The organism is Aureimonas sp. Leaf454, from assembly GCF_001424685.1.
Classification (GTDB): Bacteria; Pseudomonadota; Alphaproteobacteria; order Rhizobiales; family Rhizobiaceae; genus Plantimonas.
This window is the reverse complement of record NZ_LMQT01000021.1, coordinates 167,137-254,954: the sequence shown is the minus strand read 5'-3', so window position 1 is coordinate 254,954 and position 87,818 is coordinate 167,137. Positions and strand designations below refer to the sequence as shown.

76 protein-coding genes and 1 pseudogene (1 of these 77 running past the window's edge) are annotated in these 87,818 nt (G+C 68.1%); 44 read left to right on the top strand and 33 right to left on the bottom strand.

What is annotated here, in order from left to right; translation table 11 throughout:
• The coding region (locus ASG43_RS16465; protein WP_244488130.1) for a methyl-accepting chemotaxis protein at window positions 1–765 on the top strand (765 nt) is incomplete at its 5' end.
• A gap of 290 nt (window positions 766–1,055) precedes the next feature.
• Here the strand turns inward: ASG43_RS16465 and ASG43_RS16460 are convergent.
• From ASG43_RS16460 to ASG43_RS16450, 3 genes are all read right to left on the bottom strand, one after another.
• On the bottom strand, window positions 1,056–2,687 hold the full coding sequence (locus ASG43_RS16460; RefSeq protein ID WP_056507390.1) for an acyl-CoA synthetase: 1,632 nt from the start codon (window positions 2,685–2,687) through the stop codon (window positions 1,056–1,058).
• Window positions 2,688–2,919: 232 nt separating this feature from the next.
• Window positions 2,920–3,483: a sterol desaturase family protein gene (locus tag ASG43_RS16455; RefSeq protein ID WP_056507388.1), complete on the bottom strand. Its 564-nt coding sequence runs from the start codon at window positions 3,481–3,483 to the stop codon at window positions 2,920–2,922.
• A gap of 150 nt (window positions 3,484–3,633) precedes the next feature.
• Window positions 3,634–4,218 carry a DUF2585 family protein gene (locus ASG43_RS16450; RefSeq protein WP_056507385.1) on the bottom strand — a complete coding sequence of 195 codons (585 nt, stop codon included), beginning with the start codon at window positions 4,216–4,218 and terminating at the stop codon, window positions 3,634–3,636.
• A gap of 330 nt (window positions 4,219–4,548) precedes the next feature.
• Here ASG43_RS16450 and ASG43_RS16445 point away from each other — a divergent pair, with 330 nt between their 5' ends.
• Complete coding sequence (locus ASG43_RS16445; protein ID WP_244488129.1) at window positions 4,549–5,304, top strand: fatty acid desaturase; 756 nt, start codon at window positions 4,549–4,551, stop codon at window positions 5,302–5,304.
• A gap of 292 nt (window positions 5,305–5,596) precedes the next feature.
• Here the strand turns inward: ASG43_RS16445 and ASG43_RS22910 are convergent, their stop codons facing one another.
• The 3 genes from ASG43_RS22910 to ASG43_RS23170 form a co-directional block, all read right to left on the bottom strand.
• On the bottom strand, window positions 5,597–5,743 hold the full coding sequence (locus tag ASG43_RS22910; RefSeq protein ID WP_156386747.1) for a hypothetical protein: 147 nt from the start codon (window positions 5,741–5,743) through the stop codon (window positions 5,597–5,599).
• A gap of 219 nt (window positions 5,744–5,962) precedes the next feature.
• Window positions 5,963–6,358: a response regulator gene (locus ASG43_RS16435; RefSeq protein WP_244488128.1), complete on the bottom strand. Its 396-nt coding sequence runs from the start codon at window positions 6,356–6,358 to the stop codon at window positions 5,963–5,965.
• Between the two features lie 46 nt (window positions 6,359–6,404).
• Complete coding sequence (locus tag ASG43_RS23170; protein ID WP_056507379.1) at window positions 6,405–7,367, bottom strand: HWE histidine kinase domain-containing protein; 963 nt, start codon at window positions 7,365–7,367, stop codon at window positions 6,405–6,407.
• 500 nt (window positions 7,368–7,867) lie between these two features.
• On the opposite strand from ASG43_RS23170, the gene ASG43_RS16425 reads away from it, so the two are divergent.
• The 7 genes from ASG43_RS16425 (at window position 7,868) to ASG43_RS16395 (ending at window position 16,517) form a co-directional block, all read left to right on the top strand.
• On the top strand, window positions 7,868–9,844 hold the full coding sequence (locus ASG43_RS16425; RefSeq protein WP_056507376.1) for an NAD(P)/FAD-dependent oxidoreductase: 1,977 nt from the start codon (window positions 7,868–7,870) through the stop codon (window positions 9,842–9,844).
• A 480-nt stretch (window positions 9,845–10,324) separates the two neighbouring features.
• Complete coding sequence (locus ASG43_RS16420) at window positions 10,325–11,713, top strand: FGGY-family carbohydrate kinase (protein ID WP_056507372.1); 1,389 nt, start codon at window positions 10,325–10,327, stop codon at window positions 11,711–11,713.
• On the top strand, window positions 11,713–12,477 hold the full coding sequence (locus ASG43_RS16415) for a DeoR/GlpR family DNA-binding transcription regulator (protein WP_056507369.1): 765 nt from the start codon (window positions 11,713–11,715) through the stop codon (window positions 12,475–12,477). Before ASG43_RS16420 ends, ASG43_RS16415 begins: the two co-directional genes overlap by 1 nt.
• A 78-nt stretch (window positions 12,478–12,555) precedes the next feature.
• The gene (locus ASG43_RS16410; protein ID WP_056507366.1) at window positions 12,556–13,248 is read left to right on the top strand and encodes a class II aldolase/adducin family protein; all 693 of its coding nucleotides are present in this window, start codon (window positions 12,556–12,558) and stop codon (window positions 13,246–13,248) included.
• Window positions 13,249–13,305: 57 nt separating this feature from the next.
• Window positions 13,306–14,079, top strand: coding sequence for an SDR family oxidoreductase (locus tag ASG43_RS16405; protein ID WP_056507363.1), 774 nt, complete (start codon window positions 13,306–13,308; stop codon window positions 14,077–14,079).
• 315 nt (window positions 14,080–14,394) lie between these two features.
• Window positions 14,395–15,420 carry a 4-hydroxythreonine-4-phosphate dehydrogenase PdxA gene (gene pdxA / locus ASG43_RS16400; protein WP_056507358.1) on the top strand — a complete coding sequence of 342 codons (1,026 nt, stop codon included), beginning with the start codon at window positions 14,395–14,397 and terminating at the stop codon, window positions 15,418–15,420.
• Window positions 15,417–16,517, top strand: a complete 1,101-nt coding sequence (locus ASG43_RS16395; RefSeq protein WP_056507357.1) for a four-carbon acid sugar kinase family protein — start codon at window positions 15,417–15,419, stop codon at window positions 16,515–16,517. The genes pdxA and ASG43_RS16395 overlap by 4 nt, the downstream gene beginning before the upstream one ends.
• 122 nt (window positions 16,518–16,639) lie before the next feature.
• Here ASG43_RS16395 and ASG43_RS16390 read toward each other — a convergent pair whose 3' ends face one another.
• The 5 genes from ASG43_RS16390 to ASG43_RS16370 all read right to left on the bottom strand — a co-directional run bounded on the left by ASG43_RS16390 (window position 16,640) and on the right by ASG43_RS16370 (window position 22,574).
• Window positions 16,640–17,422: an SDR family NAD(P)-dependent oxidoreductase gene (locus ASG43_RS16390; RefSeq protein WP_056507354.1), complete on the bottom strand. Its 783-nt coding sequence runs from the start codon at window positions 17,420–17,422 to the stop codon at window positions 16,640–16,642.
• A 91-nt stretch (window positions 17,423–17,513) separates the two neighbouring features.
• Complete coding sequence (locus ASG43_RS16385) at window positions 17,514–18,515, bottom strand: ABC transporter permease (protein ID WP_056507351.1); 1,002 nt, start codon at window positions 18,513–18,515, stop codon at window positions 17,514–17,516.
• Window positions 18,512–20,035 (bottom strand): sugar ABC transporter ATP-binding protein, encoded by a 1,524-nt coding sequence (locus ASG43_RS16380; protein WP_056507478.1) that lies wholly within the window; start codon window positions 20,033–20,035, stop codon window positions 18,512–18,514. The genes ASG43_RS16385 and ASG43_RS16380 overlap by 4 nt, the downstream gene beginning before the upstream one ends.
• A 203-nt stretch (window positions 20,036–20,238) precedes the next feature.
• Window positions 20,239–21,255, bottom strand: a complete 1,017-nt coding sequence (locus ASG43_RS16375; protein ID WP_082490982.1) for a sugar-binding protein — start codon at window positions 21,253–21,255, stop codon at window positions 20,239–20,241.
• A 524-nt stretch (window positions 21,256–21,779) separates the two neighbouring features.
• The gene (locus ASG43_RS16370; protein ID WP_056507347.1) at window positions 21,780–22,574 is read right to left on the bottom strand and encodes a BtpA/SgcQ family protein; all 795 of its coding nucleotides are present in this window, start codon (window positions 22,572–22,574) and stop codon (window positions 21,780–21,782) included.
• A gap of 126 nt (window positions 22,575–22,700) precedes the next feature.
• Here ASG43_RS16370 and ASG43_RS16365 point away from each other — a divergent pair, with 126 nt between their 5' ends.
• The 11 genes from ASG43_RS16365 to ASG43_RS16315 all read left to right on the top strand — a co-directional run bounded on the left by ASG43_RS16365 (window position 22,701) and on the right by ASG43_RS16315 (window position 34,968).
• The gene (locus ASG43_RS16365) at window positions 22,701–23,474 is read left to right on the top strand and encodes a DeoR/GlpR family DNA-binding transcription regulator (RefSeq protein ID WP_056507343.1); all 774 of its coding nucleotides are present in this window, start codon (window positions 22,701–22,703) and stop codon (window positions 23,472–23,474) included.
• A gap of 150 nt (window positions 23,475–23,624) precedes the next feature.
• Entirely contained in the window at window positions 23,625–24,770 is a 1,146-nt protein-coding gene (locus tag ASG43_RS16360) for a hypothetical protein (RefSeq protein ID WP_056507340.1), read from the top strand.
• A 7-nt stretch (window positions 24,771–24,777) separates the two neighbouring features.
• A complete protein-coding gene (locus ASG43_RS16355; RefSeq protein WP_056507337.1) occupies window positions 24,778–25,638 on the top strand; it encodes a carbohydrate kinase family protein in 861 nt (286 codons plus the stop codon).
• A gap of 266 nt (window positions 25,639–25,904) precedes the next feature.
• Window positions 25,905–27,371 carry a chlorohydrolase family protein gene (locus tag ASG43_RS16350; protein WP_156386745.1) on the top strand — a complete coding sequence of 489 codons (1,467 nt, stop codon included), beginning with the start codon at window positions 25,905–25,907 and terminating at the stop codon, window positions 27,369–27,371.
• A gap of 25 nt (window positions 27,372–27,396) precedes the next feature.
• Window positions 27,397–28,923 (top strand): ABC transporter substrate-binding protein, encoded by a 1,527-nt coding sequence (locus ASG43_RS16345; protein WP_056507332.1) that lies wholly within the window; start codon window positions 27,397–27,399, stop codon window positions 28,921–28,923.
• A gap of 75 nt (window positions 28,924–28,998) precedes the next feature.
• Window positions 28,999–29,916 carry an ABC transporter permease gene (locus tag ASG43_RS16340; protein WP_056507329.1) on the top strand — a complete coding sequence of 306 codons (918 nt, stop codon included), beginning with the start codon at window positions 28,999–29,001 and terminating at the stop codon, window positions 29,914–29,916.
• Window positions 29,916–30,764, top strand: a complete 849-nt coding sequence (locus ASG43_RS16335; RefSeq protein WP_056507328.1) for an ABC transporter permease — start codon at window positions 29,916–29,918, stop codon at window positions 30,762–30,764. Before ASG43_RS16340 ends, ASG43_RS16335 begins: the two co-directional genes overlap by 1 nt.
• Complete coding sequence (locus ASG43_RS16330; protein ID WP_056507325.1) at window positions 30,761–31,753, top strand: ABC transporter ATP-binding protein; 993 nt, start codon at window positions 30,761–30,763, stop codon at window positions 31,751–31,753. Before ASG43_RS16335 ends, ASG43_RS16330 begins: the two co-directional genes overlap by 4 nt.
• Window positions 31,750–32,787, top strand: a complete 1,038-nt coding sequence (locus ASG43_RS16325; RefSeq protein WP_056507321.1) for an oligopeptide/dipeptide ABC transporter ATP-binding protein — start codon at window positions 31,750–31,752, stop codon at window positions 32,785–32,787. Before ASG43_RS16330 ends, ASG43_RS16325 begins: the two co-directional genes overlap by 4 nt.
• A 46-nt stretch (window positions 32,788–32,833) precedes the next feature.
• Window positions 32,834–34,012 (top strand): SIS domain-containing protein, encoded by a 1,179-nt coding sequence (locus ASG43_RS16320; protein ID WP_162244737.1) that lies wholly within the window; start codon window positions 32,834–32,836, stop codon window positions 34,010–34,012.
• Between the two features lie 5 nt (window positions 34,013–34,017).
• On the top strand, window positions 34,018–34,968 hold the full coding sequence (locus tag ASG43_RS16315) for a carbohydrate kinase family protein (protein WP_056507317.1): 951 nt from the start codon (window positions 34,018–34,020) through the stop codon (window positions 34,966–34,968).
• On the opposite strand, the gene ASG43_RS16310 is transcribed toward ASG43_RS16315, so the two are convergent.
• A complete protein-coding gene (locus tag ASG43_RS16310) occupies window positions 34,960–36,216 on the bottom strand; it encodes an extracellular solute-binding protein (RefSeq protein ID WP_056507312.1) in 1,257 nt (418 codons plus the stop codon). The two genes, ASG43_RS16315 and ASG43_RS16310, sit on opposite strands and share 9 nt — an antisense overlap.
• On the opposite strand from ASG43_RS16310, the gene ASG43_RS16305 reads away from it, so the two are divergent.
• The 4 genes from ASG43_RS16305 to ASG43_RS16290 are packed head-to-tail and all read left to right on the top strand — an operon-like array spanning window position 36,215 to window position 40,279.
• On the top strand, window positions 36,215–37,711 hold the full coding sequence (locus ASG43_RS16305) for an amidohydrolase family protein (protein WP_056507309.1): 1,497 nt from the start codon (window positions 36,215–36,217) through the stop codon (window positions 37,709–37,711). The two genes, ASG43_RS16310 and ASG43_RS16305, sit on opposite strands and share 2 nt — an antisense overlap.
• Window positions 37,708–38,640 carry a polysaccharide deacetylase family protein gene (locus tag ASG43_RS16300; RefSeq protein WP_056507307.1) on the top strand — a complete coding sequence of 311 codons (933 nt, stop codon included), beginning with the start codon at window positions 37,708–37,710 and terminating at the stop codon, window positions 38,638–38,640. The genes ASG43_RS16305 and ASG43_RS16300 overlap by 4 nt, the downstream gene beginning before the upstream one ends.
• Window positions 38,640–39,383 carry an aspartate/glutamate racemase family protein gene (locus ASG43_RS16295; RefSeq protein WP_056507305.1) on the top strand — a complete coding sequence of 248 codons (744 nt, stop codon included), beginning with the start codon at window positions 38,640–38,642 and terminating at the stop codon, window positions 39,381–39,383. Before ASG43_RS16300 ends, ASG43_RS16295 begins: the two co-directional genes overlap by 1 nt.
• Window positions 39,384–39,397: 14 nt before the next feature.
• Entirely contained in the window at window positions 39,398–40,279 is an 882-nt protein-coding gene (locus tag ASG43_RS16290; RefSeq protein ID WP_056507300.1) for a polysaccharide deacetylase family protein, read from the top strand.
• Window positions 40,280–40,474: 195 nt separating this feature from the next.
• Here the strand turns inward: ASG43_RS16290 and ASG43_RS16285 are convergent, their stop codons facing one another.
• Complete coding sequence (locus ASG43_RS16285; protein WP_056507471.1) at window positions 40,475–41,167, bottom strand: GntR family transcriptional regulator; 693 nt, start codon at window positions 41,165–41,167, stop codon at window positions 40,475–40,477.
• Window positions 41,168–41,323: 156 nt separating this feature from the next.
• Here ASG43_RS16285 and ASG43_RS16280 point away from each other — a divergent pair, with 156 nt between their 5' ends.
• From ASG43_RS16280 to ASG43_RS16245, 7 genes and pseudogenes are all read left to right on the top strand, one after another.
• The gene (locus ASG43_RS16280) at window positions 41,324–42,307 is read left to right on the top strand and encodes a tripartite tricarboxylate transporter substrate binding protein (RefSeq protein WP_056507297.1); all 984 of its coding nucleotides are present in this window, start codon (window positions 41,324–41,326) and stop codon (window positions 42,305–42,307) included.
• 5 nt (window positions 42,308–42,312) lie between these two features.
• Window positions 42,313–42,753 carry a tripartite tricarboxylate transporter TctB family protein gene (locus ASG43_RS16275; RefSeq protein WP_056507294.1) on the top strand — a complete coding sequence of 147 codons (441 nt, stop codon included), beginning with the start codon at window positions 42,313–42,315 and terminating at the stop codon, window positions 42,751–42,753.
• 3 nt (window positions 42,754–42,756) lie between these two features.
• The gene (locus ASG43_RS16270; protein ID WP_056507291.1) at window positions 42,757–44,265 is read left to right on the top strand and encodes a tripartite tricarboxylate transporter permease; all 1,509 of its coding nucleotides are present in this window, start codon (window positions 42,757–42,759) and stop codon (window positions 44,263–44,265) included.
• 126 nt (window positions 44,266–44,391) lie between these two features.
• A complete protein-coding gene (prpB, locus tag ASG43_RS16265; protein ID WP_056507288.1) occupies window positions 44,392–45,297 on the top strand; it encodes a methylisocitrate lyase in 906 nt (301 codons plus the stop codon).
• 266 nt (window positions 45,298–45,563) lie between these two features.
• Window positions 45,564–48,653: pseudogene (locus ASG43_RS16260) on the top strand (EAL domain-containing protein).
• Window positions 48,654–48,678: 25 nt separating this feature from the next.
• Window positions 48,679–49,563, top strand: coding sequence for an SMP-30/gluconolactonase/LRE family protein (locus ASG43_RS16250; protein ID WP_056507281.1), 885 nt, complete (start codon window positions 48,679–48,681; stop codon window positions 49,561–49,563).
• A gap of 168 nt (window positions 49,564–49,731) precedes the next feature.
• A complete protein-coding gene (locus ASG43_RS16245) occupies window positions 49,732–50,361 on the top strand; it encodes an NAD(P)H-binding protein (RefSeq protein WP_056507280.1) in 630 nt (209 codons plus the stop codon).
• Window positions 50,362–50,600: 239 nt separating this feature from the next.
• Here the strand turns inward: ASG43_RS16245 and fabF are convergent, their stop codons facing one another.
• The 4 genes from fabF to ASG43_RS16225 all read right to left on the bottom strand — a co-directional run bounded on the left by fabF (window position 50,601) and on the right by ASG43_RS16225 (window position 55,412).
• The gene (fabF, locus tag ASG43_RS16240) at window positions 50,601–51,881 is read right to left on the bottom strand and encodes a beta-ketoacyl-ACP synthase II (RefSeq protein WP_280137224.1); all 1,281 of its coding nucleotides are present in this window, start codon (window positions 51,879–51,881) and stop codon (window positions 50,601–50,603) included.
• Between the two features lie 124 nt (window positions 51,882–52,005).
• Window positions 52,006–53,082: a fatty acid desaturase gene (locus ASG43_RS16235; RefSeq protein WP_082490977.1), complete on the bottom strand. Its 1,077-nt coding sequence runs from the start codon at window positions 53,080–53,082 to the stop codon at window positions 52,006–52,008.
• Between the two features lie 193 nt (window positions 53,083–53,275).
• A complete protein-coding gene (locus ASG43_RS16230) occupies window positions 53,276–54,526 on the bottom strand; it encodes an FAD-binding oxidoreductase (RefSeq protein ID WP_056507273.1) in 1,251 nt (416 codons plus the stop codon).
• Window positions 54,527–54,650: 124 nt separating this feature from the next.
• Window positions 54,651–55,412: an ABC transporter substrate-binding protein gene (locus ASG43_RS16225; RefSeq protein WP_056507270.1), complete on the bottom strand. Its 762-nt coding sequence runs from the start codon at window positions 55,410–55,412 to the stop codon at window positions 54,651–54,653.
• A 266-nt stretch (window positions 55,413–55,678) separates the two neighbouring features.
• Between ASG43_RS16225 and ASG43_RS16220 the strand changes: the two genes are divergently transcribed.
• The 3 genes from ASG43_RS16220 to ASG43_RS16210 all read left to right on the top strand — a co-directional run bounded on the left by ASG43_RS16220 (window position 55,679) and on the right by ASG43_RS16210 (window position 59,152).
• Window positions 55,679–56,710, top strand: coding sequence for an aldo/keto reductase (locus ASG43_RS16220; protein WP_056507267.1), 1,032 nt, complete (start codon window positions 55,679–55,681; stop codon window positions 56,708–56,710).
• A gap of 139 nt (window positions 56,711–56,849) precedes the next feature.
• Window positions 56,850–57,416: an SIS domain-containing protein gene (locus ASG43_RS16215; protein ID WP_056507264.1), complete on the top strand. Its 567-nt coding sequence runs from the start codon at window positions 56,850–56,852 to the stop codon at window positions 57,414–57,416.
• A gap of 632 nt (window positions 57,417–58,048) precedes the next feature.
• Complete coding sequence (locus tag ASG43_RS16210; RefSeq protein WP_056507263.1) at window positions 58,049–59,152, top strand: helix-turn-helix transcriptional regulator; 1,104 nt, start codon at window positions 58,049–58,051, stop codon at window positions 59,150–59,152.
• A 36-nt stretch (window positions 59,153–59,188) separates the two neighbouring features.
• Here ASG43_RS16210 and ASG43_RS16205 read toward each other — a convergent pair whose 3' ends face one another.
• Both ASG43_RS16205 and ASG43_RS16200 read right to left on the bottom strand, forming a co-directional pair.
• Window positions 59,189–59,605, bottom strand: coding sequence for a GFA family protein (locus ASG43_RS16205; protein WP_056507260.1), 417 nt, complete (start codon window positions 59,603–59,605; stop codon window positions 59,189–59,191).
• The gene (locus tag ASG43_RS16200; protein ID WP_056507257.1) at window positions 59,595–60,269 is read right to left on the bottom strand and encodes an SOS response-associated peptidase; all 675 of its coding nucleotides are present in this window, start codon (window positions 60,267–60,269) and stop codon (window positions 59,595–59,597) included. Before ASG43_RS16200 ends, ASG43_RS16205 begins: the two co-directional genes overlap by 11 nt.
• A gap of 183 nt (window positions 60,270–60,452) precedes the next feature.
• Between ASG43_RS16200 and ASG43_RS16195 the strand changes: the two genes are divergently transcribed.
• Both ASG43_RS16195 and ASG43_RS16190 read left to right on the top strand, forming a co-directional pair.
• Complete coding sequence (locus tag ASG43_RS16195; RefSeq protein ID WP_156386742.1) at window positions 60,453–60,737, top strand: hypothetical protein; 285 nt, start codon at window positions 60,453–60,455, stop codon at window positions 60,735–60,737.
• Between the two features lie 12 nt (window positions 60,738–60,749).
• Window positions 60,750–60,941: a hypothetical protein gene (locus ASG43_RS16190; protein ID WP_056507250.1), complete on the top strand. Its 192-nt coding sequence runs from the start codon at window positions 60,750–60,752 to the stop codon at window positions 60,939–60,941.
• A gap of 136 nt (window positions 60,942–61,077) precedes the next feature.
• On the opposite strand, the gene ASG43_RS16185 is transcribed toward ASG43_RS16190, so the two are convergent.
• On the bottom strand, window positions 61,078–62,004 hold the full coding sequence (locus tag ASG43_RS16185; RefSeq protein WP_056507247.1) for a LysR family transcriptional regulator: 927 nt from the start codon (window positions 62,002–62,004) through the stop codon (window positions 61,078–61,080).
• A 135-nt stretch (window positions 62,005–62,139) separates the two neighbouring features.
• On the opposite strand from ASG43_RS16185, the gene ASG43_RS16180 reads away from it, so the two are divergent.
• Window positions 62,140–63,219, top strand: coding sequence for a tartrate dehydrogenase (locus ASG43_RS16180; RefSeq protein WP_056507245.1), 1,080 nt, complete (start codon window positions 62,140–62,142; stop codon window positions 63,217–63,219).
• A gap of 85 nt (window positions 63,220–63,304) precedes the next feature.
• On the opposite strand, the gene ASG43_RS16175 is transcribed toward ASG43_RS16180, so the two are convergent.
• Window positions 63,305–63,685, bottom strand: coding sequence for a helix-turn-helix domain-containing protein (locus tag ASG43_RS16175; RefSeq protein ID WP_056507242.1), 381 nt, complete (start codon window positions 63,683–63,685; stop codon window positions 63,305–63,307).
• Window positions 63,686–63,784: 99 nt separating this feature from the next.
• Between ASG43_RS16175 and ASG43_RS16170 the strand changes: the two genes are divergently transcribed.
• Entirely contained in the window at window positions 63,785–64,846 is a 1,062-nt protein-coding gene (locus tag ASG43_RS16170; RefSeq protein WP_056507239.1) for an SDR family oxidoreductase, read from the top strand.
• Between the two features lie 173 nt (window positions 64,847–65,019).
• The gene (bla, locus tag ASG43_RS16165; RefSeq protein WP_244488127.1) at window positions 65,020–65,925 is read left to right on the top strand and encodes a class A beta-lactamase; all 906 of its coding nucleotides are present in this window, start codon (window positions 65,020–65,022) and stop codon (window positions 65,923–65,925) included.
• Window positions 65,926–66,042: 117 nt separating this feature from the next.
• Here the strand turns inward: bla and ASG43_RS16160 are convergent, their stop codons facing one another.
• Window positions 66,043–66,540: a MarR family transcriptional regulator gene (locus ASG43_RS16160; RefSeq protein ID WP_056507236.1), complete on the bottom strand. Its 498-nt coding sequence runs from the start codon at window positions 66,538–66,540 to the stop codon at window positions 66,043–66,045.
• 534 nt (window positions 66,541–67,074) lie between these two features.
• Here ASG43_RS16160 and ASG43_RS23405 point away from each other — a divergent pair.
• Complete coding sequence (locus ASG43_RS23405) at window positions 67,075–67,320, top strand: hypothetical protein (protein WP_210168278.1); 246 nt, start codon at window positions 67,075–67,077, stop codon at window positions 67,318–67,320.
• A 415-nt stretch (window positions 67,321–67,735) separates the two neighbouring features.
• On the opposite strand, the gene ASG43_RS16150 is transcribed toward ASG43_RS23405, so the two are convergent.
• Window positions 67,736–69,673 (bottom strand): methyl-accepting chemotaxis protein, encoded by a 1,938-nt coding sequence (locus tag ASG43_RS16150; RefSeq protein ID WP_244488126.1) that lies wholly within the window; start codon window positions 69,671–69,673, stop codon window positions 67,736–67,738.
• Between the two features lie 299 nt (window positions 69,674–69,972).
• Window positions 69,973–72,174, bottom strand: a complete 2,202-nt coding sequence (locus ASG43_RS16145) for a TonB-dependent siderophore receptor (RefSeq protein ID WP_156386739.1) — start codon at window positions 72,172–72,174, stop codon at window positions 69,973–69,975.
• A 409-nt stretch (window positions 72,175–72,583) separates the two neighbouring features.
• Between ASG43_RS16145 and ASG43_RS16140 the strand changes: the two genes are divergently transcribed.
• Window positions 72,584–74,722 (top strand): diguanylate cyclase, encoded by a 2,139-nt coding sequence (locus tag ASG43_RS16140; RefSeq protein WP_162244736.1) that lies wholly within the window; start codon window positions 72,584–72,586, stop codon window positions 74,720–74,722.
• Between the two features lie 70 nt (window positions 74,723–74,792).
• Here the strand turns inward: ASG43_RS16140 and msrA are convergent, their stop codons facing one another.
• Entirely contained in the window at window positions 74,793–75,302 is a 510-nt protein-coding gene (msrA, locus tag ASG43_RS16135) for a peptide-methionine (S)-S-oxide reductase MsrA (protein ID WP_056507221.1), read from the bottom strand.
• Between the two features lie 120 nt (window positions 75,303–75,422).
• On the opposite strand from msrA, the gene ASG43_RS16130 reads away from it, so the two are divergent.
• Window positions 75,423–76,205, top strand: coding sequence for a 3-hydroxybutyrate dehydrogenase (locus ASG43_RS16130; protein WP_056507220.1), 783 nt, complete (start codon window positions 75,423–75,425; stop codon window positions 76,203–76,205).
• On the top strand, window positions 76,186–76,524 hold the full coding sequence (locus ASG43_RS16125) for a hypothetical protein (RefSeq protein WP_244488125.1): 339 nt from the start codon (window positions 76,186–76,188) through the stop codon (window positions 76,522–76,524). Before ASG43_RS16130 ends, ASG43_RS16125 begins: the two co-directional genes overlap by 20 nt.
• Window positions 76,525–76,536: 12 nt before the next feature.
• On the opposite strand, the gene ASG43_RS16120 is transcribed toward ASG43_RS16125, so the two are convergent.
• The 6 genes from ASG43_RS16120 to ASG43_RS23610 all read right to left on the bottom strand — a co-directional run bounded on the left by ASG43_RS16120 (window position 76,537) and on the right by ASG43_RS23610 (window position 85,091).
• Window positions 76,537–77,214 carry a response regulator gene (locus tag ASG43_RS16120; RefSeq protein ID WP_056507217.1) on the bottom strand — a complete coding sequence of 226 codons (678 nt, stop codon included), beginning with the start codon at window positions 77,212–77,214 and terminating at the stop codon, window positions 76,537–76,539.
• Window positions 77,211–79,925, bottom strand: coding sequence for a sensor histidine kinase KdpD (locus ASG43_RS16115; protein ID WP_056507457.1), 2,715 nt, complete (start codon window positions 79,923–79,925; stop codon window positions 77,211–77,213). The genes ASG43_RS16120 and ASG43_RS16115 overlap by 4 nt, the downstream gene beginning before the upstream one ends.
• Window positions 79,926–80,089: 164 nt before the next feature.
• Window positions 80,090–80,728, bottom strand: a complete 639-nt coding sequence (gene kdpC / locus ASG43_RS16110) for a potassium-transporting ATPase subunit KdpC (protein ID WP_056507214.1) — start codon at window positions 80,726–80,728, stop codon at window positions 80,090–80,092.
• 23 nt (window positions 80,729–80,751) lie between these two features.
• On the bottom strand, window positions 80,752–82,806 hold the full coding sequence (kdpB, locus tag ASG43_RS16105) for a potassium-transporting ATPase subunit KdpB (protein ID WP_056507213.1): 2,055 nt from the start codon (window positions 82,804–82,806) through the stop codon (window positions 80,752–80,754).
• 101 nt (window positions 82,807–82,907) lie between these two features.
• Entirely contained in the window at window positions 82,908–84,617 is a 1,710-nt protein-coding gene (kdpA, locus tag ASG43_RS16100) for a potassium-transporting ATPase subunit KdpA (RefSeq protein ID WP_056507210.1), read from the bottom strand.
• A gap of 132 nt (window positions 84,618–84,749) precedes the next feature.
• A complete protein-coding gene (locus ASG43_RS23610; protein WP_162244732.1) occupies window positions 84,750–85,091 on the bottom strand; it encodes a hypothetical protein in 342 nt (113 codons plus the stop codon).
• Between ASG43_RS23610 and ASG43_RS16095 the strand changes: the two genes are divergently transcribed.
• Window positions 85,078–86,400, top strand: a complete 1,323-nt coding sequence (locus ASG43_RS16095; protein ID WP_056507208.1) for an AarF/ABC1/UbiB kinase family protein — start codon at window positions 85,078–85,080, stop codon at window positions 86,398–86,400. The genes ASG43_RS23610 and ASG43_RS16095 overlap by 14 nt on opposite strands.
• 13 nt (window positions 86,401–86,413) lie before the next feature.
• Here the strand turns inward: ASG43_RS16095 and ASG43_RS16090 are convergent, their stop codons facing one another.
• A complete protein-coding gene (locus ASG43_RS16090) occupies window positions 86,414–87,127 on the bottom strand; it encodes a response regulator transcription factor (protein ID WP_056507205.1) in 714 nt (237 codons plus the stop codon).
• Window positions 87,124–87,818, bottom strand: partial view of a GAF domain-containing sensor histidine kinase gene (locus tag ASG43_RS16085; protein ID WP_082490993.1) — the 3' portion only. 613 nt of this gene lie beyond the right edge of the window; only the last 695 of its 1,308 coding nucleotides appear in the window; its start codon lies off the right edge, out of view; it ends in the stop codon at window positions 87,124–87,126. The genes ASG43_RS16090 and ASG43_RS16085 overlap by 4 nt, the downstream gene beginning before the upstream one ends.

The window sequence follows — 87,818 nt, the reverse complement described above, 5'->3', positions numbered from 1 at the left end:
GCCGTCGCGGCCATGTCCGAGATCGAGGCCTCTTCCGACAAGATCGGCCAGATCATCGGCGTCATCGACGAGATCGCGTTCCAGACCAACCTCCTCGCGCTGAACGCCGGCGTCGAGGCGGCGCGCGCCGGCGAGGCGGGCCGAGGCTTTGCCGTCGTCGCCCAGGAGGTGCGCGGCCTYGCCCAGCGCTCGGCCGARGCCGCCAAGGAGATCAAGGGCCTCATCGCGACCTCCTCGGCCCAGGTCGGCGAGGGCGTCGCGCTCGTCACGGCGTCCGGCCAGAGCCTCGAACAGATCCTCTCCCAGGTCGGCGGGGTCACCCAGATCATCACCGACATGGCCCAGGCCGCCCGCGAGCAGTCGCTGAGCCTGAAGGAGGTCTCCATGGCCCTCTCCCAGGTCGGCGGGGTCACCCAGATCATCACCGACATGGCCCAGGCCGCCCGCGAGCAGTCGCTGAGCCTGAAGGAGGTCTCCATGGCCGCCGACAACATGGACAAGGTCACCCAGCAGAACGCCGCCATGGTCGAGGAAACCACCGCMGCCGCGCAGACCCTCTCCAACGAGACCGAACAGCTCGCCAGCCTCGTCGACGGCTTCCGAACGAGCGGCGGCAGCGACCGCACTGCCGCCGTGTCTCGCAAGCCCGTTCGCAGACCCGTCACGGCGCCTCAAACGTCCGTTGCGCAGATGCGATCCGTCGGGCAGGGCGGCGCTGCCCGCAAGCCCGCCGCGGCGGTTTCCGAGGACTGGGCCGAGTTCTAGGCCTTCGGCCCCGGGATCGGAGTGTGCGGTCCTCTCCCTGGAATGAGCGCAGGCTCTACGGGACGGGTTCGTCACGCCAGCGCCGCGACCATGCCCGCCGTCCGGGCAGCCCTCCAGCGATCGAACGATCCACCCGATGCCGGGACTGAACGCCTCGGCACCGGCTGGCGCGGGCCGCATCAGCCCGGCGCTTCCTGTGGGAGTGGACGTCAGAAAACGCCGTGCAGTTCGGGTCTTCGGATTGGCCCCTCATCCAGAGTCCGGAGGATTGGCAGACGCCGGCCTTCACCTCAGTCCGTCATCCGGCGCAGGACGTATTTCTGGATCTTTCCCGTCGACGTCTTCGGGATATCGGAGAAGCGGATCTCCTTGGGGCACTTGAACCGCGCCAGCCGCGCGCGGCAATGCTCCAGAAGTTCCTCGGCGCTCGCCTCGCGGCCCGGCTTCAGCTCCACGAAGGCCAGCGGCGTCTCGCCCCATTTCTCGTCCGGCTTGGCGACCACCGCGGCGGCCGCGACGGCGGGATGGGCGTAGAGCGCGTTCTCGACCTCGATGGAGGAGATGTTCTCGCCGCCCGAGATGATGATGTCCTTGGCGCGGTCCTTCAGCTCGATATACCCGTCCTCGTGGCAGACGCCGAGGTCGCCCGAATGGAACCAGCCGCCCCGGAACGCCTCCTCCGTCGCGGCCGGGTTCTTGAGATAGCCGCGCATCACGATGTTGCCGCGGAACATGACCTCGCCGATCGTCTCGCCGTCGGCCGGGACGGGCTCGAGCGTCACGGGGTCGAGGACCCGCAGATCCTCCAGCGCGACATAGCGCACGCCCTGGCGCGCGGTCTGCGCGGCGCGCTCGGGCGGCGCGAGGGCGTTCCACTCGTCCTTCCATTCGTTGACGACGGCCGGGCCGTAGGTCTCCGTCAGCCCATAGAGATGGGTCACCTCGAAGCCGCTCGCGCGCATGCCGGCCAGCACCGATTGCGGCGGCGGGGCGGCGGCGGTGTTGAAGGTGACGGTTTGCGAGAAGGACCGTTTTTCAGCGTCCGGCGCGTTGATGAGCGTCGACATGACGATCGGCGCGCCGCAGAGATGCGTCACGCCGTGCTCGGCCAGCGCCTCGTACATGGCCTTCGCACGCACCCAGCGCAGGCAGACATGGGTTCCGGCCTGGACGGAGATCGTCCAGGGAAAGCACCAGCCGTTGCAATGGAACATCGGCAGGGTCCAGAGATAGACGGGATGCCGTCCCATCTGGGCCGCCGCGACATTGGCGTATCCCATCAGGGCCGCGCCGCGATGGTGATAGACGACCCCCTTCGGATTGCCCGTCGTGCCGGACGTGTAGTTCAGCGAGATCGCGTCCCACTCGTCCTTCGGCATGATCCATTCGAAGTCGCGGTCGCCCTCCGCGACGAGCGCCTCGTATTCCATCGCGCCGATGAGCGGGCCCTTCTGCGCCGGCGCGTCGGCCGGGAAATCGGGATCGTCGTAGTCGACGACGAAGGGCTTCACGCTCGCCCGCTTCAGGGCATCCGCCATCACGCCGGAGAATTCACGATCGACGATCACGATCTTCGCCTCGGAATGATCGAGCTGGAAGGCGATGATCTCGGCATCGAGCCGCGTGTTGATCGACAGCAGCACGGCGCCCGCCATCGGGACGCCGTGATGGGCTTCCAGCATGGCCGGCGTGTTGGACAGCATGGCCGCGACCGTCTCGCCGCGGCCGACGCCGCGCTTGGCGAGCGCGGATGCGAGCGCCCGCGACCGGGCGTAGAAGTCGGCATAGCTGCGCCGGAGCGATCCATGCACGATCGCCGTGTGAGCCGGGAAGATCATGGCCGCGCGCGACAGATGCGTCAGCGGCGTCAGCGGTTGGTGGTTCGCCGAGTTGCGATCGAGATGCTCGTCGTAGATTCCCATCGTCTCCCCCGATCTTCGGCCGACGGACCTTAGGCGATCGCGCGACGGCCGGCCATACGGGAGACCCCTGATCGAAGCTTGGCCTTCGCGGCGTCCATCGTGGCGGCGGCTTGCGTGCGGCGCAGGCGTGGCGCGCGCGGAAAGACCCGTCTCGAAGACGATCCGCTGCGGCGCAACGATGGCGGCGAAGGATCGCCGTCAGAGCGCAGGGGGCCGCCGAGCTGCCGCCTCTTCACCGACTCCTCGACGGGCCCTCATCACGAACCGGGGCATGCGCCGAACCCTGCGCCGTGACGGACCGTTCGATCCGCTCGCGGTCGAGCACGCCCGAACGCCGAAGTTCCATCTTCAGCTTGTCGATCGGGGGGGCGTACAGAAAACCGAACGACACGCAGTGATCCTTCCCCTCGACCGCGTGATGAAGCCGATGCGCTTGAACAAGCCGCTTGGCATAGCCGCGATGGGGAACGTAGCGAAACGGCCAGCGCTGATGCACGAGCCCATCATGCGCGATGAAATAGAGCAGACCGTACAGTGTGATTCCCCAGGCGACGGCCAGGATGACCGGCGACAAGGCATGGCCCAGAAAGAAGAGAGCGACAGCCATCACGCTGAACACGGCCGCATAGAGATCGTTCTTCTCGAAGAAGCCTTCCGTCTCCTCGTGATGGGATTTGTGCCAGTTCCAGCCGCTTTGCCCATGCATGACGAATTTGTGCATCGCCCAGGCGAAGACTTCCATCGCAGCCACGGTCACAAGCACGATCAAGGCATAGAGAACGATCTCGAATGTCATAACGGCTCTTCAGGTTGCGGGCTGCCTCGCAAGCGCAGCCATCCGGTCCCGATGGATATGGCGAAGGTTGTCTCGGCTGCCAAGAACGGCCGGGCGTGTAACATGCGCGCAAGCCGGCCGACCTCGAAGGCGGATACCGGCGAGCCCGCGTCACATCAGGCCGAGCACCTTCGACGTGCCGAGCAGCAGGCCATCGTCGATCGAGACCGACAACGCGATCTCCGTCAGGATCGCCAGCACGAGCGTAACCCGCCAGCCCACCCGCCGGGCGAGCAAGAACCCCGCCACCACGAACCCCGTATCGCTGAGGGAGTTGACGATGCTGTCGCCTGCGTAGACGCCGGGTTGGCCCGACTGGTTGAACAGGCGAATGACCGGTGGCGTGTTCTCCACGATCTCCCAGACGATGCTTCCCAGCACGGCCACGACCAATTGCGAGCGGGTGGGCCAGATCGGCTTCAGCCCGTCGAGGAAGAGGAAGAGACCGGCCCCGAAGACGGCATGCATGAAGGAGTAGGGATCCGACAGGTGCTGCGAGTTCGACTCCGCCTCGAAACCGGCGCTCCATGCCTGCAAGGACTCCAGAGGCGGCAGCAGCGGGCGTCCGAACAGCCAGAGGGATGCCGCGGCGAGACCGTTGGCCAAAGCCAGCACGAGGAGGCAAAGGCCGAACGACGGCTTTTCCCGGCCGGCAACGCCGTTGATGGCGATCCTGTCCAGGCGGTCCAGCCTCATTGTCGTCGGTGTCTGGGTCATCGCGTTCGAATATGGCTGGGTCCACGAAGGGATCCACGATCGGACCACGCGACACAGGCACGCATCGGCGTCGCCACCTCCGTTTCCGGTTTACGATGCCTTGATATGGCTGACGGCGTGCGATCGTCCTGTCCGATTGCCACGGATGGGCTCGCGGATTGGCGTCTCCAGAGGAAGAGAGAGAAGAAGATCCGGGCATCTCCGGCCGGAAGCCGGCATGAGCGGGTCGACCAAACGACGCATACCGCTTCCCAGCGTCGCCGAGCCTGTTAAGTGAAGCCCATCGGGAACCGCAGTGAGACACTCGCCGTGCATGACGTGACCGGATCCTCCAAGCCGATCCTACGGCCGTTCCAGGCCGCGATCGGTCTTGCGCTGGGATTGGCCGTGGTGTTCGCATGGATCGCCGTCCATGTCGGATCGGTCTTCCTCTTCACCTTGAGCTGGAAGACCGCGCCCTTCGTGCCGCTCCTCGTCGCCGTCCAGTGTTGGCTGACGGTCGGGCTCTTCATCGTCGCCCACGACGCCATGCATGGCTCGCTCGCTCCCGGCTGGCATCGGTTGAACACCGCCGTCGGAACGTTCATTCTGACGATCTACGCAGGCTTCGCCTGGCGGCGCATCCGCGATGCTCACATGGCGCACCACGACGCCCCGGGCACAGCCGACGATCCGGATTTCTTCATCGACGAGCCGGAGCGCTTCTGGCCGTGGTTCCGCACCTTCTTCGTGCGGTATTTCGGCCTGCGCTCGGTGCTCTTCGTGTGCACCGTGGTGACGGTCTATATCCTCGTTTTCGGTGCGTCTGTTTTCAACGTCGTCCTCTTCTACGGACTGCCCTCCCTCCTGTCGTCGTTGCAACTGTTCTACTTCGGAACGTTTCTGCCGCATCGCCATGAAGAGGAAGCGTTCCGAGATCGCCACAATGCGCGCTCGAACGAATTCGGATACATGGCGTCGCTGCTGTCCTGCTTTCACTTCGGCTATCACCACGAACATCATTCGCAGCCTTGGGTCCCGTGGTGGGGACTGCCGGATCAGCGGCGGCAGGCGCCGGGATCCTGAACGTGCGACGCCGCACCCTGACGCCCATGCGCTTCTGGCGAGCGCCCGTCTGTCGCCGCGCTCCGTCCGGCAAGCCGGCAGCACGGCCATCCTCTCCGCGCGGTCGCGAGAGTTGAGCGCCGGGCGGCAGCAGTGAGAGTCGCATGGGTGGCGACGTGCCCGCCCTCGACCGTCGACGGGCGTTTCTTCCGGGACCAGGCCGGCGGGCTCGTTTCGCGCGGCCGATCGCCCGAAGCCGGCCAGACGAAGCATGGCGGGACGATGAGCCCGGTGCCCTTTGGACCGTCGCCTTCTAAGACAGCAATGCCACGATCACGACGGCCTGGCCGATCACGAAAGCCGGCACGAGCGCATAGGCAACGGCCGCGCCATGTCCCGCCTCGCGGGCGGCGCGCAAGGCATGGACGTAAGGGCGAAGTGTCTGTCGAACGCATGTCATGCGGGTGGAATGCACCGCGGCGCGAAAGGTCGCCGTTCCCTCGAATTTGACGGAAAACGACCGTTCGACGTCCGACGCACCCGGCTTCCCTGCGGAACCGCCGACTGTCACACCGGCGAGACGGGGCCCGTCAGAGACGCCGAGGGCGACGTCGCTCGCCCCGCGTGAGAGGCTTCGCACGATCATTTCGACACCGTCGGTCGGGCTCGGATCGAATCGTCAGAGGGGCGAGGCCGCCGACATCTTGCGAACCTCGGCCAGGACGTGAGCCGGGACATACGGTTTGTCGAAGAACACGCCGCCCTCGGGAAGATCCTGCTGGCGGATCCGGACATGGCCGGAGGTCACGATGATGGCGACCGGCGGCCAGCGATCCCGCACCGCCTTGGCCAGCATCAGCCCGTCCATGGTTCCCGGCATGTCGATGTCGGTGAACATCACCCGGATCTCGGGATGCCGCTCCAACAGAACGATCGCTTCCGCCGCGTTGGAAGCGCCATAGGTCGTGAACCCGGCATCCTCCATCAGATCCACGGCATCCATGAGAAGCAGGGGTTCGTCCTCGACGACGAGGACCGCCCCAATGAGAGTCGGAAGCGCGTAAGCCATCACCATGCCTTATATCTTAGATCGGCAAAGTTTTCGTTAAAGGCGTTGCACATCAAACGTTTGCGACCAGAACCCCGTCCAGCTGGTACAGAAGTCCGGATGCGGGATAGGTCAGGGATGCCGTTCCGCTGAAATAGGTGGGCACGACGCGCACGGTCAGCCGAGTGCCGAATCCCTGCCCCTGCGGGGTGACGACCGCCGGACCGCCAGCTTCGCTCCATCGGAAATGGAAGCCGTCGGCGTCGACCGACCAGGAGATCGTGACGCGCCCTTCCTCGTTCGACAAGGCGCCGTATTTCGTGGCGTTGGTGGCGAGTTCATGGACCGCGAGCGAAATGCCGAGGCCCTGCTGCGCCGTCAGATCCACGGGAGGGCCTTCGATCGCGAAGCGGTGCCCGCCATCGGCATGGGGTTCGATCGCGGCCTCGACGACGCTCCGGATGTCCGCCTTCTGCCAATCCGTTTCGGTCAGCATGTCCTGCGCCCGGCTCAGCGCCTGGATCCGCTCGGTCGACCGCAAGGACGCCTCCTCGAGCGACGATGCGTTTCGGAGGGTTTGGGACACGACCGCCTGGACCATGGCGAGCGTGTTCTTCATGCGATGGGCAAGCTCGCGCTGCAGGATGCGCTGATCCCTCTGGCGAAGGCGCTGCTCCTCCAGAAGCCCGTTCTGACGCTCCAGGAGATCCCGCGTGACCTCACGCTCCAGCCGCAGCTTCTCCATGGCGCGATGCATGAACTGGATGAGCAGGATGTCGACCGTGACGATGCCGACATAGAAGGCCAGCGCGATCATGACGGATGCGTTCACCTCGAACGTCCCGTAGGGCGCGATGAACCAGTACCATGCGGAGAAGCCGCAGACGACCGCGGAGAGCACGCCCGGCCAGAAGCCCGCAAGGAACGTCGTCAGAATGACCGCCGGGAAGAACGTGAGGTAGGGAAAGCCCGCCGGCAACGAATGATCGAAGACGAAGCGGATTCCGAGCGCGGTCGCGAACGCGCCTGCCGCCAAGCCCCAGGCCTTCGGAGGAGAGGATCGTATCCTCTCCGCCAACTCGAACAGTCTCATGAAAGGCCCTGAAGCTGATGACGCCCTTACGCAAGCTGAGTGATGCCATTGATTGCCGGAGAAGGAAACGGATCCCTCTCCATCACCCCGTGAACATGGTAGCTCGCCAACGGCCGCCCCGCGACCGCCGGACGTCCTGACGGTCGAACTCTCGTTCCCCGCGCGCCGTCCCACCCACTGTCCCCTCCGCGACGGAGGCGAGGACGCGGCTCGGGTCGTCATCCCACGGCGGATCGCGGTCGCCGTTTCGAGCGCGCCGCGCCGACCGGCGCGGGACCATCCCCGAACCCGTGGCGCGAGACCCGCGTCGCCCCTGCCCCGCGAGGCCACGCATCCTGCGACATGCGCCCTGCGCCGTGCGGAACAGGGGTACCTCCGATCCCACGATTCGCGCGGCTGGGTCCACGCACTATCGTGGCGAGGTCTTGCGCCGGATCGAGCCCATGAAAATTCCATCGCATGCCGACGGTGATCGCCGGCCGTCGTCGGCGGATCCGCTCTGCGGCCCGGAAAACGTCCGGTCCCTGTCGCCTCCAAACGAGGTCACGGGCTCCGATCCACCGTCGATCGAGATCACGACGCCTGCCCGGTTCGCCGCCCTGGAACGGCAATGGCAGGGTCTCGTCAGCCGAACGGACCGGTCCGACGCCGCTCTGGAGCCGAACCTCGTCGCAAGCGCGGCGGCCGGCGATGCCCGTCGCCCGATCCACGTGCTCCTGGCCTGGCGCCGGCTGCCGGCGGATGACGGGCAGGATCTCCTCGGCGCCTGGGCGTTGCGCGCATCCCGCGCCTCGTCGCTGCTGCCGCTGAGGCTTCTGACCAGCCCCGTCCACGACCGGGCCGCCACGGGTTGGCCGGTGATCGAGACGGGATTCCTCGTTCCGGTTCTCTGCGCCATGTTGGACGCCATGTGCCGCGCGCCCTCCCTGCCCCATCTTCTGGAGGTCGCCGGACTGGAGTCCTCCGGTCCGCTGGCCGAGGCGCTTCTTCGATGTTTCGTCGCCGGCGCGCGGCCGTTCGTGCGATGGGACGACACCGCCGACGGCGCCGGCGAATGCCACCGCGGAACAGCCGGCATCGGGACCGGGCGGACCGGTCGCCTCGTCGCGGCCCTTTCGGGCTCGCGGGCAGGTTTGCGTTGGCTGAACGCCGCGATGACTCTCGGTCTGTTGACGAAACGGCCCGTCCGGCCAGCGATGCGCCGCGTCGCGCCCCGCGCCGCAGACGGCGGCGAACGGCCGGCTTCCGTCTTCGGCTCGACCCCCGCGTCGACGCCCGGCGGCGGAGTGGACGTTTTGATCGTCGGCGCCGGCTTTGCCGGCTCGACGCTCGCCGCATGCCTCGGCCGGTCCGATCTCGACGTCGCGATCGTCGACCCACACGAGGCCTATCCGACGGATTTCCGCTGCGAGAAGCTCGATCCGCAGCAGTTCGAGATCCTGCAGAGGCTCGGCCTGGACGGTGCCGTCGCTGCGTCCGTGACCCATTGCAGGACACTTTGGGTGGCTCGCTACGGGCGCCTTCTCGACCGCCTTCAGGTCAGCCAGCGCGGGATCGCCTACCACGATCTCGTCAATGCCGTCCGCCGGGCGCGCCCGCCCCGCGTCGCCTTCCATCGCGCCCAGGCGGTGTCGATCACGCAGGCCGCCGACCATCGCGTCGTGCGCCTGTCGAACGGCGAGGTGATCGAGGCGCGCCTCGTGGTTCTGGCGAGCGGCCTCAACGGGCGGCTGCGGCAGAGTCTCGGCATAGAGCGGATCGTCGTCTCGCCCGAACATTCCACGACGATCGGATTCGACGTCCATCGGAGCGACGGAGGCGACTTCGCCTTCGACTCGCTCACCTACTATTCCGAGAAGCCCCTCGACCGCACCGCTTACCTCACGCTCTTTCGCATCGGCGGGCGGATGCGCGCGAATCTCATGACCTATCGATCCCTCGGCGATCCCTGGCTGCAGGCGTTGCGGACGGCGCCCGAGGACGTGCTCGCGCGGCTCATGCCAGGTCTTGCCGCCGTCACGGGCCGGATATCGATCACCGCGCTCACACGGCCACGCCCGGTCGATCTCATCGTCGCGGGCGATGTCCGGCAGGATGGCGTGGTGTTGATCGGCGATGCCTTCGCAACGTCCTGCCCGGCCGCGGGGACCGGCACCAGGAAGGTTTTGACCGACGTCGAGCAGCTCTGCTCCGTCCACATCCCGGCCTGGTTCGTCTCGGACGGCATGGGCGCCGACAAGATCGCGAGCTTCTACGAGGATCCCGTCAAACAGGCGGTGGATCGACAATCGCTGGCGGCCGCGAACGCCTTGCGCGACCTTTCGATGGACCGGGGCTTCAACGGGCGCCGGAGGCGGCTCCTCCGCTTCGCGTGGCGGTCCGTCACGGGGCACCTGCGCCCGGCCTCCACGCCTCCCTAGATCGACCTTGCGTCGGTGCGAACGCGAAGAAAGGGTCCGACGGATCGGACCTGCGCCTCGCGCTTTCGGGACGACCGGGTCCGACATGCGGTGGCTCCACGGCATCCGTCCGCGGTCGAGCCACCGCCACGATGACGCTCGGCATCCACCGAACCCTTGCCGCATCGCGACATCGCGCTCGCGACCGCTCCAACCCGTCCGCTTCTGGGAAGCGCCGCCGGGCGGCGCTGCGATGATGTCGCGACGGAGACTCCTCCTCCGTTCCGTCGCAAAGCCGCACATTCCCGAAAATAAACAGATTTTCCAACAAGAATCCTCATCCTCGGGGCGATCGGCACTTCCCGCCCGGTCCGGATGCTGAGATGGTGCCCCCACAGCTTGCGGCAGAGGAACGACGCGGTGCGACAGGACGCGGATCTTGGGGATGGCAGGCCTGTCCACGGTCTCGTCTTCGACCTCGGCGCTGGAAGCGGCCGAACGATGCTCTCGACCTTCGATGGCGCGACGCTCGCCCTGCGAGAGATCGATCGCTTCGACGGTTTCGTCCTGGAGGGTGAGGAACCTCGGTGGGATGTCCCCGCGCTGAAGAGGCATGTCGATCATGGCTTGCGGATCGCTGCCGCCTCCGTCGACCGGATCCATTCGATCGGCGTCGACAGCTGGGGTCTCGATTACGCGCTGCTCGGCAAGGACGGCGAACCGATCGTGCCGCCGTACCACTATCGGCACCCGCGCTCGCTCCGCGGCTTTGCCGATTGCCGGATCTCGCGCGAGCGGATCTTCTCCGTCACCGGCGCGCAGGTTCTCGCCGTCAACACCGTGTTTCAGCTCCATGACGAGATCGGCCGCCATCCCGATCGCTTCGATCGGGCGACCGCGCTTCTGATGATGGCCGACCTCATCAACCATCACCTCACCGGCGCCTGCCGCAACGCCACGACGCTCGCGCGAACCAGCGGTCTCCTGGAGGTCGACGGTCGGTCTTGGAGCCGCTCCCTTCTCGGCCTGCTCGGCGTTCCCGAAAGCATCGTTTCGCCGCTGGTCGAGCCGGGCGACATCTACGGTCACCTTCGTCCGGATCTTTGCGCGGCGCTGAACTGGAGTTGCGTCCCCGTGGCCGCCGTCGCTGCGCACGACACCGCGAGCGCGGTGGTCGGCCTCCCCTTGGGCGAGGACGACGCCTTCGTCATCGGCGGGTCGTGGTCGCTGATCGGAGCGGAGGTGGACAGACCCATCGCGGACGAAGCGCTCTTTGCCGAGGGCTTTGGGATCGAGGGAGGCGCGGGCGCGTCGACCTTCCTCGTTAAGAGCTTCAATGGGCTTCATCTCGTCCAGAAGCTGCGGGCGGCGTGGTCGGCGCGGCTCGGACGGACGATCTCCTTTGCCGACATCGCCGCTTCGGCCGAAGCGGTTCGACATGCCGACATCGCGCCGATCGATCCATCCGATCCCGCCTTCTTCGATCCCGCCGATGTCGTGGCGGCGGCGAACGCATTCCATCGACGACACGGCCAGCCGGCCCTGGACAGCGTCGGCGCGCTGGCGATCTCCATCTACAAGGGGCTCGTGCGGGACCTCTCGGGCGGTCTCCGCTTCCTCGAAGCGCGTCGGGGACGCCCGTTCGAGCGGGTGCGACTGTGCGGCGGCGGCGCCCTGGACGCGGTCTTCGCGAGCCTTCTGGCCGATGGCCTCGGCCGCATCGTCGTCGTCGGCCCCGTCGAGGCGAGCGCCTGGGGCAACGCCGTGATGCAGTTGAGGGCCCTTCGGCTCGTCGCATCGGTGGAGGAGGGACGCCGGTTGATCGCCCGATCCCTGGAGTTCCGGATCCATCGGCCGTCCCGCGACGCGGCGACGACGGGCGCGTGCTGATGCTGCCCGTGGAGCGCAAGCAACGCATTCGCGACATCGTCCTGCGCGACCGCCGCGTGGTCGTCGCCGAGCTCAGCCAGCAGTTCGGCGTGACCGACGAAACGGTTCGCCGGGACCTACAGGCCCTGGAACGCGAGGGCCTCATCGAGCGCACGCATGGCGGCGCCATCGCACGCGACGTCGAGATCGAGGACCTTCCCTATCCCGTGCGGCAGGGCATCAACCTGCCCGCCAAGCGCCGGATCGCTCTCTCCGCCCGTCGCCTCATCAAGGACGGCGATGCGGTGATGATCGATTCATCGTCCACCGCCTTTCAGCTCCTTCCGCATCTGCGCGAGCACAAGGACCTGACGCTGATCACCAATTCGGTGCGCATCCTCGGCGAGCCGGCACTGGTCGATCACACGATCATGTCGGTCGGCGGCGAGCTTCGGCAGCAGTCCATGACCTTCGTCGGCCCCCTCGCCGTTCAGGCGCTCGGCCGCTTCAACGCCGACATCGCCTTCATCAGCGCCAAGGCGATCTCGATGACGTCGGGCCTCATGGATGCCAGCGTCGCCGACGCGGAGATCAAGCGAGCCTTCGTCCGGCATGCGCGACAGGTGTGCCTGCTCGTCGACGGGGACAAGTTCGACGGGGTCGGCCTGATCAGCGTCTGCGACTTCGAACCGGTCGCGATCGTCGTGACGGATCGCAAGCCGTCGGACGCATGGATCGACTTCTTGGCCGCACGACAGGTTCGCCTTCTCTACGAAACCACATAAACGGACACAGGTTTTCTGTTTATGTTGATTTTTCGTTGGGCGAGCTTTAGCGTCGGCCGTCGGCAACGGGAGGGCTGCATGGAGCATCGGGACCTCAAGGCGTTCATCTGCGAGATCGGGCGACGGGCCTATGCGCGCGGCATGGGTGCGGCGAACGACGGGAACATCAGCGTTCGTCTCGACGACGGAACGCTGCTCTGCACACCGTCCGGCGTTTCCAAGGGTTTCATGACGCCGGAGATGATCTGCCACGTGGATCGGAGCGGACGCCACCTCGCCGAGACGGGCTACAAACCGTCGAGCGAGATCAAGATGCATCTCTGCGTCTACGAGCATCGCGAGGACGTGAGGGCCGTGGTGCACGCCCATCCGCTCTACGCCACGGTTCACGCCATCTGCGGCAAGCCGATCACCCAGCAGATCATGCCGGAATCGACGATGTTTCTCGGCGAGGTCCCGCTGACGCCCTACGCCGTGCCGTCCACGTCCGAACTCTGCGACGCCATCATTCCCTACCTGTCGCGCCACGACGCCGTTCTCCTGGAGAACCACGGCGCCCTTTCCTACGGGCACGATCTCAACAGCGCTTACTTCAAGATGGAGGCCTTGGACTACTACGCGAAGGTCGTCTATCTCGCGGCCGCCTACGGCGGGGCGAAGGAATTCGACCAGGGGCAGATCGAAAAGCTTCTCGAGGTCCGCCGCGCCCATTTCGATCAACCCGGCCGGCACCCGTTCCTGAACCGGGACGAGCCGGCGCCGACCGCCTGAAACGAACGGAACTCATCGCACAGCACAAGCGCGCCCTCGGCGCGAAGGGGAGGACGCATGTTTGCCGAGAAGTACCGGATGGATGGGCGGGTCGCCGTGGTGACCGGCGGCGGCCGGGGCATCGGGTTGTCCTGCGTGGAGGTTCTGGCCGAGCACGGCGCGACGGTCGTGATCGCCGAGATCGACCTCGCCACGGCGCGGGACGGTCGTGCCGCGATGCAGGCCAAGGGCTACGAGGTCGGCATCCAGCCTGTCGACGTCACGGATTCGGCCAGTGTCGATCGCCTCGCCGAGGCGGTCCTTTCCGAACACGGCCGGATCGACGTCCTCGTCGCCAATGCCGGCATCGCCCGCTCCGGCGTCGCGGCCGAGGATGTCACGGACGAGCATTGGCTGAACGTCAACGACGTCAATTACAACGGCGTCTTCTGGTGCAATCGCGCCTTCGCCCGCATCATGCTGAAGGCCGGCCGCGGCGCGATCGTCAACATCGGCTCGATGTCCGGACTCATCTCCAATCGCCCGCAGAAGCAGACCTACTACAACGCGGCGAAAGCGGCCGTGCACCAGATGACGTCCTCGCTCGCGGCCGAATGGGCCGATCGCGGCGTCCGGGTCAATGCCGTGGCGCCGACCTACATCGAAACGGCGATGACGATGTACCGGCACGAGAATGACGGCATGATCGACGTCTGGCTGCGCGACACGCCGATGCACCGCCTGGGGCGGCCCGACGAGATCGCCTCGGTCGTGCACTTCCTGGCCTGCGACGCCTCCAGCCTCATGACGGGCACGACGGTCGTGGCGGATGCGGGCTTCACCTGCTGGTGACAGGCCGCCGGCACGACGGAGAAGACGACCGGCCGGATCCTCTTTCCATGGGAGTTTGGATCTCGAATGCGGCGCCATCGGCGCGATTGTCATGGGCACGGTTCGATCGCGGGGCACGCCCGTCGAGCGGATCGAGCTCAGGGGACCATCGGCGAGAAGGTCGGGCGCGCCGCTGTCGCCGCGGGCGGCTTTGCCCGCCTCGTCACGCCGGTCGAGGTCGCGGACTTGCGGTCGCCACACAACTGCGCTTCACCACCGGGGCCGTGATCCCCGTCGATGGAGGAAGACCCCTTGGCTGAAGCTTCAAGCGCCCCGATGCGGCGTCCGCCCGTGCTCGCCGTCACCGTCGGCGATCCCGCCGGCATCGGGCCGGAAATCAGCCTGAAAGCCGCAGCCTCCGTCGCCGGGCGGCTGGGGGACGGAGAGTTCAGGCTTCGCCTCTTCGGATGCCGGCAGGTTCTGGAGGGAACCGCACGCACATTGAGCCTTCCCCTTCCGCCCCTCGCGGCGGGGGAAGACGACCCTTCGCCCGTCGCGATCTGGGACATCGGCGGCGAGGCGGACGCCGTGCCGGCCGGGCGCGATTCCGCGGAGGGCGGCCGCCAGTCCTACGAGGCGATCGCGCAGGCCGTGCGGCTGGCGCTGTCCGGCTCGGTCTCCGCCATCGTCACGGCGCCGATCAGCAAGGACTCCCTGAACCAGGCCGGGCACCACTTCGCAGGCCACACCGAGCTCCTCGCCAAGCTGACCTCGGCGCGGGACAGCGTCATGCTGCTCGCCCATGGCGGCTTTCGCGTCAGCCACGTGACGACGCACATCGCCCTCGAGGACGTGCCCAAGCGCGCGACGGCCGAGCGGATGCGGCGCGTGCTCGACCTGACGCTCGACAGTCTCCACCGCCTCGGCATATCCGAGCCGCGCATCGCCTTCGCCGCCCTCAATCCCCATGCCGGCGAGGGCGGCCTGTTCGGTCGCCACGACATCGACGTCACCGCGCCGGTGGTCGCGGACTACCGGTCGCGCGGCCACCGGATCGACGGACCCGTTCCCGGCGACACGGTCTTCGTCAAGATGCGGGCGGGCGCCTACGACGCGGTCATCGCCATGTATCACGACCAGGGTCACATCCCGGTCAAGCTGCTCGGCTTCCAGGTCGATCCGGCGACCGGCCGATGGCTCGCCCTCAGCGGGGTGAACATCACGCTCGGCCTTCCCATCATCCGCACCTCGGTCGACCACGGCACCGCCTTCGACATCGCCGGACGCGGGATCGCGCATGAGAGCAGCCTTCTCGAAGCGATGGACTATGCGCTGACCTTGACGCGGGCGCAGCCGGCTTGAGCACGGCACGCGTCGTCGAGGCGGCGCTGGCCGACGGCCTGACCATCGTCGCGGACGACCTCACCGGCGCCCTCGACAGCGCCGGCGCGTTCGCCGCGTCGGGGCCGGTCGTGGTCGATCTCGATGGTTCGAGGACGACGAGCGCACGCCTCTGCCTCGACACGGACAGTCGCGACGGCGGTCTTGCGCAGGCGACGACCCGAACCGAGGCCGCCTTCTCCCGTCGCCGATCGGGATTGTGGTTCAAGAAGGTCGACAGCCTCCTCAGGGGTTGGCCCTTCGACGAGACCTGCGCCGCGTTCCGGGCGGGCGGTTTCCAGCGCATCCTCTTCGCGCCGGCCTTCCCCGACACGGGCCGCGTCACGACCGACGGACGCCAGTTCATCCGCACGGCGACGGGGCTCCGGCCGGTCGGACCGGTCTTCGTCGAGGCGTTCCGCTCCCTCGGCCTTCGCGCCGCCGCACTGGCAGACGGCGATGTCGAAGCATCCTGCGAGGTCATCGTCGCCGACATCGAGACGAATGCCGATTTCCAGAGGACCGTCGATGCGCTCGGACGCGGCGTCGACGACACGTTGTTCGTGGGCAGCGGCGGGCTGGCGGCCGCGCTCGGCGGGGCGACGCGCTTCATCGAGGAGCCCGTTCCCGAGATCGCCATCTGCGGCACGAACCATCCGGTCACGCTGACGCAGATCGCGATCGCGGCCGATGCCGGTTTCGAGATCGTCGCGCTCGACGGCACCGAGCCCCGTTGGACGGCAGGCCCGGCGGTCCTCGTGCCGCCGGCGCAGGCGGAGGGTTCCGCCCACGCCGCTCGTCAGATCGCGCAATCCCTGCGACGTCTGGCGGCCAGGCCCCGCCCTCCCCGATCCGCCATCGTGACCGGCGGCGCGACCTTGCGCCTTCTTCTCGATGCGACGTCGGCGGGCGGGCTCGACTGCCTCGGCCTCCAGGCACCCGGGATCGCCGTTTGTCGCATCCGGGGCGGGACATGGGAGGGTGTGACGATCGTCTCGAAATCCGGCGGGTTCGGACCCGATAGCTTCCTCCTGTCCCAATTCCAGGGGCATGGAGACGACCGGTCCCGGAATCCCTGAAGCGCCGGGGCTCGATCGAGCGCCGGGCGGATGCCCTCACGCCTGGCTTTTCTCTGCATCCGCCGCCCGCGCCGACGGTCCGGCCTGTGGTCGCGGGACGATCCGTCGGTCCGACGGGCTCGTCAGGTCCAGCCCCCGTCCACGACATAGGACTGATTGGTGCAGGCGCCGGCTTCGTCGGAGGCGAAGAACAGGATCACGCGCGCGATGTCGGCGGGATCGATCTTGCGCTTCAGGCACTGCCGCTTGAAGATTTCCGCTTCGACCTCCGGCGTGACCCAGAGATCGAGCTGGCGTTGCGTCATGATCCAGCCGGGGAGGACGCAGTTGACGCGGATGTTGTGGGGCCCGAGCTCCCGCGCCAGTCCCCTCGTCAGACCGATGACGCCGGATTTGGCCGCGACGTAAGGGGTCAATCCCTCGACGCCGGCGATATAGGCGAAGGAGCCGATATTGACGATCGCGCCTCCGCCGGCCTCGGCCATGTCCTTGTAGACGGCCTGGGCGCAGAAGAACTGGTGCCGGAGATTGACCGCCTGCCGGTCGTCCCAGAATTCGGGCGTGATCTCGTCGATCGTCGCACGCTGGTCGTGGGCGGCGTTGTTGACGAGATGGGTGATCGGCCCGAACTCGGCGCGGACCGCGTCGATGCCGGCGCGGACCGCGGGAATATCGAGCAGATCGACATTCTCGAAGCGAACGCGGCATCCCTCCGCACGAAGCTCCTCGACGAGCGATTCCGACTCGGAAACCGCGATGTCGATGAAGCCGACCTTTGCGCCCTGATGCGCGAAGTGCCGGGTGATTTCGGCGCCGATGCCGCTGCCGCCGCCCGTGACGAGGACGGTCCGGTCGCGAAGGCTCGGATAGACGGCGCCGTAGCGCGGGCGGTGCTCGGTCGTCAAACGTGGATCTCCCGAAGTCGGAACCCGTTCCCGGTCCCATTCTGTTGGCCGCCCGTCAGCGTCTTTGGGCTTGGACGCCCGTTCGCGGCCCTCATGCCGGCGATCGCGTGCCGGAAAGGGCTCTCGTCTCCAATAGCTTGCGCCCGATGGACGCCTGCCGTCGCCTTTGGATCTCGCGGTCGGCGATCACGCCGAGAAGGATGACCGCGCCCATTACCGCGAAGTTCAGCGAACTCGGGATGCCCAGCATGTTCACGAGATTCTGGAGGACCTGGAGGAGGACCGTGCCGAGCACGATGCCGAGCACGGAGCCCTCGCCGCCGCGCAGCGAGCAGCCCCCGAGAACGGCGGCCGCGATCGCATAGAGCTCGTAGAAGTTCCCGTGCGCGGAGGGCGAGACCGACTGCGTGTAGAACACGAAGGCCATGGCGCTGATGCCGGTGAGAATTCCCGAGATCGCATAGGCGGAGGTGATGACGAGATGGGTCGGCAGGCCGGAATAGCGGGCGGCCTCCTCGTTCCGGCCGATCGCGAAGAGGTAGCGGCCGAACACCGACTTGTGGATCAGGACCGCCGTGAAGAGCGCGACGAGGACGAAGAAGATGAAGGAATGCGGGATGTTCCAGCTTCGCCCGGAGGCCAGCCATTCGAGCCATTCGTAGCCTCCGGCATAGCCGAAGCCGCGGGTGGAATCCTCGGTGTACCAGCGCGCGGTGCCGCGATAGATCAAGAGCCCGCACAGCGTGACGACGAAGGGCTGCAGCTTCAAGCGGGTGATCAGGAACCCGTGGAGGGTGCCGAGAACCGCGCCGGCGAGCACGGTCGCGAGGGCCGCGAGGGGCCAGGCGATCTCGTACTCGACGACGAGATCCAGGAACAGGATGCCGAGAAGCGCCAGCATCGAGCCGACGGAGAGGTCGATGCCGCCCGTGATGATGACGATGCCGAGGCCGATGGCGAGTAGACCGAAGAGCCCGATCTGATTGGCGAGGTTGACGAGGTTCACCTGCGAGAGGAACTGCGGGTTGATCGCCGCCGTGATCGTGCCGGTGACGAGGATCAGGAGGAAGAGGCCGGTCTCTTTCCGCATCATGGATGAGCGCTTTCGGTGAGGTGGTTCTGTCCGGTGGCGAGGGCGAGGACGTTGTGTTCGGAAAAGGCGTGGCGCTCCAGGTGCCCTCCGATCCGGCCCTCGTGCATCACCACCACCCGGTCGCTGACGCCGATGACCTCCTCCATGTCGCTGGAGACCATGAGGATGGCGACGCCGCTGTCGGCGAGGTCGCGCATGATGCGGTAGATCTCGGACTTTGCGCCGACGTCGATCCCGCGCGTCGGCTCGTCGAAGATCATGACGGAAGGGCTCATCGAGAGCCATTTGCCGAGCACGATCTTCTGCTGGTTGCCGCCCGACAGGGTCATGGCGTCGGCGGCGACGCTCTCGGCCTTGATGCCGAGCCGCTTGCGCTGGACCTCCGCCTGCCGCCGCTCGGCGGTGCCGTCGACCAGCCAGAGGCGCGCGTAGTGGCCAAGGTCGGCGAGCGTCATGTTGTGCATCAGCGATTGCTCGACGATCAGCCCGCAACGCTTGCGGTCTTCGGGCGCGAGGTAGATGCCGTGCGCGATGGCATCGGCGACGCCGCCGATCCGGATCGGCCGGCCGTCAAGCCGGATCTCGCCGGCGAGCGGCGGATCGACGCCGAAGATGGCCTCGACGAGCTCCGTGCGGCCTGCGCCGACGAGTCCGGCAAGGCCGACGATCTCCCCGCGGCGCACGGCGAGGTCGATCCGGCGATCGGGATAGGCGCGCGTCACCATCCCTTCGACCTCCAGCCCCTTCGCGGCGGCCTCGCCGGACGGGGGCAGATAGATCGACTTCAGGTCGCGACCGATCATCAGCCGGATCATGGCGGCGTGCGTGATGCTTCCGGCGAGAAGTTCGCCGACGACGCGCCCGTCGCGAAGGACGACGACGCGATCGGCGATCTCCTCGATCTCGCCCAGCCGATGCGAGATGTAGATGATCCCGACGCCGGCCCGGCGCAGATCCGCGACGACCTTGAGGAGCCGCGCCGTCTCCGTCAGCGTCAGGCTGGAGGTCGGCTCGTCCATGATGATGACGCGGGCGTCCTGCGACAGCGCCTTGGCGATCTCCACCATCTGCCGCTGCGCGATGGAGAGGTTCTCGACCGCGTCCGAGGGTCCGAAGTCGACGCCGAGACGCGACAGGATCGGCACGACGCGGCGGTGGATCTCGGCGGTGTCGACCAGCTGGAGAAGACCACCCCGGCGGGGCTCGCGCCCGATGAAGACGTTCGAGGCGACGTCGAGATTCTCGAAGAGGTTCAGCTCCTGGTGGACGAAGGCGATCCCCTGGCGCGCGGCTTCGTTGACGCTGAGGCGATCGTAGAGCGTGCCGTCGACCGAGATGCTGCCGGAGGTCGGCGGGATCACGCCGCCGAGGATCTTCATGAGGGTCGACTTGCCGGCGCCGTTCTCGCCGACGAGGCCGAGCACCTCCCCGCGCCCCACGCTGAGGCTGACGCCGTCGAGCGCGGTGACGCCGTTATAGGCCTTGTGGATCGAGCGAAGCTCGAGAAGCATGTCCGACATGACGCCCCGTTCCATGATCCGCCGCGATCGGGACGTCGCGGTCGGCCGGACGCCCGCACCGAGCCTCCCGCCGACCGACCGATCCTCCACGGCGTCGACATTACCCCCCGCCGGCCCCGACGCGCCGCCCTCCGGGGGCGCCGGAGAGCGGCGCGGACGAAGATCGGGCGTTTTCTCCCGACGACGGCCTTGTTGACCCCTGTCTACTTCTTCAGCAACTCAGAGATCGTCTTGCCGAATTCCTTGACGTTTTCCTTGTCGATGATCTGCGTCGGAACGATATCGAGCTTGTTCTCGGGAACGACGGACTTGTCGCCCTCGATGTACTTCGCCAGTTTGATCATCGACTGGTAGCCGAACTCGTAGGGCTGCTGCACCACCGTGCCGAGAATGGCGCCGTCGGAAATGCCCTTCAGGGTCTGCTGGTCCTCGTCGAAGCCGACGATCTGGACCTTGCCCTCCATGCCCGCGGCTTTGACCGCGTTATAGATCTGGGGCGTGTTGTAGGCCCACAGACCGACGAGGAGATCGATGTCGGGATATTTCGTCAGCGTATCCTCGACATTGGCCTTCGCCTTGGCCTGGTCGCCGCCGTCGGTCCGGATGTCGATGATCTCGATCTTGGTTCCCGCGATGGCCTCCTTGATGCCCTGCGAGCGCTCGCGCGCATTGGCGGCATCCATCGTGCCGACGAAGAGCATCGCCTTGCCACCGTCCGGCAAGGCCCGCTTCATCAACTCGCCCGCCTTGCGGCCGGCATCGACATTGTCGGTCCCGATATACATGGCCCGGTTCGACTTCGGCGCATCGGCGTCATGCGTGAAGAGCACCGCCTGCGAGGCGACCTGATTGAGGATGTCGGTGGAATCGTCGGGATTGACGGGGCTGATCGCGACGCCGGCCACGCCGCGGGCGAGGAGATCCTCGAGGATGCGCTTCTGCGCCGCGGCGGACATCTCGCCGGGGATGTAGAATTCGATATCGTAATTGGGCAGTTCCGCCTGCGCCTTTTCCGTTCCCCGCTTGGCGATGGTCCAGAAATCCGCCGGCACGTTCACGACGAAAGCCAGCGTCTTCTTCTCCTGCGCCCATGTCGGCTGCAGGAATGCGATGCTCGCAAGCGCAGCAGAACCGGCCAGGATTATGGTGCGACGCAGTATATTGCGAGTTGCGGGCACATCGAAGCTAGACGACAACGCATTCTTGATGGCGTTTTTCATCCTCTTATTCTCCTCCCATGCTTTAATAGTAAGCGATACCATCGATAGGATAAGCCTATCAACTACGTCAAGGCGCAAACGCGAAGTAGAGGAACAAGACTCGGGAGGGTCCGGCGGCGGCGGCGGGCCCCGCTCTCTCGGCCTGCCGCCACGCCGCGCCGAGGGCGCGCGACCGCCCTTCCAGGAACGGAGGACGGAGGACGGTGACGGAGGGACGGGGCGGCGGGAGGGGGCCGGCGGATCGCCTCTGCGCCGGGATCCGATCCTCGTCGGCGCCACCTCCCGGGTTTGGCGTTGGCAGGCGAAGCGCCGGACAAGGACGGCGCGCGACGTTGGCGGGCGGCGATGCCGCCAACCGCGATCATCGAACGGGAGGTCTCCAAGGATGGCTCCCGGGACCGAGGGCATCCTGTGCTCCTGGCCCCTTGCAGGATGCGCGGACTTTGCGCTGGACGGCGTTCCGCGGATCCGCTCCCGTCAACCGCGGGGACGCTTTCCCCCTGCGGCTTCGACCCGTCGCCGCGTCAGCCGGCCTTCCCGCTGTCCGCCGCCGCCATCAGGTGCTCGACCGCCGAACGATCCCATTGCAGGAGCGAGGAGGGATCGGCCGCCTTGAGAAGAAGCGACGAACTGACGACGACGCCGTCGGCGACCGCCAAGGCAGACCCGATATTGTCCGCATCGACGCCGCCGCCGATATAGACCGGACGCCGGACGCCGGACGACTTGGCCGCTTTCACCCGGCCCAAGCTGTCGTCGAAGCTCATTCCCGTGAGCACGAGCGCATCGGCGCCCATGTTCTGCGCCCAGAGGGCCGCCGTCTCGTTGGCGACGGGCGCGAGGGGATGACTGGTGCGATCGTGGACGTCGGCCATGATGCGGATGTCCGTCCGTTCGATCGCCGCGCGATAGTCCGTCGCCGCCACCGACAGCGCGTGGCGCATGCCCTCCGCGTTCACCGAGGCGCCGACGAAGACCTTCAGGCGAACGAAATCGGCATCCGCGGCGTCGGCGATGGCCAGGGGCGAGATCGCGTCATGCGCCTGAACGATGATGCCGAGCGCGATATCGGGATAGGTCTTGCGAAAGAGCCGCCCGAGAGCGGCCATGCGCGCGACCGTCTGCTGCGTCGCCCCGGCGCTCTCGCGCGTCTCGTCCTGGATCTTGATGGCGCGGATGCCGCCTTCGACGAAGACCGCCGCATTCTGGAGCAGGAAATCTTCGTACCACGCCATGGAGTGGCGTCGCCCCCCGCGAAACGGCGGGAACTGCAGGGCGGCGATGACGGGCGGCAGGGGTCTGGGGCTCAAGCTGGACATGGGAGGCTCCGAAGCGACGCCGATCGCGCCGACTTTCCATCGCAAGGGAAAAACCTGCGCAGACGGCAGGACTTGGGCTAATCTCCGATCCTTCACGGCGGAGAGACAGCAAATGGCCTTTAACACATGCCTTCTTTGAAAGCGACCGAAAGACATCGTCACATCATCGACGACCTCAATGCCAAGGGCAGGGTCGAGGTCACGGAGCTCTGCGACGGGCTCCATGTCTCATCCGTGACGATCCGCGCGGACCTTCTCTATCTGGAGAAGGCGCAGGTCCTGCGCCGCATCCGGGGCGGCGCCATCGCGGTGCGGCCGAGCCGCTACGAACGCCCGATCGACCTCAACGCCTCGCTGCACGGATCGGAGAAGGACGCCATTGCCTCCGTCGCCGCCGACATGATCCGAGACGGAGAGACCGTCATCATCGACACGGGGTCGACGATGGCGGCGCTCGCCCGGGCGTTCCCCCGACATCTCACCGACGTCGCCGTGGTCACCAACGCCTTGAACGTGGCCATGGAACTGTCGCTTCACCCCGGCGTGACGGTGATCGTCACGGGCGGCACGGTCCGGCCGCGCCTGAACTCCCTGGTTTCGCCCTTCGGCGCCCTGCTTCTGGCCGAGATCAACGCCGACGTCGCCTTCATGAGCTGCGCCGGCGTCGAGACGGAGAAGGGCTTCACCAACTCCAACTGGCAGGAGGCCGAGATCAAGAAGGCGATGATCAAGGCGGCCAACCGCGTCATCTTCCTCGCCGACCATTCCAAGCTCAAGCATGTCGCCACCGCCCGGATCGCGACGCTGTCCGAGGCCGATCTCCTCATCACCGACAGCGGCGCATCGACCGAGACGATCAAGGAACTGCGGGCCGCCGGGCTCGAGGTTGCCGTCGCCTGATTTTCAGATGCGGTTAAATGCAAGTTTTCGAAAGGAAATCCTTCGAAGATTTTCCTTGTCCCCGCCGGCATCGCCGAACGAAAGTGTTGGCGACGCGGAGGCGCCCATCGGGACGGCTCGGTCGCGTCGCGACCTCGAACGGATCTAGCCATGCCGACGCCCTCCTCCGCCGCTCCCGTCCAACCCGATGGCAAGGGCGCGCCGGGTCCCGACGTCATGCTGCAGGACATCCGCCGTCAGCCGCGCGTCCTGTCCTCCATCCTCGACCGGCGGGAGGAGATCGCGCGCTTCGCGGCGGATCATCTGGACCCGCGCGCGAGCGGCCGGCTTCATGCCTTCGGCAGCGGCGACGGTTGGTTCGCCGCCAGAGCCGCCTTTCACGGCACGGGCGCCGTCGCCACCAGCGGCCTCGACTTCCTCTTGAACGTCGCTCCAACCCTCGGCCCCGACGATCGCGCCGTCGCCATCTCGATGTCCGGAAACGTCGACCGCACGCTGGAGGGCGCAGAAGCGGCTCTGGCGCGCGGCGCCGGCCTTTCCGTTCTGACCAACGGCGAAGGCGGCCGGCTCGGAGCGCTGGGCGGGCCGCGCCTGTCGCTGGACATCGCCGATCTCGCGCCCTTCCTCTGCGGCACGTCGAGCTACACGGCGACCGCCGCCGTCCTCGGCTTCCTGGCCCGGCGCGAGGACCACCTGACGCGGGCGACGACGGACGCCTTGCCGTCCTTCATCGAGGAGGCCGACCGCGTCTGTCGCGAGGTCGCCTCGGCGACCGCCGGACCGAGGGCCGAAGAGGGCGGCGAAGAGGGCGGCGCATCCGTTCCCGGCATTCGCTTCCTCGGGGTTGGCCAAAGTCTAGCCGCGGCCGATTACGGCGCCGCCAAATGCGTCGAGGTCACGACGATCCCCGCCTGGAGCGACGACATCGAGGAGTTCGCGCATCGCCAGTACTGGTCGATGAAGCGCGGCGAGATCGTCGTTCTCCTCCCGGTCGACGCCGCCTCGGCGCCCTATGCGGATGCGACGGCCGACGCCTTGGGCCGACTGGGCACGCCGACCCTTGCCATCGGTCCCGCCGAGGCGGCAACCTCCCGCGCCCGGCACCGGATCACGACGCCCGGCACGAAGGCCGAAGCCTGGCTCGGGCAGGCCGTGGCGCTGCAGCTTCTCAGCTACCGGCTGGGCATCGCCAACGGCACCGATCCGAACCGGCGGCTTCACCTGAAGAACGACGTGGAGCGCTTCGCCGTCAGCCGGCGGCTGACGCGCTTGAGCCTCCTCGGCACCGGCGCCTGACGCTTCGATGACCAGGCCCCGCCTCGCCGTCGTCGGCTATGCCTCGATCGACGAGATCGTCGGCGGCGGGTGTGGCGGCCCCATCGTCCGGACGATCGGTGGCGGCGCGGTCTATGCCGCGCTGTCGGCCCTGCAACTGGGCGTCGACGTCGCCCTGCATGTCGGCTTCGGATCCGATTTTCCCGACGCCTGGATCGCCGAACTCGAGCGGCTGGGCGTCGATCTCTCCGCCTCGGAGCGACGCGACCATCCCACGCGCCGAACGCGCCTCGCCTATCTCGCCGGCGAGCAGCGCAGCGCGGACGCCGACCGAAGCGAGGCTTGGATCGAGGCGACGCACGCCCTCCAGCCGCCCCTTCCCGCACGATCTTTCGACGGGATCCTCCTCTGCCCCATGCCCCTCCCTCTCGTCCGGCGGGCGATCGCAGCGGCCGGGAGCGCGCGCCTCATCGCCGACACGAGCGAGTTCTTCGCGGCCGAGGGCCCCTCCGCGCTCCGCGCCTTCGACGGCGTCGATCTCTTCGCGCCCAGCCTTGCGGAGGTTCATCGCCTGACCGGCGAGGACTGCGAAGGACGCGCCATCGCCCGCCTCGCGGCCGCCGTGCCGACCCTCGTCGTCAAGAAGGGCCGTCGCGGGCTGTCGCGCCACGACGGTCTGGACGAGCATCATCACGCGATCGAGCCCGTCGACGCCGTCGATCCCACGGGCGCCGGCGATGCCGCCGTCGGGGCCATCGCCGGCGCCCTTCTCCTCGGCTTTGAACCCCGCCGGCAACTGGAAGCCGCGGCAGCAGCCGGGCGACGCGCCGTCGGCGCGATCGGACCCGCGGCCTTCGGCTGGACCTGCTCATCGAATCGAAACTTCTGAGCCTTTTTCGTAAGATCTGAAAAACAGAAGGAGCCGGTCTTCATCGGCCTCGATGACCCAGAACGATCCATCGTCGAAGGCCCATCCACCGGAGATAGAAGCCTTACAGCCTATTAGGGACGCACCGGCTCGTTGAGTCTGCTCAAAGCAAGAGCAGCTTTTTTCTCTTTCGAATTTTTTCTTTTAAGGTGACCGCGAAATTTTAGTTGCGCCGGAACGGGCAATGGTCCTAGCCTCAGATTGTCAGGTTCAATCAGGATCACCCGGTGCTCACGAAGCTCACCTCACGATGGATGCTCGCCTTCGACGGAGCCGATCACGCTCTCATCGAGGATGCCGAGATCATCCTGGAGGGCGAGCGGATCGTGGCATTGGGACCACGAAGCGAGCGCCCGGTCGACCGGGTCGAGGATTTCGGCCGCGCGCTGATCGCGCCGGGCTTCATCGACTGCAATGCGCTGGCCGACGTGGACACGACGATCCTCGGCTTCTCCGGTCCATCGCCCCGCGGCGCGAAGTCGGTCTCCCGGACCTATGCGCAGTCCCGGGCTCGCGACGTGCTGACACCGCAGCAGCAGCTCGCCTCCGCCCGCTTCGCCCTGTCCCAGCTGCTTCTCTCCGGCATCACGACGGCGCTACCCGTCACCTCGCTCCTCTTCCGTCGCTGGGCCGAGGGCTTCGACGAATTCGCCGCCGTCGCGGCCCTGGCCGAGGAACTCGGCATCCGTCTCGTCCTCGGCCCGAGCTATCGTTCGGCCGTGAACGTCACGGAATCCGACGGGCGGACCGGGCAGGTCGTGCGCGAAGACGAGGGTCGATCGGGCCTTGCCGAGGCGATCCGCTTCGCCGAGCGCTGCGAAACGTTCGGCCCGTTGGTGAGCGGGCTGCTGGTGCCCTCGACGATCGAGACCTGTTCCGACGATCTGCTGCTGGGAACCGCGCAGGCCGCGCGGTCGCTCGGCGTGCCGTTCCGGCTGCATTGCTGCCAGTCGCTCGTCGAAGCGGAAATCGTCTGGAAGCGGACGGGGCGGACCTCGATCGGACATCTTCGCGAGCTCGGGCTGCTCGACGAGCGCGCGCTCCTTCCCCATGCCGTCGAGCTCGGCGGCCCCGATCGCGATCCCTTGCTCGTGGAGGACGACATCGCCGCGCTGGAAGGAACGGGCGCGACGATCGTGCACTGCCCTCTGGTGATCGGGCGCGGCGGCCGGCGTCTCGACTCCTTCGCCTCGTTCCGCGAGCGCGGCATCCGCATCGCGCTCGGCACCGACACGGCGCCGCCGGACATGCTGATGAACCTTCAGATGGGTCTTGCCATGGCGCGCACGATCGACGGACCGCTGGCGACGCCGGCGGATCTCTATCGCGCCGCGACGATCGAGGCCGCGGCGGCGATCGGCCGGAGCGATCTCGGCCGGCTGGCGCCGGGCGCCCCGGCGGACATCGTGGTCTGGGACCTGTCCTCTCCGGCGGTCCAGCCGGTCTTCGATCCCCTCGCATCGCTGTTCCTCATGCCGCCGGGCGGCCGGGCGCGGGACGTCTTCGTCGCCGGGCGCCGCTCCGTCGAGAACGGCCGCCTGACCGGCGGCCTTGCGCCCGACGCCGCCGAGATCGAGGCGATCGCCCGCGCGCTCCTCGACAGCTTCGCCGAACGTCACCCCGAGAACAGGCCCTGGCAGACCCTCTTTCCACCCGCCTTCACGCAAGGCAGCGCCGGACGACCGGCGGCGTGACGGCCTCACACAAAGGCGACAAGCGATGACATCGATCCATGGTGCGTGGACAAGACGCCTCGTCCTGTTCACGGGACTGACGCTCGCAGCACTCGGCGGCGCGCCGAGCCTCGGCCTGGCGCAAAGCGCGGCGCCCGTCGTCATCGCGTCGTCCGAGGACGTGATCAGCCTCGATCCGCACATGCTGGATTCGAACAATCCGACGGGCTCGGTGATCTGGTCGATCTTCGACAGCCTGGTCCGCCGCGCGCCGGATGGGTCGGCGGTGCCGCGCCTTGCCACGTCCTGGGAGCGGATCGACGACGTCACCTGGCGGTTCAAGCTGCGCCAGGACGTGACCTTCACCAATGGCGAGAAGTTCGACGCCAGCGCCGTGAAGGTCAACTTCGCGCGGATGGACACCGCGCCTTTCAACACGCTGCAGCAGCTGCACGACCAGACCGGCCTGAAAGAGGTGAAGGTCGTCGACGATTACACGGTCGATCTCGTGACCGAGGCGCCGACGGTCAACATGCTCTACTGGCTCGCCGAGGCCTTCATCGCCGCGCCGAAGTACATCACGGACACCGCGCCGGACGAGGTGGCCTTGAAGCCGGTCGGCTCCGGTCCCTACAAGCTCGGCTCCTGGGCGCGCGGCGACCGGCTGACGCTCGTCGAGAACGAGGCCTATTGGGGCGACAAGCCGAGCGCCAAGGAGGTCGTGTTTCGCGCGATCCCTGAAATGTCCTCGCGCATCAACGAGCTGAAGGCGGGCACGGTCGATATCGTCGTCGGCGTCACGCCCGATGTCGCGGCGGACGTGACGTCCGACGTCAGCGACGTCGTGATGAACGAGGGCCTGCGCAAGATGCACATGGGCTACTCGCTGAACGGCGAGCAGCCCGCGCTGAAGGACCCGAAGGTGCGCCGGGCGCTGAACCATGCCGTCGACGTGCCGACCATGATCGAGCAGCTTCTGGGCGGGGCGACATCGCAGCTGACCTCGATCGTCAACCCGCCGAACAACAATCCCGACCTGAAGCCCTTCGCCTACGATCCCGAGAAGGCCAAGGCGCTTCTGGCGGAGGCAGGTTTCGCCGAGGGCTTCCCGCTGACGATCCAGTATTCGACGCGCTTTGCCGGCGGCAAGGAAGTGTCCGAGGTCGTCGCATCCTTCCTGGAGCCGCTCGGCATCACCTCCACGATCGAGGCCGTCGAGCTCGGGCAGTTCCGCAAGGGCCTCTCCTCGGCCAGCCTCAAGGGCATCTACTTCCAGGGCTGGGCGGCGCTCATCAATCCGTCCGTCGAGCTCGTCATCCTGACCTGCGGCCATGTCGACAATTCCAGCGGCTACTGCAATCCGGACTACGACAAGCTGGTCAAGGAGGCCTCGCAGACCCTCGACGACGTCAAGCGCAAGGACCTCGAGTTCCAGGCGCAGGCGATCATCTGGAACGATTCGCCCTGGCTCTATCTCTGGCGCCTGCCGAACGTCTTCGGCATCTCCAAGCGCGTCGCCTACGAGTTCCGCGCCGACAATTATCTCGAGCCCTACCTGATCACGGTCAAGTAAGGCCCTCGCCGACGTCAGCGGTTCCCGGCGCCGTCCGGGAACCGCCTCTCCGTTGCCAGGAACGATCGTCCCCCCATGTCGAGATATCTCGTCAAGCGCCTCTTCATGGCCGTGCTGGTGCTCTTCGGCGTGTCCTTCGCGACCTTCATCGTCGGCCATCTGACCGGCGACCCCGTCGCGCTGATGGCCCCCGAGAACGCCCCGCAGGAGGCCAAGGACGAACTGCGCCGCCATCTCGGCCTCGACCGGCCTCTGCTGACGCAATACGCGCTCTTCGTCGGGCGGGCGCTGCAGGGCGATCTCGGCCATTCCTACGTGCAGGGCACCAGCGTCGCCGGCCTCATCGCCGAGCGCCTGCCCGCGACGCTCCAGCTGGCGGTCGCCGGCTTCCTCCTGTCGCTCGCCATCGCCATTCCGCTCGGCATCGTCATCGCGCTGAAGCGCAACACGATCTGGGACGTCGTCGTCACCGCGCTCGCCATGATCGGGCAATCCGCGCCGGGATTTTGGATCGGCCTCATGCTGATCGCCGTCTTCGCGGTGGAACTGCGGCTTCTCCCGGTCTCCGGCTCCGGCGGCTTCGCCTACCTGATCCTTCCCGCCGTCACCCTGGCGCTTCAGTCCGCCGCGCGCCTGACCCGCCTCGTGCGCGCCTCGATGCTGGAGGTGCTCGGCGCCGACTACGTGCGGACCGCGCGCTCCAAGGGCCTGCGCGAGCGCGTCGTCCTCCTCGTCCACACGTTCCGCAACGCGATGATCCCGGTCGTCACCATGGCGGGGCTCGAATTCGCCGAGCTCGTCTCCGGGGCCTTCATCACCGAGACGATCTTCGCCTGGCCGGGCGTCGGGCGGCTGGCCGTCACCGCCGTCTACCAGCGCGATTTTCCGCTGGTGCAGGGCGTCGTGCTTCTCGCCGCCTTCGCCTTCGTGGCCATCAACCTCCTCGTCGATCTCCTCTATGTCGCGATCGACCCGCGCGTGAAGCTCGCGTGATGGGCAACTGGCGTCCGTTTCTCGCGCGCAACGCGCTCGGCCTCGTCGGCCTTTCCATCCTTGCGCTCGCCGTCGCGGGGGCGCTGGCGGCGCCCCATATCGCGCCCTATTCACCGACCTCGATCAGCCTGATGGCGCGCATGAAGCCGCCGGCCTGGATCGACGGGGGGTCCTTCGCCCACCCGCTCGGCACCGACAATCTCGGTCGCGACATCCTGTCCCGCGTCATCTACGGCTCGCGCATCTCGCTCGCGGTCGGCTTCGCCGCCGTTCTCCTCGGCGCGCTGATCGGCTCGACCGTCGGCATCCTCGCGGGCTATTTCGGGGGCTGGGTCGATTCCGGCCTGTCCTTCCTGATCGACGTCCAGCTCTCCTTTCCCTTCACGCTGCTCGCGATCTTCCTCCTCGCGACCTTCGGCGGCGGCTTCTGGCCGGTGGTCCTGGTGCTCGCGCTGGCGACCTGGGTGAACTACGCCCGCGTCGTGCGCGGCAAGGTGATGAGCGTGAAGGGCCAGGACTACGTCCATGCCGCCCACACGGTCGGCGTTCCGACCCTTCGCATCCTTACCAGCCACATCCTGCCCAACACCGTCTCGCCGATCATCGTCGTGGCGAGCTTCTCGATGGCGCAGGCGATCCTGACCGAGGCGGCCCTCTCCTTCCTCGGCGTCGGCGTCGACGGCTCCAACCCGTCCTGGGGCACGATGCTGAACGACGGACGCTCCTATCTCCAGAGCGCCTGGTGGCTGACCGCCATGCCGGGCATCGCCATCGCGCTCACGGTTCTCGGCGGCAATCTCTGCGGCGACTGGCTGCAGGATCGCCTCGATCCGAGGAGCGCGCGATGACCGGACCGTCCGCGACGCCGATCCTGGAGATCGAGAACCTGTCCGTCACCTTCCAGAGGGGCGGACGGCCCGTTCGCGCGGTGCGCGACGTGTCGCTGCGTCTCCTGACGGGCGAGGTCGTGGGTCTCGTCGGAGAGAGCGGCTCCGGCAAGTCGGTCGCGATGATGTCGGCCATGCGCCTTCTCGACGAGCGGCGTGCCGTCATCGCCGCCCGGCGTCTCGACGTCGACGGCAGGCCCGTGACCGGGCTCGACCGACGCGGTCTCGAAGCCCTGCGCGGCCCCGTCGTGTCCTATATCTTCCAGGACCCGGCGACGGCCCTCAATCCGCTCCTCACCATCGGCCGGCAGATCGGCGAGGGCCTCCGGCGCCATCGCGGACTGTCGCGCGAGGCCGCGAGACGGATCGCGATCGACCTTCTCGAAAGGGTCGGCGTGCCCGCGCCCGAGCGCCGCGTGCGCCAGTTTCCGCATCAGCTGTCCGGGGGCATGCGCCAGCGCGTCATGATCGCGATGGCGCTGTCGCTGACGCCCAAGCTTCTCATCGCGGACGAACCGACCACCGCGCTCGACGTCACCGTCCAGGCCGAGATCGTACGGCTGGTCCAGACGATCCAGCGGGACGAGGGCATGGCGATGGTCTGGGTCACGCACGACCTCGCCCTTCTCGCGCGCATCGCCCGGCGCATCGTCGTGATGTATGGCGGCCGTATCGTCGAGGATGCGCCGGCCGACCGGCTCTACGCCGCCCCCGCCCATCCCTACACGGCCGGGCTGCTCGCCTCGACGTCGCGGCTCGACATCGCCTTCGCGGACCAACAGCCGATCCCCGGCTCGCCGCCGGACCCGGCGTCCGACCCGCAGGCCTGCGCCTTCGCGCCGCGCTGCTTTCGCGCGAGCGATCGCTGCCGGGCGGAACGTCCCGCGCTGGAGACGCGCGCAGACCGGCGCTTCGCCTGCTTCCATCCGCTGCCGGAGCCATCGCCATGACGCCGTCCGTCGTCGAGGCTCCCGTCATCGAGGCCAGACGCCTCACCGTCGCCTTTCAGCTGCCGCGGCCGTTCCTGTCGCGCGGACCCGGTCCGCACGTCCAGGCCGTCAGCGGCGTCGATCTTTCCATCGCCACCGGCGAGACGCTCGCGCTCGTCGGCGAGAGCGGCTGCGGGAAGTCGACGCTCGGACGCGCGCTCATCCGCACCCAGCCGATCGCCGGCGGGCAGATCCTGTTCAAGGGCGAGGACATCACCGGACTGTCGGGAGAGGCTTTGCGCCGGGCCCGGTCCGGCTTCCAGATGATCTTCCAGGATCCCTACGCCTCCCTCAATCCGAAGATGCGCGTTTTCGACACCCTGGCCGAACCGCTTCGCGTCCACGGCGGCGGCGCGCGCGCCGAGATCCGCGAGAAGGTCGAGGAGATCCTGGACGCGGTCGGCCTCGACCGGACCTATGCCGCCCGCTATCCGCACGAATTCTCGGGCGGCCAGCGCCAGCGCATCGCCATTGCCCGCGCGGTGATCCTGAAGCCGGACTTCATCGTCGCGGACGAGCCGCTGTCGGCGCTCGACGTCTCGCTCCAGCTTCAGGTCCTCAAGCTCTTCGATGCGCTGCGCCGCCGCTTTTCGCTGACCTACCTCTTCGTCAGCCACGACCTCGCGCGCGTTTTCGGCTTCGCCGATCGCGTCGCCGTCATGTATCTCGGCAAGATCGTCGAGATCGGCGGGGCGGCCTCGATCGTCGCCCGGCCGGCGCATCCCTATACGCAGGCGCTGCTCGACGCGGCGCCCTCGCCCGATCCCGTGGTGGAGGCGAGCCGCGAGGTGCCGCGCCTGGGCGGCGAGATCCCGAGCCCGATCGATCCCCCGAGCGGTTGTCGCTTCCACACCCGCTGCCCCCACGCGATGCCCGTCTGCCGGAGCGTCGAGCCCCTGATGCAGCCCGCGAGCGGCACCGGTCACGAGGCGGCCTGCCACCTCCTCGGCGAGACCGCGGCACCCGTTCACCCGCCCCTCCCCGCGACGCGCTGAGCCCGTCGCCTCGCAACCCCACATGATCCCATTCGGAGTGCACGACGTGTCACAGACTGCAGCGGTCACCGCGCCCTTCCCACCCCATGCCGAAGAGATCGCGACGGCCATGGCGACCGCGCTCGACTATCCGGCCATGGCCGCCGAGGTCGACCGGACGGTGGCGGCCGCGCTCGCCCATCCCGCGATCGCCGGCGCCCGGCGCATCTTCCTCGCCGGCTCCGGCGACAGCTATTTCGCGGCGCTCTCGGCAGCGCCGGCGCTCGCCCGCTGGACCGGCCTTCCCGTCCAGGCGACGACCGCGATGGATCTCGCGCGCTACCAGATTCCGGTCATGGGCGAGGGCGATCTCGTCGTCAGCATCTCCAATTCCGGCTCCTCCAGCCGTGCCCGGGAATGCGTGGCGCTCGCCAAGAGCCAGGGACTCGCAACGCTCGGCGTCACCGGCACGCTGGAGGGACAGCTCGCCAAGACGGCCGATGCGGTGATCCATCGCCCGGTCGGCGCGATCGCCGACATTCCGGAGCGCTATGGCCGCTGCTATCTGAACTTCGCCGAATATGTCGCCGTGCTCCAGGCGCTCTACGTCTTCGGCATCGAGCTCGGCGCCAAACGCGGCACGCTCGACGCCGGCCGGGCGGCCGGACTTCGCGCCGATCTCGAAGCCGCGGTCGCCGGCCTGCCGCAGGCCGCCGCCAAGATCGACGCCACCGCGCGGACGGTCGCGGCCGAGATCGTCGGCGTCGACACGGTCTTTGCGATCGGCGTCGGCCCGAGCCGGGGAACCGCCGCCTATTCCGCCGCCAAGTTCCACGAGCAGATGCCCATCAACGGCGTTCACCAGGACCTTGAGGAATGGGCGCATCTCGAATATTTCCTGACCTATTTCAACTGGCGCGAACGCTCCGTCGCCTTGGTCATCGCGCCGCCCGGCAACAGCGCGGACCGGGCCCGCGAGATCGTCGAGGGCATGAACGGCGCGGGCGGGCGGGCGCTGCTCGTCGCCCCCGCCTCGGCGGCGGTCGAGGGCGCCTTCGCCCATTTCGAGATGCCGGAGGGCGTCGACGACTTCCTGTCGCCGATGGTCTACCATCTGCCGGCGCAGCTCCTCGTCCTCTACATGGCCCATCTCTCGGGCATCCAGAACATTCCCTTGCGCCGGACGGACGGGTTCCGCCTGATCGCCGCCAGCGCCATCCGCGACGACGTCGCGACGCTCCGCTGACCGCGATGGACAGACCCGATCTCCTGATCCTCGGCCAGATCACGCTCGACCACGTGGTGCCGGCCGCGCCTGGCCCCTGGGCCGAGCGGGTCGGCGGCAACGCGCTCTATGCGGCGGCGGGCGCCCGTCTCTGGCTGGACCCCGCGCGGATCGGGCTCGTGTTCCGGCGCGGCCCGGATTTCCCGATCGATGTCGAGGCGGTGCTGGCGACGGCGGGGATCGTCCATGTCCGGCGGATCGACGTCGAACGTCCCCATCTCACGGAATGGATCGTCTACGAGACCTCCGGCTCCCGTCGCTGCCTGCCGAAGAACACGCCGCTCCAGCACATCGGCGCGGAAGGCGAGGTCGGCGACGTCGAGGTCTATCTCGACTATCTCCTCGCCTTCACGCCGCAGGCGCGGGATTTTCCGGAGGACTGGCTGCCGGCCAAGGCGGTGCATCTCGCCCCGCAGGTGCGCGACCGCCACCCCGAAAGCCTTGCCTTCCTGAAAGGTCGAGCGGGGTTCCTGTCGGTCGATCCCTCGCCCTTCCTCGCCAAGCGCCACGACGCGGGCGGACTTGCGGGTGTCCTTGCCGGCGCGAACGCCATCCTGCCGAGCGAACTCGAAGCGGGACATCTGGCGGGACAGGGATGGGAGGCGGCGGCGCGCGATCTTCACGCCGCCGGATTTGCCGAGGCGATCATCAAGCGCGGTGGCGAGGAGGTCGTGCTCGCCACCGCCGAAGGCGTGTCCCTCCTGCCCGTCACGCCGGTGCCGCTCGCCGATCCGACGGGCGCGGGCGACAGCTTCGGCGGCGCCTATGCCGCCTGCCGCATGCTCGGCCTCTCGCCGCGCGAAGCGGTGCGGCGCGCGATCGTCTCCGCCGGCATGGTCGTCGGCACCGAAGGCGCGCAAGCCGCCCTCGCCCTCGATCCCGACGAAGCCGCACGCCGCCTCGCGGCCTCAGCCTGAACGGCTGGCGCGATGATCCGCCTCCAACCGGTTCCAGATCTCGAGCAAGCGGGCCGCGGCGTGGGCTGGGGCGATCCGCCTTTCGCCCAGCAAAGGGCCGCGGATCAGACGATCCGCCTCGCCCGTCCAGGCGAGCATGAAGGGCCGATGAGAGATCGGGGATGCGACGGCGGCGGCCCGCGAGGCCGCGAGTCGCTCCACGGATGCGGCGCGGTCCGGCGCGGCGAAGGCGTTCCCGATCGCCGTTCGCACCTGCGCATCCCCGAGGAGCCGCGCCCTCGGGACCGCGAAGAGCCGTTCCTCCAGCCATCGCCGGTGAACGCCAGGGCCTCCGAGAAACGCCGCCAGCCGAAGCGCGGCGGCGCGACGCGGGCCGCCGAGCCCGGCGCGAAGACAGACGAGCGCATGGCCCGGCATCAGCGGGGTTCCGGCAAGGCCCGGCAGGCGGGCGGCGGGCAGCGAAACGGGACGCCCGGCGATCTCGGCGGCATCCTTGGCCAGATAGTCCACGGTGAAGGTCATGAGATGGCGCCCCGTTGCCCAGCGCTCCAGCGCCGCCCGGTCGCCGCGATCGGAGAGGCTGGCCGGCGGGACGAGTTCGTCCTCGACCAGCGCGCTGAGGAACCCCAGCGCTCCGGCCAAGGCGGATTCGGCCCTGGGGTCCTCCAGCGTCAGGACGCCGTCGCTCGCCAGCAGCGCGAGCAGCGACCAGACGAGCCCGGTCTGCGTCGCATGCCAGCGCGGCACGAAGGGATGCTCGGCCTCTCCGTCCCGCTTGGCCTTCCGGCAGGCGTCCACCACCTCGTCCCAGGTTTCGAATGCGGCATCTCGGCCCGGTCGCAGGAAGAGCGCGAGCGGCCCGCCATTGTAATAGGTGGCGCCGAGAAGCCGGCCCGCCGGGTCGCGCGCGCCCTCGACCAGCGGAGCATCCATGCCCAGGATGAGCTCGGCGACGATCGGATCCGCCTCGTCGAGCGGCTGGATCTTGTTCTCGTCCGCCCAGAGAGAGGCCTCGGCGCGTTGCGCGTGGAAGACGTCCGGACCGTCCTCGTCGTGCCGTCGCGCGCCGACCTCGGCCTCGTAATCGCCGCGAACGCAGATCCCGTCGACGGGAATGCCCGTCTCGGCCGTAAACCGAGCCAGATTCTCCCGGACGATGTCCTCGCACACATCCCAGAAGGCGAAGCGCAGGGGCCCTTCGAGCCGCGTTCCCGCCTCGCCGGCCCGATCCCCAGGAGTTTCGCCCATGTCTGATCTCCTCGTGCGCGGCGGCCGCCTTCTCGCCTCGGCGGCGAGCGAAGCGCTGGTTTCGGCCGACATCCTCATCCAAGGCGGCATCATCACCGAGATCGGGCCGAACCTCGTCTCGTCCGGCGCCGAGATCCTCGACGTCGAGGGGGATATCGTGCTCCCCGGCCTCGTCAACGCCCATCTGCATTCGCCGGGCAACCTCATGCGCGGCACGCTGGATGGACTGCCGCTCGAAGTCTTCATGCTCTACGAGGTCCCGCAGACCGACGGCGGGACCGAAGACCCCGCTCTCGTGCGCCTGCGCACGCTTCTCGGGGCCGCGGAGATGCTGAAGCTCGGCATCACGTCGGTCGCCGACGACGCCTTCTTCGTGCCGCTGGCCTCGACCGAGGCGATCGACGCGATCTGCGGCGCCTATGCCGAAAGCGGGATGCGGGCGACCGTCGGCCTCGATCAGCCGATCGTGGTCGAATACGAGAAGTACCCGTTTTTGGAAGACCTCCTCCCGGCCCCGCTGAAGGCACGGATGGACGCCCTTCCCCGCGAGACGGCCGAAGGCATGCTCGCGCATTACGATCACCTGATCACCCGCTGGCACGGCGCAGCGGAGGGACGGATCGGGGCGGCCGTCTCCTGTTCGGCCCCACAGCGCGCGACGCCAACCTATCTCGCCGCCCTGTCGAGCCTGTCGAAGACGCACGACCTCCCCTTCTTCTGCCACATCCTGGAAACCAAGCTGCAGCGGGTGCTGGGCGAGGAGAAATACGGCCGCTCGCTCGTTCGTTACGCCGATGATCTCGGCATTCTCGACGAACGGATGCAGGTGATCCATGCGATCTGGGTGGACGAGGAGGACATCGCGATCCTCGCCCGCACCGGCGTCACCGTCGCGCACAACCCGGTCTGCAACATGCGCCTCGGCAGCGGCGTCATGCCCTTTCGCGCGCATCGCGACGCCGGCGTCCCGCTCTGTCTCGGCACGGACGAGGCGGTCAGCGACGACAGCCACAATCTCTGGGGCGCGATCAAGGCGGCGGGCATCGTCCACGCGCTCGCCACGCCGGACTTCGACCGCTGGCCGAAAGCCGAGGAAATCCTTTCCGCCGTCTGGGACGGCGGCAACCGCGTCCTGCGCCGCAAAGCACCCCTCGGCCGCATCGCGCCGGGCCATGCCGGCGACCTCGCCATTCTCGACGCGAATGCGGCAGGCTTCCGCCCGCTCCACGACATCCGCCGTCAGCTCGTCCTCTGCGAAAGCGGCTCGTCCGTCCGCCACACCGTCGTCGCCGGAGAGGTCGTCGTCCGCGACAGGCGGCTGACCACGATCGACGAAACCGTCCTCCTCGCGGACCTGCGCGCCATCGAGCCGAAGCTGCGCGCGCAGGCTGCGGCCTTGCGTGAAAGCGCCGCCGAGGTCGAACCCTATTATCGCGAGATGGTCGCCATGGCCGCGGCCCGGGACGTCGGCTTCACCCGCTGGGTCGGCCGATGAGCTGGCGCATCCCCGACGACGACCGCGACTTCCTCGGCTACGGCGAACACCCGCCGCGCGTCGCTTGGCCGAACGGCGCGCGCGTCGCGGTCTCGCTGGTCCTCAACATCGAGGAGGGCGCGGAACGCGCGCTGTCGTCCGGCGACGAGCGCAACGAGGCCCGCTACGAGGTCGAGGAGGAGCTCGTCGGCGCGCGCGACTTCTGCATGGAGAGCCATTTCGAATATGGCAGCCGCGCGGGCTACTGGCGCGTCATGCGCGCCTTCGCCGAGGTCGGCGCGGTCTCGACGCTGAACCTCTGCGCTCGCGCGCTCGTTCGCACGCCCTGGCTGGGCCGGCACGCGGTGGAAAACGACCACGAGATCATGTGCCACGGCTGGCGCTGGGAGCATCACGACGCGATGCCCGAAGCCGAGGAGCGCGAGACGATCCGGCGCTGCGTCGAGACCATCCGCGAGCACGCGGGCGTTCGTCCGCGCGGCTGGCACGTGAAAAGCCATCCCTCGAAGAACACGCGCCGCCTCCTGATGGAGGAGGGCGGCTTCCTCTACGATTCCAACAGCTACAACGACGACCTGCCGGTGACGGTGCGAACCGGCGAGAGCCCCTATGTCGTCCTTCCCTACGCCTTCGACACCAACGACATGAACTTCTTCGGCACGCGCCGCTTCGTCCATGGCGAGGACTTCTCGCGCTATTGCCGCGACGCCTTCGACTGCCTCCACGAGGAAGGCGACAGCGTGCCGAAGATGATGACCATCGGCCTCCACACCCGCATCATCGGCCGGCCCGGCCGGATCGGGGGCTTACGGTCCTTCCTCGCCCATGTCGCCGCGCGCGGCGGCTGGTTCGCCCGGCGCGACGCCATCGCCGAAACCTGGCTCGCCTCCGGAACGCCCGCTCCCTCGGCCCCGGAGAAACCCGCCTGATGCGCATCCACATCGTCAATCCCAACACGACGGCGGCCTTCACCGAGGCCGACCGCAAGGCCGGTGCCGCCGTCGCCGCGCCGGGAACGGTCGTCACGGCGAGCGAGCCGGCGGAGGGCACGCCCTCCGTCGAAAGCCATTTCGACGAAGCGGTGGCGACGATCGGCGTCATCGAGGAGATCCGGCGCCGCGAGACGGAGGGCGTCGACGCCTTCGTCATCGCCTGCTTCGGCGACACCGGACTTGCCGCCGCGCGCGAGGTCGCGCGCGTTCCGGTCGTCGGCATGACGGAGGCCGCGCTCTTCGCCGCCGCCCTCGTCGCCGACACGTTCTCCATCGTCACGCTGCCCCGGCGAACCCGCATCCACTCCCACCGCGTCGTCGCCTCGCTCGGCATGGGACTCGCCGGGCGGTGCCTGCCGATCCGCGCCGTCGACGTTCCCGTCCTCTACGACGAAAGCGAGGAAGACGCGGTGGCCAAGGCGATCCTCGCCGAGGGACGCCTCGCCATCGACGAGGAAGATGCGGAGGCGATCGTGCTCGGCTGCGCCGGGATCGGCCATCTCGCCGCGCCCCTTTCGGACGCGCTCAGCGTGCCCGTCATCGACGGCGTCGCGGCTGGCGTCGGCATGGCGGAGATGCTGGTGCGATGCGGGCTGCGAACCTCCAGGCGGTCGAGCTACGCGGCCCCGCCCGAAAAGATCCTGTCACCGCGCTATGCCGCGCTCGCCCCGCTCCGCTGAAGGGATAGACGTCGATGCTGCCCAGCCAGAACCGCTACCGCTTCCAGCCGATCACACGGCGTCCGGACTACGCCTGGCCGGGGGACAAGCGCCTCGCGGTCTATATCAGTCTCGGCATCGAGGAATACGTCTTCGGCGAGGGCATGACCGAAGACCTCTTCCCCGGCGCGCCGAAGCCCGACGACGTCAACACGTCCTGGCGCGATTACGGCAACCGGGTCGGCGGCTTCCGCCTGATCGAGCGGATCTCCAGCCTCGGCCTGCCGCTGACGATCCTTCTCAACACGGAGGTTTACGACCACGCGCCCGACCTCATGGATGTCGCGCGGGCCAGGGGCTGCGAGATCGTCGGCCATGGCCTCACCAATTCCGACACGCTCGTCGGCCGCGACCCTGCAAACGAGGCGGCGTACCTGAAGGCCGTCGCGGACCGCATCGCGGAAAAGGAGGGCTATCGCCCGGGCGGATGGTCGAGCCCCTGGCTCGCGCACACGGAGGCGACGGTCGATCTCCTGAAGGAGGCGGGCTATCGCTATCTCATGGACCTGAGGTTCGACGACCAGCCGGTCTGGCTCGCCACCCGTTCGGGGCCGCTCCTGTCGATCCCCTATGCGCTGGAGCTCAACGATTCCTCCACCATCATTGGGCGTCAGGCGAGCGCTGCGGATTTCGAGCGGATGATCGTGGACGAGTTCGACGAGATGCTGGAAGCGTCCAGGGACCAGCCCCTCGTCATGTCCATCGTGGTGCATTCCTTCATTTCCGGCCAGCCCTTCCGCCTGCGCGCCCTGACGCGGGCCCTGCAGCATCTGGCCGCCCACACGGACGAGGTCTGGTTCACGCAGCCCCGCGAGATCGCCGCCTTCATCGAACGCGATCCGGCCCTCGCCGTTTGAGAACCCACCGGCCGTCGCTCCCCGTTCTCGACGGCTGACCTCCGGCGCTCCGAAGAACGGCGCCGATCTCCCGCGCCCTCATCGCGGTTACCGACCATCGTTGCCGATGGTCGGGCCGATGCTTTCCTCGGCGCATCGGGCTTACCGACCATCGTTGCCGATGGTCGGGCCGATGCTTTCCTCAGCGCATCGGGCTTACCGACCATCGTTGCCGATGGTCGGGCCGATGCTGTGGGTCGGCGGTCTTCCCGCGGCCTCGACGAGGGCGGCGCGCGCCGCCCTCACGTGGCGCCGCATCAAGAACTCAGCGGCCTCCGCGTCGCGCTCCAGCATGGCCTCCATGATGCGGCGATGCTCTTTCCAGGCAGCCAGACCCCGCCCCTTGATCGACTGATGCTTCGCACGGCAGAGCTTCAGACGCGGATAGAACTGATCGCAGAGCAGGTCCGCCAGAACCGGATTTCCGCATCCTCGCGCGATCTGAACGTGAAAATCGGTGTCGTACTCGTCCTGTCGGTACGGCCCGCTCGGGTCTGCGGCCAAGGCTCGGCCATGCGCGTCGACGATCTCGCTCAACCGCGCCAGCGCGCCGTCGCGCATCGCGGCGGCAGCCAGCCGGCAGGTCATCCCCTCCAAGGCCTCGCGAACGTCGAGCAGGGCGAGGAACTCGTCGAGCGAGGGCGACACCACGCGAACGCCCTGGTTGGCGACGTGGACGACGATCCCGCGTTCCTGAAGCCGTCGAAGGGCCTCTCGGACGGGTGCGCGGCTGACGCCCATCTCGTCCGCGATCGCCGGCTCGCTGAGCTTGGCGCCCGGTGCGATGGCGCCGCTCAGAATGGCCCGCGTCAGGGATTCGTAGATCGCGGCGGCTTGGTTGGAGCGCATCTTCGGTGGGATCTCCAAGGGTGCCTGATGGACCTTATGGGCCCCGTCAGGATCGATTGTCGACATTTTCACATGCGGAGGGCGGAAAAAAGGGTTGATGCTCAGGGAGACTTGCTTAAGGTGTCGACAGTTTGATCGGTCTGGGAGGACACATCCATGAAGCGCATCCATCTTCTCGTCGCCGCGACCCTGCTCGTGCCCGTCGGAGCCTCCGCGCAGGAATTTCAGCCGCGCAATCCCGAATGCATCGCGCCGGCAGCGCCCGGCGGCGGTTTCGATCTGACCTGCCGCCTGACATCGCAGAAGCTGAACGAACTCGGCATCGTCGAGCCATCCATCCGCACGACCAACATGCCGGGCGGCATCGGGGCCGTGGCCTACAATGCGATCCAGGCGCAGCGCCGCAAGGACCCGAACGTCATCGTCGCGGTGTCGACGGGCTCCTGGGTGAACCTCGCGCAGGGCAAGTTCGGGCGCTTCTCGGAGAACGACGTGCGCTGGCTCGGGGCCGTGGGAGCGGATTACGGCGTCCTCGCCGTTCGCAAGGACAGCCGGTTCAAGACGATGGACGACTTCGTCGCAGCCTTGAAGGCCGATCCCGCCTCCGTGGCGATCGGCGCCGGCGGCACCGTCGGCAGCCAGGACTGGATGAAGCCGGCCCTCGTCGCCAAGGCTGCCGGCGCCGATCCGAAGAAGATGCGCTACCTCTCCTACGAGGGCGGGGGCGAAGCGCTGGCGGCCCTTCTCGGCGGCACGATCGAGGCCCTGCCGGGCGACGCGTCCGAGATGCTCGGCCAGCTCGAAGCCGGCGAGATCCGAGTCCTCGCGACCTTCTCGGCGGAGCGCCTGCCCGGCGCCTATGCCGAGGTGCCGACGGCCAAGGAGGCCGGCTACGACGTGGAATGGCCGATCGTGCGCGGGTTCTACGCCCCGCCCGCCATCACGGACGAGCAATATGCCTATTGGACCAAGGCCCTGAGCGCCCTCAACGCCAATCCGGAATGGCAGAAGGCGCGCACCGAGCAGGGTCTCTTCGAATACGACCTCGTCGGCGCCGATTTCGACGCCTTCGCCAAGAAGCGCACGCAGGACTTCAGGGCTCTGGCCGCCGAAGTCGGCCTTCCCACCAGCGGGAAGTGATCGGGATGGCCGCGAGCACGACCTTCGATCGCATCAGCGGGATGATCCTCCTTCTGATCGGTGCCGGCGCCGTCTGGCACGGCTACCGCCTCGAGGTCGCGTTCGCGGCCGATCCCGTCGGCCCGAAGGCGTTTCCGATCATCGTCGGGATCATCCTCGTCCTGTCCGGCGCCTCGATCGCGCTGAGACCCGAAGCGATGACCTGGGAGGCGGGCGACTACGGCCGCATCCTCCTCGTCGCGGCCTCGGCCCTTCTCTATCCGTTCATCCTGGAGCCGCTCGGCTTCGTTCCCGCGACCTCGGTTCTCGGCTTCCTCTGCGCCAAGGCCTTCAAGGGCCGCACGGTGCCGGCCATCGTCGGATCGATCGCCATGGCCGTTGTGATCTTCATCCTCATCGACATCGGTCTCGGCCTCGGCCTGCCGCGCGGTCCCTTGGGAGTCTGAGCCATGGAAGCGCTCTCCTCCCTGGCCTACGGTTTCTCGGTCGCCGTCACGCCCTTCAACCTCATGCTGGCGCTGCTGGGCGCCGCGCTCGGCACGGCGATCGGGGCGCTGCCGGGGATCGGGCCGATCAATTCGATCGTGCTCCTTCTTCCGCTCTGCTTCGCGCTCGGCCTTCCCCCGGAAAGCGCGCTGATCCTTCTCGCCGGCATCTATTACGGCAGCGGCTACGGCGGCCGGATCTCTTCGATTCTCCTGAACATTCCGGGCGACCCCGGCCTCGTGATGACCACGCTCGACGGCTATCCGCTCGCCCAGCAAGGCAGAGGCGCCGCCGCGCTCGCGATCAGCGGCATCGGGAGCTTCGTCGGCGGCACGCTGACGGTCGTGCTCCTGACCTTTCTCGCCGTTCCGCTCGCCCGGCTCGCGGTGACCTTCGGCCCGGCCGAATACGTCGCGCTGATGGCCCTCTCCTTCACGCTTCTCGCGACCATCGGCGAAGCCCGTCCCGCCAAGACCTGGGCCGCCATCTCGCTCGGCCTCCTCATGGCGATGGTCGGCATCGACGGCGGTTCGGGCATCGAGCGCTTCACCTTCGGCTCGCTCGAACTTCTCGGCGGCGTCGATTTCACGACGCTGACGATCGGCCTCTTCGCGATCAGCGAGATCCTGGTGGTCGTGGAAGGCCTGCGGTCGGGCACCGTTTCCAACTATGGCGGCGGCGAGCGGCTGAAGATGTCCGAGATCCGCTATTGCATGCCGGCCATGCTTCGGGCGACGGGCCTCGGCTTCTTCCTCGGGATCCTGCCCGCGACGGGCGCGGCCGTCGCTTCCGCCCTGTCCTATACGGTCGAGAAGCGCGTTTCCGACAAGGGCACGTTCGGCAAGGGCGACATGCGCGGCCTCGCGGCGCCCGAAACGGCCGACAATGCGGCTCAGACGGCCTCGATGGTGCCCATGCTGGTGCTCGGCATTCCCGGATCGGGCACGACCGCCGTCCTGCTCGGCGCGCTCATGATGTACTCGGTGACCCCCGGGCCGCTCCTCTTCACCCAGCGGCCGGAGATCGCCTGGGGCCTCATCGCCTCCATGTACATCGGCAACATCATGCTTCTCGTCCTCAACCTGCCGCTCGTCGGCCTCTTCGCGCGCCTCCTCCTGGTGCCGCCGTGGATCCTCTTTCCCGGCATTCTCGGCCTGTCCTTCGCGGGCGTCTACGCCGCGACGAATTCGGCCTTCGAACTGGTGCTGACCGTGCTTCTCGGGCTCCTCGCCTATGTCATGCGCAAGGTCGGCATTCCGCTGATCCCCCTGCTCATCGCCTTCGTTCTCGCCCGTCTCTTCGAGGACAACCTGCGCCGGGCGATGTCGCTTTCCGATGGCGATCCGGCCATCCTCTTCTCCTCGCCCTTCGCGATCTGCCTCTGGCTGCTGGCTCTCGCGGCCATCGCCCTGCCGCTGATCGCACCGAGACTTCGCCGCCGCGTCGCGCACATGACCGACAGCGAGAGCTGACCCCGCCTCCCGAGCGTCCTTCGCCTCACCTTCCACCGCGAAGGACGCTTCTCTTCCTTGACTGTCGCGCATCAGGCCATCCCAACATCAGATCCGATCTTGGGGCCGATGCGGTAGGAACCGGACATGACCTATCTGATCGCCGCCGACCTTCCCACGACCGCACCCGGCGCCCGCTTCCGAGCCCTCCTGCAGCGGCCGGAGATCCTCGCCATTCCCGGCGCACACAACGGTCTCGCCGCCATCCAGGCGCGGGACACGGGTTTCGAGGCGCTCTACTTGTCCGGCGCCGCCGTCAGCGCGTCGATGGGGCTGCCCGATCTCGGCATTCTCACGGTCGACGACGTCTGTTTCCACATCCGGCAGATCGCCCGCGCCTCCCAGCTTCCCATTCTCGCCGACGGCGACACGGGCTACGGGGAGACGCTGAACGTCATGCACATGGTGCGGTCCTTCGAGGATGCGGGCGCGGCGGCGGTGCAGATGGAGGACCAGCTCCTGCCCAAGAAGTGCGGGCATCTCAACGACAAGCAGCTGGCGAGCCCGAACGACATGGCGGCGAAGGTCAACGCGGCCAAGCGGGCGAGCCGGGATCTCGTCATCGTGGCCCGCACCGACGCGGCGGCCAGCGAAGGGATCGAGGGCGCCGTCGCACGCGCTCGGCTCTATCTGGAAGCCGGGGCGGATGCGATCTTTCCGGAGGCCCTGACCTCGGTCGAGATGTTCCGCGAGGTGGCGGCGCGGTTGCCGGGCGTCAAGCTGCTGGCGAACATGACCGAGTTCGGCCGCACGCCGGCCCTGACCGCACGGGAGTTCCAGGATCTCGGCTATTCCATGGTGATCTGGCCGGTGTCCTCCCTGCGCGTCGCCGCCAAGGCGCAGGAAGCGCTCTATGCCGAGATCCGGTCGAACGGAAGCCCGGCGGCGCTGCTGCCGGCCATGCAGACGCGGGCCGAGCTCTACGACACCATCCGCTACTTTGACTACGAAGCGCTCGATCGCAGCATCGTGGCGACGGTTCTCCCGAGCTGAACCGAGGCGAAAGCAGGCCGAGACGTTCCGGCTGGCGTTGATGAGCCGCCGACGACATCGAGGTCACGAGCCACCGTCCCGTCACCGTGACGACGGTCCGGGTTCCCGGCGAAGAGATCGGCCAGCCGCCGCCGCAGCGGGCGGTCCTGTCGGTTCCTTGGGCCACCGGCCTGGGACCACGGAGGCATCCCCTTGCAGGCGAGGTCACGCGCGTCACTTGCGTTGGGCGCCCTGGTCGAGGCTCGACCGGATCGGCGGCGTCACCAATGGTCCTGCCGTCCTCGACGAGCGGGCGAACGTCCTTTGCCGAACGGCCACGGGCTCGACCACCGTCCTGCGCGAAGACCGGTCTCCTTCCGGGAAACCGGACGGAGCGGACACCTTTCTTCCCCAGGGTAATGAGATTTTCGTCAAAACGGGAGAACATGGGCGTCACCGGGCTTTGCGCGCCCATTGGAACTTCAAGGTTCGGGATGTCTCTTCTCGCTTCGTCGTCTGCCGCGTCGATCCTCAGCCTGGATGCGCTCGTCGACATGTCGGCGGCGCCCCATTCCGAGGACGGACCGCGCGGGTCCCGCCTCAACCCTGAGGACCCGCTCGAGCAATGCAGACGGGACATCGAGGACGCCTTCGGCTTTGCAAGGCTCGCCGCCTGGAGCTTCGACCTTTCGAGCGGACGGGCCGAGATGACGGACGCGGGACTGGCCATGTTGGGCCGCAGCCGCGACGCGTCCTGTTCGAGCCTCGACGGCGCCTTCTCCCTGGTCCATCCTGACGATCGCGCGAGAGCGGTCGCACACCTGACCGAGGCTGCGGCCTTGAACCGGTCGCTGGACGATACGTTCCGCATGATCCACGGCGACGGAACCCTGGTTCACGCCCGGTTTCGCGGCCATCCGGTCACGGACACGAACGGGGTGGTCGTGGGGTTCCGCGGAATCTGGCAGGACATCACGGCGCGCGTGACGATCGAGGAGAGGCTTCGCGAAACCGAGGAGAATCATCGCCGCGCCTTGGAACTCAACGCACAGATTCCATGGACCGCGGCGCCCGACGGTCGCATTCTGGAAGGGTGTCTGCGCTGGTCTCTCCTGACCGGGCTTCCGGCGGAGAGCGCACAGGAGGGCGGATGGGCCGACGTCATCCATCCCGACGACGCCGAAGCCGCCCGTGCGGCATGGGCACGGTCCCTTGCAACGGGCGAGACTTTCGATTTCGACCACCGCTTGAAAGTCGCCGACGGTTCGTTCCGCTGGATGCGGTCCCGAGCGGTCGCCTGGCGTTCTGACAAGGGCGATATCCTGCGCTGGTACGGCTCACTGGACGACATCGACGATCGCAAGGTGGCGGAACGGCGCCTGCGCGCCAGCGAGGCTTTCTCCCGCAGCATCGTCGAGAGCAGCGGCGATGGCATCGCGGTCCTCGACCTCGACGCCACCATCCGCTTCGTCAACGGCCCGGCCGCCGCTCTCGACGTCCAGGGCATCGGCGATGTCGTGGGTCGCAGCTGGCTGGACTTATGGCCGCCCGATGTCCGGGCGGAGGCGGAGGCGGCCCTGACGGCCGCAAGGTCGGGTCTCAACGCCAGTCTATCGACCCATGTCCCCACGCCGGCGGGGGCTCCGGCCTGGTGCAACGTCGCCGTGAACCCGATCAAGCGCCCGTCGGGCGAGGTGCAGGGAGTCCTCGTCGTCGCTCGGGACGTCACGGACAAGCACATGGCATGGCTGGAGGCGGAAGCCGCCGCGATCCGGCTCGCCGAGGTGCTGGAGAGCACCGCCGACGGCATTCTGACCATCGACCGCTCCGGGTGCATCACCTACATGAACGGCAATGCGGTCACCTTGCTCGGCAAGCGGCTGAAGGTGGGCGACACGCTGCTGAAGGCCCATCCCGCCTATGCGGGAACGCCGGTGCACGACGCCTGCCTCGCGGCCTTCGACGGCTTCCCGTCGACGATGACGAATCTGTTCCTTCCCAGTCTCGGCATCACGGTCGATCTCAACATTCGTCCGACCCGCGATGGCGTGTCGATCTTCATCCGCGACATCTCGGAGGCCCTCGAGACGAAACGAGCGATCACCCGCCTGGCTCACCATGACGCCTTGACGGGTCTCTTCAATCGCGCGCGCTACACCGCTTTCCTCGACGAGCATCGGAGCGCCGGCGCCCTCGGCATCATTCTCATGGATCTCGACGCCTTCAAGGAGGTGAACAATACGCTCGGTCACGTGGCCGGAGACGCGGTCCTCGTGGCGGTCGCGGAGCGGTTCCGCGCTGCGGTCGGCGAGCAAGGCCTGCTGGCGCGCCTCGGCGGCGACGAGTTCGCGCTCGCGCTCCCGGGCGCCAGCCTCGATGACTGCGTCGGCCTCGCCGAGCGCCTCCTCGACAGCTTGCGCGGCCCCATTCGCGTCGAACGCCACGACGTGCGGGTGGGCGTCACGATCGGCGTTTCCCACGTCACGACCAAACGGCTGCACGGGACGGCGTCCAAGCGCGCCGACATCGCCCTCCACCAAGCCAAGGCCGACGGCGGCCGCCGCATCCGCGTCTACGACGCCGATCTGCAGCGCAGGATCGGGGCGCGCCAGGATCTCAAGCTGGATCTTGCCTCCGCGATCGAACGCGACGAGCTCTTCGCGGCCTATCAGCCGATGCTCGACATCCGGACGGGCTGCATCGGCGCGCGGGAAGCTCTCATGCGCTGGCGCCATCCAACCCGAGGTCTGGTATCCCCGGTCGAGTTCATCCCGATCGCCGAGGAATCCGGGCTGATCGCGGAGATGGGGGAGTGGATCCTGCGACGCGCCTGCCGGGAGGCCACCGGATGGCTCGACGGCGCCGTCGTTTCGGTGAATCTGTCGCCCGTGCAGTTCCAAAGCGGCCAACTGCCGAAGAAGGTCGCCGGAGCCCTCGCCGATGCCGGCCTTCCCCCGTCCCGGCTCGAGCTCGAAATCACCGAATCCGTCCTGCTGCGCGACAGCGACGACAATCTGGCGATCCTCCACGCCCTGAAGGCTCTCGGCGTCAAGATCGCGCTCGACGATTTCGGGACCGGTTTCTCCTCGCTGTCCTACATGCGCAACTTCCCCTTCGACAAGATCAAGATCGATCGCGCGTTCGTCGGGGACATCGGAACCGGCAATCATTAGGAGGCGATCGTCGCCGCCGTCGTGTCGCTCGGGCACACCCTCGGCATGACGATCACGGCCGAAGGCGTCGAGACGCAGGAGCAGTTCCGCTGGCTGGAGCAGCAGGGGTGCCACCAGGCGCAGGGCTATCTCATCGGTCGTCCGGGCGCCGTGACCGGACCCAATCGCCGGTTCCGGCTCGTCGCCGCGCATCGATCGGGTTAGAGAAGCGGCGAAGGAGCCGCGCGACATGACATCCTCTCCCCCCTTGCTCCGGGCGCTGGACGCCCCCCGCTGCGAACTCGGCGAAGGCGCGACCTACGATCCCCGGACCGACACCGCCTGGTGGTTCGACATCCTCGGCCGGACGCTTCTCGAACATCGCTTCGCGGATGGCACGACCATCGTGCACGGCCTGCCGTTCATGGCGAGCGCGCTCGCACGGATCGACCAAGGCCGTCAGCTGCTGGCGACCGAAAAGGGCCTCTACGTGCGCGAGATCGCGACCGGCCGCCTGACCCTTCACCGCGAGATCGAAGCCGCGGACGACGCCACGCGATCCAACGACGCGCGCACCCATCCCTCCGGCGCCTTCTGGATGGGCACGATGGGCAAGCATGCCGAGGAGGGAAGGGGTGCGATCTACTGGTACCGCGCGGGCGAGGTGCGCCGACTGTTCGGCGACATCACGATCACCAACTGCATCTGCTTCTCGCCGTCGGGCGACCGGGGCTATTTCACCGACACGAAGAAGGGGCAGATCCTGACGCTGGCGCTCGATCCCGCCACGGGACTGCCGCAGGGCGAGCCGGTGGCTTTCGGCTCGACGGATTTGCCGGGACATCCGGACGGCGCGGTGACGGATGCCGAGGGACGCCTGCTCGTGGCTCGTTGGGGCGGCGCCTGCGTCAGCATCCTCGACACGGAGGGCCGCCATGTCCGCGACATCGCGCTTCCCACGGGGCAGATCACCTGCCCCGCCTTCGTCGGCACGGCGGCCGCCTCGCTGCTCGTGACCTCGGCCGCCACGGGCTACGACGACGAGGCGCGCCGCGCCGATCCCACCGCCGGCGCCACCTTCGTCGGCGAGATCGGCGTGACCGGACGCTTCGACCCCGAGGTGCGGATCGGGTAGGATCGGTTCGCCGAGCCCTTCACGGCAAGGTCGAACGCAAACAGGGCGGAACGACGAGATGCACGAGAGGGAATCGCGTGGACGGGCGGGCTGTCCCGTCCGGCGGGGCCGGGTCTCCGGTGGCGCCTCCCCGTCGGCCCGCCGGTCGCACCGGCCGGGTCGCGGGCGATGAGGCTTCTGCTTCTCGGCGCGACCGGGCTCGTCGGCCGCCACGTCCTGGAACTGGCGCTGCGAAATCCGCGCGTTTCGGCCGTGACGGCACCGGTGCGTCGACCGCTCGCGCCGCGCGACAAGCTCCAGGCGCCGCCGGTTGACTTCGAGGCCCTGCCCCTTAGCGCGACCTGGTGGGGGGCGGATGCCGTCGTCTGCGCCCTCGGCACCACACGCGCCAAGGCGGGTTCGGCGGAGGCGTTCCGCCGCTTCGACCGAGATCTCGTCCTCGAGGCGCTGGCGCTCGCCCGCTCGCATGGAACGCCGACCCTGGCTTTGGTCTCGGCCGCGGGCGCGGACGCCGCGTCCTTTTTTCTCTATCCAAGGGTGAAGGGCGAGACCGAACGCGGCGCGGCGGCCCTCGGCTTTGCCTCGCTGACGATCCTTCGGCCGGCGCTGATCGGCGGCGAGCGATCGGAAAGCCGCCCCGTCGAGCGCGCCGCCGCCGCCCTCGTCCGACGCGCGGGACCGATCCTGCCCGGGGCGTGGCGCGTCAATCCCGCCGAACGGATCGCCTTCCGCCTCGTCGAGGCAGCCCTGACGGCGGCTCCGGGGCACCATGTCGTTCCATCGGCGGCGCTTACCTGATGCGCAACGGAACCCGGCGGTGCGCGCCTGCCTCGTTCTGCCGCTTCCTCACCCTCGATCGTCGGGCGATCGCCCGGCGCGCCGCAGTCCTCGTCGGAACGTTCCCGGCCGCCGCCGATGCCGCGATGGCCCTGCCGCATGCTCCGGTATCGGCCTGAACGTCGGGTTCGACAGCCGGGACTTCCGAAGGGCGAGAGCCGGGAGATGCGGAAGGAATGTCGTTGGACGCTTTCGGCCGATCAAACGCCGGTCCAGCGCTTCAGCACGATCGAGGCATTGACGCCGCCGAAGCCGAAGGCGTTGGACAAGGCGATCTCCGCCTCTGCGCTCCGGGTCGTCGGTCCGACGAGATCGAGTCCGTCGGCGGCTTCGTCGGGGTCCTCGAGGTTGAGGTTCGGCGGGAGGCGACCATCCCGCAGCGCCAGGAGCGTCACGATCACTTCGAACACGCCCGCCGCGCCGAGAAGATGGCCGCTGGCCGACTTGGTCGACGAGATGGCGGGACCCCGTCCGCGTCCGAACACCGCCGCGATCGCCGCAAGCTCGCTCGCATCGCCGATCTCCGTAGAGGTGGCGTGCGCGTTGATGTAGTCGACCGCGCCCGGCGGCAGGCCTGCCATGGACAGAGCGAGGCGCATCGCGCGCTGGGCGCCGTCCCCGTCGGAGCGCGCGGCGGTGGGATGGTGGGCGTCCGCCGTCGTTGCGTAGCCGGCGATCTCGCCGAGCGGCACGGCGCCGCGATCGAGCGCATGGTCGAGCCGTTCCAAGACGATCATGCCGGCGCCCTCGGCCATGACGAAGCCGTCGCGCGCCCGGTCGAAGGGCCGGGACGCCGCCTCCGGTCGATCGTTGAAACCGGTGGAGAGCGCCCGGGCGGCGGCGAAGCTGCCGAGCGTCACCCGATTGATGCAGGCTTCCGCGCCGCCGCAGACCGCGACGTCCGCCTCGCCGCTCCGAATCAGCCGCAGTCCGTCGCCGATCGCCTGGACGCTCGCGGCGCAGGCCGTCACCGGCGCGCCGAGCGGCCCCTTGAAACCGTGGCGGATGGATATCTGCCCAGCCGCGAGATTGACGAGGAACGAGGACACGGTGAAGGGGGAAAGCCGTCCGGCGCCCCGCGTCTCGACCGTCGTCACGGCGTCGAGCATGCTGTGGAATCCCCCGATGCCGGAGGCCACGATCGTCGCAGTGCGTTCGCGCCCCGTCTCGTCCGGTCGCCAGGCCGACTCGGCGATCGCCTGCCGGGCGGCTTCCATCGCGAAGTGGATGAAGCGGTCCATGCGCCTGCGGTCCTTGACCGGCACCAGGCCTTCCAAATCGAAGCCGAAGGGATCCTCGGCGAGCGTCGGCACGACGGCGGCGATCTTCGCCGCGACGTCGGGCACCGCTTCGTCGGGCAGGCGCCGGACGCCGGAGCGATGCCCGACGAGGCGCTCGAACACCGTCTCCACGCCGACGCCGAGCGGCGAGACGACGCCCATGCCGGTGACGACGATCCGCCGGTCGGCCCCCGACGTCACCGCGGCACCGATGTCACGTTCGGTCGGGACGTCGATCGAAACCGATCCCCGGACGGTCCCGGTTGAGCGTGCCGCGCGGTTCTGCGAACGCCCGACGGAAGCGCCAACGCCTGCGATCTGCGCATCAGGCTTCCCGAAGATCGAGTCCGATCTTCGGGCCGATGCTGCGGAAGCCGACGAGCTTGCGCTCCTCGGGATCCCACAGCGCGAGCCCGACGCAGCGCAGGCTTTCGGAGATCGACAGCCGAGAGATGTTTCCCAGAAGCGGCTCGCCGTCGAGGCAGGCCTGAAGGCGGTAGTTGGGGATGCGGCAGTTCAGATGGTGAATGTGATGAAGGCCGATATTGGCGGTGAACCATTGCAGCACCTTCGGCATCACATAATAGGAACTGCCGCTGAGAGCGGCCCGCTGAAGGTTCCAATCCTCGGACGCCTCCCAGTGGGTGTCCTCGAACTGGTGCTGGACGAAGAACAGCCAGCCTCCGACCCAGGATGCGACGAAGGCCGTGGGCAGCACCGCCAACGCGACCGCGGCCGGGCCGAACAGCGCGATCAGGGTGCCGTAGACCGCCAGGAGCGCGAGGTTGAGGCCCATGATGCTGCGCCAGGCTTCCGATGCGGGAAGGGCCTGCCCGAAGGGCGAACGCTGGAACAGGATGAAGTAGAGCGGCGGTCCAACGACGTGGAGCAGCAGGGGATGGCGATAGAGGCGGTAGCGCCATTGCGCGCCGGGCGACAGCGCGGCGTATTCGTCGACCGTCAGCGTGTCCACGTCGCCGATGCCGCGCCGTCCCAGATCGCCCGCCGTGACGTGGTGGACGGCATGGGAGCGGCTCCAGTAGCCGAACGGCGTCAGGGTCGCGACGCTGAGAAGACGGCCGACCACACGGTTGGCCCGGCGGGACGAAAAGTACGAGCCGTGGCCGCAATCGTGCTGGATGCCGAACAGGCGGACGAGCAGGCCGCCGGCGGGAAGAAAGAGCGCCAGGAGCGCAGGAACGCCCGATGCCGCGCCGAACAGCATGAGACCGGCCGTGGCGAGAAAGAGCGCCAAGGTCGTGCCGAACTGAAACCAGGCCGCGCGGTCGTCCGCATCGCGAAACCGCAGGCAATGACGGGCGAGGCGCCGGACGACGACCTCGTCGAGATGAACGGCGGGACGCGCGAAGCTGCGGCCTGCCGAGAGGATGGGGGATGACAATGAAACGAATCCGAGGCTGGATCTAAAAGGGATGCGCGTCTGACCAGCGTCTCCGGAGATAGCGCGTGAATGTGCCCATGGAATGACCTTACCCGTGCCGGGCCCTCATCGGATAGAGTCCCTTCGAGATCATTTAGACGGCAAAGGGACATCGTCCCCGCGCGAGCGCACCACCCGGTGCGGCGGCGCAGGCTCAGAGAAAGCGTTCGCAGCGATAGGGCGCGGGATCGGCGAACGGCGTCTCCCCCGTCATGAGTTCGGCCAGGAGCCGGCCGCTGGCCGGCCCGAGCGTCAGGCCGTGATGGGCGTGGCCGAAGTCGAACCAGAGGCCGGGATGCCGCGGTGCCGGACCGATGATGGGCCGCATGTCGGGCAGGCAGGGACGAAGCCCGAGCCAGGGCGTCTCCTCCACCGGCTCGCCCAGCGGCAGAAGCCGCCGCGCGACCGCCTCGGCCCGCCCGATCTGGATGGCGTTGGCGGGCGCGGCGGGATCGGCGAACTCGATGCCGGTGGTCAGGCGGATGCCCTTCGTCATCGGCGCGAGCACGAAGCCCGCCTCCTCGTCGACGATCGGCGTCCGGAGGACATGGTCGGGCGGCAACCGGTAGTGCCGATGATGACCCCGCTTGACGGCGAACGGTATGGAATAGCCGAACCGCTTCAGGAGAGCGCCCGACTGCGGCCCCAGCGCCACGACGGCCTGGGGGGCCTCCAGGGGGCCTTGCGCGAGCCCGACCGTCCAGGACCGGCCCGTCGTCTCGACCGTCGCGGCGTCTGCGATCGCGATCCGGCCGCCGCGCCGCTCGAACAGGGCGGCGTAGCGGCGCGTCAGGGCGCCGGGATCGCTGACGGTCTTGGGGTCGCGCCAGTGGATGGCGCCCGCGAGCCCCTCCCGGCCGGTGCGCAGCGAAGGCTCCAGGGCCCCGATCCCGGCGGCGTCGAGGATGTCGTGGGCAAGACCGTACTCGGCGAGGTCGGCAAGGTCGCGCTGCGCGGCCTCGAATTTCGCCGGCGTCCGCCAACCCGCGAGCCACCCCCCGGCGTGAACCAGATCGCCCGCGCCGGCCGCCGTGATGAAATGGTCGTGCTCGGCGACGCTCGCCTCGATCAGCGGAAGCATCGCTTGCGTCGCGAGCGCCAGACGGCGCGGCGAGGAGTGCCGCCAGTAGCGAAAGAGGAACGGCGCCACGCGCCAGATGTAGCGCGGATCGTAGCGCACGTCCGAGGAGCGGTTCAGCGCGTAGCGCGCCAGAGACGCGAGACCGCGGGGGAAGGCGTAGGGGATGACGCTCGCCCGCTCGATCAGGCCGGCGTTGCCGAAGCTCGTCCCCTCGCCCGGTCCCGTCCGGTCGACGAGGACGACGTCGCGCCCGCGCTCCTGAAGATGCAGGGCGAGCGAGACGCCGACGATTCCGGCGCCGAGGACGATGACGTCGGCTTTCATGGCGTTCCCGCGCTGTTGTCCGCCCGACCGCGCAACGGCCGGGCTTCGTCCCGCCATTCCCGAGCCCGGCCTTCGCCGCGCCCTCGTCGGCGGTTCTTGTCGCAGCCCTTGTCGGCGCGAGTCTTCAATAAATGTCGAAGGGGAAGTAGTTCGCGACGATCTTGCCGTAGGTGCCGTTCGCCACGATCGCATCGATCGCGACGTTGAAGCGCTCGCGCAGGGCGCCGTTGCCTTTTCGGATGCCGATGCCGGCTTCGGTCTCCGTGCCGGGAACGTCGCCGACGAGCTTGCAGCAATCCTTGCCGGGACCCTTCAGCCAGTCGGTCAGGACGAACTTGTCGGAGATCAGCGCGTCGAGCCGGCCAGTCTGGAGGTCGGCGGCCGCCTCGTCCTGCGTCGGATAGAGCCGGACGTCGGCGCCGGCCGGGCCGTAGCTGTCGGTGGCGTAGTCGGCCTGGGTGGTCGAGGCCTGGGCGCCGACGACCTTACCCTTCATGGCCTCGGGCGAGACGGCGGCCAGCGTGCTGTCGTTCAGCACCATGACGGCCAGCGGCGTCGTATAGTACTTGTTCGTGAAGTCGATCTGCTGCTTGCGCTCCTGCGTGATGCTCATGGAGGCGATGACGGCATCGAACTTGTCGGCGATGAGGCCGGGGATCATGCCGTCCCAGGGCTGGGCGGACAGGGTGCAGGTCGCCTTCATCTCGGCGCAGAGGGCGTTGGCGATGTCGACGTCGAGCCCGGCCAGCGTCCCGTCGGCCTTCAGGTAGTTGAAGGGCGGATAGGCCCCTTCCGTCGCGATCCGGATCGCCTCCTCGGCAGATGCCGCCGGGCTCGTCGCAAGAAGGGCGAGGACGGCAAGGGCGGCGATGGAACGAGGCTTCATCGGGATCTCCGGTCGGTGGGCGAACTGGGCGGGCAAGACGGGTGGGTGAACCGGCCGGCGGACCATGCGCGGGGGTGGCGCACGGCCTGTTCGTCCTGTCGCCTTGGCGAGCTTTGCATCCGGGTCCGACAAAGCCAAGCCGGAAATCGCGCGCGCGATCCCCGTGAACGCAAGCGCCCCTTCGGTCTTTGCCCCGCCCCTCCCGACGCTAGATGGTCTCGCCACGGCTTGGCCGAGACGGTCCTTCAGCACGTCGGGAGTTTTGCATGGAAACACGGCATCTCGGTCGCTCCGGCCTCAGAGTTCCGGTGCTCTCGCTCGGCACCGGCACGTTCGGCGGCGCCAACGAATTCTTCCAGCGCTGGGGTGCGGTCGACGTCGCGGGCGCCTCGCGGCTCGTCGACATCTGCCTCGAAGCCGGCATGAACTTCTTCGACACCGCCGACATCTATTCCGGCGGCATGGCCGAGGAGATCCTCGGCGAGGCCCTGAAGGGGCGGCGCGACCGGGCGCTGATCTCGACGAAGGCGACGTTCCGCAACGGCGAGGGCGCCAACGACGTCGGCTCCTCGCGCCGTCATCTCGTGGAGGCCTGCGAGGCCAGCCTGAAACGGCTCGGCACCGACCATGTCGACGTCTATTTCCTGCACGGCTTCGATGCCCTGACGCCGCTGGACGAGACCCTGCGGGCCCTCGACGACCTGATCACGGCGGGCAAGATCGGCTATATCGGAGCTTCCAATTTCTCCGGCTGGCACCTCATGAAGGCGCTGGCGACGTCCGAACGATACGGGCTCGCGCGCCACGTCGCCTACCAGGGCTACTATTCGCTGATCGGCCGCGACTACGAATGGGAGCTGATGCCGCTCGGGCTCGACCAGGGCGTCGGACTGATGGTGTGGAGCCCGCTCGGCTGGGGCCGCCTCACCGGCAAGATCCGGCGCGGCGAGACGGCGGGCGCCGGTCGCATCGCCTCCGGCGGCGCAGTCGGCGGACCGCCCGTGTCGGACGACCACGTCTACGACGTCGTGGACGCGCTCGACGTGGTGGCGCAGGAGACGGGCAAGACCGTGCCGCAGGTGGCTCTCGCCTGGCTGCTCTCCCGCCCGACCGTTTGCAACCTCGTCGTCGGCGCGCGCAACGAAGAGCAGTTGCGGCAGAATCTCGGCGCCGTCGGCTGGTCGCTGAGCCCCGACCAGATCGAGCGCCTGGACAAGGCGAGCCACAGGGACCCCATCTACCCCTACTGGCATCAGAAGGATTTCGACGAGCGCAATCCGAAGCCGACGCGCTGGTGACGGCTCTCCCGGCGATGGCGCGCGCGGCCGCCTCGCCGGACCATTCAACGCCCCGCGCGGGGCGTTCCACCGCGCAAGCCCGCCAGCCGGACGACCGGCGCCCGGCGACCGCGATCCCTCGCCTGCAGGATACGAGATCATGAACAGCCCTTCGAACCCGATCTACCGGAACGCCGTCGCCGAGCTCGGCGCCGTCTTCGAGCGCATCGACGACGCCAAGGTCGATGGAGCGGTGGAGGCCATCGCGCGCGCCCGGAGCACGGTCGTCTTCGGCGGTGGCCGGGAGCGGCTCCAGATCATGGGCTTCGCCATGCGACTCTATCACATGGGCGTGCCGGTCGCCGTGGAAGGCGACATGACGACCCCGCCGGTCGGACCGGGCGATCTCTTCCTCGTCACGGTCGGACCGGGCGAGATCTCGACCGCCGTCGCGCTGATCGACGTCGCCAAGAAGGCCGGCGCGAAGGTCCTCGTCATCACCGCCCAGCCCGAGGGCCGCGCCTCGCGGATGGCCGACGAGATTCTCCTCCTGCCGGCACAGACGATGGCCGACGACCAGGGCACGGCGAAGACCTCGGTCCTTCCGATGGGGTCCCTCTACGAGGGCGCCCTGTTCGTGCTCTTCGAGGTCATGATCCTCAAGCTGCGCGACCGACTGGCGGTGACGCCCGAAGCCATGCGCGAGCGCCACACCAATCTCGAATAGGGGACGGAGCGTCCGGGTGGGCAGTCCGGTGGTGCGGCGTTCGGACATCGGGCCGGCGATATCGAGGTGAACGGTGATGCGAGGGACGGCGTCATTGGTCCTGCACGATGGCCGGCCGCCCGTGCGCAACGGCGGACCGTCAGGCGGAGTCGACAGGGGGGCGACGCCTTCGAGCCGATCCTGCGACGGCGCTGCCACGACCCGATCCCTTTCGGCTCTGCCGGCCGTGTCGAGACGCGCTTCCTTCTGCGCATTGTGGAAACGTTGGAGTTCGATGCGCGCGCCGTCCCCGCTCGCGCAGGCTGTTTAGGCTCGCGTCTCGAAGCATCGCAGCGAGACAGCGCTGCCTGCATCCGGCCCGAGGAACGAAAGCGGGGAAACCGTCCGCTTTTCCCGCTCGATCGCACCGTGGTCTTCCAGTCACACGGACTGAGCAAAATGCGCCCTGCCCCGAATCCTCATCGCGTTCACGACAACCCGCAGCCCCCATCCGGGTAGATCGCTCGACATTCTCTCGTAGAGACTTCAACTGGAACCATGTGTTCCGACACGATCGAGCCGCGCAGGAACACTGGACTGACTTTGGGGAAGCCGCTTCGAGCGCCTCCGCTTGTTGAGAAACATTCGCTGACATGGCGCATCGACTGAGCTTGGAAGACCTCATCCAACACATCTACGAAGCGGCCTTCGATCCTGGCGGATGGGAAACCGTGCTCGCGGAGATCGCCGCCTTCGTCGGATCCGAAGGAGCGGTCCTGTTCCGATCGGGTCAGGCGGGCCAGTCCTGGATCGCGTCGGAGGGCGTCCTCAGGCTCGTCGACCAGTTCTTCGAAGGCCAGTGGTACCGCGACAACGAGCGGACGTCGGGCGTTCTGCGCGTCGCCAAATCCGGCTTCGTGAACGACGCAGATCTTTTCGATGCCGAGCGGATGAACACCATCCCCATGTATCGCGACCTGCTGCATCCCTTGGGCTTTGGATGGGGCGCGGCCACGACGTTCAGTCTGTCGAGCGGGACTCAGCTGGTCCTGTCGATCGAGCGCGCGCGATCGGCCGGACCCATTCCAAAAGCGATGATGCAGGCGCTCGACGACTTGAGGCCGCATATCATCCGATCATCCCTGATCACCGAACGCGTCAGCACCTCCAAGTCCGATGGCCTCGTCGACGTGTTGGCGGGACTTGGACTCCCCGCGGCGGCGATCGACGGCAGCGGGCGCGTCCTGTCGCACAACGACGACTGGATCGCCGTCCGATCTCACGTGATGATCGATGCCGGCGATCACCTCGTTTTTTCCGCCGCGAATGCGCGGCGACAGTTCGAGACGTTCCTGAGGACGTCGGCCCTCGCCCGGACGACCACCGGCTGCACGATCGCGCTTCCTCGGGACATCACGCGCGCGCCGGCGCTGGCGCATGTCATTCCCGTCGGGCGGACCTATGCCGGCCTCTTCTCGAGACCTGCCTTCCTCGTCGTGGTCAAGCCGCAGATGACCGAGACACAGATTTCGGCCGCCCTTCTCTCTGAACTCTACGGATTAACCGCGTCGGAAAGCCGGGTCGTCCGTCTCCTCGCCCGCGGCGAGGACGTCGAGGCCGTGGCGGTCGCGCTGCATGTCGGCCGCGAAACGATCCGGACGCAGTTGAAGTCGATCTTCGTCAAGACCGGGCTCCGGAGCCAGGGCGAATTGCGGATCGGCGTCAGCAGCTTGATCGGCGCGGTCAAGGACGACTGATCCCGGCGGGTCCGCGGGCCGCGGCAATGGCCCTCTTCATGCGTCGGACGTCTCGTCTTCCGCGAACCCCGGAAGATGATCGATCCCGCCGAGCCAAGGCACTCTCGACCGGCACCAGATCTGGCGTCGCGGCACGAGGTCGGCTCGCTGCCGGATGCCGCCCCATCGGATTCCCCAGATGTCGGCGCCCTCGCCCTCCCCGCTCGTGAAGAGCGGCGATCCGCATTCGCCGCAGAAATGCTGAAAGCGTTTGCGTCCGTTGTCGCCGAGCTTGGTGTAGATCTTCGGCTCGCCCATCACGCGGAGATCGGAGACATCCGTCACGACCGAGACGCGCAAGGCCGTTCCCGTCAGGCTCTGGCAATCGGTGCAATGGCAGACGGTGACGACATCGGGATCGATGTCGGCCTCGTAGCGGATCCGTCCGCAATGGCATCCGCCGTCAATGCGCATCGTCTGCGTCACGTCGTTCGTCCTTCCGCTGTCCCTTCGCGACGATCTCGAGAACCCCCTCCGGCAGCGGGCGCTGGAGCTTGACGGCTTCCGACCAGGGTGCGCGAAGCCAGACGTCCATCTCCTCGCGGTCCGTGAGGATCACCGGCATGGCCTTGGGATGGACGGCTCCGACGGTCTTGTTGGCGTCCGTCGTCAGGAAGCCGAACGCATCCACCGTCACCTCGCCGTCCCTGGTCTTGCGAACGCTCGTCCAGGTCGTCCAGATCCCCGCGAAGACCATCAGGGGCCGGTCCTCGCCTGCGGCGAACCAGACGGGCAGCTTTCGCCTCTCCGCCGTCTCCTCGTATTCGGAAAAGGACGTGAACGGCACGAGGCAGCGGTGCTCCGCGGGCAACCAGCGCCGCCAGTGGGGGCTCTTGGTGTTGCGGATGTTGGTGACGCCGGGATCGCTGGTCCGGCCCTTCATGGCGAAGACCGGCGAGGGCATGCCCCAGCGCATCAGGGTCAACTCGCGCCGTCCGTCGACCGACCGCACGACCGGCGCTTCATAATCGGGAAAGATGCCGGGCATGGGCGCGAGGTTGCCGGTGCGATCGACCGAGGCGCGCGTGAATTCCAGAATGGCGGCTTGGCCCTTGGTGAGGCTGTAGAGATTGCACATGCCGCGAGCTTATACCGGAGTGGCGCGAATGTGACCTATCCCGGCAGCCCTCGTCGCATCGCCGGTTCGATCCAACGACACCGTCATCTGCACCCTTCGCTCGCCGGCCCCTTCGGCCGGGGGGCCGCCACCTTCGAAGGTTTCGCGCGTTGTGGTCCGACGAAGCGAAACGGAGACATGCCTGTGACCGCCGAAACCCACCTCTACTTTCCCCTGGAGGGCCACGAGACCAGCGCCTACGTGAAGGTCCGGCTATATGACGACGGCGGCAAGCCCGGCGCGCAGGCCTCGCTCGAAGGCCCGGCCGCGGAGGGCGCCCGTTTCGAATACCCGACGACCGGCGAGCCTCACGCGGTCCTTCGCGACGCCCGCGACTACGCCGCGGGGCGCGGCTTCGATGTCCGGGTCCAGCTCGACGGCGTCGCCTGGAACCCCGAGCTCGGCGTTCTCGTCGAACCGAAGACCTGAAGGAGACCCATCATGTCGGACGAAATGCTGAAAGGCTTCGAGACCGAGGCCGCGGCCCTGAAGCGCCGCGATCTGACGCAGGCCGAAAAGCGCGCGATCGGCGACGAGATGCTGAAGGGCATCCTGAAGCCGGACATGGACCGGCGCAAGCGCAAGAACGTCCTGCGCCACGCCATCACGCAGGCGGGGCGGCAAGACGCCTGACACCCGCTCCGGGCCGTCGAGCGCCCCCTCCCCTTTCGGGGCGATTTGGGGTGTCGCCCGGCTCGGAGACGCCCGCCTCGCCGGTCTCGACATCGTCGAGACCGTGGCCGTCCGCGTCCGGGTCTCCGCCGACATTCTAGGCCGCCCCGTCCTGTTGCGCGGCATAGATCGCGAGCCTGTCCGACAGGAGCTTCAGCAGGCGATCCCGGTTGGCGTCGCGAACATGGGCCTGCCAGGCGACCGAAAGCGGAAGGCGATGGGCGTCGTCGGCCGAAATGTCCGCGAGCGGCAGGAAGGCGACGCCGGGTGCGGCCGGGCGGGCCGACCATCGCGGAACGATCGCCGCGCCGATGCCTGCGGCCACCATGGCGAGGATCGTCTGCTTTTCCTCGGCGATCTGCGCGATCCTCGGGGTGCGGCCCCGCTCTTCGAAGAGCTTCATCGTGAGGTCGTGGCTGTGCGGCCGCGATCCGCGCTCGGGAATGATCATCGGGATGTCGCGAAGATCGTCGACCCGGATGCAGGCGCGGTCCGCGAGCGGATGATCCGCGGCCAGCGCCACGACCGCGGTCTCGTGCAGGAGGAACCGCATCCGCAGACGCGGATCGAGACGCGCGCCCGGTCGCAGGATCGCGACGTCGAGCCGTCCGGCGAGGAGCTTGGGAAGAAGGCGCATCGACTTCTCCTCGGTGAGCCGTACCGTCAGTCCGGGATCGAGCCGGTGAAGATCGTGGATGAGACTGGGAACGAGGCCCGCCGCCGCGCTGTCGATCGCGCCGAGGCGGATGATCCGGGCTCCCGCGCGCGCCCGGTCCCGGAAACCCTCGAGGAGAGCGTCCGCGCGTTCGACCAGGGCACGGGCGTCCGGCACGAAAGCCTTGCCCTCCGGCGTCAGGAGGACCGACCGGGTGGTGCGTTCAAAGAGGGGTACGCCGAGCTCCTCCTCCAAGGCGCGCACCTGACGCCCGAGCGATGCGGGCAGGATGTCGAGCGCCCGCGCCGCCTTGCCGAAATGCATGGCATCGGCGACCGCCAGGACGCAGCGGATCTGTTTGAGCTCCATCGCCTGATTATATCATGAGATTGTATAATCGAGCGAGCCTTGGGTCGCGCCTCGAACGTGTCTAGGCAGGGTCTTTCCCGCGTTGAGCCGGTTGATCCGGCCGACATGTCCTTCGCACCCGTCGAGGTACGGCCCATGCAGACCTACAAGATCGCAGCCATTCCGGCGGACGGCATCGGCCCCGAAGTGATCGCCGCGGGCCTTCAGGCGCTCGAGGCGCTGGAGCGCCGCGCGGGAAGCTTCAAGCTCGACGTGACGCATTTCGACTGGGGTTCGGACTATTACAGGCGGAAGGGCATCATGATGCCGGCGGACGGCATCGAGCAGTTGAAGCCCTTCGACGCCATCTTCTTCGGCGCGGTCGGCGCGCCCGACGTGCCCGACCACATCACGCTCTGGGGTCTGCGGCTGCCGATCTGCCAGGGCTTCGACCAATATGCCAATGTCCGCCCGACGCGGATCCTGCCGGGCATCACGTCGCCCTTGTCGGGCGTCGGACCCGGCGATCTCGACTGGGTGATCGTGCGGGAGAACTCGGAGGGCGAGTATTCCGGCCATGGCGGGCGGGCCCATCGCGGCCTTCCCGAAGAGGTCGGCACCGAGGTCGCGATCTTCACCCGCGTCGGCGTCACCCGCATCATGCGCTACGCGTTCAGGCTGGCACAGGCGCGACCGCGAAAATTCCTGACCGTGGTCACCAAGTCGAACGCCCAGCGCCACGGCATGGTCATGTGGGACGAGATCGCCGCCGAGGTCGCCACCGAATTTCCCGACGTGACCTGGGACAAGATGCTGGTCGACGCGATGACCGTGCGCATGACGCTCAACCCCCGAAGCCTCGACACGATCGTCGCGACCAACCTCCACGCCGACATCCTGTCCGATCTCGCGGGCGCCCTCGCCGGCAGCCTCGGCGTCGCGCCGACCGCCAACATCGATCCCGAGCGGCGCTTTCCCTCCATGTTCGAGCCGATCCACGGCTCGGCCTTCGACATCACGGGCAAGGGCATCGCCAATCCCGTCGCGACCTTCTGGACGGCGGCGCAGATGCTGGAGCACCTCGGCGAGGCCAAGGCGGCAGCGCGCCTCATGCATGCCGTCGAGGCGGTGACGGGCAGCGGCGTTCGCACCCCCGACGTCGGCGGGACGGCCACCACACAGGAGGTGACCGCCGCCGTCTGCGAGGCCATCCGCGGCTCCAACATCCTCGCCTGACGCGCGAAGGATCGTCGTCCGAGGAATGCCGGACGTCGTCCGAGATGCGAATGCCGGACCCAGCCCTCTCGCGCGGCGCGCGGCGTCAGACGCGGCGGGAGGTCGGCCGCACGGCGAGCCGGTCGAGCGCGTCCGCGTTCGCCCGCCCCCAGGCGTAGAGCATCTCGACCGGCTCGACGAACCGCTGGCCGAGATCGCTCAGGCGATATTCGACCGCGGGCGGAATCGTTGCCTTTACGTGGCGGGTCACGAGACCGCTCTCCTCCATTTCCCGAAGCGTCTGCGTCAGCATCTTCTTGGAAATGCCGGGCAGGCTGCGCAGGAGGACGCCGGCCCGCGCGGCGCCGGCGTGGCGGGCGTGCAGCGTGTGGAGGACCATGCTGGTCCATTTCGTCGCGAAGAGCTCGAGAACGCGCCGGGGTGCGCAGTCCTCGCGCCATTCCGCGTCGGGCGTGCCGGGTTGCATGGTGGGAACCTCCAGGTGGCCGAGGCCCCTTTTGGTGCCTTCTGGACGCGAATGGCAAGCCTGCCTAGCTCGGTGAAAACGCCAGAGAAGGACGACGGCATGACGAAAACGGCATTGGTGGTGGGCGCAAGCGGAATCGTCGGCAGCGCGACGGCCGATCATCTCCTCGATCACGGCTGGTCGGTCCATGGCCTAGCGCGGCGTCCGGCCGATCGGCCGAACGTTCAGCCGGTCGCCGCCGATCTCCAGGATTCGTCCGCGACGGCGCAGGCGTTGAACGGCATCGCGCCCGAGGCGGTCTTCATCACGACCTGGCTGCGCCAGGAGACCGAAGCCGAGAACATCCGCGTCAACGCTGCCATGGTGAAGAACCTCCTCGACGGTCTGCGGCCGGCGGGCTCGGTGCGGCACGTGGCGCTGGTCACGGGCCTCAAGCACTATCTCGGACCCTTCGAGGCCTATGGGAAGGGCGTCCTCCCGCAGACGCCCTTCCGCGAAAGCCAGGGCCGGCTCGACGTCCAGAACTTCTACTATGCCCAGGAAGACGAGGTCTTCGCCGCCGCCCGGCGTGACGGCTTCACCTGGAGCGTCCACCGGCCGCACACGGTGATCGGCAAGGCGGTCGGCAATGCGATGAACATGGGCACGACGCTCGCCGTCTACGCCACGCTGTGCCGCGAGACCGGCCGCCCCTTCCGCTTCCCGGGTTCGCCGGCGCAGTGGAACGGGCTGACCGACATGACCGATGCCGGGCAGCTCGCCCGCCATCTGCTCTGGGCGGCGACGACGCCCGCGGCGGCGAACGAGGACTTCAACATCGTGAACGGCGACGTCTTCCGCTGGAGCTGGATGTGGGGCCGGATCGCCGACTGGTTCGGGATCGAGGCCGCACCCTTCGACGGCACCGTCCAGCCCCTGGAGGGGCAGATGGCGGGAGATGCACCGATCTGGCGCGACATCGCCGAGCGGGAGGGCCTCGCAGAGCCGGACCTCGCCCGCCTCGCCTCCCCCTGGCATACGGATGCCGATCTCGGACGGCCGATCGAGGTCGTGACCGACATGGGCAAGAGCCGGCGTCTCGGCTTCACCGCCTATCAGGCGACGGACGACGCCTTCTTCGATCTCTTCGAGCGCCTGCGGGCCGATCGTCTGATTCCCTGAAGATCGTCTCGCCCGGACGACGGATCGTTCCGGTGGCGGCCGGCCCGGCAAGGCCCGGCTTTTCCGGCAGGGGCGAGCGCGAACGCCCGCTCGCCCTTCGCGAACGGCGACCCGGCTCTTCCCATCGCCGGCTCGACGCCCAGCTTGCACGCAGTGAAACAGGAGAACCCTTCGTGCTGACACGCGCCGCTCGCTTCGCCGCCGCCGCCAGCCTCTCCATCGGCTGGCTCGTGGCGGATTGCGCCCCCGCATCCGCCGGGCCGAGGCTCGGCGACACGCTCGCACCGGCGATCGAACGGATCGAGGCGCAGGTCGGCGGGCGTCTCGGCGTCAGCATCCGGGATCTTCAGACCGGCGCGTCGTTCTCGCATCGCGGCAGCGAGCGCTTTCCGATGGCCAGCACCTTCAAGGCCTTCGCCTGCGCCCATCTCCTGGCCTTGGCCGACGCCGGCACGATCGATCCCGGTCGCCGCGAGCCGATCCGGGCCGGCGATCTCCAGACCTATTCGCCCGTCACCCGAAACCATGTCGGCGACGGCTTGTCCTTGTCGGCTCTTTGCGAGGCGACCACGCGGACCAGCGACAACACGGCGGCCAATCTCATCCTGACGGCGACGGGCGGCCCCGCCGCGCTGACGGCATTCCTGCGCTCGATCGGCGACGACACGACCCGGCTCGACAGGTTCGAACCCGATCTCAACGATGTGGGTCCGGGCGACGACCGCGACACGACAAGCCCGGACGCCGCCATCGCCAGCCTGCAAAAGCTGGTGCTCGGCGACGTTCTCTCGGCAAATTCGCGCCGGCAGCTAGAATCCTGGCTCGCGGCCAATGCCGTCGGCGGTCCGCTTCTGCGAGCGAGCCTTCCCGAGGGATGGCGCATCGCCGACCGGACCGGCGCCGGCGAATACGGGACACGCGGCATCATCGCCGTCATCTGGCCAAAAGACGACGCGGCGCCTGCGAAGGGACCGATCCTGGCTGCCGTCTACCTCACGGGAACGAAGCTTTCGATCGACCAGCGCAATGGCGTCATCGCCGAGCTCGGCGCCGCGATGGTGGAGGATCTCGGCGGCTAAAGCATCGTGCGGGCAATCGCTCGCAGGATGTCGGCTCCGGTTCGGCGCAGGGTCGCGTCGGCGCGAAGCGGCCCGGATTGAAGGCCGCATCGCCTCCGGCGACGCTGGCGACGGTCGTCAGCGCAAGCGCTTCAGACGTCGCTCCAGCATGTCCGCGCAATCGTCGAGGCAGGCCTGCATCTGCATCAGGTCTTTTTCCTCGAGGGTCCGCGTCAGTTCCTTCTCGAGCTCCTGCCGCGCCGCGATCACCATCTCTCTCGCCTCGAGGCCCGCCTGGGTGATCCGCACGATGGTTCGCCGCGCATCGCGGAGATCGCCGACCCTCTCGACGAGAGCCCGCTCGATCAGTCGATCGGTCATCTTGGATACGGTGGACGGACGGATCATCAGGAGGTCGGCGAGTTGCGCGACGGGCAGGCCCTCATCGGGCACCGCCATCAGAAGCTCGTCCTGACCGTTGTTGAAACCGAGCGCCGCGAGCTTGATGCCCCGCAAGGCACGCATCGACTTGGAGATGGAGAGGAGAGCCGGCACCAGCTCCGACTGATGGACCGGCGCATCCTCGAGCGCCACGGGACGGGCCGCAGGCTTGGAAACCGTCTGAAGGTCCAGCATCACGCGCGCTCCCGGCGGGCGTTCGGCGATCGCACCTCGGGAATGGGCGATGCCCGGCGGTCGGCATCCTCCTTCCGTCGAGCAAAGACCTGACGCAACTGGAGAGACGACAGCTTTCTGGAAACCATCGCGCTTGGCTTGTCGGCTGCTTCGAAGGCTTCGGAGCAGCTTGATTTCGATTGAACATATCTCATGACCAACGCCCCCTGCTGCTTGGGTTCTGGAGACTAGACCCTTTTCGGCAGCGATATAATGGTCGAAAGCGTACAGTTCTCACGAATTATTGCGTGCTCAATGAGTATGTTCACTGGCTATTTCATCGAAGGAGCCAGACGATACTTGGGGGTCACAGCCTTTTGGTGAGCGGACCTGCGATCGATGCTGTCCGGCGGCGCCGCGATCCAGCAGCTTTTGTCCTTCATCCAATTCGAAGACGGATGACGGGGACAGCAAGGCGCAGGTGGCGAGAGGCCCTAACGAACATTTCCGAACTGTCGGGCAAGACTTTTGCGAAAAAGAGCCTATGTAATGGTCATGATCAAAATCGCCCCCAAAAGTCACCCCTCCGTCAAAATCGCCTTTTATCTCGAACAGGCCGACGAATGCGGAAGAATCGCCGCGTCCGCGACGCTGCAGAACGTGCGGGATCGCTCGCTGCGCTCGGAGGCCGCCTGGCGCAAGATGGCGGGAGATATCGATGGGGCTTCCATCGTCGTGCCGTCTTCGCCGGAAGCGGCCTCAATACCCGCGAGCACGCCGTCCTTCGCGAGCTTTGCCTGATCGGTCAGAGCGTTTCGAACGATCGGCACACTGGGTTTGCAGGAGAGTTTCGTGAAAGAAAGCAAAGGCAAGTCCAAGAAGGCCGCGCCGCCGAAGACCAATGCGTCGGCTCCGAGCCAGAAGATGCCGGCGGCGGCTCCGCCCAAGCCCAAGAAATAGAACGCCGTCCAGCGCGGTCGGTCGGAGTCCCTTGGGGCGGGACGATCTCGGCGTCGTGCCCCGCGTCGGCGGGACGGGTGCTGGAAACCGGCGACGCCCCCGCATTCCCCTGGAAACGGCGAGGACGTCGGGGCTGTCGACCGAGAGGACGCTGCGCTTCTCGTCGGTCGCGCTCGTATCGGGAAGCGGTGCGAACCGCTGCCTGCGATCGTGGCCCTTGCCCCGACCATCTCGACGGCGGCGGGCCTATCCGTCGTCAGAATTCCGCCCAATCCTCTGCGGCGCTTCGGGCTTTGACGAAAGCGCCGCCCGTGCCGGTCGTGCGCATCTGAGCGACCGGACGCGGTGAAGCGGAACGTCTCGACACCGGCTGTTCCAAGGCCTGGCCTTGGCGGTCACGGCCTGTCTTCGACGTCATGGCGGCGGTCCGGAAGCGGCCGACCATCTCGGAGAGGTCGTTCGTCTCGCGCGTCAGCGTCTGGGCTGCCGCCGTGGTCTCTTCGACCATGGCGGCGTTCTGCTGTGTGACCTTGTCCATGTCGTCGGCGGCGGCGGAGACCTCCTGCAGGCTCAAGGCCTGCTCCCGCGCCGACTGCGCCATCTGGGTGATGATCTGGGACACGCCCCCGACCTGGCTGACGATGTCCTGCAGGCTGCGGCCCGAGGCCAACACCAACGCAACTCCCTCTTCGACCTGCGTCGTGGACGTGGCGATCAGCGACTTGATCTCCTTGGCGGCCTCCGCCGACCGCTGGGCAAGGCCCCGGACCTCCTGGGCGACCACGGCGAAGCCCCGGCCGGCCTCGCCGGCGCGCGCGGCCTCGACACCCGCATTCAACGCCAGGAGATTGGTCTGGAAGGCGATCTCGTCGATGACGCCGATGATCTGCCCGATCTTGGCCGAGGAGGTCTCGATGGCGGACATCGCGGCCACCGCACGCTCGACCACGCCGCCGCCCTTTTCGGCTTCCGTCTGCGCCATGCAGGCGGCGGCTCTCGCGTCGTCGGCGACCTGCGCGGTGCGATCGATCCCTTGCGTGACCTTTGTCAAGGCCGCGACCGTCTGCTCCAGACTGGCGGCCTGCTGCTCGGTTCGCTGCGAAAGATCCGCCGAGGCGATGGAGATCTCGGCCAGTCCGGTCCGCATGCTGCCGATGCCCTCGACGACGGCGCCCATCGTCACCTCGAGTTCGGCCATGCTGTCGTTGAAGCGAACGCGGATCGGCTCGAATTCGGGGGAGACCGCCTGCGTCATCCGGGTCGTGAGATCGCCGGACGACAGCCCGTTGAAGCCGGCCTCCACCGCATGCACGAAGTGCTTCAGGTCGTCCGCCTTGGCATTGTCGATGGCGAGCTGTCGGTCGCGCTGGCGATCCATCTCGTGGCGCTGGGAGGCGGAGGCCGATTCCAGTTCATGCCGGCGGAAGGCCGACTGGCGCAGGACCTGAAGCGCCGAAGCAATCGCGCCGATCTCGTCCTTGCGCGCGCCGAGGTCCGACGTCTGCTCCAGGCGATCGGCCGCGAGGGCTTCGATATCCCCGGTGATCGCATTCAAGGGACGCACGATCGAGATCAGGGTCGCCGCGGAGCTCAGAAGGAGTGCCGCGAGAGCGACGAGGGACAGACCAACCTGCAGATAGAAGGCGGTTGCCGCCTGGGCCTGAACGTCCGTCTCGATCGACATTCCGAGATCCACCGCGAGCGTGACGAGTTCGTCGACGGCGCTGCGGTGGTCCTGATAGGCCTTGGACATGCCGACGAAGACGGCGTCCCTGACCGAGGGATCCTGCAGGCCGAGCGCCGGCAGCAGTTTCGTCTCCGCGAGCCGCCAGAAGGTGTCGGCGGGTTCGGCGACCTTCGTGCGCAGGAGCATCTTGATCGAAGCCGGCATGTCCGAAGTCTGCCAATAGGACATGCGCTCCTGATACTGCCCGCGAAGGCGGACGAGCCGGCCCTTCAGGACATCGGGGGTCATCTGCCCGTGGACCGCGAGCACGGTGTCGAGATAGGCCTCAACGACGAAGATCGGAGGCGGCATGATATCGGCGGTCAGAACCTGAGCCTCCGCGACATTGCGGTAGATCGGCCCGCCGATGCGAAGCTTTTCGAAGGCGAAGAGGCCGAAGCCGGCGGATGCCACCAGAGCGACAGCCGTCACGACGGAGAACATGTTGAATTTCGCGGCTATCCTCACGAAGTGCCCTTTGGTCGATCGGAAAACGGCGTCGATACTTCGAGCCGGCTCCATCAACCTTGACGGGAAATCGTGAAGATGGCGTAACCCAATTTTAACTAAGTTGAGAGGACAATTCTGTCATTCATACTGATTGATCTTCGATATCCTGAAACCAATACGGATCGATCGCCCTCCACGTCGTCGCATCGTCCTGGAACGACCGGGATCCCCTCGCCTCGATCCAGGACGATCCCATGCGGCACGAGGACCGGCGAGGCCGGACGCCGCGAGGATCCACGGCGCCGCGCCCGCGGCGATCAGAACTTGTAGGCGAGACTGGCGGAGACCTTTCGCGGATCGCCGTAGAAGCAGGAATTCTCGTCGGGACCGCATTGGACGGTGCGTTTGTCGAAGAGGTTCGATGCGTTCAGCTGCGCTCGCCAGCTCGGCGTCTCATAGGACAGGGCGGCATCGACGACGGTGTGGTCCGGCACCTTGAACGTGTTGGCGCGATCGGCCCAGCTGTCGCCGACATACCGCACGCCCGCGCCCAGGCGCAGTCCCTCGGCGGCCCCGGAGGAAACGGTATAGTCGAGCCAGAGCGAGCCGAACTCCTCGGGCGTGGCCGTCGGCACCTTGCCGAGATCGACGCCGTTGGACCTGGTGGTTTCGAGATCGAGAGCGGTGAAGGCCGCGAGCAGGCTGAAACCGCTGCCGAGGCCGAGCTGGGCTTCGAACTCCACGCCCTGCGACCGGATCTCGCCCGTCTGAACGTCGGTGAAGGGGCGTCCGCCCCTGACGTCGCGCGTCAGCACGTTGCGGCGGGTGAGGTCGAAGAGCGAGGCCGTCAGCACGGCGTCGAGATCGGACGGCTGGTACTTCACGCCGACCTCGACCTGGTCGCCGTCGCCGGACTGGAAGGGCTGGTTGGTGTCCGCGTCGAGCCCGAGGACGGGCGTGAAGAAGCGGGAATAGCTGACATAGGGCGTGATGCCGTTGTCGAAGAGATAGGCCGCGCCGGCCCGTCCGCTGAAGGCGCCCTCGTCGGACGAGGCGTCCGCTTGCCCGGCGATGCGGTTGTCGAGCTCGGTGTCGAGAACGTCGTAGCGGCCGTTCAGCGTGACCACGAGCTTGTCGTGGGTCATCTGGTCCTGGAGGTAGAAGCCGGTCTGGTTCAGGGTCTGCGTGTTGTCGATATAGGGCGCGCCGATCGGAGCGAGATTCAGCCCGTAGACGGGATGGACGACATTGAGCCGGGACTGGCCGCCCACCGCCTGATTGTCGGACAATTCGTAGAAGCGATGGTCGATGCCCGCGAGAAGGACGTGGTCGACGGCGCCCGTCGCGAAGCGGGCCTCGCCCTGCGTGTCGACGTTGAAGGCGTCCGCCTCCGGCGTGGTGCGAAAATCGATGCGGTTGATATCCGTCGTCGAACCCGGCGCGTAGCCGAAGCCATAGACGACGCGGTAGGTCGAATCGAGATGGCTGTAGCGCGTGTTCTGGCGGACCGTGAAGGTCTCGTTGAACCTGTGCTCGAACTCGTAGCCGAGCATCGCCTGATCGCGTTCGAACGTGTCGACGCCGGGTTCGCTGGAGAAGACGTCGCGGGCGATCCGGCCATAGGCCGCGGGACGGACGGTGCCGATATAGGGCAGGAAGCCCGGCGTGTTGTTGGAATCGTCCTTCTGATAGTAACCGTAAACGGTGAGGCTGGTGTCGCCGTCCGGCGACCAGTTGAGGCTCGGGGCGACGACGCCCTCGAACTCGTCGCCCTCGTCGGCATATTGGTCGCCGCCGAAGATCTTGGCGTTGAGGCGGTAGGACCAGATGGCCTGATCGTCGAGCGGGCCGCCGGAATCCAGCGCGACATAGCCTTGCCCGAATGCGTTCACGCCGGTCTCGACCTCGCCCTGGCGGGTCTTCGTCGGGCGCTTGGAGACGAGATTCACGATGCCGCCCGGCGAGGAGCCGCCGTAGAGAACCGAGGCGGGACCGCGAAGGATCTCGACGCGGTCGAGCGCCACCGGATCGATGCGCCAGGAGGCGAAGGCGGTGGAGAAGAGCGCAAGGCCGTCGAGGAAGAGGCCGTCGGCCTCGGCGGGGAAGCCGCGAATGTTGAACCAGTCGAGGCGGTTGTTGGAGCCGTATTTCTGGCCCTGGATGCCGGCTGAATAGCGCGTGGCCTCGTCGACGGTCTGAACGTCGCGCGTCTCCAACTGGTCCCGCCCGACGACGGAGACCGGCTGCGGCGTGCCCCGCTGGGTGCCGGCACCCTTGATCGCGGTGGTCGCTCCGGCAGGCGTCGTGACGCCGCTCGAAGCCGCCCCCCCCGCCGGGCCGGCGCCCGAACCGCCGGCGCCGCCCTCCAGCGTCACGGTGTCGAGGACGATGGGCTGGTCGACCTGCGCCATCGACGGAAAAGCCTGGAGAAGCGTCGCCATGGACACGCCGGCCGCCAGGATCGATCGCAGGAGACGGCTTGCGGTCCGGACATGCGACGGGGGTCGAAGGGTGCTCACGGGAGGCTCCAAGCAGGAGATGGGATCCCATCCGCGCTAATAAACTTGATAATCAGAGTCAAGATAAAGCGGGGTCCTTCGGTCCCGGTTCCCGCCTGCGGCGCCGCGTGTCACCCATCGGCCACGGATCGTCGCGGATTGCGGCATCTCGACCACCGCCAGAGGTTGCAATGGCGGTTGCGCTATGGTTGGATGTGGCGCTTCGAGCCTTTCCGTTCGCGCACGCCTTCCTGCGGCAGGAAAGAGACTTCTCCGAATCCTTTCGTCGGGACCGCGGATCGGGACGACCCGCATTCCGCGCGCGATCGCAGACCCGTTACGAACATCTACGTACCCGGCAAACTTTCCTTAAGAGTACTATGTGCACCTTAGCATGATGCCGCAGGACAAGCGGAGGGGAGTGTTCATCTTGTCGTCCCTGATCGGGTCCATCAGCACCCGCGCCCGTCTCATCCTCCTTCTCCTGGCGGCGCTCCTGCCCATGGCCGGCCTGCTCGTCGCCGGCATCGTCCTCGATTACCGGGACACGACCGAACAGGCCTATCAGGAGCTCGAACAGCTGGCGCAGGTCGCCTCGCTGCAGCAGTCGGAGCTCTTTTCCGCGACGAAGTCCCTTTTGTCGGTGGTCCGCCTGACGCCGGGCGTAACCGCCGACGGCGGAGACGCCTGCCGCAGGCTGATCCGCGCGGTGCGCGATTCGAACCCGCAGTTCCTGACGATGGGCGTTTTCGACCAGCGCGGGAACATCACCTGCCACAGCGATCTCGATGCCCCCGCCACCTTCGAGGATCAGAGCCTCGTGCGCCGCGTGCTCGCGCCCCAGGCGCCCCGCTTCGTGGTCGGCGACTTCATGATCGCGGGCGCGACGAAGCAGCCGACATTCGCGATCGCCATGGGCCTGCCCAAGGTCGAGGGCTTCGTGCGTGGCGCGGTCTTCGTCTCGATGAACCTCACGCGGATGGGGCGGGCGGCGAAGGGGCTGACGGGCGGGCGCTGGGAAACCGTGACGCTCGTCCAGCCCCGGTCGAACCGGATGCTGGTGCAGCATCCCGCGACCGAGGCGCCGGTCGGCACGACCTTCGCCGGGCATCCGCTGATGGCGCTCATGCAGTCGAGGAGCAGCGGCGGCGTGGTGGAGGGGCCGGGTTTCGACGGCGTCGAGCGGATGCACGGCTTCTACCCGATCGCGGGCGCCGAGACGGCGGGCCTGATGCTTCTGGTCGGAACCGATTCCGATGCCGTCTTCGCGGCCGTCCAGCACCGGACCCTCCTCTACAGCTTCGCGATCCTCGGCGTCTTCCTCGCCGCCATGGCCGGCACGTGGTGGCTCGGCTACTGGACGCAGCTTCGACCGGTCCAGCGCCTGACCAGCAGCGCCCGGCACATCGCCAGAGGTCAGTTCTCGGCGCGCGCGACGATCGAGGACTGGCAGGCCCCCGAATTTCGCGAACTCGGCTCGACGCTCGACCAGATGGCGGTCCAGCTGGAAGCCGGCGACGCGGCCGAACAGGTCGTCGTCGCCAGCGAAGCGCGCTACCGCCTCCTGGCCGACAACACGCTGGACCTCATCACGCAGGTGGACGAGGCGGGACGACGCGTCTTCGTCAGCCCGGCGAGCCGGAACATGCTCGGCTTCGAGCCGGAGGACCTTCTCGAAAGCACCTCGGTCGATCTCATCCATCCCGACGACCATCCGGCCCTCGAGCGCATGCTGCAGCAGTTGCGGGACGGAACGCCGGTCATTGGCGTGCAGCTGCGCGAGCGCCACCGGAACGGTCACTACGTCTGGGTGGAGTTGAACGGCAAGCCCCTCTCCCCGAAGGGAGGCGCCATCTTCTCCAGCCGCGACATCACCGCTCGCAAGGAGATGGAACGCGAGCTCGAGGAGGCGAACCACAAGCTGTCCATGCTGGCCGCCACCGACGGACTGACGGGGCTGGCCAATCGCAGAGCCTTCGACGAGACACTTCAGCGCGAGATCGCGCGCTCCGTCCGCGAGCAGAGCGAACTCAGCCTCGTTCTCATCGATGTCGATCACTTCAAGCGCTACAACGACGCCTACGGACATCCCGCCGGCGACGATTGCCTGCGGGCCATTTCGAGCCAGCTCGGCAAGTTGCTGCGGCGGCCGGGCGATTTCGGCGCACGCTACGGCGGCGAGGAACTTGCCGCGATCCTGCCCCACACCTCGCTGGACGGAGCGGCGGGCTGGGCGGAGACGATGCGCTCGGCGGTGGCCGACCTCGGCATCCACCACAAGGGCAGCCCCTTCCGCCACGTGACGATCAGCCTCGGCGTCAGCAGCTACCCGAGCGGCGACGCGCCGGTGAGCCCGGCCGGCCTCATCAAACTGGCGGACGAAGCTCTCTACGAGGCCAAGGGCGCCGGCCGGAACCGAACCGAACTCGCCCGTCGCCGGCCGACGGCGTCCGCGCGGGGCGAACTTCGGCCGGGAACCCGGACACCGGCATCCGGAGATGCCGGCATGGTCGACGAAGCCGGCTCGCACGGCGCGGCGAGAACGCGGCGACCGTCCGGCCGGATGTAGGACCAAGGCCGGGGTCAGGCCGCCCGGATCGGGCGGCCCCGATCCGCCGGCTCGAATCAGGCGGCTCGGATCAGGCGGCGTCGGCGCGGCGCGGCAGCGTCCAGTTCGGCCGGACGAAGTGACAGGTGTAGCCGTTCGGAATGCGCTGGAGGTAATCCTGGTGCTCCGGCTCGGCCTCCCAGAAATCGCCGAGCGGCGACACTTCGGTCACCACCTTGCCGGGCCAGAGGCCGGAGGCGTCGACATCCGCGATCGTGTCGAGAGCGACGCGCTTCTGCTCGTCGTCGGCATAGAAGATCGCCGAGCGATAGCTCGCGCCGCGGTCGTTGCCCTGCCGGTCCTTCGTGGAGGGATCGTGGATCTGGAAGAAGAATTCGAGGATGCGGCGATAGGTGGTGACGGCGGGATCGAACAGGATCTCGATCGCCTCGGCATGGTTGCCGTGATGGCGGTAGGTCGCGTTCGCCACCTCGCCGCCGGAATAGCCGACCCGCGTCGAGACGACGCCGGGCTGTCTGCGGACAAGATCCTGCATTCCCCAGAAACAGCCTCCCGCCAGAACTGCGCGCTCGTGGCTCATAGAACGTCCTTCCTTGCTGGAGATGATGGTGGTGAGAGGTTAAGTGGTGAATCCGGCCCCGGTTTCCAACCATCCCCGGTGCGGCCGAAGGCCCGCGTCGACATTTCAGAAGGACGGACGATGAGTCTCAAGGACAAGGTTGCGGTCGTCACCGGCGGCGCGAGCGGCATTGGCAAGGAGATCGCGCGGCATTTCCTCGCGGCCGGCGCGAAGATCGCCATCGCGGATCTCGACGGGCAGGCTGCCGAGGCCGTCGCAGCGGCGTTCGACCCGACGGGGGACCGGGCGATGGGCGTCGCGATGAACGTGACGGAGGAGGACGCGGTGACCGACGGCATCGAGGCCATCGCCGCCCGCTTCGGCTCGATCGACGTGCTCGTCTCCAATGCCGGCATCCAGATCGTCGCGCCCGTGCACGAAATGGCCTTCGCCGACTGGAAGAAGCTCCTCGCCATCCATCTCGACGGCGCGTTCCTCACGACCAAGGCCTGCCTCCAGCACATGTATGCGCAAGGGAGGGGCGGCAGCGTCATCTATATGGGATCGGTGCATTCCAAGGAGGCCTCCAAGCTGAAGGCGCCCTATGTCGCCGCCAAGCACGGGCTGATCGGCCTCGCCAAGGTCGTCGCCAAGGAGGGCGCGGCGCATGGCGTGCGCTCGAACGTCATCTGCCCCGGCTTCGTGCGCACGCCCCTCGTCGAGAAGCAGATCCCCGAACAGGCCGCGACCTTCGGCATCAGCGAGGAGGACGTCGTGCGGACGATCATGCTGAAGGACACGGTCGACGGCGAGTTCACGACCGTCGACGACGTCGCGCAGACCGCCGTCTTCCTCGCGGCCTTCCCGACCAACGCGCTGACCGGCCAGTCGATCGTCGTCAGCCATGGCTGGTTCATGCAGTGAGGCCGGGGCGCTGAGCGAGACGATCTCCTCGGGCGCGGTGCCGGAAGAGCTGGCGCCGTTCCTCGCCCGGCTGGACGCCCTGCCGACCGGCCACAGTGAAGGCGTCTTCGAAGGACGGCGCTACGGCGTCACGGTCCGGATCTCCGAGGACGGGCGCCGGCGCTGGCTCTTCGGCGAGGCGCTCGGCGGCCTCGACCGGATCAGCTGCAACCTCTACCGCCTTGCGGATGGACGATGGCTTCTGAAGCCCTGCGAAATGCCGAGGGACAAGGTGATCGACTTCGTCCTCGCCTATCGGCCGGACCCGGGCAAGAGCTAAAGGCTCCGGCCGTCAGGCGAGGCGGTAGCCGATGCCGGGCTCGGTCAGGATGAAGCGCGGCGCGGCGGGATCGTCCTCGAGCTTCGTCCGGAGATGGCCGATATAGACGCGCAGATATTGCGTGTCCTTCTCGTTCGCCGGCCCCCAGATCTCGCGCAGAAGCTGCGTGTGGGTCACGACCTTGCCGCACTGGCGGAAGAGCGCCGCGAGAAGATCGAACTCGCGGCGCGTCAGCTTCACCGCCTCGCCCCGGCGCGTCACGACATGGGCGCCCGCATCGAGCGAGATATCGCCGGACGTGAAGAGGAGATCGTTGGCCTTGCGGCTTCGCGAGCGCAGCGAGGCGCGAAGGCGCGCCATGAGTTCGCCGACGCCGAAGGGCTTGTTGACGAAGTCGTCCGCGCCGAGATCGAGGGCACGGACCTTTTCCGCCTCCCGGTCCCGTGCGGACAGGACCACGATCGGCACGTCCGACACGCGGCGAAGACGCTGGATCACCGTCTTGCCGTCCATGTCGGGCAGGCCGAGATCGAGGACGAGGATGTCCGGCCGCTCGGTGGCGGCGAGATCCAGCGCCTCCGCCCCCGTCCGCGCCTCGACCACGCGGTAGCCCTCCGCCACGAGCGACGGGCGCAGGAACCGGTGGATCGCCGGTTCGTCGTCCACCACGAGGACCGTCGATCGCGTCATGTCCGGCTCCCGTCGCCGTTTTCACCCTGTTCGTCGGTGCCCGCGCTGAAAGGGAGGAGGATTCGGAAGGCCGCGCCCCGTCCATCGGGACCGCCGTCGAGGAGGGAGATCGAACCACCATGCGCCTCCACGATCCCCTTCGTGATGGCAAGCCCGAGCCCGGCGCTTTCGCCGCCGTCGGCGCCGGAGCTGACGGCGCGGGTGAACTTCTCGAAGACGAGCGGGCGCAGGGCGTCCGGCACGCCGGGCCCGTCGTCCGAAATCTCGATCGCCACGCCGTTGCCGTCGCTTTCCCTTCGTGCAGCGGCGGACAGGGCGATCCGCGTCGCCGGTCCCGTGTGCCGGACGGCATTGGCGACGATGTTGGAGATGGCCTGGTCGAGAAGGGTGCCGTCGACGAAGGCGAGAAGCGGCTCGGTCGGGACGTCGACGGCGAAGCTCTGCCGGGCGCCGCGACGTCGGGCGAGGTCCACCGACCGGTTGAGGGCCTCGCCGACGTCGATCCAGTCGCGATGGAGCTCCAGCGAGCCCGCCTCCAGCCGCGTCATCGACAGGAGGTTGCGCACCATCTGGTCGAGGTGGCGCGCCTCGTCGCGGATCTCGCCGAGAAGCCCGTCCCGCGCATCCTCCGGGATGCGGGTGCCATAGTCGAGCAACGCGGTCGCCGAGCCGAGGATCGAGGCGAGCGGGGTGCGGAAGTCGTGGCTGATCGAGGCGAGGAGAATGTTGCGCACGCGCTCGGTCTCGGCCGCGGTCCGGGCGCTGCGCATCTCCGTCGAGAGCAAAGCGCGATGGAGCGCGGCGGCGGTCTGCTCGCAGAGCGCGGAGAGGAGCGTGCGCGTCTCGAGGCCGAGCGGACGGCCCTCCCCCGGCCGCTCGATGCCGAGGACGCCGACCTTGCGGTCCGGCACCGCCAGGGGCCAGAAGGTCCAGCCGGCGGCCGGCAGCGTTCCCGTATCCGCGCCGGCGGGCTCGCCCTTCTCGAAGGCCCAGCGTGCGGCGGCGCGGGAGGTCGCGTCCATCCGGTCGTCCGGCGGCCAGGCCGCGGCGATGGCGAGATCCTCGCCTTCGGGACGCAGGAGGACGCAAGCGCGCCCCGTCGCGGCGTTGATCTCGCTCGCAGCCGCTTCCAGCACGGCGTTGGCGTCGGGCAGCGCGGAGAGCGCGCGCGTAAAGGAATAGAGCCGCCGCGCCGCGCGCGTGCGCCCGGCGGAGGCGCGCATCTCCTCTCGAGAGCGCCCGGCGAGGGCCGAGATCGTGACCGCGATGATGAGGAAGACGGCAAGCGCCAGCACCTCGTGCGGCCGGGCGATGGTGAAGGTGTGCGTCGGGTCGATGAAGAAGAAATTGTAGGCCGCGAAGGACAGGAAGGAGGCGAGCACCGCCGGCCAGACGCCGAAGGCGATGGCCGGCACGAGGACCGCCAGCAGGTAGAGCATCGAGACGTTCGGAAGGGTGACGAAACGCACCAGCTGCGAGCCGACGAGGGTCGCCAGGCCGACGCTTCCCGCCGCCGAGGCATAGCCGAGGGCCGTGCCGCGATCCGGCCAGCGTCGCGCAAAGGCCGGCGCCTCCGCGCGTTCGGTGAGGACATGGACGGAGACGCCTGTGGCCCGCTTCACCAGCGCATCGGCCAGGCTCCGGCCGGCGGAGCCGGGCCAGGACCGCCCTCGCCGGGCCTTGCCCACGACGATCTGCGTGACGTTCTCGAAGCGCGCGAATTTCAGGATCTCGTTCGCGAAGTCCACCGCGACCAGGCTCTGCGCCTCCGCGCCCAGCGTCTTGGCCAGCTGCATGGCGGCATCGAGGCGGTCGGCCGGGCCCTCCGCCAGCGTCGTGCCCGGCCGCTCGATCGTCACGGCGAACCAGTGCGCGCCGAGACGATCGGCGAGACGCTTGGCCTCGCGCACGAGACGCTCCGCGGCATCGTCCGGACCGAGGCAGAGGAGAAGCCGCTCGCCCGCGGCCCAGGGGCCCTCGATCGCGCCGCCCTGCATGCGCTCCAGGAGATCGCTGTCGACGCGGCTCGCGACCTGCCGCAGCGCCAGCTCGCGCAGGGCGGTGAGGTTGGACGGCTTGAAGAAGTTCTGCGTCGCCCGCGTGGCGGTGTCCTCGACATAGACCTTGCCTTCGCCGAGCCGCCGGATGAGCTCGTCGGAGGGGAGATCGACGAGGAGGATCTCGTCGGCGACCTTGAGCGTCGTGTCCGGCACGGTCTCGCGCACGCGCACGCCGGTGATGCGCTGGACGACGTCGTTGAGGCTGTCCACGTGCTGGACGTTCATCGTCGTCCAGACGTCGATTCCGGCGAGGAGGCAGTCCTGCACGTCCTGCCATCGCTTCGGATGGCGGCTGCCGGGTACGTTGGAATGGGCGTATTCGTCGACGAGGAGGAGGTCCGGCCGCTCGGCCAGCGCCGCGTCGACGTCGAATTCCGGGATGAGCCGCCCCTTGTAGGCGATGCCCCGGCGCGGCAGGACGTCGAGCCCCGCGATCATCGCCTCCGTTTCCGCGCGCCCATGCGTCTCGACGATGCCGACGAGCACCCGGCGCCCGCCGGTCGCCGCGGCGCGTGCGGCCTGGAGCATGGCGTAGGTCTTGCCGACGCCAGGCGCCGCGCCGAGAAAGAGCCGCAGCCGTCCCCGCCCTTCCCGATCCGCCTCCGCCAGAAGCGCGTCGGCCGATGCTCGGGGCGCCTCGATCGCGTTCATGGATGCTCCCTGTCCCGACATGGCGCCAAGGGATGCTCGTCAGCACCCCTTGGCAATCTCTCTACAGCATGGGCTCGAGAACGGCCCCATCCGACGGATGGTCCGATGCGCGGCATCGGGATCGGCATTGGCATCGGGATCGTCCGTGCGATGGGGACGCGCGGCTATGAACCGGCCGGCGTCGCGACGGAGGCCGTCGGCGCGCCGGCGGGCGGCGCGGCGTTCATCGCCGGGGACAGGGGCGCCCGCGCGTCGAGCGCGAGATTGGTCGCAAAGACGTTGACGCGGGGCTCGCCGAGGAAGCCGAACGTGCGCCCCGCCGTGTTGTCGGCGACGATCCGGCGCACGTCCTCCACGGAAAGGCCACGGGCCTTTGCGATCCGGGCCGCCTGGAGGTCGGCATAGGCGGGTGAGATGTCGGGGTCGAGGCCGCTGCCGGAGGTGGTGATCGCGTCGGCCGGCAGACGATCGGCGCCGGTCTGCGAGCGAAGCGCCGCGGCGTCCGCCGTCAGGCGTTCGGCGAGCCTGGCGCTGGTCGGACCGAGATTGGTGCCGGAGGACGCGGCGGCGTCGTAGCCTTCGCCGGCGGCCGAGGGACGAGGCCGGAGGTAGCCGGCTTGCGTGAAACTCTGGCCGATCCGCGAGGAGCCGACGGCCCGACCATCCCGCGAGACGAGGCTGCCGGACGCCTGATCCGGAAAGACGGACGCGGCGATGGCGGTCATCGCCATGGGATAGAGGAGGCCGAGAAGGATGGTGAGAATGCCGAGGAGCGTCGCCGCGGCGCGGATCTGGGACAACATGGGTGTTCTCCTTGAGGATGGGGTCAGGCGAGGCCGAGGGCGGAGACCGCGAGGTCGATGAGCTTGATGCCGAGGAAGGGCACGAGAAGGCCGCCGAGGCCGTAGACGAGGAGGTTGCGCCGAAGCACGGTCGCGGCGTCCAGCGGGCGGTAAGGCACGCCGCGCAGCGCCAGCGGGATCAACGCGACGATGATGAGCGCGTTGAAGATCACCGCCGAGAGGATCGCGCTTTCCGGCGTGGCGAGGCCCATGACGTTGAGGACGCCGAGCTCGGGAATCGCGGCGATGAACAGCGCGGGGATGATGGCGAAGTATTTCGCGACGTCGTTGGCGATGGAGAAGGTCGTGAGCGAGCCGCGCGTCATCAGGAGCTGCTTGCCGATGCCGACGATCTCGATGAGCTTGGTCGGGTCGCTGTCGAGATCGACCATGTTGCCGGCCTCGCGGGCGGCCTGCGTGCCCGTCTGCATGGCGACGCCGACATCGGCCTGGGCGAGCGCGGGGGCGTCGTTGGTGCCGTCGCCGCACATGGCGACGAGCCGGCCCTGGCGCTGCTCGTTGCGGATGTAGTTCAGCTTGTCCTGCGGGGTCGCCTCGGCGATGAAGTCGTCGACGCCCGCCTCCGAGGCGATCGCCGCGGCCGTCACGGGATTGTCGCCCGTCACCATGACGGTGCGGATGCCCATGCGCCGCAGTTCGGCGAAGCGCTCCTTGATGCCGGGCTTCACCACGTCCTTCAGATGGATGACGCCGATGAACCGGCCGTTCTCGGCCAGCCCTAGCGGCGTGCCGCCGGACTTGGCGATGCGCTCGACGGCGGCCGTGAAGGCGGCGGGTTCGGACACGTCATGCCCGGCCGTCTCGCGCACGAACTTGCGGATGGCGTCCACCGCGCCCTTGCGGATCTGCTTGCCGCCCATGTCCACGCCGGACAGGCGCGTGGCGGCCGAGAACGTGATGAAGGTCGCGTCAGCCGGTGCCGCCTCCGGAACGCTGATACCGTACTTCTCCCGGGCGAGTACGAGGATGGAGCGACCTTCGGCCGTCTCGTCCGTCAGCGAGGCCTGGACCGCGATCTGGGCCGCCTCGGTCTCCGTCACGCCCTGCACCGCCACGACCTCCGACGCCATGCGGTTGCCGAAGGTGATCGTGCCGGTCTTGTCGAGGAGGAGCGTGTCGACGTCGCCCGCCGCCTCCACGGCCTTGCCGGACATGGCAAGGACGTTGTGGCGGATGAGACGGTCCATGCCGGCGATGCCGATCGCCGAGAGAAGCCCGCCGATCGTCGTCGGAATCAGCGTCACGAGGAGCGCGACGAGGATCGGCACGGAAATGGCGGCTCCGGCATAGGACGAGAGGCCCGTCAGCGTGACGACGGCGACGAGGAAGATCAGCGTCATGCCGACGAGGAGGATCGTCAGCGCCAGCTCGTTCGGCGTCTTCTGCCGCTCGGCGCCCTCCACCAGCGCGATCATGCGGTCGAGGAAGGAGGAGCCGGCGGCGGCGGTGATGCGAACCACCAGCCAGTCCGACACGACCGTCGTGCCGCCCGTCACGGCCGAGCGATCGCCGCCGGCCTCGCGGATCACGGGCGCGGACTCGCCCGTCACCGCGGCCTCGTTGACCGAGGCGATGCCCTCGACGATCTCGCCGTCGCCGGGCACGAGATCGCCGGTCTCGACGAGAACGAGGTCGCCGACCTTCAGGTCCAGCGCGGAGACGGGCTGAACGTTCGCTCGTTCCTTCGGGTTCGCGAGCTTCTTGGCGACGGTATCGGTGCGGGCTTTGCGCAGCGAATCCGCCTGCGCCCGGCCGCGCCCCTCCGCGATCGCCTCGGCGAAGTTGGCGAAGAGGACGGTGAACCAGAGCCAGGCCATGATCTGGCCGGTGAAAAGGAGCGGGTTGCCGGAGACGACGTCGCGCACGAAGAGAATCGTGACGACGGCGGCGACGACCTCGGTGACGAAGATGACGGGATTGCGCAGGAGCGCGGCGGGGTTGAGCTTCTTGAAGGCGTCGACGGTGGCCCGGCCGACGAGGTCGGGCCGGACGATGGAGGTTGCGGCCTTGGCAGCCATGGGAGGAATTCCTTGTGGTCGGGTCGCGGGGACCGACGGAGGATGGGGATGGATCGAACGGATGGGCGCCCCGGAACGGGAGCGGCGGAGCGCCCGTGTCGTCAGAAGGTCTTGCCGCCCAGCATCTGCACCTGTTCGGCGATCGGACCGAGGGCGAGCGCGGGGAAGAACTGGAGGCCGCCGAGGATCAGGATGATGCCGGCGAGGAGCCCGACGAAGAGCGGCCCGTGCGTCGGGAACGTGCCCGAGGAGGGTGCGAGCTTCGGCTTGGCGACGAGCGAGCCGGCGATGGCCATCATCGGCACGATATAGGCGAAGCGGCCGAGCAGCATGGCGAGGCCGAGCGTGGTGTTCCACCAGGGCGAATTGGCGGACAGGCCGCCGAAGGCCGAGCCGTTGTTCCCGGCCGCGGACGTGTAGGCGTAGTAGATCTCGCTGAGGCCGTGCGGACCGGCATTGCCGAGGCCGGACAGGGCGACCGGCAGGACGGCGGAGACCGAGGAGAAGCCGAGGATCGCGGCGGGAAGGATGAGAATCGCGAGGATCGCCATCTTCATCTCCTTGGCCTCGATCTTCTTGCCGAGATATTCGGGCGTCCGGCCGACCATGAGGCCCGCCACGAAGACGGCGACGATCGCGATGACGAGAATGCCGTAGAGGCCGGACCCGACGCCGCCCGGCAGGATCTCGCCGAGCATGATCAGCACCATCGGCACCATGCCGCCGATCGGCGTGAACGAGCCGTGCATGGCGTTGACCGCGCCGTCCGAGAGGCCGGTCGTCACGGCGGCGAACATCGAGGAGGCGGCGAGGCCGAACCGGACCTCCTTGCCCTCCATGTTGCCGCCGGCGGGATCGAGGCCCGCGGCGGAGAGGATCGGCGTGCCCGCGGCTTCCGCCCAATAGGCGGTCGCGATGCCGGCGACGAGCAGGAGCGCCATCACCGACAGGATCGCCCTTCCCTGCCGCCGGTCGCCGACGAGGCGGCCGAAGGCGAAGACCAGGGCGGTCGAGACCACCAGCATCTGGAAGATCGTCAGCGCGTTGGAGAGCGGCGACGGGTTCTCGTAGGGATGCGCAGAATTGGCGTTGTAGAACCCGCCGCCGTTCGTGCCGAGCTGCTTGATCGCGATCTGCGAGGCGACGGGTCCGAGCGCCAGCGTCTGCTGGCCGCCCTCCAGGGTCGTGACCGTGGCGGACGCCTCGAAGGTCTGCGGCGTTCCCATGGCGACCTGGGCGAGACCCGTGACGATGGCGAGCGGCAGGAGAACGTAGAGGGTCGCGCGGGTCATGTCGGCGTAGAAGTTCCCGACGGTCGTCTGCCCGGAGCGCGCAAAGGCGCGCACCAGCGCCACCGCCAGCGCCATGCCCGTCGCGGCCGACAGGAAGTTCTGGACCGTCAGCCCGGCCATCTGGCTGGCATGGCTCATGGTCGTCTCGCCGCCATAGGACTGCCAGTTCGTGTTGGTCACGAAGGAGACGGCCGTGTTGAAGGCGAGATGCGGCGAGAGGCCCGGGAATCCTTGCGGGTTCAGGGGCAGCACGCCCTGGAGGCGCAGGAGCAGGTAGAGGAGGAGAAAGCCGCCGGCGTTGAAGGCGAGCATGGCGAGCGTATAGCCGAGCCAGGTCTGCTCGCGCGCGGGATCGATGCCGGCGAGGCGATAGAAGCCGTTCTCGACGGGGCGCAGGACGGGCGTGAGGATCGTCCGTTCGCCGGCGAAGACACGGGCGAGGACGGCACCCAGCGGCACCGCGGCGAGAAGGACGACGAGGAGAATGGCGAGGATCTGCAGCCAGCCGAGGACGGTCATGGCATCAACCTTTCGAAGCGAAGGGGCATGGGCGTCGGAAGCCTCAGAACCGCTCGGGCCGCACGAGGGCGAAGACGAGATAGGCGGCAAGGGCGGCCGCGACGGCGCCGCCGAGAAGGAGATCGAACATCGTCAGGCCTGCCCGGCCCAGCGTGCATAGGCGGCCATCAGGGCGAAGAAGCCGAGGCCGGTGGCGAGATACAGAAGATCGAACATGCGAACCCTCCTTTCGGGAACGCCGTTCAGATCGTGCGGATCGGCATAAAGGATCGATACGAGTTTTCGCCTGGGCAGCCCCGGCAGGGGGGCGGGCGCGGGCGCGGGCGCCGACCACGACCAAGCGCCGCAGACCGCCTTGCGCGCCTTGAAGCGGGCATCGCCGTTGTTACCTCGATGGCAGGGCGTTCCGCCTCTCGCCTCGCGGCTGCCGTCCCGTGTCGCCTCATCGAAAGGACGTCCCTTGGCGCCTCGCACTCCCTTCCGCGACGGCTCGTCCGTTCCGAGCAGCCGGCTGTCGCGCCTCGCGCGGCTGGGCGGCATGGCGACGGGCGTCGCCGGCGGCATGCTCCTCGACGGCGCGCGGCAGTTCGCGCGCGGCGGTCGCCCGCGCCTGGAAGACCTTCTCATGACGCCGGCCAACGTCCTCAAGGTCACCGAGCAGCTCGCCCAGCTGCGCGGGGCCGCGATGAAGATGGGCCAGCTGATGTCGATGGATGCCGGCGACGTGCTGCCGCCGGAACTGGCTGCGATCATGGCGCGGCTGCGCGCCGATGCCGAGCCGATGCCGCGCGCGCAGGTGCAGTCGGTGCTCGACCGGGGCTGGGGCAAGGGCTGGGAGACGCGATTCGACTTCTTCGCGTTCCGGCCGATCGCGGCCGCCTCGATCGGGCAGGTCCACCGGGCTCAGACCGCGGACGGACGTGAGCTGGCGATCAAGATCCAGTATCCCGGCGTTCGCCGCAGCATCGACAGCGACGTCGACAATGTCGCGACGCTGCTGCGCGTCTCGGGCATCCTGCCGCGGCATCTCGACGTGTCGCCGCTGCTCGGCGAAGCCAAGCGCCAGCTTCACGAAGAGGCCGACTACGAGCGGGAGGCGGATTGCATCGAGCGCTTCGGAGCGCTTCTCCGGGATCATCCGGGGGTCGTCGTGCCCGCCGTCCATCGCGACCTCACGCGGCCGGAGATCCTGGCGATGGACTATCTCCACAGCGTCCCCATCGAGACGCTGGAGAGCGCGCCGCAGGCCGAGCGCGACCGGGTCGCGGGCCTCCTCGTCGATCTCGCCTTGCGCGAACTCTTCGCCTTCCGGCTCATGCAGACCGATCCGAACCTGGCCAATTACCGCTACGATCCCGCCACGGAGCGGATCGTGCTTCTCGATTTCGGCGCGACGCGCGCCTTCTCCGAGGATTTCGCGGAGCGGTGCCGGGCTCTGGCGGCGGCGGCCCTGGCCGGCGACCGCGAGGCCGCCCGCGCCGCGCTGGTGCGGATCGGCCTCATCGACGAGAGCGTGCCGCAGCGCCACCAGGACAAGGTCATGGCGTTGTTCGATCTCGCGCTGGAGCCGTTCCTGGCCTCCGACATCTTCGATTTCGGCGATCCCGCGATCGTGCGCGCGCTGCGCGAACAGGGCATGGACTTCGCCGCCGAGCGCGACGGCTGGCGCCTGCCGCCGACCGACACGCTCTTTCTCCACCGCAAGTTCGGCGGGACCTATCTCCTCGCCGCCCGGCTGAAGGCGCGGGTCGGCCTCAAAAGCCTCGTCAGCGCCTATCTCTGACAGGCAGGCCCGCTCAGCGCTTGCGTTCCAGCCAGGCGGCGAGCTCGGCCTCGGCCTGTTCGAGACTGCCGCGATTGAGGAGCTTGCGCAGAAACGCGAGCGTCACGGCCCGCATGCGCAGGTTGAAGGCCTCCGTGCCCCCTTCCGATTCGTAGACGCCGAGCTTGTCGTAGATCTGCTGCAGCCGGTTCTGGACGCTGCGCAGCGAGACGCTGCGGCGCTCGGCGATGAGCCGGTCGGTGAGGCCGAGCGCAAGGTCGAGGAGGATTTCGTATTCGACGTCGGTGAAGCTGTCGGAGCGGTCGGCCGAGGTCTGCTGCACCGATCGGATCTCCCGGTCGATCACGCACTGGCCTTCCAGGAAGACACTGCGCAAGGCAAGGCCGAGCCGCTCCTCGGAGGCCGATTTCAGGACGTAGCCGTAGGCCGCGCCCGTCGGGACGATGCGCGAGACGCCGCGCACATAGGCTTCGTCCGCATAGTTCGACCAGAACAGGATCGAGGTGCCGGGGCGCTCGCGCCACAGGGTCTTGGCCATCTCGACGCCGGTGCGATGCGGCATCTGGAGATCGACGACGACGTTGCCGGGCGCATGCTCGCGCGCCAGCCGTTCGCCGACGAGGCCGTTCTCGGCCTCGATGCAGTCGCAGCCGGGGAAGGTTCCGGCGAGAACGTCGCGCAGGAAGGCGCGGTGGACGGCGTCGTCCTCGACGATCAGCACTTTCAAGCCTGCTCTCCTGCGGACCGATCCGCCGCCTGCGGGGGCAAGGGAAGCGTCAGGGCGACGAGGGTGCCGCGTCCGTCGGTGCGGCGCGCGATCTGGAAATGGGCGCCGACGAGACGGGCGCGCGTCTGCATGTTGCGGATGCCCCCGACGCGCTTGCGCTGCTGGAGCGAGGCGAAGCCGATCCCGTCGTCGCGGATCTCGATCGCGAGATGGGCCTCTTCCCCGCACGGCTCGCGCCGGAGGTCCACCTCGATCAGCGAGGGTTCGGCGTGATGGGCCGCATTGTTGACCGCTTCCTGCACGATGCGGAACAGGGCGACGCGGAGCGGCTCCTCCAGCACGTCGACACAGGCCTCGCTGTCGTCGCGGAATCGCCACGCGATCTGCGTTCCCCCGCCATCGAGCGCGCGGCCGAGAAAGTCCTCGATCCCGTCGGCGAGGCCGAAGAGCTGAAGGACGTTCGGCCTGGCGTCGTCGATGATCTCGCGAAGCTCGCGGATGCAGCGGTCGAGCGCGGAGGCGATCGGCTCCAGCATGTCCGGCTCCAGCGCCTCGCCGGCGCGCAGCCGGTCGACGCGGCGCGACAGGCGCGTCAGATCGGCGAGCGTCAGGTCGTGGAGATCCATGCCGATGCGCTGGCGCTCGCGTTCGAGCTCCTCCGTCAGCCGCAGGGCCCCCTCGCGCAGCCCCT

Bases quoted from the DNA above. Each gene is read 5' to 3' on its own strand.
- kdpC (WP_056507214.1), bottom strand. From the start codon at position 80,728: ATGTTGTCCCAGATCCGCGCCGCGGCGACGCTCCTCGGCATTCTCACC.
- ASG43_RS16130 (WP_056507220.1), top strand. From the start codon at position 75,423: ATGAGTCTCAAGGACAAGGTTGCGGTCGTCACCGGCGGCGCGAGCGGC.
- ASG43_RS16380 (WP_056507478.1), bottom strand. From the start codon at position 20,035: ATGTCGGACATGCTTCTCGAGCTTCGCTCGATCCACAAGGCCTATAAC.
- ASG43_RS16415 (WP_056507369.1), top strand. From the start codon at position 11,713: ATGCTGCCCGTGGAGCGCAAGCAACGCATTCGCGACATCGTCCTGCGC.
- ASG43_RS16245 (WP_056507280.1), top strand. From the start codon at position 49,732: ATGAGGCTTCTGCTTCTCGGCGCGACCGGGCTCGTCGGCCGCCACGTC.
- ASG43_RS16460 (WP_056507390.1), bottom strand. From the start codon at position 2,687: ATGGGAATCTACGACGAGCATCTCGATCGCAACTCGGCGAACCACCAA.
- ASG43_RS16425 (WP_056507376.1), top strand. From the start codon at position 7,868: ATGAAAATTCCATCGCATGCCGACGGTGATCGCCGGCCGTCGTCGGCG.
- ASG43_RS16280 (WP_056507297.1), top strand. From the start codon at position 41,324: ATGAAGCGCATCCATCTTCTCGTCGCCGCGACCCTGCTCGTGCCCGTC.
- ASG43_RS16225 (WP_056507270.1), bottom strand. From the start codon at position 55,412: ATGAAGCCTCGTTCCATCGCCGCCCTTGCCGTCCTCGCCCTTCTTGCG.
- ASG43_RS16405 (WP_056507363.1), top strand. From the start codon at position 13,306: ATGTTTGCCGAGAAGTACCGGATGGATGGGCGGGTCGCCGTGGTGACC.
- ASG43_RS16200 (WP_056507257.1), bottom strand. From the start codon at position 60,269: ATGTGCAATCTCTACAGCCTCACCAAGGGCCAAGCCGCCATTCTGGAA.
- ASG43_RS16270 (WP_056507291.1), top strand. From the start codon at position 42,757: ATGGAAGCGCTCTCCTCCCTGGCCTACGGTTTCTCGGTCGCCGTCACG.
- ASG43_RS16220 (WP_056507267.1), top strand. From the start codon at position 55,679: ATGGAAACACGGCATCTCGGTCGCTCCGGCCTCAGAGTTCCGGTGCTC.
- pdxA (WP_056507358.1), top strand. From the start codon at position 14,395: ATGCGGCGTCCGCCCGTGCTCGCCGTCACCGTCGGCGATCCCGCCGGC.
- ASG43_RS16420 (WP_056507372.1), top strand. From the start codon at position 10,325: ATGCTCTCGACCTTCGATGGCGCGACGCTCGCCCTGCGAGAGATCGAT.
- ASG43_RS16210 (WP_056507263.1), top strand. From the start codon at position 58,049: ATGGCGCATCGACTGAGCTTGGAAGACCTCATCCAACACATCTACGAA.
- ASG43_RS16275 (WP_056507294.1), top strand. From the start codon at position 42,313: ATGGCCGCGAGCACGACCTTCGATCGCATCAGCGGGATGATCCTCCTT.
- ASG43_RS16160 (WP_056507236.1), bottom strand. From the start codon at position 66,540: ATGCTGGACCTTCAGACGGTTTCCAAGCCTGCGGCCCGTCCCGTGGCG.
- ASG43_RS16185 (WP_056507247.1), bottom strand. From the start codon at position 62,004: ATGGAGCTCAAACAGATCCGCTGCGTCCTGGCGGTCGCCGATGCCATG.
- ASG43_RS16170 (WP_056507239.1), top strand. From the start codon at position 63,785: ATGACGAAAACGGCATTGGTGGTGGGCGCAAGCGGAATCGTCGGCAGC.
- ASG43_RS16285 (WP_056507471.1), bottom strand. From the start codon at position 41,167: ATGCGCTCCAACCAAGCCGCCGCGATCTACGAATCCCTGACGCGGGCC.
- ASG43_RS16305 (WP_056507309.1), top strand. From the start codon at position 36,215: ATGTCTGATCTCCTCGTGCGCGGCGGCCGCCTTCTCGCCTCGGCGGCG.
- ASG43_RS16435 (WP_244488128.1), bottom strand. From the start codon at position 6,358: ATGGTGATGGCTTACGCGCTTCCGACTCTCATTGGGGCGGTCCTCGTC.
- ASG43_RS16385 (WP_056507351.1), bottom strand. From the start codon at position 18,515: ATGATGCGGAAAGAGACCGGCCTCTTCCTCCTGATCCTCGTCACCGGC.
- prpB (WP_056507288.1), top strand. From the start codon at position 44,392: ATGACCTATCTGATCGCCGCCGACCTTCCCACGACCGCACCCGGCGCC.
- ASG43_RS16365 (WP_056507343.1), top strand. From the start codon at position 22,701: ATGCCTTCTTTGAAAGCGACCGAAAGACATCGTCACATCATCGACGAC.
- ASG43_RS16300 (WP_056507307.1), top strand. From the start codon at position 37,708: ATGAGCTGGCGCATCCCCGACGACGACCGCGACTTCCTCGGCTACGGC.
- ASG43_RS16125 (WP_244488125.1), top strand. From the start codon at position 76,186: ATGGCTGGTTCATGCAGTGAGGCCGGGGCGCTGAGCGAGACGATCTCC.
- ASG43_RS16335 (WP_056507328.1), top strand. From the start codon at position 29,916: ATGGGCAACTGGCGTCCGTTTCTCGCGCGCAACGCGCTCGGCCTCGTC.
- kdpB (WP_056507213.1), bottom strand. From the start codon at position 82,806: ATGGCTGCCAAGGCCGCAACCTCCATCGTCCGGCCCGACCTCGTCGGC.
- ASG43_RS16175 (WP_056507242.1), bottom strand. From the start codon at position 63,685: ATGCAACCCGGCACGCCCGACGCGGAATGGCGCGAGGACTGCGCACCC.
- ASG43_RS22910 (WP_156386747.1), bottom strand. From the start codon at position 5,743: ATGACATGCGTTCGACAGACACTTCGCCCTTACGTCCATGCCTTGCGC.
- ASG43_RS16180 (WP_056507245.1), top strand. From the start codon at position 62,140: ATGCAGACCTACAAGATCGCAGCCATTCCGGCGGACGGCATCGGCCCC.
- ASG43_RS16215 (WP_056507264.1), top strand. From the start codon at position 56,850: ATGAACAGCCCTTCGAACCCGATCTACCGGAACGCCGTCGCCGAGCTC.
- ASG43_RS16455 (WP_056507388.1), bottom strand. From the start codon at position 3,483: ATGACATTCGAGATCGTTCTCTATGCCTTGATCGTGCTTGTGACCGTG.
- ASG43_RS16370 (WP_056507347.1), bottom strand. From the start codon at position 22,574: ATGTCCAGCTTGAGCCCCAGACCCCTGCCGCCCGTCATCGCCGCCCTG.
- ASG43_RS16360 (WP_056507340.1), top strand. From the start codon at position 23,625: ATGCCGACGCCCTCCTCCGCCGCTCCCGTCCAACCCGATGGCAAGGGC.
- ASG43_RS16315 (WP_056507317.1), top strand. From the start codon at position 34,018: ATGGACAGACCCGATCTCCTGATCCTCGGCCAGATCACGCTCGACCAC.
- ASG43_RS16250 (WP_056507281.1), top strand. From the start codon at position 48,679: ATGACATCCTCTCCCCCCTTGCTCCGGGCGCTGGACGCCCCCCGCTGC.
- ASG43_RS23405 (WP_210168278.1), top strand. From the start codon at position 67,075: ATGATCAAAATCGCCCCCAAAAGTCACCCCTCCGTCAAAATCGCCTTT.
- ASG43_RS16290 (WP_056507300.1), top strand. From the start codon at position 39,398: ATGCTGCCCAGCCAGAACCGCTACCGCTTCCAGCCGATCACACGGCGT.
- ASG43_RS16120 (WP_056507217.1), bottom strand. From the start codon at position 77,214: ATGACGCGATCGACGGTCCTCGTGGTGGACGACGAACCGGCGATCCAC.
- ASG43_RS16190 (WP_056507250.1), top strand. From the start codon at position 60,750: ATGTCGGACGAAATGCTGAAAGGCTTCGAGACCGAGGCCGCGGCCCTG.
- ASG43_RS16330 (WP_056507325.1), top strand. From the start codon at position 30,761: ATGACCGGACCGTCCGCGACGCCGATCCTGGAGATCGAGAACCTGTCC.
- ASG43_RS16230 (WP_056507273.1), bottom strand. From the start codon at position 54,526: ATGAAAGCCGACGTCATCGTCCTCGGCGCCGGAATCGTCGGCGTCTCG.
- ASG43_RS16410 (WP_056507366.1), top strand. From the start codon at position 12,556: ATGGAGCATCGGGACCTCAAGGCGTTCATCTGCGAGATCGGGCGACGG.
- ASG43_RS16375 (WP_082490982.1), bottom strand. From the start codon at position 21,255: ATGAAAAACGCCATCAAGAATGCGTTGTCGTCTAGCTTCGATGTGCCC.
- ASG43_RS16115 (WP_056507457.1), bottom strand. From the start codon at position 79,925: ATGAACGCGATCGAGGCGCCCCGAGCATCGGCCGACGCGCTTCTGGCG.
- kdpA (WP_056507210.1), bottom strand. From the start codon at position 84,617: ATGACCGTCCTCGGCTGGCTGCAGATCCTCGCCATTCTCCTCGTCGTC.
- ASG43_RS16325 (WP_056507321.1), top strand. From the start codon at position 31,750: ATGACGCCGTCCGTCGTCGAGGCTCCCGTCATCGAGGCCAGACGCCTC.
- ASG43_RS16355 (WP_056507337.1), top strand. From the start codon at position 24,778: ATGACCAGGCCCCGCCTCGCCGTCGTCGGCTATGCCTCGATCGACGAG.
- msrA (WP_056507221.1), bottom strand. From the start codon at position 75,302: ATGAGCCACGAGCGCGCAGTTCTGGCGGGAGGCTGTTTCTGGGGAATG.
- ASG43_RS16345 (WP_056507332.1), top strand. From the start codon at position 27,397: ATGACATCGATCCATGGTGCGTGGACAAGACGCCTCGTCCTGTTCACG.
- ASG43_RS16310 (WP_056507312.1), bottom strand. From the start codon at position 36,216: ATGGGCGAAACTCCTGGGGATCGGGCCGGCGAGGCGGGAACGCGGCTC.
- ASG43_RS16205 (WP_056507260.1), bottom strand. From the start codon at position 59,605: ATGCGCATTGACGGCGGATGCCATTGCGGACGGATCCGCTACGAGGCC.
- ASG43_RS16450 (WP_056507385.1), bottom strand. From the start codon at position 4,218: ATGAGGCTGGACCGCCTGGACAGGATCGCCATCAACGGCGTTGCCGGC.
- ASG43_RS16340 (WP_056507329.1), top strand. From the start codon at position 28,999: ATGTCGAGATATCTCGTCAAGCGCCTCTTCATGGCCGTGCTGGTGCTC.
- ASG43_RS16295 (WP_056507305.1), top strand. From the start codon at position 38,640: ATGCGCATCCACATCGTCAATCCCAACACGACGGCGGCCTTCACCGAG.